This is a genomic window from Neisseria sp. P0017.S009 (genome assembly GCF_051957375.1).
GTDB lineage: Bacteria > Pseudomonadota > Gammaproteobacteria > Burkholderiales > Neisseriaceae > Neisseria > Neisseria perflava.
This window is the reverse complement of record NZ_JBQCWL010000001.1, coordinates 115,343-206,523: the sequence shown is the minus strand read 5'-3', so window position 1 is coordinate 206,523 and position 91,181 is coordinate 115,343. Positions and strand designations below refer to the sequence as shown.

The following is a 91,181-nucleotide window of genomic DNA, read 5'->3' as shown; positions in this document are numbered from 1 at the left end:
TCCAACACTTCGCCCGTCAAGCCTGTGTGCAGGGTCAGCGCGTGGACGTAGGCGACGGCTTCGGGCAGCTTCTCGGCGGGGATGTCTTCGATGGCTTCGACGTTGAAGCGTTGGTGTATCATACTGTACGCGGAGGAGTAGTTTATGCCTTTGCGTCCGACAAGCGCGGCAACGGCTTGGCGCAATCCGGTACGGTCGTAAGCGGTGGTTTTGACGGGGAGGTTGTCTGAAACTTTGCCGTTAAGTAAAGCTTCGATTTGCTCATCGCACCATACCGCAAATTTAGGGTTGAGCCAACGGGCAAAGTGAATGGCAAGTTTGGGATGTAGCCATGTGCCTTGCGTGAAGTTTTTTGAATTACCCTTTTTGACAATAACTAATTGATTTTCATCTGTTAGGATTTTTGTCCTTTCACTCAAACTTTCTGCTAAAGCAGAGATATATTGTTGAGTTTGTTCTGTTTTTAGATAATCTTTGGGAAGTTTGCCAAAATGGGCGGCAATTTGAGTGGCATTGAGATAACCATCTTCACGGAAAGAAACGGCGATATTGCCGAAATTGAAAGATTGAACTGAATTGTTCATGATAGTTTCCTGTAGGTTTTTTTTCGAAGTTGCCCGAAACGGGCGGCCGCGAGGTTCGAAAACTCCCTACAAGAGCCGTGCTTATTCCCTGCCGAAGCAGGTATTGTATTCACAACCCTCGCGGCCATAGGAAACCTTTATCGAAGCAAAACACCAAGGAAACTATGGACGTAAAAAATTCACGCTGACGGGGTGAATGCCGTGTAGGAAGAGGTTTTCGACGCCTCGGAAAGGACTTTAAATAAAATCAGACTGCCCGTCAAGGGGCGGCAACAAAAAAAACGCCCGAAAAATCAGGCGGCTTTTTAAAAGATTTTATAGATTCAATTCAAAGCGAATCTACAAAGTCCGCCCAATCTTGAAGCATTTGGCGGCGTTGCGTGATGTATTTCGCGTGGAAATAGGCCGCGTCTGTCTGATTGTCTTTAGCGTGGGCGAGCTGTGCTTTAATATGTTCATGCTCATAGCCCATCTCAGACAGATTGGTTGCGAGTGTCGCGCGGAAATCATGCCCTGATATTGTCAGTCCCATATACTCTAAAGCGCGGTTGATGGTTGTCGCTGAAATCATATCATCAGGCCGTCTGCTGTTTGGAAAGAGTAGGCGGCCATTGCCGGTAAACGTGTGTAGTTCTTTGAGTAACTCAACGACCTGCCAAGATAACGGCACAATGTGCAATCGTGCTTTCTTCATCTTATTGGCAGGGATTCGCCAAATGCCCGATTGCAAGTCAATATCAGCCCATTCCGCCCGCCTTGCTTCAATTGTCCTGACGGCTGTGTATAGTAGCAACTGCACGGCCTTTTTGACGACAAATGAGCCGTTATACTCAGACAGGCTTTTCTTGAACGCCTTTATTTGCTCAACGGTCATGGCTTTAGCGTGGGTTATTTCGGGTCGTTTGAGATAACCGGCAAAGGCAAGAGTAGGGTCAACTTCCGCCCTCATTGTGCGTATTGCGTATAAGAACACCGCGCTCATGTGTTGGCGCGTGTAGATACCGGAAACGACAACGCCCTTGTCTTTGCAAACGTCTAAACATTCCATAATTTGACGAGGCGTTACTTTGGTTATCGGTGTATCGCCTATAATCGGATAGGCATAACGCTCAAGCATACTTTGCGCGGCCTTGATACTGCCTTTGCTGATTGTCTTGGTCGTGAAATATTCTTCGGCAATCGCCTGGAACGTGTTTTTGTTTTGGCGCGTGTTTTGGCGTTTCCTGTCCGCCCTGTCTTTTGCCGGGTTAATGCCCTGCTGAACAAGTAACCGCGCTTCCTTGCGCTTCTCACGCGCTTCGGCCAATGAAACTTCGGGATATGCGCCGATTGAAAAGACGGATTCCTTTCCATCGATTCTGAAGCGATAACGCCATAGTTTTGAACCGTTCGGATTTATTACGATATACAGGCCGTTGGAATCGGTTAATTTATAAGGCTTTTCTTGTGGTTTAGCCTTGCGGATTTGGGTATCGTTAAGCATAAAAAAAGCGGGTATGTGTGAGGGGATACCCACAATCATACCCACTTTTTTCAAGGATTGCCACGCACTATCGCGAACAACAACGGACAAGAAGTAGCGTTAAATTCAGATTTTTCAAAACGATAAGATTCAATACGAACTACCGCGGACGGCAATAACAGTTTTCGATAAATAAAAGCATTTGCAAACCTTTAATGACATTTTGGCAGACAGGATAAGGCCTGCCAAAAGTGTAAAAATCGTTTATGTTTGCATAATATCACAATCTTTACCTAAAGGCCGTCTGAAACGGCGGATAAGACAAAACAGCTAAAAAATGCTATGCTTTACGCTTTGAACCTAATCTGTTTGAAGTGATGAAAAAGTATCTTATCCCGACTGCCGCCGTCGTTGTCGCCGCTGCGCTCGGCACGCCTTATTATCTTGGTGTCAAAGCGGAAGAAAGCCTGACCGAGCAACAAAAGCTGTTGCAGGAATCCGGTTTCCTGACCGTTGAGTCCCACCAATACGATCGCGGCTGGTTCAGTTCAACCGAGACGACCGTCATCCGCCTCAAGCCGACCCTGCTTCAAAATACGCAAAAATACCTGCCGGACAATTTGAAAACCGTCCTGCAAGAGCCGATTACGGTCATTAACCATGTGACACACGGCCCGTTTGCCGGCGGCTTCGGCACGCGTGCACACGTGGAAACCGAGTTCCAATACCATCCGGAAACCAAAAAGGTTTTGGACCGTTTCTTCGGCCAGCAAACGCCGTTGACTATGACCAATACGGTTTACCTTTCCGGCGACGGCAAACTCAGCCTCAATATCCCTGCCTTCGACTATGAAGAGCTCTCAGGTATCAAGCTCAACTGGAAAGGCTTTAGCGGCAATACCGATTACAGCCAAGGCTTCAAAAGCTATCGTCACGATTATCTTGCGCCGTCTTTGCAAGTCAAATTGGCCGACAAAGGCGATGTGTCTTTGGAAAACCTGCGCTTCCAATCCGAAACGGAAGACGGCCTGACCAAGCTTGCTTTGGGCAAGAGCAGCATTACGCTGGATAAATTCCTGCTGCAATGGAAAGAAAACATCGATTACAACGTTAAGTTGAATGAGTTGGTCAACCTTGTGACCAACCTGCAAATCGGTGCATTCATCAATCCGACCGGCACGATTGCTCCGTCTAAAATCGAAGTCAGCAAACTGCGTTTCGATACGCAGACCGGCGAAGTCGATAAATTCATCAACAGTGAAGGCCGCTTCCAATTTGAAAGCCTGACTTATGGCGAAGACAAATACGGCCCTCTGGACATCAATGTCGCTGCCGAGCATTTGGATGCGGCATCACTTTTGGCATTGAAAAACAAAATTGCCGAAGTGTCCGTGAAGAAAATGAGCGAAGAAGAAATTCAGGCTTCCTTGATTCAGACGGCCAAAAACGAGGCTTCAGGCCTGTTCACCAACAATCCGGTTTTGAACGTCAAAACCTTCAAATTCACCATGCCTCATGGTGATGTCGATGTCAGCGGCAAACTCGCGTTTAAAGGTTTGGCAGCTAAAGACCTCAACAATTTGGGCGATATGCTGAAGAAAACCGAAGCTGACTTCAACATGAGCGTACCGCAAAAATTGTTGGAGCAGCTCGCCGTTAACCAAGTAAGCAGCCTGTTTAGCGTCAATGCCGAAGATGAAGCCGCAGGTCGTGCCAGCATCGACGATATCAACGAGACCTTGCGCCTGATGGTAGACAGCACCATTAAAAGCATGGCAAGTGAGAAATATCTGACCTTAGAAAACGATAATGTCAAAACCCATCTGACTCTGCAAAACAGCGAGTTGAAATTAAACGGAAAAGTCCTTCAAAGCGACCCGGAACCCGAGTTCGACGAATTAGACTTTCCCAATAACTAATCCTCAATCACACAAACAGCGGTTTTAACTTCTCTGAAGTTAAAACCGCAAATCAACCCACAATCAAAAAGGAAACCCATGTTCCGTACCATGCTCGGCGGCAAAATCCACCGTGCCACCGTTACCGAAGCCGACCTCAACTACGTCGGCAGCATTACCGTTGACCAAGACCTGCTGGATGCAGCAGGTATTTGCGTTAACGAAAAAGTCGCCATCGTCAACAATAACAACGGCGAACGTCTTGAAACTTATACCATCCCCGGCGAACGCGGCAGCGGCGTTGTTTGCTTGAATGGCGCGGCTGCGCGTTTGGTTCAAAAAGGCGACATCGTAATTATCATGTCTTACGTCATGTTGTCCGAACCCGAAATTGCAGCGCATGAGCCGAAAGTCGTCCTCGTCGATGAGAACAATAAAATCCGCGACGTGATTTCTTATGAGCCGCCGCACACCGTGTTGTAATATTCAAACAAAGGCCGTCTGAAACGTTTCAGACGGCCTGTTTCCCAAATTCAACTTATCTGAAAGGCTTCGCCGTGAATATCCAAATCAACAACATCACTGTCAGCAACGATGCGCCCTTTACCCTTTTCGGCGGCATCAATGTCCTTGAAGACCTCGACTCTACGCTGAAAGCCTGTGAGCAATACGTTAAAGTAACCGATAAACTCGGCATCCCTTACGTTTTTAAAGCCTCTTTCGACAAGGCAAACCGCTCTTCCATCCACTCTTTCCGCGGTGTAGGTCTGGACGAAGGCATGAAGATTTTTCAAGCGGTGAAGCGCGAGTTTAACGTTCCCGTGATTACCGATGTTCACGAGCCTTACCAATGCCAGCCGGTTGCCGAAGTCTGCGATGTCATCCAGTTGCCTGCCTTCTTGGCACGCCAAACCGATTTGGTGGTGGCAATGGCGAAAACCGGCAATGTCATTAACATCAAAAAGCCGCAATTCCTCAGCCCTTCTCAAATGAAAAACATTGTGGAGAAATTCCAAGAAGCAGGCAACGATCAAATCATTTTGTGCGAACGCGGCGCAAACTTCGGCTACGACAATTTGGTGGTCGATATGCTCGGCTTTGGCGTGATGAAAAAAACGTGTAACAACCTGCCCGTTATTTTTGACGTAACCCATTCCCTGCAAACACGCGAATCCGGTGCCGCAGCATCAGGCGGCCGTCGCACCCAAGTATTGGACTTGGCGCTTGCCGGTATGGCAACCCACTTGGCCGGTTTGTTCCTTGAATCCCATGCCAATCCCGACCAAGCCAAATGTGATGGCCCAAGCGCATTGCCGCTTGCGCAATTGGAAGATTTCCTGACCCGTGTTAAAGCAATCGATGAAACCGTGAAATCGTTTGCGCCTATGGATATTCGTTAAAGGCAAATAAGTTAAAAGGCCGTCTGAACATTTTTTCAGACGGCCTTTTGTATTTTTTATTGCATTTATTCAAAACTCACAAGTAAAGCGATAGAGTTTTTCAGCAATTAAATTGTTTTTTATTTCAAACCATTGCAGTTCTTCGGAAGATAGGACTCCATATGCACTCAATTGATCCTTACTGTCAAAAAATGCAAAGTCTTCATATGCCATTTTTTGATTTTCACAGTCAATTTGGAGTTTAAAACGAGCTTTAATATAGTCCTTTCCTATCATATTCTTTTGACTATTTATTGAGTTATTTTTAGGCAGTGGCTTAGCTTTCTTATGACGTATCTCCATCAATAAACTTTGGGGTGAAAGCGATCGGATAAGAGTATTACCGTAGATCGATTTACTTTTATCGGGATAAGAATGGATTAATTGCCAATATTCAGGTTTGTCATATCTTATTTTTTCTGCATAAACAGGTTGTATCAATAAGGTGATCAGTATGAAAAATAGGGTTTTATTCATAGACGAGATTTTGCAAATAAGCTATCTAAAAACACATATTGATGTTTTCAGGGAGCTTTAAAGCTTTTGACTGCTCTTTATTACTGTATTACTGTCCGCGTAAAAACAACGCATCCAATTCTTTTAAAGTCAGTTTGACCCATGTCGGACGGCCGTGATTGCACTGGTTGCTACGCGGTGTGTTTTCCATATCGCGCAGGAGTGCGTTCATTTCGGGCAAAGTCAGTTGGCGGCCGGCGCGGACTGAGCCGTGGCAGGACATGGTGGCGAGGATGTGGTTTTCGTGTTCCTCGATGGTTTGGCTGCTGCCGACTTGGGCGAGTTCGCCCAATACATCTTTGGCCAGTGAAACGACGTCGGCTTTGCCGAGCATGGCGGGAACTGCGCGGACGGCAAGGGTATTGCCGCCCATGTCGGACAATTCCAGGCCAAAGCCTGCCAGCGTTTCGGCGTGATCGGCAAGGGAGGCGCATTCTTCGTGGGACGCGGCGAAGGTAACGGGGATGAGCAAGCGTTGGCTTTGCAGGTTGCCGTTTTCCTGACGTTGGAGTTTCATTTTCTCGTAGTTGACGCGTTCGGCGGCAGCGTGCATATCGATGAGCAACAGGCTGTCTTCGGCTTGGGCAAGGATGTAGATGCCTAAGAGTTGGGCGATGGCGAAGCCTAGTGGCGGCAGTTCGGATTGGGAGGGAAGGCCGTCTGAAAGCGGCGTATCTGTTTGGGGAGTAGGCGTTTCAGACGGCATATTACCGAAACATGCCTGCTCGAATTGGCTCAACTCAAGGTCGATGTCGTCGGTTTTTTTGTAGAGCTCGGCGTAAGTATTCATGGCCGCGCGGCTTTCGCGCAGAGACAGGCTGCGTTGTTGCGGCGCACGCGAGGCTTGGTAGGGCATGGGCGCGGTTTTGCCTGATGGACCAAAGGCATTGCGTGTATCGGGTTTGTTGCCTGTTGGGTAGTTGGATGCGCTATCAAACAGATTTTCGCTGTTGTTTTCAGACGGCATTGGTGCAGGAGTAACGCCGGTAATGTCATGCAACACTTCGCCTGCATTGCTGACGCTTTCGGTCAGGTCGGCGCGTGTATCGGCAAGGGCTTTGTTGAGCGTGTGGAACACGAGTTGGTGCACCTGCTGGCTGTCGTGGAAGCGGATCTCTGTTTTGGTCGGGTGGACGTTGACATCCACGGCTTCGGGCGGCAGGTCGAGGAAGAGGACGAAAGCAGGCGTCAGCGCGTTGTGCAATACGTCGCGGTATGCCTGCTTGACGGCATGGAGCATGACTTTGTCGCGGACAAAACGATGGTTGACGAAGCAGTATTGTTTGTCGGTTTTGCCTTTGGCAAAGGTCGGCTTGGCAATCGCGCCATAAAGCCGCAGCGCGCCATTGCCGCTGTCAATTTCCAATGAGGCCGTCTGAAAATCATCGCCGACAATGGCGGCAATCCGTTCATGCAGGCTTTGTGCAGGAAGTTTGAATACTTGTTTGCTGTTGCGTTTGAGTGAGAAGGCAATGTGCGGATGCGCCAGAGCGAGGCGTTCGAGCATGGTGGCGCAGTGGGCGTATTCGGTGTTTTCAGATTTGAGGAACTTGCGCCGCGCGGGGGTATTGAAGAAGAGTTCGGCAGCTTCGATGGTGGTGCCGACGGGGTGGGCGGCTGCCGTAGGACTGCTGAGTTTGCCGTCTTCGGCTTTGACTTGGGTCGCGTGCGAACTGTCTTCTTGACGGCTGGTCAGGGTCAGGCGGCTGACGGAGGCGATACTGGCCAAGCCTTCGCCGCGAAAGCCCATGCTGGCAACGTGTTCCAAATCGTTTAAGGTTTTGATTTTGCTGGTGGCGTGGCGGTGGAGCGCAAGCTCGATGTCGTCCGGATGGATACCGCTGCCGTTGTCGCTGACGCGAATTAGGCGGATACCGCCGCCGGCCAGCTCGACATCAATCGTTGTCGCTCCTGCATCGATGCTGTTTTCAACGATTTCTTTCAAGGCGTTGGCAGGACGTTCGACCACTTCGCCGGCGGCGATTTGGTTGACAAGATGGTCGGGCAGGGCGGCAATTCGGGACATCGGTTTCTTTCAAAAAGCAACGGCGGAAGGGGAATTTACAGGTATTTGCGCATCAATTCGCATTCGACGCGGACGGTTTTGTTCAGTTGCAACACGGCAGTGCCGAGCGATTCATAACGGTTGAGGCGATAGAAAGGCACGGAATTGAGCGAGGCATACAGTTTGAGAAAGCTGAGACCTGCATTTCGTGCCATTTCTTCGGAGCGGCTGAGCAGGGCCGTGCCCAAGCCGAGATTGTGGAAGAGCGGATGGACGTATAAGGCGTCCAGTTGCGCTTCTTTGAAATCGACTTGGAAGAAGCCTTGAATCAGCCCTTTGTATTCGACCACCCACAAGGCTTTGTTTTTATCGGAGATGGTTTCCAAATAGCTGTTGATGTCGAGCAGACTTTCCCATGCGTGCATAATGGTTTCATCGTAACTGCGGATGCAGGCGTATTGAACGGCATGCAGATGGGCGTTGTGTATGGCTTGGCAGTCTTTTTCGGTTGCCGGACGGAGGATGGTCAGAAGGCTCATGGCGGATGGTCGGAAAAATTGATTTCAGACGGCCTTTGGCAACCAAAGGCCGTCTGAAAAAGTGGGTAAGGTTACAGGCTTTGATGTAAGGTTTGTGCAGTTTGGAACGCGTTGTCCGCATCATTGGCCAAGACGGTAAAGTGGCCCATTTTTCGGCCTTTGCGCGCGGCTTTTTTACCGTAAAGATGCAGATGTGCATTCGGGTTGCTTTGCAGCGGCAGCCATTCGGGTTCGTCGCCGTCTTTCTTCCAAACGTCACCCAAAATATTCGCCATACAGCAAGAGCTCAGCAATTTGGTGTCAGCCGGAGGCAGGTTGCACATCAGGCGAACCTGTTGCTGGAATTGGTCTGTCGCGCAGGCGTCGATGGTATGGTGGCCGGAATTGTGCGGACGCGGGGCGATTTCGTTGACGACCAATTCATGTGTGTCGCCGACAACAAACATTTCTACTGCCAATACGCCGACGTAGTTCAACCCATCGGCCAAACGCTGCGCCATTTGTCGCGCTTGTAGCTGAATGTCGGCACTCAGTCGTACAGGGACGATGGAGTAGGCGAGGATACCGTTTTCGTGAATGTTTTCGGCAGGGTCGAAAGTTTGCACGTTGTCATTGTTCAGACGGCATACGATAACGGAAATCTCGCCGCGCAAGTCCACCATTTTTTCCAAAACGCAATCCACGCCGCCGTGTTCGGCAAACGCGGCTTTGAGTTCATCCAATGTTTTTACGCGGATTTGGCCTTTGCCGTCGTAGCCCAAAGTGGCGGTTTTCAGGATACCGGGCAGAAATTGTATGCTTTCTTCAGTGATGTCTTCGGTCTTGCAAACTGCTTGATACGGCGCGGTTTGCAGGCCTGCTTTGCGTATCCATGCCTTTTCCTGAATGCGGTTTTGCGCGATGGCAACGCAGTCGCCGCTGGGGGAAACATTGGTGTGTTTGGCGAGAAAACGCATCGCGTCGGCATTGACGTTTTCAAACTCAGTCGTAACCGCCGCGCATTTTGCCAATTCTTCCAAAGCTGCTTCATCATCAAATGGTGCGCATAAATGGCAGTCGGCAAATTCCGCTGCCGGCGCATTCGGGTCGGGATCGAGTACGGTTACTTTGTAGCCCATGGTTTTGGCAGCAACAGTAAACATTCTGCCTAATTGTCCGCCGCCAAGAATGCCGAGCATAGCAGGAGGGAGGATGGGGGATGTGTTCATGGATAATCGCTTTATGAAGAAATTGGGTAGGGTGTTTGCAGACCGTCTGAACATGGTTTATGGCTTCAGACGGCCTGATGTTTTAAAGCTTGCCGATAAATTGCGGCGGAACGTTTTCAGTTAACCATACGCCGTTATCCGCCAGATAAAATTGGTGTCCTGCCGCAAGCATGGCGACAGTGTCGATGGTTAATACAAGAGGCTTGCCGTGTCGGGAACCGACGTTGACGGCTGTTGCAGCATCGGCAGACAGATGGACAAAATGACGGGAGGCAGAATGCAGACCTTGTTCCAATATAGACGGAACAGAGCGCTCAGCCGTACCGTGATATAAAATCTGAGGAGGCGTTGCCACTTTGTGTTCAACCTGAACTTGTGCCGTCGAATGACCTTGCGCCGCGCGGATGCGTTTGCCGTCTTCAGAAAGGGTAAACCGTTTTTTATCGTTGTTTTCGACCACTTCCAACAATACTTCATAGGTCAGCAGATTGCCCGTAAAGCCGCGCTCGGGATGATTTACCTGTGTCAGCAGGGTATCAATATCCACCCAGCCGTCTTTATCCAAAGTAATGCCGATTTGCTCGGGATGATGGCGTAAGATAAAGCTTAGGAATTTGCTGATGGATTTTAATTGTTTTTCGTTTAGTATCATAATCTTGTTGTTTAGTCATTTCAGAACGCAGGCCGTCTGAAAATTATTTATCCAGCCCTTCTTGCACCATTTGCGCTGCACGGATTACTGCACGGGCTTTGTTTTGGGTTTCCTGCCATTCGGAGGTTGGGTCGGAGTCTGCAACTACGCCTGCGCCGCTTTGGACGAAGAGAGTATTGTTTTTAATCACTGCGGTGCGGATGGCAATGGCCAAGTCCATATCGTTGTTGAAACTCCATACGCCGACTGCGCCGCCGTAGATGCCGCGTTTGCTCGGTTCGACTTCTTCGATGATTTCCATGGCGCGGACTTTGGGAGCGCCGGAAAGTGTGCCTGCCGGGAAAGTGGCGGCAAGGATATCCATGTTGGTCATACCGTCTTTCAGACGGCCTTCGACGTTGGAGACGATGTGCATCACATGGGAATATTTTTCAATGACCATTTTGTCGGTGACTTTGACTTCGCCGGTTTTACTGATGCGGCCAACGTCGTTGCGTCCTAAGTCAATCAACATGACGTGCTCGGCAATCTCTTTGGCATCGCTCAGCAGGTCTTGTTCGTTGGCGAGGTCTTCGGCTGGTGTTTTGCCGCGCAGGCGTGTACCGGCGATAGGACGGACGATGACATCGTCTCGTTCGCGGCGGACGAGGATTTCGGGCGAAGAGCCGACAATATGGAAATCGCCAAAATCGTAGTAGAACATATACGGCGATGGGTTCAGCGTACGCAGGGCGCGGTATAGGGCAAGCGGATTGTCGGTAAATTCCATGTTCATGCGTTGGCTGGGGACAACCTGCATGCAGTCGCCTGCAAAGATGTAGTCTTTGATTTTGTTGACGCAGGCTTTGAAAGGTTCTTCTCCAAATTCGCTGACTGCTTGGGTTTGCTTGCTGCCGAGGGAAAGCGGGATGGCACAACTTTGGCGTAACTGGGTACGGATGTCTTCAAGACGTTCGCGTGCGCGTTCGTAGCCGTTGGCTTGAGAGGGATCGGCATAAACAATCAGGTAGATTTTGCCGCTTAGGTTATCCACTACTGCAAGCTCTTGCGAGAGCATCAGGAGGATGTCGGGCGTACCGAGGGGATCGGCTTTGGCAGTATGTTTCAGGCGGTGGGCAAAATGTTCGAAATTGTAGATGGTTTCATAACCGAAATAGCCGACCAGGCCGCCGGTAAAGCGCGGCAGGCTTGGGATTTCGGGCGTTTTGAAGCGGTTGTGGAAGGCTTCGATAAAGGGTAGTGGATTGCCGTCGTGTTGTTCGACGATTTCGCCGTTTTGATACACGTCGACATGTTTACTGCTGGTTTTGAGATAATGGCTGCAAGGCAGACCGATAAAGGAATAGCGGCCGAAGCGTTCGCCACCGACAACAGATTCGAGCAGGTAGGTGAAAGGTTTGTTGGCAAGTTTGAGGTAGATTGAGAGCGGTGTGTCCAAGTCGGCAAGCAGCTCTTGAACGAGTGGAATGCGGTTGTAACCTTGTGCGGCTTGGGCTTGGTATTCTTGTTTGCTGATCATCTTGATAAGTCTTTCAGACGGCCTGTTTTAGGGTGTTAAATCGTGTGAAGAGTATAGCATTTTATTGGGATTGTTGACAGTCTGAGCGTTATGTCAGATATGGAAAACGCCGTCTGAAAAAAGACGGCGCTAGGTATTAGGCAAGGGTATTGGAGATTTTGTTTTTCCGGCTTTGTTTCCACTTGAAGACATAAGCGGCAACAACGGGAATCAGGGCGATAATGGATTTGAATGTCCAGCCTGAATACCATGTGCCTTCGGGAACATCGCTTGCAAGCCAAGTGAAGTACGGCCACCAGCAGGCAACCAGGCTGCCGAGGAACAGCGGCCAAATATGACGGCTTAAGTTGCGTTGCCATAAAAGGAAACAGATGGCCGCCCAAACTAAAGTCAGTACGGTAATCAGGAGAATGGTGTAGGCATCTGAAATCAGGATGGCGGCAAAGTAGTAGCTGAGTCCGACCCATAATAGGGCAAGGATCAAGACGATGATTTCTTCCGGGCGTTTAAACATATTTTCTCTCTTTTATAAGACTGGCAATGCGTTAATACTATACCCTAAACAAGAAGCGATGATAAGAGTCTTTCAGACGGCCTTGTAGCCGGGTTTGCTATAATGTGCGCAATCAATTTTTTGGAAAGGACAAACCATGACGGCAAACTTTCAAGAAACGCTGAAGGCTTTGGGCAAACAGGCGAAAAAGGAAGCCGCGGAGCGGGAAGCCGAAGCGAAGGCTAAAAAGCTGGTAGAGGATGTAGATTTCAGCAAGGCGGTTGGCAAGGTTACGCCGTTGAAAAATGCCGGCAACTATTATGAACAGCCTCGTGATAAATCACCTATCAAGCCGCGACCTAAAGAAATGGCGACTTTGGAGCAGGAAGATTATTTTTATGTGGGCAACGGCGGCTGGGAAGAGCCGCCGGCTTCGTTCAGTAAAAACGGGCAGGGTAAAAATGATTTGATGCGTTTGCGAAACGGCCATTATCCCGTGGTGGCGGATGTAGATTTGCATGGCTATACGCAGGAGGAAGCGCAGCAGGTATTGAACGAATTTATTGAGTTTACGAAAAAACGCGGCGTTTGCGGAGAGATTGTCCACGGTAGTGGCTTGGGTTCTGCAGGCTATAAACCGGTTTTGAAAAATATGACGCGTCGCTGGTTGATGCAGCATCCTGATGTGTTGGCTTATGTCGAGCCTCGACAAGGCAATGATGGCGCAGTCAGGATCTTGTTGAAGCGTCAACGTCGGGACGATGATTGGAAGCAGTAAAATAAAAAAGCAGTGTCGATAAAATGACACTGCTTTTTTATGGTTGTCAGACTAAGAAGATTTCTTTTTGGAAATTGATTCGCAACCTTTTCCATTGGTCATTGCGGTTTTGAAATTATTGGCTGAATCAATATCAGTGCATTTGTAAGCATTGCCCAAACTATCCATCCAAACGGAAAGGGTATAGCCTGTTTTGGTGGGTATGGCTTTCAAACGATAGGCTCGGCTTGTACTAGCATCAATCATTTCGGCGGAGTATTTGTATTTGTCTGCCAAATCTTTATGGCCTTTATATGAGGAAATAAAGTCATCCAACTGAGTTTTAACCTCATCAGTTTTCCACTTTGGATTTTTAACCATCTGGTTTTTAAAAGCGGAATTGATGGCGACTAACTCGGCATGCGCTTGTGATTGGTAGCCGCGTTCAATGTAGCGGTTGTAAGAGGGAATGGCAATGATGCTTAGAATGGCTAAGATGGCGACGGCAATCATCATCTCAACCAGCGTAAAGCCTAGTTGTTGGGTAGAGGTGGTATTCATTTTATTATTCGCTGGCAACGTAAGACTGAAGAATGACTTGGGTATTGGCATTCTTACCCCATGCCTTGGCTGTAACACGGTAGGTAATTCGACCCTCAGTAGTTTTGCCTAAATATTCGATAATGTAGCGTGGATTGTTTGCGATGCCGCTTTTTTTATCTAAAGGATATTCCGTACCATTGGCGTCAATACACAGGTTTTTGTCGCATTTGCGCTTCCAAGCATCTACGGTTGGGCTACCCTCTTCAGTAAAATCGCCATTGGATTTTACGTTTGGTGTGGAACATAAACCTTTTTCACATTTTGCGGTAAAAGTAGTCTTTTTACCTTCAATATCAAAAATTTGATTTTCACCTTCACGCAGTGCCGCTTCTGCTAGGGTGGTTGCCAGTTTGCGGTCGGCATCATTGGTGCTGATACGCTGTTCAGTATTGTAGGACTGGGTGGCTGTGACCACGAGCAGGGCGATGACGACCATCATCATTAAGACGATAAACAAAGCATAGCCCTGCTGCCGGTCAGGTTTGATTAGAGTGATCGGTCGGCGCATACGTTTCCTCCGCGGATAGTGGCATTAATATTATAGATATCGACTTTATTGTCTTTTTCTGTTGAGGAATCAATGCTGCCGCCATTCAGTACGATTTGGATAGAAGCCGGAGATTTAGCCTCAGGTGAGATATCCAATTTATCTGCACGCACAAAGTTTTCTTCACTTGTGGCACTGGTAGATGCATTGGGCGCATCGGAACAGTTGGCATAAAAATAATGGATTTTCATAGACTCGATATCTTTAATCAGTAGCTGTGGGTTGTTCCATGAGCCATCATCAGATAATTGGAAACGGAATAAGCCGATCTCTTTGCCAAGTTTACCGACAGCGTAGGCAATTATTTCATGTTTCATGATGGCGATACTGCCGTCTTGATCAGAGTTGGTAATTTTTAAAGCCGATTTTGCCGCAGCCAAATCTTTAATTTCTGTGTGAGGTTTGGCAATACCGTAGCAGCTGCTGGCAATGGCAGTTTTTTCAGTTGAGTCTGCTTTGTCGATACCGTATTGGAACAGCAGGGCTTTGCCGGTTTGAGCAAAGCCGGTATAGCTTAATTTATTGATTTCTTTAACAGGTAACAGCTTATTAACACCGGCTGTTTTCAAGGCATATTCATCTGAGCTTTTGTCTTCTATCACTGCAGAGGCAGGAAAATTCGCCATATTGAAGCAGCCGAAATTACCTGCCATACGCGCATCGCGGACGATCATATTGGCGGCGTTGCGCAAATCTTGTTGGATACCGATACGGGCGTTAGCAGATTTGTTCAATCCGCGTGCAGTAAAGTAGGTGGAGCTGACAGCCATTAGGACGATCATGCTGAGCAGGCTGGCAACCAGAAATTCAAGGATGCTAAAACCGCGCATCGCGGTTTTATTGGGAATATGGTTGAGTAAGCGTTTATTGTTCATTGTTAGTCTCTTACGCGTGATTGGTAGGTATAGACAACGTGATGCCCCGATGTGTTGAGATTTTTTGCGCTATTTTCTTCTTCGACATCTTGCAACCATAAAACTTTCACGATGGTCGTGTCGCCTTTGCCATCGCATTTTGCGTTAAACCCATTTTCGTAAGTCGGCTCTGCACCGGAAGAATCTTTACAGATGGTCGAGAAGACTTGGGCTTCGGGAAGGGCTTTGGCTAAGTCGGCCTTAAACTGGGCAATTTGCGCCTGCGCAAGTTGCGCTTTGGTCATTTTGGCTTCAAATTTTGCAGTTTGTTTAGAGTCTGATTTGAGGTAGGCATCGTAGGATTTTTTATAACGGGTAGTTTTTTCGCCTGCAGTATCGGTTTCTTCAAAGAGCGTCGGATTAATGAGCATGCCTTCAATCAAATTTTGCGTAATTTGGGCGACTGTGGTTTGATTTTCAGACTCACGCACGTTGGATACGGTACGTAATTGAACAGCCAGAAGGGCCAGTACGCCGATAGCAAGGACAAACATGGCAATCAAAACTTCAATCAGGGTCATGCCTGATTGAAGTTTTGGAGTAAAGCTTGTTGAGCTCGTTTTCAGACGGCCTTTAAATAATCTGAGATGAGTAGGATTAGTAATGTTCATAAGATACCGTTGTTATTATTTGGAAGAGTATTCGCACATTTTGCGCTCATCGTTTTTAGCACAGATTTCGACATGCCCATTGCCATTGATTAAAAGTACGGTAGCACGGGCTTTCTTGGTTTCAGCATCGGTGGCGGATTTATCCGTCAGGCTGATTTTGATGTGGCCGTCTGAAAATTGATAATTCTTTCCATCGATTGAATGGCCAAATGTACCATTGGGAAGAAATCTCCACCAGACTTCTTTTGGAGCTGAAGCAGAGAGGGCAGAACGGTCATTGCCGATAGGGATATAGTTAAAGCTGTATTCCACTTTGTCAGTATCTCCATTAAGGATAATGGAGCGGATGGATAAATCGACAGTATCGTTTTGATAGCGTAAGTCTTCGTTTTTATCGGCGTAGGCCAACATACCATTACCGGCATATTTGGAATCGCAACCATTATTGGGCGAGCCATCGGATTTGATTTTGACCGGGCAGATGTAAACGGGAAGATTGAGACGGACGGCCTCATTTCGCGCGAAGCGCAGCAGATTGGCAATTTGCTCTGCTTGCGATGCTGCACGTCTGGAGGCAATCCATTGATTCATATTGGGAAGTGCGATGACGGCCATTACTGCTGCAATAGTAATGACGATCAGCAACTCAATTAGGGTGAAGCCTTTTTGTGTCTGATACATGAGTGATTTTTGGTAGTAATGTGTTGGGTAACTGACGTTTTCTCTTTTGCATTTGCCTGTGGCAATGCTTTTGCTTTTATTAGATTTATTTTAAACGATTTTGTAATGCGTGACTAATGAAATATGAAATTCGGTTAGTTTTTCAGACAATCTGTCTCAATCTTCCATCAACATGGATTCTGGAACATAGGCGGCATTATCAAATTTGGTAAATTGACCCATCCAAGTGAGGAATACTTTCCCGACGGGACCGTTACGGTGTTTACCGATAATACATTCCGCCAAGCCTTTTGCGGGTGATTCTGAGTTGTAGTATTCATCACGATACATAAACATAATCAAGTCGGCATCTTGTTCGATTGCGCCGGATTCACGCAAGTCGGACATCATCGGGCGTTTGTCGGTACGCTGCTCAACGGTACGGCTTAACTGCGACAGTGCAATGACGGGAACTTGCAATTCTTTGGCTAATGCTTTGAGTGAGCGGGAAATTTCGCCAAGCTCGGAAGCGCGGTTGTCAGAACGGCCGGAGCCTGACATTAATTGCAGGTAGTCGATGACGATCAAGCCCAATTTACTGTTGAACTGGCGGGCAAGACGACGGGCGCGGGCGCGCAGTTCGAGTGCAGTCAAACCCGGCGTTTCATCGATATACATGGGTGCATCGGAGAGTTTAACGACCGCCTCGTTCAGACGGCCCCAGTGTTCGTCTTGTAATCTGCCGGTTTTTAAAACGCTTTGATCCAAACGTCCGACAGAACCCAGCATACGCATAACCAGCTGCGCACCGCCCATTTCCATCGAGAATACGGCAACAGGCAGCTTGCCCTCTACGGCAACGTGTTCTGCGATGTTGATCGAAAAGGCGGTTTTACCCATGGAAGGACGGCCTGCGACGATGATCAAATCGCCCGGTTGGAGGCCTGATGTTTTTTTATCGAGGTCGATAAAGCCTGTCGATATACCGGTTACTTCATCAGGATTGTCGCGCGAATAAAGCATATCGATGCGCTCGACCACTTCTTTCAAAAGGTCGGGCATCTCAAGGAAGCCTTGTTTGGATTTGGCGGTACTTTCGGCAATTTGGAATACTTTGTTTTCCGCCTCGTCCAAAAGCTGACCTGCATCGCGCCCTTGTGGATTGTATGCGCTACGCGCAATTTCCGTGCCGACTTCGGCAAGCTGGCGCATGATGGAACGTTCTCGCACGATTTCGGCGTAGCGGCGGATATTGGCAGCGGATGGCGTGTTTTGCGCCAGTGTAATCAGATAGTTGAATCCGCCTGCTGCTTCCAATTCTTCATTGCGTTCCAAACTTTCTTGAACGGTAATGACGTCGGCAGGGCGGCTTTCGTTAATCAGGTTGGCAATGGCACGAAAAATCAGGCGGTGTTCGTGGCGGTAGAAATCCTCGCCGGAAACGACATCGGCAATACGGTCCCAAGCAGAATTTTCCAGCATCAGGCCGCCCAATACGGATTGCTCCGCTTCTGTGGAATGTGGCGGCAGTGATAATGCGCTGATTTCACGGTCTTCAGACGGCATATCGGAATAATTGCTCATGACGGGCATCTCTGGCTGGAAAATTGTAATCCGCTATTATAACGCAGTGTAAGTTCAATTGGTTTGTTTAGGCTAAAGCAGGTAAAATAGCTATGTTGTCAATATGACGACGTACACTACCAAAATATAAATATCAATAATTAGGAGCATAAAAATGGAACACAAGCTGCCACAATTGCCTTATGAACTGGATGCGTTATCTCCCCATCTGACCAAAGAAACTTTGGAGTTTCACTACGGCAAACACCATCAAACTTACATCACCAATTTGAACAATCAAATCAAAGGCACTGAGTTTGAAGAAATGCCTTTGGAAGAAATCGTGAAAAAATCTTCCGGCGGTATGTTCAACAACGCTGCCCAAACTTGGAACCACACTTTCTACTGGCTGGGCTTTACCCCTAAAGGCCAAGGCAAACCTGCCGGCGAATTGGCTGCAGCCATCGACGCCAAATGGGGCAGCTTCGAGAAATTTCAAGAAGCGTTCAATGCTTGCGCGGCCGGTACTTTCGGCTCCGGTTGGGCATGGTTGGTGAAAACACCTGCCGGTGAATTGGATCTGGTTTCTACTTCCAATGCAGGTACTCCGCTGACTACTGAAAACACTCCGCTGTTGACTTGCGACGTATGGGAACACGCCTACTACATCGACTACCGCAACAGCCGTCCTAACTACCTGAAAGGTTTCTGGGAAATTGTTAACTGGGATGAAGTTGCCAAACGCTTCGCCGCATAAAACGATATGAGTGAAAAGGCCGTCTGAAAATTTTTCAGACGGCCTGAAACCTTTGAACAATTAGCAGTACGTGCAATGGCCGCCCTTTACGATACATCAATCGGGCGCTAATATTTTAGTGGTATCGCATGGTCATACCCTGCGGCTTTTATTGTCCTTACTAGGCGGAGCGACTTGGGAAAACCATCGTGATGAGGGTAAATCCGTGTCATTGTTGCATACTTCAATCAGTATTGTGAAATATGATAGTGAAAGCGGTTTTCATATTGAGCAGCTTAACGATGTGGCTCATTTACAATGATCACACCCATTCATCAATAATAAAAAAGTGGGCATTTTACCCACCTTTTTTGCCATTAGCCGAATACTTTTTCTAAGTGTGCTTGGTAGTCTGCTAAGTATTGTTCCACTTGTGGATTTTTAATCACATCGTTACATAAGAATGTCGGCAGACGGGTCAAACCGATGAACTCATTGAGTTTGTGGAAGTGCATATACAACGCATCCACGCCTTTGCCTTCGAAAAAATCGCCTTCTCGGGTGAAGGCCTCAATCGGCGCATTCCAAGTAAGCGAGAGCATGTTTTTTTGCCTTGCAACAAACCACCTGTGCCGTAGCCTTCTATCGGATTGACACGATGGCGGCCATCACTGTGGTAAAGCTTGCCGTGTCCGGCAGTTAATACTTCGTCTATGTATTTTTTCACTGTCCAAGGTTCGTGCATCCACCAGCCTGGCATTTGCCAAATCACGGCATCCATCCACAAGAATTTTTCGATTTCTGCTTCAACATCATAGCCCGCATTAATCACGGTTTCTTGTACATTGTGTCCAAGTGCGGTCAAAACTTCTTTCGCTTTTTTGTGAAGCGTATGGTTCAACTCACCATGCGAATGACCAAACTCTTTTCTACCGTCTAGTAATAAAATATTCATCTTTTTGCCCCTAAAATAAATAATTATAAAAATGGGGCTATCATTATGCCTTTTTACTGCATCTTTATCACTGTAAGTTTAGATTCTTTAAAAGGTTATGTAGGAACTGGACAGCAGGTGGGAAAAACTGAAATTGGGCTTCCTGGTTCTAAAGAAAGGGTGAACTTCAATAAAAATATCGGTATTTATATCGATCCTGTTACAGGAAATCAAACCCCAACAACTATGGGGATTATTCATTATAGTAAAAATGGATATCATGTAGTTCCGGCTAAACCAAAGGAATAATAGTCTATGAATAATGACATTATAAGATTAAGAATTGTTACCCAAAATGCCTTGATAGGTAAAATTACCAAAGAGGTTAGAGGTGTTTATGTAAGAATCAATGAAAATTGTATAAGTATTTATATCGTTATTGATGGAGATATCTCTACCTATTGGAATGAAGAGATTTATAAAATTGGTACAGATATTATTTCTAATTTTGGTGAGGATTATACTATTGATGAGAATTTAGTTAGGATTGATTACCCTAAATATTTATCTTTTGATAATTATATATGTGTATATAAGCGCCATGAAAAATATGAATAAGATTGGAACTATTTATTTATGAGAAGGATTTAAAAAGAATTAAGGATTAATAATGTTTGGTATTTTCTTTAAAGATAAAGGTACATCTTTTGATAATGGATATGGGATGCATATTTTGGCTTCAATCTCTTTAGGTGAATATGTAGAAGAATTACATATTCCAATAGACTATTGGGGTATTGAAGAATATAAAAATAGCTGGGCTACATCTATAGCTGATGGGATAGAAAAAAAGCAACATTCAGTACTTATTACATCTATGCATGAGCCAGAATCTTTAAATTTTATTTCTACATGGATTATTTATTATGATGGGGAAATTTCTTATAAAAGTGCATTCACCTACCAATAGACGCAAGTCATTTTGTAGTAATTTTGGTGCGCCACCCAAATATCCTTTCCCCGAACTGCGATTATTTGCCGAATTTTATGCATACTGTTCAACAACTCCCTGAAAATGCCCTTACTACGCGTTTGAATTTTTTCCGCCAATACGGTCAACTTGAGACTTTTGCAAAGGTCTCGGCCTTTTTGTCGATATTGGCGTGAAGAAATGGTTTAGATGAATGTTTTTTCTGTCTGATGCGCAAAATTATCATGGAGCAGAAAAAAGGATAAACGGGAGATTATGCTAAAATATTGTCAACAATTTTCTGATTCCGCATGATATGGAATCAGCGTTTGACACACATAGACAAGAGGATTTTATGAAATTTCTAGACCGTGAGGCGACCATTGCCAAACCCGGCTTTAATCGTTGGCTGGTACCGCCTGCCGCTTTGGCCGTGCATCTTGCCATCGGGCAGATATACGCTTATTCCGTGTTTAATGCGCCGCTGACCAAGCTTATCGGTATTACTGAGTCGGCTGCAGGAGATTGGAAGCTGACCACGGTCGGTTGGATTTTCAGTATTGCCTTGGCGATGTTGGGCGCGTCTGCGGCCATGTTCGGTACATGGATGGAGCGCGTTGGGCCGCGTAAGGCGATGTTTGTTGCCGCCTGCTGTTTTAGTTTGGGCTTTTTTGTGTCGGCTATTGGCGTTCATACGCACAATCTGTTTTTGCTTTATTTGGGTAACGGTGTGATTGGTGGGGTTGGTTTGGGCTTGGGCTATATCGGGCCTGTATCGACTTTGATGAAATGGTTTCCCGATAAACCGGGTATGGCGACAGGCTTGGCGATTATGGGTTTTGGTGGTGGCGCGATGCTGGCCTCGCCTTTATCCGTGTCGCTGATGAATTTTTTCTCCAGTGAAACTTCAGTTGGCGTAGCGCAGGCTTTTGTCGTTTTAGGATTGTTTTATTTGGTGTTGATGATGTTCGGCGCGTTTACGATCCGTGTACCTGCCGATGGCTGGAAACCTAAAGGTTATGTTGCGCCGAAAAACAAAAGCAAATTGGTCAGCAGTAATCATGTCAATGTCTCACAAGCCATGAAAACGCCGCAATTCTGGCTCTTGTTTTGGGTGTTGTGCTTGAACGTGACAGCGGGTATCGGCGTTCTAGGTCAGGCTTCCGTCATGATTCAGGAGCTTTTTTCCGAGGCATCTGTAGGAAAACAAGCGGCAATTGGTGCGGGTGCGGCGGCAGGTTTTGTGAGTCTGTTGAGTCTGTTTAATATGGGCGGCCGCTTTTTGTGGTCCAGCGTGTCCGACAAAATTGGCCGTAAAAATACTTATACTATTTTCTTTGTGCTCGGCTCGCTGTTGTATTTTGCCATTCCGTCGATTGGCGAGAGCGGTAACAAGGCTTTGTTTGTCATTGGTTTCTGCGTCATCATTTCCATGTATGGCGGCGGTTTTGCAGCCATTCCGGCGTATTTGAAGGATTTGTTCGGCACTTATCAAGTCGGGGCAATACACGGCAGGATTTTGCTGGCATGGTCAACTGCGGCTGTTATTGGCCCGGTGTTGGTCAACTATATCCGCCAAAGCCAAATTGAAAGTGGCGTTCCGGCTGCTGAAGCTTATAGCATTACCATGTACATCATGGCAGGTTTGTTGATTGTTGGTTTGTTGTGTAATTTGAGTGTCCGTTCTGTTCATGAAAAGCATCACGAGAAAGACATTAAGGTCGCGGCACATAGTGGCAATCCCGATGATGAAACCGCTGTATCCGATGCTTATCTGATCAGCAAGAAAGTATCAGCGGGCGGTATCGGCGTATGGTGGCGTTGGGCTTTGGTCTGCATTCCTTTGGGCTATGGCGTCATTATGGTGTTTGTTAAAGCCTTAAGTTTGTTTAATTGATTGTTGAAAATTAGAGGCCGTCTGAAAGTTTCAGACGGCCTTTTAAAATATTAAGCAACTAATCTTTTGATACGCTGATGGTATGTTTGATGTGTTTTAAATTCGCAACGATGGTAAAAGTCATCATCACCAGTAAAGCCCATGAACTCCATTTGCTGATGTGTACCGATGCCCACGCGCCGATTTGGTTGGGATAGCGCCAAACGCCGAATAGGGTTCCCAAATTTTCCGCCAGCCAAATAAAAAATCCGATCAGGACGAAAGCGAGCAGGAGCGGCATTTTGCGAGTGGTGTCATAGGGCGTGTATAAGACCGTTGTCCGGGCATATAGGCCGAGAGCGAAAGCAGCAAGATACCAGCGATAGTCGCCGATATAGTGATGGGTGAAGAAATTGATATAAATCGCCAGTGCGCACAAAGTACCCAACCAATACGGCGGATGGCTTTTGATTTTTAAGTCAAACAGCCGCCATGCTTGAATGATATAGCTGCCGACTGCGGCATACATAAAGCCTGCAAACAGCGGTACGCCGCCGATTTTGGTATAAGCCTCATCCGGATAGCTCCATGATTGGATATCGCCTGATGTCTTGAACCACTCTAAAGCAAAGCCCACCAAGTGAAACAGCGTAATCGATTTCACTTCATCCCAAGTTTCTAGCTTGAAATACAGCATGGCTGCTTGTATGGAGATGGCAAAAATCAGCAGCAGGTCGTAGCGCGAAATTCCCAACAAGCCTGTTTTCGGAACGAGGAACATGGCAATGAAAAACAAGCCTGCAAATAAGCAGGCTCGTGCTTCTTTCAAACCGAAAAACCAAAATTCAACGATAAAGCGTCGCCAACCATGCAAATCCTTGCGTTTGGGATGTTCAGTCAGCCAAGTATCCAGTTTGCCCAACATATTTTCAGACGGCCTCTTTATCTTGAAAATGTTTTAGGCAGATTGAATCGGAATAACGCGGTTTTGCTTACGTTTTGCGCCACCTTCGCAATAGTTGGTTTTGACATAATCTTCAACGATTTGTAAAAACTCGGCAGCGATATTGTCGCCTTTGAGGGTAACTTTCCGTTCGCCGTCTACATAAACCGGCGCAACCGGTGTTTCGCCTGTACCTGGCAGGCTGATACCGATATCGGCAAGTTTGCTTTCGCCCGGGCCATTGACTACGCAACCCATTACGGCAACGTTCAATGATTCAACGCCTGGATACTCAGTGCGCCAAATAGTCATTTTTTGACGTAAATAGTTTTGTACGTCTTGCGCCAATTCTTGGAATACGGTACTGGTGGTACGGCCGCAACCCGGGCAGGCTGTAACCATTGGCGTAAAGGAGCGTAAGCCCATGGTTTGCAGGATTTCCTGACCGACAATGACTTCTTGTGTACGTGGGGAGCCAGGTTCGGGCGTAAGGGAAATTCGAATGGTGTCGCCGATACCTTCTTGCAACAATACGGACAAAGCTGCGGTGGAAGCCACAATGCCTTTGCTACCCATGCCCGCCTCGGTCAGGCCGAGATGGAGCGGGTAACGGCAACGGCTGCCTAATTCGCGGTAAACCTGAATCAAGTCTTGTACGGCGCTGACCTTGCACGACAAAATGATTTTGTCTTCAGGCAAGCCCAAAGCCACGGCTTTTTCTGCCGATTCCAGCGCCGAAACAATCAAAGCCTCTTTCATGATTTCTTCAGGCGGCTTCGGTGTGGCAGAAGCTAGGTTGGCATCCATCATACGTTTGGCAAGGCTTTGATCAAGCGAACCCCAGTTCACACCGATGCGTACGGCTTTATTGTTTTCTGCCGCTGTACGAATCATAAAGGCAAATTTCTCATCGCCTTTTGCGCCTTTACCGACATTGCCTGGGTTGATGCGGTATTTAGACAGGGCCTTGCCGCACTCAGGAAATTCGGCCAATAAGCGTTCGCCATTGAAATGGAAGTCGCCGATCAGGGGCGTGGTGTAGCCCATATCGTCTAAGCGGCTGCGGATTTCGGCTACTTTGGAAGCCGCTTCAGGAGTATTAACCGTGATACGGACCATTTCTGAGCCGGCATCGCTCAACTCTTTGACCTGTCGGGCTGTTGCTTCTGCATCTGCGGTGTCGGTATTGGTCATAGATTGCACAACAACGGGCGCATCGGAGCCGATGATGAGATGGTCAATTTTGACTTGATGTGTCTGACGGCGTTTAGGTGTGGTCATTTTAGTTTTTTCCTGCAACAAAAGAGGCGGATTTTTCACCGGCAACACGGTATTTCAAAGGTTCGATAGGTGTGCCGCCGTAATTGGCTTCCGAGCCGGCTGCAATACCGATCCAAACATTGTAAGGTGCGCCGCCTCTCAGACGTTGTTCGCTTCCGGCTGGAACGATACGGCTGAATACAACTTTTCCATCTTTGTCTGCAATAATCAGATTGCTTCGGTATTGGACTTTAATCCAAAGTTCGTCTTTCTCAACTTTGACAGCAGGTTTCTCTTCTTGTACGGCGGCGGAAGCTGCTGAGGCTGCTTGATCATTGGCCACTTCAGGCTTATTGGTGATTTCTTTTTTGCCGTCTTCCGTCATTTCGCTAACGGCAACATTATCCGTTTTTAAGGCAGGCGTTTTCATCGTATCAGCAACATCTTTGCTGTTTTGAATATTTGCCTGTTCGTTTTCAAAACTGGATTTGCTTTGCCAAAAGTAAACGCCGCCTACAGCCAAAGCCAATGCGGCTATCCCCAATATCCATTTTGGGAAGCCCTGCTTTTCAGTATCTGTGAAGCTTAAGCCGGAGTTGGTGCTGCGTGTTACCGCGTATACATGGTCTTCAAGTTGCGGAGTAATGGAGCGCAAATGTTTGGCGATGATTTGTTCGTCGATTTTCAGAAATCGTGCATATGAACGCAGATAACCTGAAACAAAGACTAAACCGGGAAAGCCGGAATATTCCCCTTTTTCCAAAGCATCAATTTGTTCGGTAGACAGTTTCAAACGTGAAGCAACATCTTGAATATCGATTTTGGCATCAGTTCTGTGTTTGCGTAATTCATCCCCCAATGTTTTGGCGGCTTGTGTGTCGTAGTTGATTTTATCGTTATTTTCCATTTATTGGCCTGTTGTGACGGTTTGTAGTTCGTCTGAATAAGGGAAGTTTGCCCTAAGTTGGGCTTCGTATTCGTATGCGGCGTGTTTATTACCCAAGGCGGTAGCCAAGCGCCAGCCTAAAAGCAAATCGTCAGCCTGCAGGACATCAACTTTGCTTTGGTATTGGCGGAAATAATAGTCGGCATCGTTCAGATTTCCTGCCATCATTTTGGTTCGGGCAAGTTCTTTGAAAGCAGGGAAGAATTGCGGATTCGCTGCTAAAGACCTTTCCAAATAGGCTTGGGCTAAAGAGTATTGGCCTAACCTTGCACTGCAAATGCCTTTATTCATATTGGCAATAAAGGGGCTTGGGTAGGTTGGATCGGCCAGTGCTTTGTCAAAATAAGCCAAAGATTCGGCCGGTGCATTCATTTGATTGCACAAGAACCAACCGTAGTTGTTGTTGACTTCTGCGCTATCAGGTTTTAAAGACAACGCTTTAAGAAAACTTTCCTGAGCTTTGTCTTTGACTTTCAAATACTGATAAATCTCGGCGCGTACCAACCAAGCAAGGTCATTTTTTGAATTGAACTTAAGCGCCTCTTCGATACTTTCTGTGGCTTGGCGATAGTTTTGGCCGCGCATATATTCCACAGCCAGTTGGGTTTTGATATTAGAAACTTGAATGGCACGTTCTTTAGGGCTTGGGCCGGAAGAGGATGCGCAGGCAGAAAGAGTCAGTGCGGTAAGTAAAGCGAATCCGAACTTGATTTTCATAATTAACCTTATTGTTCGACCAAAATCTGTTGCCATTTTTGTTGACGGCGTGTTTTATCTTGTACTTGTCCGGCCAGTTGTCCGCAAGCGGCATCGATATCGTCGCCGCGGGTTTTGCGGACAGTAACGACAAAGCCGGCTTGTTGCAGAATATCGCGGAAGACACGGATATTTTCATTGGTAGAACGTTCGTAGCCGGAGTTTGGGAAAGGATTGAACGGAATCAGATTGAATTTGCAGGGTACGTCTTTAACCAATTCAATCAATTCGCGCGCATGTTGCGCTTTATCGTTGATGCCGTCAAGCATAACGTATTCAAAGGTAATAAAGTCGCGGGGGGCTTTGACCAAATAACGTTGACAGGCCGCCATCAATTCTTTGAGCGGGTATTTTTTGTTGAGGGGAACAATCTGATCGCGCACTTCATCGTTGGATGCGTGTAAAGATACAGCCAAAGCAACAGGCATTGCATCACGCAGTCTGTCCATTTGTGGAACCATGCCCGAAGTGGAAACAGTCACGCGACGGCGGCTCAAGCCGTAACCGTGATCATCCAGCATAATGCTCAAAGCGGTAACAACATTGTCAAAGTTTGCCATGGGTTCGCCCATGCCCATCATCACGACGTTGGAGATAACGCGTTCGTTTTTAGGGGTAACGCCCATGGCTTTATTGGCCCACCAAAGCTGACCGATGATTTCAGCGGCAGTCAGGTTGCGGTTGAAACCTTGTCGTCCAGTAGAGCAGAAGGTGCATTCTAATGCGCAACCTACTTGGGAAGAGATGCACAAAGTACCGCGTTCAGCTTCGGGAATAAAGACGGTTTCTACACCGTTGCCCGTGCCGACATCCAGCAACCATTTGCGTGTACCGTCCGTAGATTCTTGTGCCATCATTAATTTGGGCACTTCGATTGTGGCTTGTTCATTCAGCTTGGCACGCAATGATTTGGCCAAGTCAGTCATTTCTTCAAAGTTTTGTGCACCCGCTTGATGCATCCAACGCATTACCTGCTTGGCACGAAAAGGCTTTTCGCCCATTTCGGCAAAGTGTTGCGTCAGTCCGTTTAAATCGTAATTCAGTAGATTGGTTTTCATGTATTTTTATGTTTCTCAGTAAAGCTTTTAAAGCAAAGGGGCTTATTGGGCAGCTTTGCTTTAAAAGCCTTTGGGTTTTCAGACGGCCTTTAATTTGTAGGACATACAAAGCAGTTTTGCCGTCCGATATAAATCGGACGGCCGTAAAGCGGCTACAGGCTTTTACTCTTAGCGTGGGCAGATTTCGCTTTGGCTGAAGAAGTAAGCAATTTCAATCGCAGCATTTTCAACGCTGTCAGAACCATGTACGGCATTAACACTGACAGATTCTGCAAAGTCGGCACGGATTGTGCCCGGAGCTGCATCGGCTGGATTGGTTGCGCCCATCAATTCGCGATTTTTGGCAACGGCGTTTTCACCTTCCAATACTTGAATCATAACAGGATTGCGAGTCATGAATTTAACCAAGTCTTCATAAAAAGGGCGATCTTTATGTACAGCATAAAACTCTTTTGCTTCACGCTCAGAGAGATGTTTCATTTTCGCCGCAATAATGCGCAAGCCGTTTTCTTCAAAGCGGCTGTAAATCTTGCCGATGACGTTTTTTTCTACCGCATCGGGTTTGATGATGGAAATCGTACGTTCGATGGCCATGTTATGTCCTTGTTTTTATTAATAGGTAAATTGCCGTAGCCAAGAGGCGAGGGAAGTGTATTCTACCAAATTTCGCCCCTTTTTGGGAAAGGCATTATTTGCTTAAAGTCAGGTGTGGTTGTTCCAAATAGACTTCAGATTGCATTTCGATCATACGGCTGGCTGTACGGGTAAATTCTTCGGCAAAATCGCCTTCAACGTAAATATCGTTTACGCCAACTGCGCTAGTGGCGCACAGCTTCACACGGAAATCGTATAAAACGTCAATTAACCATGTCAGACGGCGTGCTTCCGCTTTTTCTTGCGGGGTTAGACGTTCTAATCCTGAAAGGAAAACCATCTCGTAATGTTCGGCTAAATACAAATAGTCAGCTTGTGAGCGCGGGCCAAAACATAATGCACGGAAATCAAACCAGATGGCGCGTTCTGACTGGGCTTTATGGGGGATTTCCCGTCCATGGATAATGCTGATGCCTGGGTTTAATTCAGAGATTCCGTTCATTTCTTTAAATAAAGCAGCGAGTTTTTGCTCGTTTTCTTCATTATTGGGGACAAAGAAAATTTCGGCAGGACGCAGTGTACGCAAGCGGTAATCTTCGCCGCCATCTACATTTAAAACGGTCAGGTTGGACTCGATAAGGGCGATGGTTGGCAGAAAGCTACTGCGGTTTTGGCCTTGAGGATAGAGTTCGGATGGAGCGTAGTTGGAAGTGGCTACCAAGACTACACCTTCACTCAACAGGTTTTCCAGCAAGCGACCCAAAATCATGGCATCGGCAATATCACTAACGTGAAACTCGTCAAAGCATAATACACGTGTTTCTTTGGCAATTTCTGTTGCAACGGCTTTTAAAGGGTTAGCTTCGCTTTTCAAGACTTTAAGGCGTTGATGGATTTCGGCCATGAAGGCATGGAAATGCACGCGACGCTTACGACGATAGGGAAGACAGCCGAAAAAAGCATCCATCAAAAAGCTTTTACCGCGTCCTACGCCGCCATAAAAATAGAGTCCTTTAGGTACTTGAGGGGAACGCAAGCTACGGCCGAGAAAACGGTTGCGTTTGCGTTTGAACATCATCAGCTCGGTCCACAAACGATCCAAATATTCAATGGCTCGCGCTTGGGCTTCGTCGCGGATGAAGTTGGGCTGTTCGGCTGCAGCCTGATACCAAGTCAATGGGCTGTGGTTTTCAAATGGAGGTGGTGTGAATAGTTGGTCTCTATTGCTCATGTGTAACCTTTATTATGCTTTACTGGCGATAGTTGAAACATCATCCACAATAGTTTGGACAGTAGTTGGAATGATGTTTTCATTACAGAATAGTCGGTCTATTATAAATGATTTCAGACGGCCTGCGTTTTTTGCAAAAGCATTGTAGTAAATATAGTTGAAATAGTGTGTGATTGAGGTATACGTGAAAAGAGTCGGCTTTGGTATTTCTTGAGAAAACAAAAAAACGCCGCATTTCTGCGGCGTTTTGCTACTAAGTATTAATGAGCACTTTCTTGCAATGCCAAGTCTACACGCTCACGCAACTCTTTACCCGGTTTGAAGTGAGGAACATGCTTTTCAGGCACTTCCACGCGTTCGCCGGTTTTCGGGTTGCGCCCGATACGGGCAGGGCGGTGGTTCAAGTCGAAGCTGCCGAAACCGCGGATTTCGATACGTTGTCCACGAGCCAGTGAACGGGTCATGGTATCAACCAAGACTTTTACACTGTATTCGACATCTTTAGCCAGCAGTTGGTTGCCATTTTTTTCGGCAAACACTTCTGCAAGGCGAACCATCAATTCAGACTTCGTCATGTCTGCAACCTTATTCTTGGTCGCCGGACAGTTTGGCTTTCAGCAAGTCGCCCAGGCTGGTAGTACCGGCATTGGCAGTTGCAGCGGCGTTAACTGAATTCAGCGCTTCGCGGTTTTCTTTAGCGTCTTTCGCTTTAACAGACAGACGGATGCTGCGGTTTTTGCGGTCAACGGTAACGATAACGGCTTCAACTTCGTCGCCTTCTTTCAGTTTGGTAGTCAGGTCTTCAACGCGGTCAGCAGCGAATTCAGAAGCAGGCAGGTAGCCTTCAACTTCTTCAGACAGAGCGACTACGGCACCTTTGGCGTCAACAGATTTCACAGAACCTTTAACCAAAGAACCTTTGTCGTTTACGCTGATGAAGTTGCCGAACGGATCACCTTCCAGTTGTTTGATACCCAAAGAGATACGTTCTTTTTCAACGTCGATGGCCAATACAACGGCTTCAACTTCTTCGCCTTTTTTGTATTTGCGTACAGCTTCTTCGCCGGCTTCAGTCCAAGACAGGTCGGACAAGTGAACCAGGCCGTCGATGCCGCCAGGCAGACCTACGAATACGCCGAAGTCAGTGATAGATTTAACTGCGCCGGAGATTTTGTCGCCTTTGTTGTGGTTGGCGGCAAATTCTTCCCAAGGGTTAGCTTGGCATTGTTTCATACCCAAAGAGATACGGCGGCGCTCTTCGTCGATTTCCAGGATCATTACTTCAACTTCGTCACCCAATTGAACAACTTTGCTTGGGTGTACGTTTTTGTTGGTCCAATCCATTTCGGAAACGTGTACCAAACCTTCGATGCCTTGTTCGATCTCAACGAATGCACCGTAGTCAGTCAGGTTGGATACTTTACCGAACAGGCGGGTACCTTGTGGGTAACGACGGGTCAGGCCGCTCCAAGGATCTTCGCCCAGTTGTTTCATACCCAAGGAAACACGTTGTTTGTCTTGGTCGAATTTCAGGACTTTAGCTTCTACTTCTTGACCAACTTCCAAAACTTCGCTTGGGTGTTTTACACGGCGCCATGCCAAGTCGGTAATGTGCAACAGACCGTCGATGCCGCCCAAGTCAACGAATGCACCGTAATCGGTGATGTTTTTAACGATACCTTTGATAACTGAACCTTCTTGCAGGTTTTCCAGCAAGGCTTTGCGTTCTTCGCCCAAAGTAGCTTCCAGAACAGCGCGGCGGGACACAACAACGTTGTTGCGTTTTTTGTCCAGTTTGATCACTTTGAATTCAATTTCTTTGCCTTCGAAGTGAGAAGTGTCTTTTACAGGACGTACATCAACCAAAGAACCCGGCAGGAATGCGCGGATGCTGTTGATCATAACAGTCAGACCACCTTTGACTTTGCCATTGATAACGCCAGACAGGATGTCGCCGTTTTCCATAGCTTCTTCCAAAGCGATCCAGTCGGCAGCACGTTTGGCTTTTTCGCGGGACAGTTTGGTTTCGCCGAAGCCGTTTTCAACAGATTCGATGGTAACGGTAACGAAATCGCCAACTTTAACTTCAATCTCGCCCTGAGCGTTTTTGAATTCAGCAACATCAATCAGAGATTCTGATTTCAGACCTGCGTTAACGGTAACGAAGTTTTGATCGATGCCGACTACTTCGGCAGTAATCACTTCACCTGGGTTCATCTCTTGCAGGGTAAAGCTTTCTTCCAGCAGCTGGGCAAAATTTTCCATAGTCATATATACTCTTTTCGGTACACCGCCAAGGGGTGCGGGTTAGGTTTGAAATGACCTGCCGTCCTTGGCGCGGCAGGTTGGGAAATGTTTTCAGACGGCCTTGTTATAGGGTTAACAGGCCGTCTGAAATGAAAACTTCGCGATTATACTCCAAATTTTAAACTTTATGATACCAATCAAGCACTTTTTTTACAGCTTCTTCGATAGAAAGGTTATCAGTATCTAAAAGCAGGGCATCGGGCAGCTGTTTCAACGGAGCAACAGGGCGGCGGCGGTCTGCTTCGTCGCGCGCTTCAATGTCCGACAAAATACGCTCGAATGCAACGCCTTCGCATGGGATACCGAGTTGTTTGGCACGACGTTGGGCGCGGACATTGGCACTTGCGGTCAGGAAAATTTTTAATGCGGCATCAGGGAAAATAACCGAGCCGATATCGCGGCCGTCGGCGACCAAGCCTTTTTCGGTTAGGAAGTCGCGTTGGCGTTGCAAAAGGGCAGTACGCACTTTAGGCAACTGCGCGACGGCAGATGCGCCCATGCCAATCGCTTCGGTACGGATTTGCTCGGATACATCATCGCCGTTTAATAATACAACGCTGCCTTCAAATTGTGCGGGCAAGGTTTCTGCCAGTGTGCTGACGGCATCTTCATCTGTCCAAGCGACATTTTGTTTTTGTGCATAAAGCGCAGTCAGGCGGTAAAGCGCACCGGAGTCGAGGTAAAGAAAACCCAAGGCTTCGGCTACGCGTGAGGCAACCGTCCCTTTACCGGATGCGCTGGGACCGTCGATGGCGATGACTTTTTGCTTGAGGCTCATGTGTTCTCCTGAATGCGATAGGTATTTGAATTAACCGTTTATTATACGTTGCTTTGGCCGTCTGAAAACGAAAATTTTTGTGTGATTTAGATTTGAGGGGAAAGTGGCTCGGCCTTATCGGGTATAATGGCCAAAATCATAATTTAACCGCTTTATCTGATTGTTCGGGCCATCTGAAATAACGGGTCGGGAATGGTCTTAGAATTTAGAAACATTATGTTACAAACCGATAATCTTACTTCTGCACAACCTCAGCGCATTATCACTGCTCAAAATATTTCCGCTCAGGAAGAATTGCTTGAACGCGCTTTACGTCCGAAAACTTTAGACGACTATATCGGACAGGATAAAGCAAAAGAGCAGTTGGCTATTTTTATTCAGGCAGCGAAAAAACGTGGCGAAGCGCTTGACCACACTTTGCTGTTTGGTCCTCCGGGTTTGGGCAAAACTACTTTGGCACACATTATCGCCAAAGAGTTAGGCGTTAATTTGCGCCAAACCAGCGGCCCGGTTTTGGAACGTGCCGGCGACCTTGCAGCCTTGTTGACCAACCTCGAGCCGCATGATGTGCTGTTTATTGATGAAATCCACCGCTTAAGCCCTGTGGTTGAAGAAATCCTTTATCCTGCGCTTGAAGATTATCAGTTGGACATCATGATAGGCGAGGGGCCGGCCGCGCGTTCGGTCAAAATCGATTTGCCGCCGTTTACATTGGTAGGCGCGACGACCCGTGCCGGTATGCTGACCAATCCTTTGCGCGACCGTTTCGGTATCGTGTCCCGATTAGAGTTTTATCAGAATAAAGATTTGGCGACTATTGTTGCTCGTTCTGCCCAGTTGTTGCAGTTGGATATGGGCGACGAGGGTGCGATGGAAGTGGCCAAGCGCAGCCGCGGTACGCCGCGTATTGCCAACCGCCTTTTGCGACGTGTACGCGATTATGCCGATGTGAAAAACAACGGCGTCATTGATGCGGAAATTGCCGATGCTGCCTTGAGTATGCTGGATGTGGACGGTCAGGGTTTGGATGTGATGGACAGGAAATTCCTTGAGGCGATTCTGCACAAGTTCAGCGGCGGTCCTGTCGGTTTGGAAAACGTGGCTGCTGCGATTGGCGAATCAACCGATACCATCGAAGATGTGATTGAACCATATCTGATTCAGCAGGGCTTTTTGCAGCGTACACCGCGCGGACGCGTAGCAACCGAACGAGCCTATCTGCATTTCGGTTTGAAGGTTCAAGAATAATAATGAAGGCCGTCTGAAAACTGCTTTCAGACGGCCTGATACTTTCAATTTCATATGATTGTCGGCAAATATCTGCCGATAATCGGTTAAAATGTCCCTCTTTTCTTTTTTGAAGTTTCCCCATGAATATCTTATCCGTAGAAAATGCTTCTTTTGCCGTCGGCCATGTCGCCTTGCTCGACAAAACTTCTTTTCAACTCGACAGCGGCGAGAAAATCGGTTTAATCGGCCGCAACGGTGCGGGTAAGTCTTCGTTTTTAAAAATTCTCGCCGGTGTGCAAAAGCTCGACGATGGGCAGATTATTGTTCAAAACAACCTCAAAATCGTTTATGTACCGCAGGAATCCTTTTTTGATAAGGACGCAACCGTATTTGATACCGTTGCCGAAGGATTGGGAGAAATTCGCAATTTATTGCGCCGTTATCATCATGTCAGCCATGAGTTGGAAAATGGTTCGAGTGAGGCTTTATTGAAAGAACTCAACGAATTACAACTCGAAATTGAAGCGAAGGACGGCTGGAAGCTGGATGCGGCAGTCAAGCAGACTTTGGGGGAACTCGGTTTGCCGGAAAACGAAAAAATCGGCAACCTATCCGGCGGTCAGAAAAAGCGTGTCGCTTTGGCGCAGGCTTGGGTGCAAAAGCCCGACGTATTGCTGCTGGACGAGCCGACCAACCATTTGGATATTGACGCAATTATTTGGCTGGAAAATCTGCTTAAAGCGTTTGAAGGCAGCTTGGTCGTGATTACCCACGACCGCCGTTTTCTGGACAACATCGCCACGCGCATCGTCGAACTAGACCGCGGCATTCTGCGCTCCTATCCTGGCTCGTTCTCCAAATACAGCGAGAAAAAAGCGCAAGAGTTGGCGGTTGAAGCAGAACACAACCGCCTCTTCGACAAATTTCATGCTCAGGAAGAAGCGTGGATACGTAAAGGCATCGAAGCGCGCCGTACCCGTAATGAAGGCCGCGTGCGCCGTTTGGAAGAACTGCGCCGCCAGCGCGCCGAACGCCGCAACGTACAAGGGCAGGTTAACTTTAAGCTCGACAGCGGCGAAAAAAGCGGCAAAATCATCGCCGAGCTGGAACACGCTTCGTTTGCCTATGGTGACAAAGTCATCATGGACAAATTCTCCGCCATCTTGCAGCGCGGCGACAAAATCGGCTTAATCGGTCCAAACGGCATCGGCAAAACCACCTTCCTCAAGCTGATTTTGGGCGAATTGCAGCCGACCTACGGCAGAATCCGTATCGGCAGTAAACAGGAAGTTGCTTATTTCGACCAGTTCCGCAGCGCGTTGAATGAAAACGACACTGTGTTTTACACGCTCGGACAGGGCAACGATTACGTTGAAGTCGGTGGTAAGAAAAAGCATGTGATGAGCTATTTGGAAGATTTCCTGTTCCATCCAGCTCGCGCACAAAGTCCCGTCTCATCGCTTTCCGGCGGTGAACGCAACCGCCTCCTGCTGGCAAAACTCTTCACCCGCCCCGCCAATATCCTGGTCTTGGACGAACCGACCAACGACTTGGACATTGATACCCAAGAGCTGCTTGAAGACCTACTGCGCGATTATCAAGGCACGGTATTCCTTGTCTCGCATGACCGTATGTTCTTGGATAATGTGATTACCCAAAGCATTGTTTTCGAAGGACAAGGCCGTCTGAAAGAATACATCGGCGGCTATCAGGACTATATCGACGCAAAATCGCGGGAAGAGAAAATTCAGACGGCCTCTGCGCCTAAAGCGGCTGCCGAGCCTGAAAAAATCAAACCTAAAGCCAACCGCACGGTCAAACTTTCCTACAAAGAACAGCGTGAACTCGATGCCCTGCCTGATGAAATCGCCGCTTTGGAAACCGAGCAGGCTGAAATCAATACCCAGCTTTCCGATCCTGAAATTTTCAAAGATTACGAAAAAGCAGGTGCATTGCAAAGCAGGGCTGAAGAAATCGAGATGTCGCTTTTGGAAAAGCTGGAACGCTGGGAATGGCTGGAAGCGAAACAAAATGGAGAAGCGGTTTAAATTGGGAGTTTTGTCCCAAAGTAGGGCAGATATTTTTCTAAATCATGCCGTCTGAACCCCGAATATTCAAAAACAAGGTCTACAACCAACATGAAAAAAGTCGAGAAAAACGTATTGGTGCTGCATAGCGCTAAGGAAATGTTTGAGCTGGTGGACAAAGTTGAGGACTATCCAAAATTTTTGCCGTGGTACAGCAAGACCGAAGTCATCGAACGTAAAGGCAATGAGCTAAAAGCGCGCCTGTTTATGGACTATATGCGCGTCAAGCAGTCATTTGCGACGCACAACCACAATATCCCGGGGCAGGAAATCCGCATGGATTTGCTCGAAGGGCCGTTTAAAACCCTGCGCGGCACTTGGAAATTTATCGACTTGGGCGATGATATGTGCAAAGTCGAATTCAGATTAGAATACGATTTCTCCAATGCCGTACTCTCTGCCATGATTTCCCCGGTATTCGGCCATCTCGCCGGCACGCTGGTGGATGCTTTTATTAAAGAGGCCGACCGCCGCTATGCTTGAGATTGAAATTGTTTACGGACTGGCCGATAGGCAAGTGTTGAAGGGTATGACCGTTGCCGAAGGAACAACCGTACGCGAAGCTGCCCGACAAAGCGGTTTGGAGATAGAGTTTCCGGAATTGGATTTACAGCAAGCGCCTTTGGGTATTTTCGGCAAGGCTGTGAAAGACGAAACAGCGTTGCGCGATGGCGATCGGATTGAGGTTTATCGCCCATTGTTGATTGATCCGAAAGAAGCGCGACGTAAACGCGCTGGGCAAGAATAAATCAAAGGCCGTCTGAAACTTTTTCAGACGGCCTGTCAAACTGAAAGAACAGTAATGAGCTTGAAAATTAAATTAATTGTCGGTTTGGGCAATCCAGGCCAAGAATACGAACAAACGCGCCACAATGTCGGCTTTTGGCTGTTGGACGAACTGGCATGGAAATGGAAAGTCAATTTTAAAGACGAAAAGAAATTTTACGGCGAAGTAGCGCGCGCCACTACGCCTGATGGTGATGTTTGGCTGCTCAAACCCATGACCTTTATGAACCGCTCCGGTCAGGCAGTAGCCGCTTTGGCTCAGTTTTACAAAATCAAGCCGGAGGAAATCTTGGTGGTTCATGACGAGCTGGATATTCCATGCGGCCGTATCAAATTCAAACTTGGCGGCGGCAACGGCGGACACAACGGCCTCAAAGACATTCAGGCTCGCTTGGGTACGCCTAATTTCTACCGCCTGCGCTTGGGTATTGATCATCCGGGCGACCGTAATCTGGTTGTCGGTTATGTGTTGAATAAACCGTCGGCGGAACACAGACAGCAAATTGATGATTCCATCGCCAAATCCCTGCAAGGATTGCCGGCCGTGTTGAATGGCGAATGGGAAGAAGCAACACGTTTTTTACACAGTAAGTAGCGTACCCAAACCAAACCAAACGGGCAGCCTTGCACATCATGTTCAGACGGCCTGAAAACAGGCAGTGTGATCTGACTAGTGATAAACGAATCAAAGAAACAGTAAATATGAACGAACTGACCAGTCTTATGCAGACCGAAGCCCCAGGCATTGTTGGCGAAACATTAGACTTCTGCCTTTACGAATGCAGTATTGAAGATGCCCCGGATGCAGAAGAAGTGGCACAATGGCGTGATATTTTGAAGGCGCGGGGTGGGAAATTTGTCCGCTTGGCAGATATCTGCCAAACATGGTTGGATGAAGAGGCCGATAAATGAAAGCCTTGCCGTTAAACAAATTTACTGTCGCTGCCTTGATTTGGTTTGCCGCCGCCATTTATGCCTTACTTTTCAAAGAGGGCGGCAATAGCGCTCCACCATTCCCTCATTTTGATAAAGTCGGCCATTTCGGGCTGTTCTTCGGTCAGGCATGGTTGTGTGCAAAAATATTTATTCAAGACAATAGGACTATTCCCTATAAAGGCATTCTGTTTGCCGCTTTATTGTTTGCCATAGGAAGCGAGCTGGCTCAGGCATTTCTGACTGCTACGCGCCAAGGTTCGATCGCGGACGGCATTGCCGATATGGCAGGTACGGCTGCGGCACTGTGGTTTGCAGAAAAAATAAAAGCAGCAAAAAGTTAGACATATTTAAAAAACTTAAAGGCCGTCTGAAATCCTGAGAAATAGGTTTCAAACGGCCTTTTGTTACTTGATGTATGAAGCGATCGTTGCTTTATACCAAATATTTAAAAATTAGAATTTTACGCGTACACCGGCAGATACTTCGTGGGATTGAATTTTGGTCTCTTCAAAATTGCCCCAATAGTTGTAGCGATAGCCAGCATCTAAAGCAACATTAGGCGTTACTTCGTAGCTTACACCAGCCAATGCACCAATACCCATTTTGGTTTTTCGTGAATGTTCTGTATAGTGAAAACCAGGGTCGGCTTCATCAGAATTTAATGAAACGCGATTAATACCTAAACGAGCACCAACGTAGGGCTTAACAGGTGTATTAGTATTGAAGTCATAGATTGCTGAAACGCCAATACTTTGAAATTTCAGTTTGTAATATAAGTGACTGTCATCCTCGTATTCACCTCTTTCAATAGATTTATGATGTGTATAGTCTGCTGCAACACGGAAGTCACCAAAATCATAACCAGCAGATAGACGAGGGCTAAAGCCTTTTGCTTTATCAGAGAATTCCTCTTCACCAGAGTTGTCTTTAATCTTAACAGTAGAATAACCAGCATCAGCTTGAACATAAAAACCTTTGGTTGCATCAGCCAATGCAAATGTAGGCAGGGAAAGAGCAATCAGTGTTACCAGAACTTTTTTCATTGTTTTGTCCTTAATGTAGGATTAGGAGTAGTGGATAATCGCCGGGGTTGGTCGTTCCCAACAATTATTCAGATTGTATTTTCTTGTCGTAAATTAAGCAAATCTAAAAATGTTTTAACTGTTGTAAAAAAGCACTTATAAAAAACACTGTAACAAGTCGTTTAAGAACAAACGGCCTTGCTCGGTCGGGCGGAACACGGTCGGATCTGATTCAAGCAGGCCTTTTTGTCTGGCGGTTTCGATTTGAGCCATGATTTTTGCAGTGGGGACGCCGGTACGTTCCTGCAACATTGCAGCAGGTACGCCATCGGTCAGGCGCAGGGCGTTCATCATGAACTCGAATGGAAGGTCTTCGGAAGCAACGGTTTTGTGCTCAACTGCTTCATGCGGATTGCCCTGCATAGCGGCAAGATAGTCGTTGGGATGGCGACGGCGGACAGTTCGCTCGATACGGTCGGGATAGGAAATTTTGCCGTGTGCGCCTGCACCTATGCCTAAGTAATCGCCAAACTGCCAGTAGTTCAAATTATGGCGGCACTGCATACCAGGTTTTGCAAAAGCCGATGTTTCGTAGTGGATAAAGCCTGCGCTTTCTAATGCACCGTGTACAGCATCTTCAATATCCAACGCCGCTTCATCTTGCGGTAATCCTTTTGGCGGCGTATGACCGAAAGGCGTGTTCGGTTCCATTGTCAGATGATATGCGCTGATATGCGATACGCCTGTTGCAATAGCGGTTTGCACATCGTTTAGGGCCGTCTGAACCGTTTGGTTTGGCAGGGCATACATCAAATCAATATTGACTTTATCAAATAATTTCAATGCAGTATCAATGGCTGTCAGTGCTTCTTTGCCGTTGTGAACGCGTCCCAATCGAGCAAGCATATCGTCGTTAAAACTTTGTACGCCGATAGACAGGCGCGTAATACCTGCGTCTTTAAATCCTTGAAACTTCTCAATTTCAAATGTGCCGGGGTTCGCTTCTAAAGTAATTTCCGCTTCGGGTTGCAAGCGCAACAGCGAACGCACGCCACTTAACAAACGGTCAATTGATTCCGCTTGAAACAGGCTGGGTGTGCCGCCGCCGAAGAATATCGTTTCTATCGGTCTGCCCCAAATATTGGGTAACTCAAGCTGCAAGTCGGTTAATAGGGCATCGATATAGGCTTCTTCCGGCAGGCCGTTTTTCAGGCTGTGGGAATTGAAGTCGCAATATGGACATTTTTTGATGCACCAAGGAATATGGATATAGAGTGATAAAGGAGGCAGGGCGGTTAGCTGGCCGGGGCGTTGGAAAGTGATTTGGGTCATGGTATGTGTTGAGGCTCAAGGCCATCTGAAATTTTTAGGCCGTTATTTTAACTGAAATGTCGGCCGGGAAAGTAATCAGTAGGAAATTTGCGCAGTCTAAGCGCTCAAAAAAGCTTCAATTTCTTCTTCTGATAATTTGGAATTGCAGACAAATTTTATTTTGCCTTGTGAGATGTTGAGTAATGCGGGAACAGTTTTGATGCCGTGTTGTTCACGAAAAGTCTTTAAAGCTGCTTTGTTGCTGCTGTCTGTAAAGCGGATAGTAAGCTGCTTGTTTAAGGAAACGGTAAATAGTTTTGCAACAAAACGGCGACAGTATGAACAGCTTGGTTTGCCTAAAAAGACGATAGCAGTTTCTTGACTATCAATGAGTTGCAGAAGTTCGTCAGGTGTGGTTGGGATGAAGGCAGCGACGTGTTTTGCAAAGGCTGCCAATTCTTCAGGCGAGGGTTTGGGCATGGGAATGAATGTGAGGTAGGCCGTCTGAAGGTTTCAGACGGCCTGTTATTGATTTATAAGGATTCGATTTTTCTTAACAATTCACGCAAAGCTTGGGCGCGGTGGCTTTCGGCATTTTTGATTTCAGGATCAAGCTCGGCAGCGGTGCAACCGTGTTCGGCCAGATAGAAATGCGGGTCGTAGCCGAAGCCGTTTGTGCCGGCTGCTTCTGCCTGCCATTGTCCGCGCCAGATGCCTTCGGCGATAATGGGTTGCGGGTCGTTTTCGTGGCGGACGAGGACGAGTACGCAGACGTAGTAGCAGCTTTTATCGTCTTTATCGGCAAGATCGGCAGAGAGTTTGGCGTTGTTTGCGGCATCGGATTTAGGGTTTTCGCCTGCATAACGTGCGGAGAAAATGCCGGGTGCGCCGTTTAAGGCGTTGGTGCAGATGCCGGAGTCGTCGGCAAGTGCCGGTAAGCCGCTGTATTTGGCGGCATGACGTGCTTTAGCCAGGGCATTTTCAACAAAGGTATGGTACGGTTCGGGACATTCGGGCGTATTGAACTGCGATTGCGGCAGGACTTCGATGTTTAAGTCGGCAAAGAGGCGGGAAAATTCTTTGAGTTTGCCTGCGTTGCCACTGGCAAGGACGATTTTTTCAAACATGGTTTTTCCTTAATGGTTTTCGGTTTGCTGCATACGAGCAATTTGTGCGCGTGCTTTGTGGCGGATGTAAAGGGCAAGGCTGCCGATTTGGGCAAAAACGGCGGCAAAGGCAAACAGAAAGGTGGCAACGGCAAATTGTTTGCTGTGAATGCTTAGAAGATAAGCGCCCAACAGAATCAGTACGATAAACATCAGGGTAAACAGGGCGGTCAGGAGCAGATAGGCTTTTTGTCGGGTCATGGCAGCTTGGGTAAGGGGGAAAAATGTTCTGATTATAACGTCAGATTGGGAATTTGAAACCATGCCGGATTCGTTAAAAAGGCCGTCTGAATATTTCAGACGGCCTTAATTTGAATAACTGATTAACGCAATTCTGTGTGCAGGCGGCTCAACAATGTGGAGGCATCGCTGCCTTTGTATGGGCTGCCGTCTTTGTTCAACAGATGGAGGCGTGCGCCATTGTTGATAGGCTCAACATACACGATGATTTCAGGGTACGTTTTTGGCGCTTCTGCTTTGCCTTTGCCAAATACGCGTTTGAACAGGCCCGGTTTTTTATTGGCAACTGCTTCGCCTTCGGTTGGCGCTTGTTGAACCAAGAAGGCGCGGCGTTCGGCATTTTGACCGATAACAGTCAGGCCGATGCGGTCAAGCGCAAGGGCGGTACGGCGCCAGTTGCGGCCGTAATCGCCTGCCAGCAACAGAGTGCCATTGTCCACACGCGCCAATTCAGAAGCATTGCTGCGGGCGGCAACGCTTTGGGTCAGAGCTTGTTCGGCTTGCTGACCGTCAACGCCCAAATATTGCATAAAGCGGGCGAGGAATGCGGCTTCGAGGTTAGGGTCGCTCTCGCTTGGCTGCCACATCGTAGTGTCTTTTTTACGGTCGGCATAAACTTCTTTCATGCCTTTGTGGGCGAAGAAGATGTCGGTCGAACCGTTTTTACCTTGTTCGATGCGGATGATGAACTTGTCGCGTTCGCTGGTAGAGTAGATGCCGCCCAAGCCGACTTTATCCAGCAGACGGCGCAGGCTGTCTTGAGGGATTTTGGCTCGGTTTTCAGCCCACTCGGTTTCCATTTGGCCGATGGCCGGTTCTTCAGATTTGATGTCGAAACCGTTTTCTTGCCAGAACACTTTCAGCAAAGGCCAAATTTCGCGAGGCGATTTGCCTTCGACAACCAACCAGCGTTGGTTGCCGTCACGCTCAAGGCGTACGCCTTTAACGGATTTCAAGACTTCTGCATTTGCAGGCTGCTGTACGGCTTGGGTGCGGCGTTTGTTGAAATCGCTGGCGCGGACGGCGCCGCTGCCTGCCGGTAATTGATAGAGGTTGCCTTGGTCTGGGTTGTTCAAATCAGGTGGTACTTCCAGTTTGACTAGGCGGTGAGATTGACTTTGATAGTCGAGTTTGGGTTGTTCTTTTTTGCTGCCGGAACAGGCAGTCATGCTAATCAGGGCGAGGGCTACTACGATGGGTTTAATATAGGTCATCTTGTTTTCCTGTGGATGGAGTTCTTAACAGGGAGGCCGTCTGAAAAAGGGTGTTTGGGATTCAGACGGCCTTATTTCCGGATCAGATTTGTCCTGATTTTTCCAGAGCGGCTCGGACTTTGGCTTGACCGGCTTCGGTCAGTGCTACCAAAGGCAGGCGAACATGGGGTTCGCATTTGCCCAATAAGCTCAGGCCCCATTTGGGCGCGGCCGGGCTGGGCTCGCAGAACATGGTGTTATAAATTGGGATAAGTTGCTCGTTTAGACGACGGGCGGTCGCAATATCGCCCTCAAGGGCGGCTCGGCACATATCGGCAAAGAGTTTCGGTGCAACGTTGGCTGCAACGGTTACCACGCCATGACCGCCACACAGCATGAAAGGCAGGCCGGTAGGGTCATCGCCGGAGAATACTGCAAAACCTTCAGGAACGCTGTTGATCAATTCGATGTTGTTACCGATATTGCCGCTGGCTTCTTTCACGCCGACGATATTCGGAATCTCGGCCAAACGCAAAATAGTGTCGTTGCTCATGCTGACGACGGTACGGCCGGGAACATTATAGATAACCATCGGAATCGAAGTGGCTTCGGCGATGGCTTTGAAATGTTGGTAAATGCCTTCTTGCGAAGGTTTGTTGTAGTAGGGAACAACAGATAAGGTGTAGTCCGCACCGGCTTGCTCGGCGGCTTTGGAAAGGGCGATGGCTTCGACAGTATTGTTGGCGCCTGTACCGGCGATAACGGGAACGCGCTTGTTGACGTGTTTGACAGTGGCTTCAATAACGGCCAAATGTTCTTCGACAGGCAGGGTGGCTGACTCGCCGGTGGTGCCGACTGCGACGATACCGTCGGTGCCGTTTTCAATGTGCCAGTCGATTAAGTCGTGAAGTTGTTCGTAGTTGATGCTGCCGTCTTGATTCATCGGAGTAATCAGGGCAACCAGACTGCCTTTTAACATACGGAAACCTTTAATTTTATGGTGTGGGTGAATTATGCAGTGGATTGTAGCTTACTTTGTTGTTTGTGTGAAACATATCCGCTATGAGGCTTTGCTGTTTAATGGTGACTTGTCATTATCTTAATGAATAATACATTTTTAAATCATTGGTTTGTTTGTTTTTAGGTAGAAAAATGATGTCAAGAATTAAAATGTGTTAAGGCGGTTTGAGGCCGTCTGAAAACGGCTGGGCGGAACTTTCAGACGGCCTGATGGTTTTGAATTTGCTGATACATTTCAAATTGGTTAAAATACGCATCTTAATATTTTTTAACGATTCTTGAGAGAAGGTTCAACATGGCCGGAATGACTGAAAAACAGGCGGAATCGCTTGATTTGGTTTATGGTTTGGAAGACAAGCCGCCGTTTGGGAATGCGTTGTTGAGTGCGGTTACGCACCTTCTGGCGATTTTTGTCCCGATGATTACTCCGGCATTGATTGTCGGCGGGGCGTTGGAGCTGCCGGTTGAAATGACGGCTTATTTGGTGTCGATGGCGATGGTGGCTTCAGGTGTCGGCACTTATTTGCAGGTTAACCGTTTCGGGCCGGTCGGTTCGGGTATGTTGTCGATTCAGTCGGTCAACTTCTCTTTTGTTACCGTGATGATTGCGCTCGGTACCGGTATGAAAGAGGGCGGCTTGACTAAAGATGTGATGATTTCAACGCTCTTGGGCGTGTCCTTTGTTGGCGCGTTTTTGGTGTGCTTCTCCGCTTGGCTTTTGCCTTATCTGAAAAAAGTGATTACGCCGACTGTAAGCGGCGTGGTCGTCATGTTGATCGGCTTGAGCTTGGTGCATGTCGGCATTACTGACTTTGGCGGCGGCTTCGGTGCGAAAGCAGACGGTACGTTCGGTTCGATGGAAAACTTAGGTCTGGCATCGCTGGTGTTGCTGATTGTATTGGTTTTCAACTGCTTGAAAAACCCATTGCTGCGTATGAGCGGCATCGCGGTGGGTTTGATTGTCGGTTATATTGTTGCGCTGTTTTTGGGCAAAGTAGATTTTTCCGCCCTGCAAAACCTGCCGCTGATTACCCTGCCTGTTCCGTTTAAATATGGTTTCGCATTTGATTGGCACGCGTTTATCGTTGCCGGTGCGATTTTCCTGTTGAGCGTATTTGAAGCAGTGGGCGATTTGACGGCGACTGCGATGGTCTCCGAGCAGCCGATTGAGGGTGAGGAATACACCAAACGTCTGCGCGGTGGCGTATTGGCAGATGGTTTGGTTTCTGTAATTGCGACTGCGTTGGGCTCTTTGCCTTTAACCACGTTTGCGCAAAATAACGGCGTGATTCAAATGACCGGCGTGGCTTCGCGTCATGTGGGCAAATATATTGCGGCGATTTTGGTATTGTTGGGTTTGTTCCCCGTCATCGGCCGCGCGTTTACTACGATTCCGAGTCCTGTTTTGGGTGGCGCGATGGTGTTGATGTTTGGCCTGATTGCGATTGCCGGCGTGCGGATTTTGGTCAGCCACGGTATTCGCCGTCGTGAAGCAGTTATCGCGGCGACTTCTGTCGGTTTGGGTTTGGGCGTGGCATTTGAGCCGGAAGTGTTCAAAAACCTGCCGGTATTGTTCCAAAACTCAATTTCCGCAGGCGGTATTATGGCAGTATTGTTGAACTTGGTTTTGCCGGAGGATAAAACCGATAAAGCGGTTAAGGTGGAAACCGATAGTTTGGAGCACTAAGCAAGCTTTATTCAAAGGCCGTCTGAAGTTTCAGACGGCCTTTTGGTTTTCGGCTATAATATTGTTTTTATTTGTTATCCGAGTGGTTCGGATAGCCCTACCCGGAAAGGTTTTATATGACGGTTTATTCACTTTTTATCACTTGTCCTCGCGGTTTGGAAGCGCCTTTGACGCAAGAACTCGAAAGCATGGCATGTCAGGATATACGTGCTGTTGACGGCGGTGTGGCATGTAAAGGCACGATGGAGCAGGTGTATTGCATCAACCTGCATTCGCGCGTTGCCAGCCGTGTTTTACTGCGTTTGACTAAAGGCGGTTATCGCAACGAACACGATATCTACAAACTCGCACGAAATCTGCATTGGACGGGTTGGTTTAAGCTGGAGCAGACCTTTAAAGTCAAAGTCGAAGGCAAGCGCGCCAATGTGAAAAGCTTGGATTTTGTCGGTTTGAAAATCAAAGATGCCGTCTGCGATGCATTCCGCGATATTTATGATGCGCGTCCGAGCGTGGGTAAAATCAACCCCGATATCCGCATTCATGCCTTTATCGATGAGCGCAACGTGGAAATCTTTATCGATACTTCCGGCGAAGCACTCTTCAAACGCGGCTATCGTCAGGATACCGGCGAAGCGCCATTGAGAGAGAACTTGGCGGCAGGTTTGCTGCTTTTGGCAGGCTATGACGGTACGCAGCCTTTCCAAGACCCGTTTTGCGGCAGTGGCACGATTGCCATTGAGGCAGCATGGATTGCGACACACCGTGCGCCGGGCTTGATGCGTCGTTTCGGTTTTGAAAAACTGCAAAACTTCGACAAAGAAAAATGGCAAGCCCTGCGCCGTGAGGCTGAAAAACAAATCAAACCGGCCGCCGCGCCAATTTCCGGCAGCGACAACGACCGTTATATGATTCGTGCCGCATTGGCCAATGCCCAAGCCGCCGAAGTGGATAATTTCATCCGCTTTGACGTGCAAGATGCGCAGGCTGCGCGACCGAACGGCGAACACGGCATTATGATTTCCAATCCGCCTTATGGCGTGCGCCTTGCGGAGGTTCAGGCTTTGCAGGCGCTTTATCCGCAACTGGGCACATGGTTGAAACAACACTACGCAGGCTGGCTGGTTGGAATGTTTACCGGCGATCGCGATATGCCGAAATTTATGCGCCTTTCTCCGAAGCGTAAAATTCCGCTGTTTAATGGTAACTTGGATTGCCGATTGTTTTTGATGGATATGGTTAAAGGCTCGAATCGGGGGTAAAACCTGAAATTAAGGCCGTCTGAAAGATGATTTCAGACGGCCTTTTTTTGATTTGTTAAAACCGTCTTTGTTATAACGGAGTTTGCTTTTCTTTTTTTATATTAATGCACTGAAATTGTTTTCAGACGGCCTTTATCAAGGGAGCCGTGTAGATGTAATTATTGAAATTTACAATCTATCAAATTATAAAAACCTATTACAAAATAAAGATGGATTGTTAAATAAAATACCATATCTAGTAGTATTGTGTTTTAATTCACACCATATCTTGTGTTTTATGGCATTGCAATGAGCGGTTTGAAATTCACAATCGAGCAAATTGTATGGCAGGAAGTGCCGGGCGAAGTATCGTTGGCGTTTCTGTTTTCAGGCTGTCCGTTGCGTTGCAAAGGCTGTCACAGTGCCGATACATGGAAAGAGGGCATCGGCACGGAATTGACCGAGGATTATTTGAAAGGCCGTCTGAAACGCTATCGCGGATTAATCAGCTGCGTGTTGTTTATGGGCGGAGAATGGCAGCCGGAAGCTTTGCAGAAAATGCTGGCTATTGTTGCCGAGGAAGGTTTGAAAGCCTGTTTGTACACCGGCCTGGAGCGTGAAGAGCTGGAGGCGGTTTCAGACGGCATCCTGCCTTATCTGACGTATCTGAAAACCGGCCGCTGGCAGATGGAGCTGGGCGGCTTGGACAGCCCGACCACCAATCAGAAGTTTATTGATTTGCGTACGGGCGAAGTGTTGAACCGATTGTTTATCAAAGACAAACCTACGCCTAAAGTTTTTCCAGTGGCTTCAATTTAGCTTAATGCTGTATTGCACTGATTTAAATTGAATTTATTGTATTCGCTGACAGCGATGTTTCAGACGGCCTGACCGTCATTGCTTGATAAATCATCCAAACCATACAGGAGAATTAACATGATTCGGCTGCATCCCGAACAGTTAAACGGAAAACTACAATTCATGCGCGACTACATCAGCGCGCAAAACGCGGCGGACGGCTCGAAAATGGACGCCAACGCCAACGTAACGCAAAAAAACATCGCCACGATGGAAGCGGAAATCATGAAAGACTTTTTCGTGCAGATTAACCGCGCCCAAGTGTCGCGCAAGATCGCCGAAATTTTCGACCAATCTGTTGCCGCCGAATACATCCGCCAGATTGAGGCGCATGAGATTTATGTGCACGACGAAACCAGCCTCAAGCCTTATTGTGTGTCGGTTACGCTGTATCCCTTCCTGCTCGACGGCTTAAGCAAACTCGGCGGAGAATCCAAGGCGCCGCAGCATCTGGCTTCGTTTTGCGGTTCGTTTATCAACCTAGTGTTTGCCATCAGCGCGCAGTTTGCCGGCGCGGTGGCGACAGTGGAATTTCTGACTTATTTCGACTACTTCGCCCGCAAAGACTACGGCGACGATTATTTGGAAACCCACGGCAAAGAAATCGCCAACCATATGCAGCAGGTGGTGTACAGCATCAACCAGCCTGCCGCCGCACGCGGTTATCAAAGCGTATTCTGGAATATTTCCGTTTACGATCAATACTATTTTGACGCGATGTTCGGCGATTTCGTCTTCCCCGATTTCAGCAAACCGGTTTGGCCGAGCGTGGCGAAGCTGCAAAACTTCTTCCTTAAATGGTTTAATCAAGAGCGCACCAAAGCCGTTTTGACCTTCCCCGTCGTGACCGCTGCGATGCTGACCGACGGCGGCAAATGCAAAGACACCGTGTTCGCCGACGAAATGGCGAAAGAATTGGCGGAAGGCAATTCCTTCTTCGTCTATCTTTCCGACAACCCCGACTCCTTGGCTTCCTGCTGCCGCCTGCGTAACGCCATCGAAGACCGAACCTTCAGCTACACCCTCGGCGCGGGCGGCGTGGCGACCGGTTCCATCAACGTCATCACCATCAATATGAACCGATTGGAACAAGACGGGCGCGACCTTGCCGCCGAAGTGGCCAAAATCCACAAATACCAATACGCCTACCGCAAACTTATGGAAGAATACCAAGCCGCCGGAATGCTGCCCGTTTATGATGCAGGCTTCATTACGTTGGACAAACAGTTCCTCACCATCGGCATCAACGGCATGGCGGAAGCCGCCGAATCGCAAGGCATCAAAGTCGGTTACAACGACGACTACATCAACTTCGTCCAAGGCCGTCTGAAAACCATATTTGAAGCCAACCAAGCCGCTAGCAAGCATTACGGCGTGAAGTTCAACACCGAGTTTGTCCCCGCCGAAAACCTCGGCGTGAAAAACGCCAAATGGGACAAAGCCGACGGTTACAAAGTCAGCCGCGAATGCTACAACTCCTATTTCTACGTCGTCGAAGACGAAGAAATCAACGCGCTCGACAAATTCCTGCTGCACGGCAAAGAACTGGTGGACTGGCTCGACGGCGGCTCCGCGCTGCACCTGAACCTAGACGAAGCCCTGCCCGAATCCGGCTACCGCTCGCTGCTGGACATCGCCGCGCAAACCGGCTGCAACTACTTCTGCGTGAACGTGCGCATCACCATCTGCAACGAATGCGGCCACATCGACAAACGCACCCTGCACGCCTGTTCTGCTTGCGGCAGCCACGATATTGACTACGGCACTCGAGTGATCGGTTATCTGAAGCGCGTATCCGCCTTCTCAAGCGGTCGTCGCAAAGAGCACGCACTCAGACATTATCACCGTAAAGCGGCGTAATCATTGAAAAAAGGATTACTTAAAAAAGCAAAGGCCGTCTGAAATTTCAGACGGCCTTTAGTATTAGTATGTTTAGATAGACTGACTCTTTCAATGATATGATTTTAATTAAACAACAATGCTTGATACTTTAATATTTTGAAGTTCCGTCTGATTCGCAGGTAGGGTGTGTGGCGCAGCCACGCACGCGGTCGGTAGTTTTTTATAGCATTCACTCTCCGAAACTCATTACCGCTGTTTCTTTTGTGCCACCCCAATCTAACGGCAGCCATCCGTCCCTCACATAACGGTGAAACGACGAAAACGGCCAATCGCGGACATTGGCGCACAATCCATGTTTGACGGGATTGAAATGGATGTAGTCCGCGCAACGTTGCAAATCCGTTTCGTCGCGCACGGTGTGCTCATAAAAACGCCGTTGCCAAATACCGCGTTCGTGCCGCCGCTGTTTGCTGGCAGACAGGTTTTCGGCACGAGGGAAGTGTGTGGAGAATTTGGTTTTAATCAGCCGCCAGCGCAGGGAATAATCCGCATCATCGGGCGGCAGCGTCCAAATGGCGTGAATATGGTTCGGCAGTACGCATACGGCGACGGTTTCAAAGGGATATTGTTTTTGCACATCCATATAGGCCGCACGCAATAAACCGATATGTTCAATAAGCAGGCGCGCTTTGGGATCGGCGAGTTTGACGGTGAAAAAGAATGTACCGCCGGCAATGAAGTTTCTGCGATAACGCGCCATAGGATTTTTGTTTGTGGTTTGGATGTTGGAGAAGGAATGATTTGTTGTTTAAGGTTTTAACTTTGTTGAAACTGACGTTTTCAGACGACATTGGAGGCCGTCTGAAAGCGCTAGCTTCAACGAAGTTAAAAGTTGAAACGGCAAACCGTCAATCAAGCAACCGCGTGCGTGCGTACCGCACACACCCTACGCGTTGGTTTTTAAGTTCCGAGTAATTCATAGGTAGGGTGTGTGCGGTACGCACGCACGCGGTCAGTTGGGTATGCAGGCTACGGCTTGCTTTTTTCAAACAACTTCCGTATCTGGGACATCATATATTGTTTCAGTAATTTCACTTAATAATCTATGATCTAATAATATTTGTATTATTGTTTTAACAGTTTCGCTGCATATTATAAGTTTGCCACCATCATCAAAATTTAGACCAAAATCTCTATTTGAACTAATTTCTTGTACTTTTTCTAAGAAATTAGGTTTTGAATATAATGCCTTATCTTGTATAACTGTCATCCTGCGTAATTGTATCGAATTACTACCAACATAATTTTTTAAAGGTTCAATATCAACAAAAATATCTATGAATGATGGATCTATTAATAAGCTATCAAAATTCCTTTGGTAGCTTTTTTTATCTGAAGTTGTACTTTCATATGCACGCTTCGATTTTATAAAAATGACCTCATTAATGCAGTAAAAATCAAAATAGTCATCAAAAGAGAAGGTTTCTTCAGGTGTTGCGGATAATTCTCCATTTTGGAAAATAGCATTAATAAAAGAATTACGAATTTTAGGTTTCCATGTTGGAGCAGTTTTTCTAATTGCATAAACCACTTGGCTATCAAATTGAAATTTAACTAAATAACCAATAGCTCCTTTCAGATGCTTTAGTTTAGCATCAATATTCTCAGTCGCGGGCTGGTTAACTACATTTAATAATGCAGTCAAGCCTTCACTTTCTGATAAAGAGTGAGTTAGACAACTATTTTCATTATTTTGAGATAATGGTTGATAAGAAAGATGTTCTGTTGTCAATGTTACATCTTTACTTGCTGCATCTCGAAAAAGCTGTTCTATGGCAGGATCAGTTTTCACATGCCATCCACGGAATTTAGCAGATGATTGACTCTTCTTAAATACCCATAATTGAACATTAGATTCTTGATAGTTAAATGATTTCCATAGGTCAAACTCAGTCATTCTCATTGTCTCCTTTTATTACATAAATACTTTGAATTTTCTCACAAGAATAAATTTTATTGGAAGTTAATTTAATTTTGCTTAATATTTTAGTAGAGATATTATGTTTATCTATGCAGATATTAGCATCATATAAATTCCATCCAAAAATTAATAGTATTGGATTCATAATAATTTGCTGAGACTTATAAGTAAGTAAAAACAACCATGCAAGAAAAATAATCAAACCAACTATTTTCCCAATTGACTCATAATCAACTCCCATAAAAGAAACTATATATGGAAAACTATAATTAATCAGCTCTGTTGGAATTGGTTTGGCTTCTCTAATTTTAATTTGATATACATACTTGACTTTTTAAATATAGAAAAAGTCAATATAAGGCATCCCCCTGTAATCATGAATATTAGCAGAGAAGTCCAAGGATTGTGAAATTCAGGTAAATGACATTTATCTAAATTAATGCATATATTCGAGTCCCAAGAAGATATTTTAATGTCTTGAATTGCTAAAATAATTGCTAAAGGAAAATAGGAACCTAGAAAAACTAGTAATGCCGGTATTAGTTTAAACTGCATTATCTTCTCCTTTATTTCTTATTAACTATAGAGATACCCAATGACGAATTGAATGTGATTTTTTGATATTCTATGTTTTAACTATAAGCTATTTTTCAAATACTTCCCAGTATAACTTCCCTTAACCTTAGCAACAATCTCAGGGCTGCCTTCCGCAATAATCCTCCCCCCGCCATCGCCGCCTTCAGGCCCTAAATCCACAATCCAATCCGCGGTTTTAATCACGTCCAAATTGTGCTCGATAATCACAATCGAGTTGCCTTTGCCTTTCAGACGACCTATGACTTCCAGCAGCAGGGCGATGTCGGCGAAGTGCAGGCCGGTGGTGGGTTCGTCGAGGATATAGAGCGTTCTGCCGGTGTCGCGTTTGGAGAGTTCCAAGGCGAGTTTGACGCGCTGGGCTTCGCCGCCGGAGAGGGTGGTGGCGGACTGGCCGAGGCGGATGTAGCCGAGGCCTACGTCCATCAGGGTTTGCAGTTTGCGCGATACGGTGGGGACGGCATCGAAAAATTCGCGGGCTTCTTCGACGGTCATGTCGAGGACTTGGCTGATGTTTTTGCCTTTGTATTGGATTTCGAGGGTTTCGCGGTTGTAGCGTTTGCCATGGCAGACTTCGCAGGGGACATACACGTCGGGCAGGAAGTGCATTTCGACTTTGATCACGCCGTCGCCTTGGCAGGCTTCGCAGCGACCGCCTTTGACGTTGAAGGAGAATCTGCCGACGTTGTAGCCGCGTTCGCGCGAGAGGGGTACGCCGGTGAAGAGTTCACGGATGGGGGTGAACAGGCCGGTGTAGGTGGCGGGGTTGGAGCGCGGGGTGCGGCCGATGGGGGATTGGTCGACGTTGATGACTTTGTCGAGGTGTTCGAGGCCCTGAATATCGTCGTATGGGGCGGGTTCTTCTTGGGCGCGGTTGAGTTCGCGGGCGGTGATTTTGGCGAGAGTGTCGTTAATCAGGGTGGATTTGCCGCTGCCGGATACGCCGGTGATGCAGGTAATCAACCCGAGCGGCAGTTCGAGGGTAACGTTTTTGAGGTTGTTACCGTGCGCGCCTTTGAGGACGAGCATTCGGTCGGGATTGACGGGCGTGCGTTCAGACGGCACAGCAATGGATTTTTTACCGCTGAGGTATTGTCCGGTAATGGATTGCTCGCATTTGGCGACGTTTTCGGGCGTGTCGGCAATCAGTACGTTGCCGCCGTGTTCGCCTGCGCCGGGGCCCATATCGACGACGAAATCGGCTTCGCGGATGGCGTCTTCGTCGTGTTCGACCACAATCACGCTGTTGCCCAAATCGCGCAGGCGTTTGAGGGTGGCGAGCAGGCGGTCGTTGTCGCGCTGGTGCAGACCGATAGAGGGTTCGTCCAATACGTACATCACGCCGGTCAGGCCGCTGCCGATTTGGCTGGCGAGGCGGATGCGCTGGGCTTCGCCGCCGGAAAGGGTTTCGGCGGAGCGGCTCAAGTTCAGGTAATCCAGCCCGACGTTAATCAGGAAGCCAAGGCGTTCGGTGATTTCTTTGAGGATTTTTTCGGCGATTTGTTTTTTGTTGCCGTCCAAATCCAGCGTTTCAAAAAATTGGTGGGTTTTGGTCAGCGGCCAGGCGGAGACTTCGTGCAATGGTTCGCCGCTGACGTAAACGTAGCGCGCTTCTTTGCGCAAACGTGCGCCGCCGCAGCTTGGGCAGGCACGGTGGTTTTGGTATTCGCGTAGTTTTTCGCGCACGGTTTCGCTGTCGGTTTCTCGGTAGCGGCGTTCGAGATTGGGGATGATGCCTTCGAAGGCGTGGCTGCGGTTGAAGGTGGTGCCGCGTTCGGACAGGTAAGTAAAATCAATGACTTCTTTGCCCGAGCCGTGCAAGACAACTTTTCTGACTTTTTCAGGCAGTGTTTCCCAAGCAGCCTGCACATCGAAACCATAATGCCGCGCCAGCGACTGAATCATTTGGAAATAGAACTGGTTGCGCTTGTCCCAGCCGTCAATCGCGCCTGCGGCTAAGGATAATTCGGGATGCGCGACCACTTTTTCAGGATCAAAGAAGTTGGTATTGCCCAAGCCGTCGCAAGTTGGGCAGGAGCCCATCGGGTTGTTGAAGGAAAACAGGCGCGGCTCTAATTCGGGCAGACTGTACGAACATACGGGGCAGGCAAAACGCGCGGAGAACCAATGCTCTTCGCCGCTGTCCATTTCCATCGCCAACGCGCGCTCGTTGCCGTGGCGTAGCGCGGTTTCAAAACTTTCTGCCAGCCGCTGCTTGATGTCCGCCTTCACTTTCACGCGGTCGATGACGACGTCGATGTTGTGTTTAATGTTTTTTTCCAGCTTCGGTACTTCGTCAAGCTGATAGACCTCGCCGTCCACGCGTACACGCGCAAAGCCTTGCGCCTGCAAGTCGGCAAAGAAATCGACAAACTCGCCCTTACGCTCACGCACCGCCGGCGCCAGAATCATCACGCGCGTGTCTTCCGGCAGCTTCAAGACGGCATCGACCATCTGAGATACGGTTTGGCTCGACAGCGGCAGCTTGTGTTCGGGGCAGTAGGGTGTGCCGACGCGTGCGTACAAAAGGCGCAAATAGTCGTGAATTTCCGTTACCGTGCCGACGGTGGAACGCGGGTTGTGGCTGGTGGATTTCTGCTCGATGGAAATTGCAGGCGACAAGCCTTCAATCAAATCGACATCGGGTTTGTCCATCATCTGTAAGAACTGACGGGCATAGGCGGAAAGGCTCTCAACATAACGGCGTTGGCCTTCGGCATATAAAGTATCAAACGCCAGCGACGATTTGCCGCTGCCTGACAATCCTGTTACCACCACGAGTTTGTGGCGCGGAATGTCCAAATCGACATTTTTTAAATTATGTGTACGCGCGCCGCGGATGCGGATGGTGTCATTATCGTGTGAATATTTGGGATGATGGTTGCACATATTGTCAGGCCGTCTGAAAAATAAAATAAACGGCTATTGTAGCACTTTTCAAATGACAGACTGGATAGATAAAGCATTTGATATAAAAGAAACAAAGAGGCCGTCTGAAAATATGTTTTCAGACGGCCTTGATATAGATGGATCAGCTTATCAGTCAATTTTGCGGAGAATTTCGCGCAGGGCTCTTTGCCAGTCGGACGGTTTGATACCAAACTCGGTCTCTAGGCGTGAGCAATCCATAATGCTGTATGCCGGACGCGGAGCGGGCAGGGGGTATTGTTCGGTGGTAATCGCGTTCAGTTCCGGAATGCGGAAGCTGTCGTCTAATTGGTGGGCCGTCTGAAAGATGGCTTTGGTAAATTCGTACCATGTTGCCGATTTGTTGCCACAGTAATGGAAGATGCCGCGTGGGGAAGTGGGCTGTTGCAGTAAACTGATGATGGCGTGAGCCAAGTCGCCTGCATAAGTCGGGCAGCCGGTTTGGTCGTGAACAATGGAGAGGGAATCACGTTCTTTGGCAAGGCGCAGCATGGTTTTGACGAAATTGCTGCCGTATTCGCTAAACAGCCATGAAGTACGGACGATTGTACTTTCCGGATGCGCGGCTAAAGCCAAAAGTTCGCCTGCTACTTTGGATTGACCGTAAGTGCTGCGCGGATTGGTATAGTCGGTTTCGCGGTAAGGGCGTTTGCCTTCGCCGTCGAATACATAATCAGTGGAAATATGGATAAAGCGGGCGTGTGCGGCGCGGGCGGCTGCGGCCAGGTTGTGAACAGCAGTTGCGTTGACGGCAAAAGCAGCCTCTGCGTTTTCTTCTGCTTTATCGACGGCAGTGTAAGCTGCGGCATTAACGATGGCATCTGGTTGGAAGTTTTTAATCATATGATGCACGGCTTCGGTATCGGTAATGTCCAGCGAAGTAGAGTCGGTAGCAATCAGTTCCCAATCTTCGGGCAGGCGGTCGCGCAGACAACGGGCAAGCTGACCTTTGGCTCCGGTCAATAAAGTACGCATGGTTGAGTATCTCCTCTGATAGCTGTTAAATAGGTATTCGTGTCATTATAGTGTAAATACGACAAATTCACATTATTGGCGTAGAACAAAATGCAGAGGCGGCTGTATTTGGGCAAATTATCGATATTATCTATCCATAATAATAACCATTTATTGGTATTATGTTTGTTTACTATAACTAGAGTTAAAGTTCAGCTTTTAATAAGATAGATAAAGGATCTATGCTGTTTGAGAGAATGTGAATCAATGTTAATGTTTTTATTGTTGCTAGGATAATGGAATTTAAAAACAGGCGAAACTCCGTCCTTTTATCGGCAAATTCTACCGTTTGATATTTTTGAGTAAATATTTTGCAAAATATTACTAAAATAATAATTGAGCAAGGGCGGAATTTGCTCGTTCCGTCAGCTCAATATCTTTATTAACTATTTTGGGAGTAATTATTATGGCATACTGTTACGGGGGGTATTATGCTAGACCCCTGGTTAGTTCTTACTGCGCTCCTGCGCCTAAGGCTTCCTTCTCATCTTACTACTGCGCTCCTGCAGCAAAATCTTCTGTTTCTATCGGCAGCATCGCTAGCATTGCCAGCGTCGGCGTGTCAGTAGTTAATGCGGTAACTGGTTTGGTTTCTGCTATTGCGGCTTTCTGCCCACCAGCAAAAACCACCGTTTACAAATGTGTTCCGGTTTGCCCACCTTACAACTGTGATCCAATCAAACCGACACCACCACAACCAAAACCACGACCTCAGCCTAAACCTCAACCTAAACCTGAGCCTAAACCTGAGCCACAACCAGAACCGCAACCAGAACCAAAACCTCAACCAAAACCTGAGCCTAAGCCAGAACCAAAACCTGAGCCTAAGCCAGAACCAAAACCTGAGCCTAAACCAGAACCAAAACCTGAGCCAAAACCTGAGCCTAAGCCAGAGCCAGACTGCAAAGACTGTGTTGACGATCATAACCAAAACAACTCATACGGTCACGAAGATAAAAACCCAGGTAATGTCATCCGTGCTGAAGACTGCAAAGACGGCAACGTTATCCGCGGTACTGATGCTAAAGATACCATTTATGGTACTGCTTGCGAAGACATCATCTACGGTGGCAACGGCACAGACGTAATCTACGCCGGTGCTGGTAACGACACCATTTACGGTGATGCCGACGGTGACTCTCTGTACGGTGAAGAAGGTAAAGACTACCTGCAAGGTGGTGCCGGTAACGACTACCTGAACGGTGGTTCAGGTGCTGACATCATGCGCGGTGGCGACGGTAACGATGTTTATTTCGTTGACAATGCCAACGACCAAGTTATCGAGTACGGCAATGCACAAGCCGGTATCGATACTGTTCGTACCGTTATTGACTACACCCTGACCGATCACGTTGAAAACCTGTTCTTGCAAGGTATGCAAAACCTGAACGGTACCGGTAACTCTTTGAACAACAACATCGAAGGTAACGGCGGCAACAACCATCTGTACGGTTTGGCCGGCGACGACTGCCTGGTTGGCAAAGACGGTAACGACTACCTCGACGGTGGTGTCGGCAACGACATCCTGATCGGTGGTACCGGTAACGACACTTACTTCTTCGACAAAGGTTACGGTCATGATACTATCCGTGAAGAAAGCGGTAATGACACCCTGTTGTTCGGTAAAGGCGTTGCAGCTTCTGACGTATTGCTGAGCAAATCAGGTGCTAATCTGACTGTTTCTGTCGGTACTAACGACAGCATCACCATCGACGACTGGTTCACTGGTAACAATCACAAAGTTGAAAACTTCAAGTTTGCTGACGGTAGCACTTACCAAGTAACCGGCCACGGCGACTACTACTCTCTGTCTGCTGTAAACCACATCCAAGATCAGACTCAAGTTTCTGTAATCTGATAGGATGGTGATTTTCAGGGTTTTTCTCTGAAATCAACGGATAAGGCCGTCTGAAACCAAAATATAAGGTTTCAGACGGCCTTTATTTTGTAAACAATCTGACGAAAAATTCCAAATTGGGCTAAAATACCGCATTCTTCTGTCTACTAAAGAGATACCTGAAATGTCTGAAATCAGCTTGAAAAAAATCTACTCCGGCAAAGTCCGCGATTTGTACGAAATTGACGATAAACGTATGCTGATGGTTGCTTCCGACCGTCTGTCTGCATTCGATGTGATTTTGGATGACCCGATTCCGGGTAAAGGGGAGATTCTGACGCAGATTTCCAATTTTTGGTTTAAAAAACTGGCTCATATCATGCCTAACCATTTTACCGGCCATACGGTTTACGATGTTTTGCCTGAAAACGAAGCTAAAGTTTTAGAGAAACGCGCCGTCGTGGCTAAAAAACTCACTCCGGTGAAAGTGGAGGCTATTGTGCGCGGTTATCTGGCAGGCAGCGGTTGGAAAGATTATCAAAAGACAGGCTCTGTTTGCGGTATTCAACTGCCCGAAGGTATGCAGGAAGCGCAACAGTTGCCCGAAGTGATTTTTACGCCATCGACCAAAGCCGCAGTTGGCGATCATGATGAAAACATCAGCTTTGAAGAATGCGAACGCATTATCGGAAAAGAATTGGCGGCGGAGGTGCGCGCCAAAGCGATTCAGCTTTATACAGAAGCGGCCGAATATGCGAAATCTCGCGGTATTATCATTTGCGATACCAAGTTTGAATTTGGTTTGGATGAAGAAGGTACGCTGACTTTGATGGACGAAGTATTAACGCCTGACTCCAGTCGTTTTTGGCCTGCAGACCAATACAAAGTCGGCACCAATCCGCCGTCTTTTGACAAACAATTTGTCCGCGACTGGCTGGAGCAAAGCGGTTGGAATAAAAAAGCGCCTGCGCCTAAAGTGCCTGCCGATGTGATTCAAAAAACAGTCGAAAAATATCAGGAAGCATTGACTTTGCTGACTCAGGATTGATTTTTAAGTTTGAAGGCCGTCTGAAAAGGATATGTTTCAGACGGCCTTTTTATTGTATAAATACTGGATTTTAAGGATGGTTGCCTTTATAATCGAGAGTTGTTTTCAGCGCCTTAAAGGCCGTCTGAAAGCTTGTTTATAACCTGCCGCACGGTCTGAAACCCTAACTATGCACATTCGGATTTTAGTGTGCATTATTAGTGTTTTAGCAGTGCGGTATTTTGAAAGGAACAATAATGTTCAATAAACACGTTAAGACCTTCCAATACGGTAATCAAACCGTTACTTTGGAAACCGGCGAAATCGCCCGCCAAGCCGCTGCTGCCGTTAAAGTATCCATGGGCGACACCGTTGTTTTGGTTGCTGTGACTACCAACAAAGAAGTGAAAGAAGGCCAAGACTTCTTTCCTCTGACTGTCGATTACCTTGAGCGTACTTACGCAGCAGGGAAAATCCCCGGCGGTTTCTTCAAACGCGAAGGCAAACAAAGCGAAAAAGAAATCCTGACCAGCCGTCTGATCGACCGTCCGATTCGTCCTTTGTTCCCTGAAGGTTTCTATCACGACATCCAAATCGTAGCGATGGTGGTGTCTGTTGACCCTGAAATTGATTCTGACATTCCTGCAATGTTGGGTGCATCTGCCGCGCTGGTGTTGAGCGGCGTACCGTTTGCCGGTCCGATTGGCGCGGCACGCGTAGGTTATGTAAACGGCGTGTACGTTTTGAATCCGACTAAAGCCGAATTGGCCAAATCACAATTGGACTTGGTTGTTGCCGGTACTTCTAAAGCCGTGTTGATGGTGGAATCCGAAGCCGACATCTTGTCTGAAGAAGTGATGCTGGGTGCGGTTGTTTACGGTCATGATCAAATGCAAGTGGCCATTAATGCCATCAATGAGTTTGCCGACGAAGTCAACCCGGAAGTTTGGGATTGGAAAGCACCTGAAACCAATGAAGAATTGGTTGCAAAAGTACGCGAAATTGCCGGCGAAACCATTAAAGAAGCGTTCAAAATCCGTCAAAAACAAGCGCGTTCTGCCAAATTGGACGAAGCTTGGAATGCTGTAAAAGAAGCGTTGATTACCGAAGAAACCGACACTTTGGCAGCCAACGAAATCAAAGGCATTTTCAAACACTTGGAAGCCGATGTTGTCCGCAGCCAAATTTTGGACGGCCAACCGCGTATCGACGGTCGCGACACCCGCACTGTTCGTCCGTTGAACATTCAAACCGGCGTATTGCCGCGCACTCACGGTTCTGCACTGTTTACCCGTGGCGAAACCCAAGCTTTGGCGGTTGCAACTTTGGGCACTTCACGCGACGAGCAGATCATTGATGCACTGTCCGGCGAATACACCGACCGCTTCATGCTGCACTACAACTTTCCACCATACTCTACCGGCGAAGTGGGTCGCGTAGGTGCGCCAAAACGTCGTGAAATCGGTCACGGCCGCTTGGCTAAACGTGCATTGTTGGCCGTATTGCCGGAACCTGAAGATTTCAGCTACACCATGCGCGTGGTTTCTGAAATTACCGAATCCAACGGCTCTTCCTCTATGGCTTCCGTCTGCGGCGGCTGCCTGAGCCTGTTGTCTGCCGGTGTGCCTTTGAAAGCACACGTTGCCGGTATCGCCATGGGTCTGATTTTGGACAACAACAAATTTGCCGTCCTGACCGACATCTTGGGTGACGAAGACCACTTGGGCGATATGGACTTTAAAGTAGCCGGTACAACCGAAGGTGTGACCGCACTGCAAATGGACATCAAAATCCAAGGTATTACCAAAGAAATCATGCAAATCGCTTTGGCTCAAGCCAAAGAAGCACGTTTGCACATCTTGGATCAGATGAAAGCCGCTGTTGCAGGCCCGCAAGAACTGTCTGCACACGCGCCACGCTTGTTCACCATGAAAATCAACCAAGACAAAATCCGTGATGTGATTGGTAAAGGCGGTGAAACTATTCGTTCGATTACTGCTGAAACCGGTACTGAAATCAACATCGCTGAAGACGGTACCATCACTATCGCTGCGACTACTCAAGAAGCAGGCGATGCAGCGAAAAAACGTATCGAAGAAATCACTGCCGAAGTGGAAGTGGGCAAAGTGTACGAAGGTACTGTGGTTAAAATCCTCGACAACAACGTTGGTGCGATTGTCAGCGTGATGCCGGGCAAAGACGGTTTGGTACACATCAGCCAAATCGCCCACGAGCGCGTACGCAATGTCAGCGACTACCTGCAAGTAGGTCAGGTTGTGAACGTGAAAGCATTGGAAGTAGACGATCGCGGCCGAGTACGCCTGTCTATCAAAGCTTTGCTAGAAGCTCCTGCTCGCGAAGAGAAAGCAGCCGAATAATCTGATTGTTCAAGCTTGAAACAAAAGGCCGTCTGAAAATTTCAGACGGCCTTTTGTTTATTTGAATGATGAATTTAAAAATGAGTTTGCCTTTACTTTGATAAAAGGGATTACTACAATATTTGTAATTTAATAAATATATTCATTTCTCAAGGAGTATGCAATGAATGCTACACAATTAATCAGTCGGCTGACGCAAACCGTCGGCGAAAAATATATCATCACAGACCCGGCAAAAACTGAACAATACCGTCAAGGCTACCGTTTTGGCGAAGGCAAGGCGTTGGCAGTTGTCCGTCCGGGTACGGTTTTGGAAATGTGGCAAATCTTGCAGGCGTGTGTTGAGGCTGATGTTATCGTGATTACGCAGGCTGCCAATACCGGTTTGACTGGCGGCTCGACTCCTGACGGCAATGATTACGACCGCGATATCGTGATTGTGAATACCATGCGTCTGAACATCATTCAGCCGATCAACAATAACGAACAGGTTGTCTGCCTGCCCGGTTCTACCTTGAATCAATTGGAGCTGCTGCTGAAACCTTTAGGCCGTGAGCCGCACTCAGTGATCGGTTCGTCCTGTATCGGCGCATCTGTATTGGGTGGCGTATGTAATAACTCGGGTGGCGCACTGGTACAGCGTGGCCCGGCTTATACGGAAATGGCCCTGTTTGCGCAAATCAACGAAGAGGGCAAACTGGAGCTGGTCAACCATTTGGGCATTGATTTGGGCGAAACCCCTGAAGAAATTTTGACCAACTTGCAAGGTTTCCATTATCAGCGAAAAGACATTGCGCAAGATGCCGGCAAAGGGCATGACCATGCGTACTGCGATCATGTCCGCCAAGTGAATGAACCGACTGCCGCCCGTTTTAATGCCGACCCTGCGCGTCACTACGAAGCATCAGGTTGCGCGGGCAAGCTGATGGTGTTTGCCGTACGCTTGGATACGTTCCCGCAAGAAAAACAGACTGCCGTCTTCTATATCGGCACCAATGATATTAATGAGCTGACCGATATTCGTCGTGCTGCTTTGAGCGAGTTTAAAAACCTGCCTATTTCCGGTGAGTATATCCATCGTCATGCTTTTGATATTGCTGCCGTTTATGGTAAAGATACTTTTTATATCATCAAGACGTTCGGTACCCACCAACTTCCGAAACTGTTTGATCTGAAAGCCCGTGTGGATAGATTCAGCAAAAAGATAAGTTTCTTACCAAAACACTTCTCTGATAAATTCATGCAACTGATCAGTAAGATTTTGCCCGATCACTTGCCGAAGTCTATGCGCAACTATCGGGATAAATATGAACATCACCTGATTTTAAAAATGGGTGGCGAGGGCGTAGAAGAGGCGCGTGCTTTCTTGAAGGAATATTTTGCAACCCATGGCGGCGCATTCTTTGAATGTAATGCCGAAGAAACGCAGGCGGCTATGCTGCATCGCTTTGCTGTGGCTTCTGCCGCGATCCGTTACCGTTCTGTACATGATGATGAAGTAGAGGATTTGGTTGCACTCGATATCGCCTTGCGTCGTGATGATCGTGATTGGTTTGAAACACTGCCGCCCGAAATCGACAATAAAATCATCCATAAATTGTATTACGGACATTTTATGTGTCATGTGTTCCATCAGGACTACATCATTAAAAAAGGCAACGACTGTATGGCTTTGGAACATGAAATGCTCCATCTGCTTGACCAACGCGGTGCGCAATATCCTGCCGAGCATAATGTCGGTCATCTGTATGAAGCCAAGCCCGAGCTGAAACAGTTCTATAAAAAACTCGACCCAACCAACAGCTTCAACCCCGGTATCGGTAAAACCAGTAAGAAGAAAAACTGGGCAGAATAAAGCGTAGTTAAAATAAAGGCCGTCTGAATATTTCAGACGGCCTTTTTATATGTTTGCTTATCAGAACAGATTACTGATGAAAATCAGCAGAATCACCAACGGCACGAGGTATTTCACATAGGCAAACCAGATATTGACCGTAGTATGGTTGCCTTTGTAGAGCAATTCGTCCTTCGCTTCATCTTTCATCACGAAACCGACGAACAAGGCAGAGCCGAGCGCGGTCAGCATAAACAGGATGTTGCCGCTGATATAGTCAAAAGCATCGAAAATGTTTTTACCAAACACGGAAATATCTTTCCATGGGCCGTAGCTCAAGATGGAAGGGATATTGCCGAAGATAAAAATACCTGTCAGTACGATGGTAATAGCCGCTGCGCGGCGGATTTTGGTTTTCTCCTGAATGGTCGTAATCAACACTTCATAAATGGTCAGAGAAGTGGTCAGCGCGGCAATCAGAAGCAGTGAGAAGAAAATCACTGCAAATACAGGGCCTGCCCACATATTGGAGAACACGATCGGCAGGCTTTGGAACACCAGCGTCGGGCCGGAGTTAGGGGCAACGCCAAAGCTGAAGAGGGATGGGAAAATCATAAAGCCAGCCAACACGGCAATCAAAGTATTGGTAATCGCGGTAATTACGGCCGTCTGAACCAGATTTTCGTTTTTATCCAGATAGCTGGATAACGTAATCATCACGCCGAAACCCAAGCTCAAGGCGAAGAATACTTGGCCCAAAACGAAGACGAACAGTTCGGCCGTAATTTTGCTGAAATCAGGCTTCAGATAGAAGGTAATGCCTTCCATAGCGCCCGGCAGGGTAACGTTGCGCACGACCATGGCAATCAGGAATAAAAACAGCAAAGGCATCAGGTATTTTGCCGCTTTTTCAATACCGCCGATCACGCCTTTGACCAAGATCCATTGGTTTACGACCACAAATAGGAAGGTGTAAAACGCAATTTCCCAAGGGCTGTTTTCGATGTGTTCGGTAAAGAAGCTTTTGGTAACTTCGCCGGAAACCGGGCTGGAAATATCCAAATTGCCGCCGATGATATTGACGATGTAACTGATGACCCAACCGCCGAGCACCATGTAATAGGCCATGATGCCGAATGCGCCGAGTAGGCCCATCCAACCGACCAATTTCCAAACTTTGGCAACGGGTTTGCCATTCATTGTGCCGCCAAACGCATCCAGCGCGTTCACGCCTTTACGGCGACCGATGACGTTTTCCACCAAGATCATCGGAATACCGATGACCAGCATGGCGATACAGAACAGAAACACATACGCGCCACCGCCGTTTTCACCAACCAGATACGGGAAACGCCATGTCGCGCCAAAGCCGACAGTCGCGCCGGCAACGGTAAGGATGTAAGTCAAACGGTTGGACCAGGTTTGACGGGGTTGATTGGAAGACATAAATACTCAGATGCATAAAAATAAAGACAACATTTTACCGCAAAGATTTAACGAATCTTGACTAAAGTCTGAAAAGAATATTAGTTAAAAAAACCATGTAATGGAGAATTTTTAGTGGGTTTCTCTGGTTTGCTTGGTATTGAAACCTGCAAACAGAGAATTTGTCTGAAGCGATATGAATGATTGAAAGAGCCGTAACGATAAAGGCCGTCTGAAAAGTGGGATATGGGAAAAAGGTTGTTGTGAGGATATTGGATAGCACTAAGGTGTGTTTTCAAGTATGTCGGCAACAAAGATGGTATTTATCTAAGGCCGTCTAAATAACATCCTGTAACCTTAGTTTGGATAGTTACCAATCGGTTTTCTTTCTATAAAACGATTTGTCTGAAATTGAAACAGCACAGATTGATGCGGAAGAGACGAGAAAGAGAAAAGGAGTAATGGCAATTTAATGAGTGGAGATGGGGTTTAGAAATGATGGCTTCTTTAGATAAGAAGGGCCGTCTGAAAGTACGCCTGTTTGGTTGCCAAATTTTAGATAAAAAAAACCATCTATACTAAGGGGAAAGTATAGATGGCCAAACACATTACGGGGAAAACGTCTTACTCACGTACTCACTTCTTTCGAAGCAAGTGTTACTCAGACAGGCGAATTATACAATAGTTCAGTCTTTACAGTGTTAAATTTCGTTAAATAAAAATAACAAGGTTTAGATATTTGATTTTAAATAAATAAAAAATCTATATTGTTTAAAAAATGATCGAAAAAATTTGGAATTTTTTTTAGATTTGGATGAATTTCCATTCTCCTGCGGCCAAATCATCGACATTCCAGTCGCCGAATTTCTCACGGTGGAGCTGCTCGACACGGTTGCCTGCGGCTGCAACCATGCGTTTGACCTGATGGTATTTACCCTCGGTAATGGTCATCATCAATGTGGTTGGGGCGGCTAATACTGCTTCGGCTGCGGCGACGGTTTCATTATCGTCATGCAGGAGGACGCCGTTTTTGAGTGTGGTGCAAAGGGTATCGTCGGCAGGATGTTTCAAAGTGACGCGGTAGAGCTTCGGAACTTTGTGTTTGGGCGAGGTAACGCGGTGGTTAAATTGCCCGTCGTTGGTAATCAGAATAATGCCGGTTGTGTCTGCATCCAAGCGGCCGACTGCCTGCATATCGATATTGCGCATGTGGTCGGGAAACAGGCTAAAGATGCTTGGATATTGCTGGGGTTTGTGCGAAGTCTCGTAATCTGCAGGCTTATGAAGCAAAATGTAGAAATAGGGCATGGGTACGGCGGCAATCTCTTCGCCGTCAACAGACAGGGTGTGCACTTGAGACGGGTCAATATCGTCTTTGGCACGATTATGGATTTCGCCGTTAATGGCAATGCAGTCATTGTCTATCAGCCATTGGCATTGCTTGCGGCTGCCGAGGCCTTGTGATTGGATGTATTTGAGCAGTTGCATGGTTGGTTGAAAAGTAGGAAATGTTCAGACGGCCTTTATTGTACTGGAAAACCGATGTTTAGGCCGTCTGAAAAGTAGGGGCAAAAAAATCGCCCCTTTAAAATGTTAAGGGGCGCAAAAGGAACACAAACCACTACCAAAAACTGTTACAGGGCAAATTCTCCTATTTGATGTGTTGCCGGATAAAGTGCTTTCATCAAGTCATGTGGTGAAAGCGAGAAATCTTTGCTGTTTGTCGTCAGACGGCCTTGCTGAGGCGTGAGTTCGAGCAATCGGGCGTTTGCCGACTGGATGAACTTGTTTTTCGTGCGCTGCATTTTTCGTTGCAGAGCGGAAACAACGCGGTTGTACAGACTGTCTTTTTGCTTGACTTCGCGTGTATCGGCAACCCAGCTCAAGCGTGTATTGCCGTCTTCATCTTCAATCAGCAGGATGCCGGTTTCTGATTGGGGCGATTTGCCCATGCAAGGAAGCCAAACATAATATCGGCCATCTAAAGTAATGAATACTGCGTCATGTACTTCGCATTCGTCGCAACACTTGGTGGCGATCAAAGAGCGGATGGCTTGTTGGTGCAGTCTCAGAATATCAAGGGAGACTTGCTTAAAAATACTTTCGGGCATTTTCTTCTCCTTTCATTCTGTTGTGCGGTTGTTTTGTTTCGATGGGTTGTATTATACGGAGATTTTTTAAATTTGCAAATGATAATTGTTCCTATTATTTAAATAATAAGTAAGGTATTCATTATTAAAGAAATTAAATTTAAAAATTTTTGTAGAAATTGGGTTTTCTACTCAAAATTGGAGTAATAGACGGCCAATAGATGAAAAAAGAATAAAGGCCGTCTGAACAAATCCAGCGTTAAAAGGGCATTTGAAAAAGCAGCTAAAGTTTTGCTGACTATACATTTCAGACGGCCTTCAGTATGATTCAGGACGTTTTGATAATTGCAGAAACCACCAACCATGAGCCAACGTCAGATTATCCTCGATACGGAAACCACGGGCCTTTATCCTGAAAACGGCGACCGTCTGGTCGAATTTGCCGGCTTGGAAATGATCAACCGCCAAATGACCGACTCCAACCTTCATTTATATGTCCATCCCGAACGCGATATGCCGGAGGAAGCGGCGAAGGTGCATGGTTTGACGATTGAAGTATTGGAAGCGAAGAATGCGCCGCCGTTTGCCCAAGTGGGTAAACAGATTGCCGACTTTATACGTGGTGCAGAGCTGATTATCCATAACGCCAAGTTTGACGTCGGCTTCCTGAATATGGAATTCCGCCGCATGGGGCTGCCTTCTATTGAGGAACTGGGTTGTAAAGTGACCGACACGCTGGCCATGGCGCGTGAAATGTTTCCGGGGCAAAAGGCAAGCTTGGATGCCTTGTGTAACCGCTTTTCCGTTGACCGCAGCAAACGTGTCTTGCACGGCGCGCTAATCGACTGCGAGCTTTTGGGTGAAGTCTATCTTGCCATGACGCGTCAGCAGTTCGACCTGATGGGCGGTGAGGCGGAAGAAGAGGGCGAAGTCAAACCAACCATTATTGCCGAAACCAAACGTACATCGCAATTGAAAGTCATCAAAGCCGATGCGGACGAGCTGGCCGCACATGAAAAATATTTGGACGATTTGGGCGAAGCGTGCGTATGGCGCAAGGCTGAAACGCCGGATGAGGCCGATGCCGGAGCGTCAGCATGATGCGCCGCAATATCGCTTTGATTCCTGCTGCCGGTGTCGGGGCGCGATTTGGCGCAGGAAAACCCAAACAATATGTTGAAATCAATGGTAAAACCGTATTGCAACACACCATAGAAATTTTTGAGCAACACCCACGCATAGATTTAATTGCCGTTATTCTTTCGCCGGAAGATTCGGTTTTTCAGACGGCTGTGTCTGAGAAAGTGCGTGTCTTCCGAGTGGGCGGTGCAAGTCGTGCCGAAACGGTACGCAATGGTGTGTCCGTTTTATTGGAGCAAGGTTTGGCCGAGGCACAAGACAATATTTTGGTTCATGATGCCGCGCGCTGTTGCCTGCCTGCCGAAGCGTTAACGCGTTTGCTTGATGAGGCAGGTGAAAATGATGAAGGCGGCATTCTGGCCATACCAGTGGCTGATACGCTCAAGCGGGCAGACGGCAGTCACCATATTGATGAAACCGTTGCACGCGCAGGATTATGGCAGGCGCAAACGCCGCAGCTTTTTCAGACGGCCTTATTAAATCGCGCCTTATCGGTTGATGATTTGAGTGAGATTACGGATGAAGCGTCAGCGGTTGAAAAACTGGGTATCAGGCCGCGCTTGGTGCAGGGCGATACGCGCAATTTAAAATTGACGCTGCCGCAAGACGAATACATTGTCAGATTGTTGCTCCAGGCCGTCTGAACAATCAAAACCCATTATTTAAGGAAACAAACATGAATATTCGTGTCGGACAGGGCTACGATGTCCATCAGTTGGTTGAAGGCCGAGATTTGATACTCGGCGGCGTCAACATTCCGTTTGAAAAAGGCTTGCTGGGTCATTCAGATGCCGATGCGCTTTTGCATGCGATTACTGATGCCCTGTTGGGTGCGGCAGGTTTGGGCGATATCGGCAGCCATTTTCCTGATACTGCAGCCGAATTCAAAGATGCCGACAGCCGTGTGCTGTTGCGCGAGGCTTATCAAAGTGTGCAGGAATTGGGTTGGAAGGTGGTTAATGTCGATACGACCGTAATTGCGCAAAAACCCAAACTTGCGCCACATATTCCGGCAATGCGCGCCAATATTGCCGCAGATTTAGGCTTGCCTGAAAACTGCGTCAACATCAAAGGCAAAACCAACGAAAAACTTGGCTATCTGGGGCGTATGGAAGCCATTGAAGCACAAGCGGCAGTATTGATGATTAAAGCCTAAGGGCTTAAAATCGTTTCATCATTCAAACCGAAAGACTGACAACATGGCAACTCAAGACGAACTCAAACGCATTGCCGCCGAGAAAGCGGTGGAATTTGTTCCTGAAAACGAATACATCGGTATCGGTACCGGCTCTACTATTAACTTTTTTATCGAAGCTTTGGGTAAAAGCGGTAAGAAAATCAAGGGCGCCGTATCTACTTCCAAAAAATCCAGCGAGCTTTTGGCAAAATACGAAATTCCAGAAGTTTCACTGAATGATGTGATGGGTTTGGCGGTTTATGTTGACGGCGCAGACGAAGTCAACCACGCGTTGCAAATGATTAAAGGCGGCGGCGGTGCGCATTTGAACGAAAAAATCGTGGCTAGTGCATCCGATAAATTTGTCTGTATCGCCGATGAGAGCAAATATGTTTCCCGTTTGGGCAAATTCCCATTGCCGGTAGAAGTGGTTGAAAATGCCCGTTCGCTGGTGTCGCGCAAACTGCTTGTGATGGGCGGACAGCCTGAGTTGCGTGTCGGCTATACTACTTTCTATGGCAACCAAATCGTTGATGTTTACGGCCTCAATATCGATCAAGCCCTGAAAATGGAAGACGAAATCAATAAAATCACCGGCGTACTCGAAAACGGTATTTTTGCCCGCGATGCCGCCGATGTGTTGGTTTTGGGTACGGCAGAAGGTGCAAAAGTCATCCTGCCTTGTCAGGATTAATGGAGATTAATCAATCTTAAAAGGCTGTCTGAAAGTGCATCAGGTCTTTCAGACGGCCTTCAATTTGGCAAAATATGCAAATCAGTAAAATTATAAAATGGTTGCCCGTTGTTTTATCCGTGTTGGGCGCGCTTGGTTACAGCTCACGCGATACTGAGTTGATTCGTACCGGGGTAAGCGTTGCCGCAACATTGGCACAAAGCGACAATATCGGTTTGGAAAAGGTCAATGAATGGCTAGGGGAAAATGTTGTCAAAGCCACATCTGACACCAAAGCCGAAGCTAAACCCAAACCGGAACAAAAACAAAAGTCATCGCGACAATCCTATACATACAACGGAAAAATCATCAAAATCCATGATGGCGATACCGTGCATATTATCGATAGCGACGGCCGGAAACACAAAATCCGTATGGCCTATATTGATGCACCGGAAATCAATCAGGCTTATGGTACGCAATCACGAGATAATCTGATTGATGCCGCATTGAATAAAAAAGTCAAAGTCCGTGTGTTTGAAGCTGACCGCTACCAGCGCGAAGTTGCCCAAGTATCTGTCGGCACGATTGACTTGAATTTAATGCAGATACGGGATGGCGCCGCATGGCATTATGAAAGTTATGCCAAAAAACAACAAAGTAAAACCGCTTACACTGACTATTCGGCCGCACAAAAACAAGCCAAGGAAAAACGAAAAGGCTTATGGAAAAAAGACAATCCGCAAGCACCTTGGCAATTTCGCCGTCAAAATTATGAGCAGCAGAGCGGTGATAAAAAGCAGTCTGATAAACAATGGTTCGGGATTTGGTAGGTTTTAAGAAAGAGACTGTCTGAAAACTTTCAGACGGCCTTTAATCATTAAGGTTTAGTATAAGATAAGAATGAGTGGCAGGTTTATGATTGGAGGGTAATAGAAATAAAAGTGTGGTGTAATATTTTTAAGAAGGGCGGATATGAAAAAAGACACCGTTAGCTGGTGTCTTTAGTATCTGGCAGAGAGGAAGGGATTCGAACCCTCGATACGCTATTCACGTATACACGCTTTCCAGGCGTGCGACTTAAACCACTCATCCACCTCTCTGTGGACTATTATCCTGACTTGTTATCAGAATAATGTGAAAAATTGACTGATTGATTTATCAGTGGTGCCCAGGAGAAGACTCGAACTTCCACACCCGTGAGGATACTAGCACCTGAAGCTAGCGCGTCTACCAATTCCGCCACCTGGGCAATTTAAATTTTCTTAAGCAAAGAAGCACCAAATTATTTGGTGCCCAGGAGAAGACTCGAACTTCCACGCCCGTGAGGACACTAGCACCTGAAGCTAGCGCGTCTACCAATTCCGCCACCTGGGCTTTGCTTTATTCTTCAATTTAAGGTAGAGTTGACTACCTGAACTGCGAAGAAGCAGCTATTATATATTTTAAAAAAAGAATGTCAACTATCAAAATGAACAAAAATACTAAATCTTTAAATTTACGAGAAAAAGACCCGTATTTGGAGCGGGAGAAACAACGTTACGCTCATCCGTTGCCCAGCCGTGAATGGGTCATTGAATTATTGGAACAAAAAGGTGTGCCGACAAAAATCGAAGCGTTGGCACATGAATTGTCGATTACAGAAGATGAATATGAATTCTTCGAACGCCGTTTGAAAGCGATGGCACGTGATGGTCAGGTGTTGATCAACCGACGTGGCGCGGTATGCGCGGCAGAAAAATTGGCATTGGTTAAATGTCGTGTCGAAGCGCATAAAGACGGTTTTGGTTTTGCTGTGCCGCTAACGCCGACGGGCGAAGGTGATTTCGTTTTGTATGAGCGTCAGATGCGCGGCGTGATGCACGGGGATATTGTTACCGTTCGTCCTGCCGGTATCGACCGCAGAGGCCGTCGTGAAGGAACGGTTTTAGATGTGGTGGAGCGTGCGCAGTCTAAAGTGGTCGGTCGTTTTTATATGGATCGTGGCGTGGCTATTTTGGAGGCAGAAGACAAGCGTTTGAGCCAAAGTATCGTGTTAGAGCCTGAAAGCGTGGCGAACTTTAAACCGCAATCCGGCCAAGTGATTGTGGCTGAAATTGAGACGTATCCTGAAGCGCATCGTCCTGCTGTGGCTAAGCTGATTGAAGTGTTGGGCGATTATGCCGACAGCGGTATGGAAATTGAAATTGCTGTACGCAAGCACCATTTGCCTCATCAATTCAGCGAAGCGTGTGTCAAAGCCGCGAAGAAAATTCCCGATCATGTGCGTAAAACCGACTTGAAAGGGCGCGTGGACTTACGCGATTTGCCTCTGGTAACCATTGACGGCGAAACTGCGCGGGACTTTGACGATGCGGTTTTTGCCGAAAAAATTGGCCGCAACTACCGCTTGGTGGTGGCGATAGCTGATGTCAGTCATTATGTCCGCCCTGATGACGCGATTGATGTAGATGCTCAAGAACGCAGTACCAGCGTGTATTTCCCGCGCCGTGTGATTCCAATGCTGCCGGAGAATTTGTCCAACGGCATCTGCTCTCTCAATCCTGATGTTGAACGCCTGTGTATGGTGTGCGATATGGTGATTACCTATGCCGGCAATATCAAGGAATACCGTTTCTATCCGGCAGTAATGCGTTCTCATGCGCGACTGACTTACAATCAAGTTTGGGATTGGATTTCAGACGGCCAGGATTATCCGTTTAAGCAGCAAATCGATACTCTGTATAAGTTATTTAAAATCTTGCAGAAAAAACGTTTCGAGCGTGGCGCGGTTGAGTTTGAGAGCGTTGAGACTCAGATGATTTTTGATGACAACGGTAAGATTGACAAGATTGTTCCCGTTGTCCGCAACGATGCGCACAAGCTGATTGAAGAATGTATGTTAGCGGCGAATGTTTGCGCGGCAGAATTTTTGCTGAAAAACAAACATACGGCTTTGTTCCGTAATCACTTGGGCCCGACTCCTGAAAAACTGGCCACCTTACGCGAGCAGCTTGGTTTGCTGGGGCTGAGTTTGGGTGGCGGCGATAATCCGACGCCGAAAGACTATGCTACGCTTGCCGAGCAATTTAAAAACCGTCCGGACGCGGAATTGTTACAAGTGATGATGCTGCGTTCTATGCAGCAGGCGGTTTATGAGCCTCATTGCGACGGTCACTTTGGTCTGGCTTATGGCGCATATGCACACTTTACTTCGCCTATCCGCCGTTATCCCGATTTGACGGTACATCGCGCCATTAAAGCTGTATTGAACGGACAAACTTACCAACCCAATAAAACCTGGGAGGCTTTGGGCGTGCATACCTCTTTCTGCGAACGCCGAGCCGATGATGCCAGCCGCGATGTGGAAAACTGGCTGAAAACTTATTATATGCGCGACAAAGTCGGCGAAGTTTTCAGTGGCAAGATTTCGGGCATGACCAGCTTCGGTATTTTTGTAACCTTGGACGATATTCATATCGACGGCTTGGTACATATCAGCGATTTGGGAGAGGATTATTTCAACTTCCGTCCTGAAATTATGGCAATTGAGGGCGAGCGTAGTGGTGTCCGTTTCAACATGGGCGATACGGTTACTGTAAAAGTCGCGCGAGCCGATTTGGATACCAGCAAGATTGATTTGACCTTAATCAGCGGCGGTTCAGTCGGTAAGAAACGCGGAGGTAGAAAAGCAAAACCTGTAAGCAAGCCAATAGCTGCTGACAAGTCTGTCGAAAAGCGTAAGCGTAAACTGTCGGCTAAAGAAATTGATGAAGCGTTGGCTGCTCCCATGAAGGCAAAGAAGAGCAAGGTGAAAAGTAAACCTGCCTCCAAGCCTGCCAAGCCAAGCAAACCTAAAGCCGCAGGCAAGAAAAAAACGCAGGCGAAAACAACTTCCGTCAAAGCCGGGCATAAAAATAACGCGCAAGGCAAAAGCGTGAAGATTAAAGTAAAGAAAGCTGCTAAGAAATAAGCTGCATTCAATTCAGGCCGTCTGAAAAGTTTCAGACGGCCTGAATTTGTGATTTTATGAATAAAACCAAGGATAAATTAAGATGATAAAACTATACGGTATTCCCAATTGCGATACGGTTAAAAAAGCGCGCAGTTGGTTGGCGGAAAACGGCATCGAGTTTGAGTTTGTAGATTTTAAGAAAAACGCCCCGACTGCCGAATTGATTGATGGCTGGCTGGGTCAGGCGGCTTTGGAAATTTTGCTCAATAAAAGAGGTACGACTTGGCGCAAGTTGGATAAAGATGCGCAAGAATCTGCCGCCACAAAAGAAGGTGCGATTGCTTTGATGGTGGAGAATCCCAGCATCATCAAGCGGCCTGTATTGGTCAAAGAAGGACAGGTTCATGTCGGATTTTCAGTAGAAGCGTATCAGGAAATTTTCGGATAAGGTATTTTTAGGTTTTTAGGCCGTCTGAAAAAGCAAGCCTCGAAAAAATACGTTACAATACGCGCTTTGAGCCTGTTTTCAGGATTTTAAGATTTTTGCGGCAGCATTTTCTGGCTGCCGCGCCAAACTTTTCTTTCGGATAAATATGTTCCATATTGTTGAAAAATATAAAACACCCGCCCAGATTGTTTTAGGTATCATCGGTCTGACCTTTATCGGATTCGGTGCCAATAACTTGTCTTCGCCGGGTTCTGATTACATTGTCAAAGTCGGGGATGAGAAGGTCAGCGAGCATGCTTTACAGATTGCGATACAAAACGAGCAGGCTGCCGGCAATAATGCACCTTCGCGTGATGCGGTATTCCAATCGTTATTGCAACGTGCTTATCTGAAGCAAGGTGCCAAGCTGATGGGCATCGCTGTGTCTCAGGAGCAAATCAAGCAAGTTATTGTGGATGATCCGAATTTCCATGATGCTTCCGGTAAATTCAGCCAGGATTTGCTCAAGAAATATTTGGATCAACGCAGGATGACCGAGGATCAGTTCGTTGAAGATATCCGCGAACAGTTCCAATTGCAAAATCTGTTGAATTTAGTGCAAAACGGCGCTTTGGTCAGCGATGCGCAAGCACGTCAGTTGATTAACCTGACTCAAGCAACACGTACCATCCGTTCATTTACGTTCAGCCCTGAAGCATTTGCGGCACAAGTAAAAGTAGATGATGCGGCTTTGCAAAAGTATTATGAAGCGCATAAAAAAGATTACTTGATTCCTCAAGCCGTTAAGCTGGAATATGTGGCTTTGAACATCAAAGATTTGGCTGACAAGCAAACCGTCAGTGCGGAAGAAGTACAAAAAGCTTACGACAGCAAAAGTGTAGATTTGTCGCCAAGAGCCGAAATTGCGCATATTTTCATTCCGGTCATGCCTAACGGAGATGAAGCAAGTAATGCGGAAATTAAAGCAGAAGTGGACAAAATGGCTGCGGAGCTTAAAGAGCATCCGGATTCGTTTGCCGAACTGGCGGCCAAGTATTCCAAAGACTTGTCCAGCAGCAATAAAGGCGGCAACTTGGGTTATCTGAGCAAAGGTGGCGGCAGCGGCTTTGGACCTGAATTCGATAAAGCGGCATTTGCATTGGGCAAAGGCGAAGTCAGCGATACCGTAAAATCATCTTTGGGTTATCACGTCATTAAAGTTTTGAATGTCGAAGCTGAGCCGACTTTGGAACAAGCCAAAGCGCGTATCGAAGCAGCCTTGAAACTGAAAAAAGCAGCTTCTGCCTTTAATGCTGCTAAAGAAAAATTGGGTGAAGATGCCTTCAATGATCCATCTTCTTTGGCAAAAGCAGCCGCCAATTCAGGTTTGAAAGTGGAAAACTTGGATGAATGGGTGACCAGAGCGGGTGCGAAAGAGGCAGGTTTGCCTGAAACGTTGATTAATGCTGCGTTTAGCGACGATGTACTGAAGAAAAAACACAATTCTGAAGTAATTGCCATCAACAACGAAACCGTTTGGGTCATTCGTGCGAAAGAAGTGCGCGAAGAGAAAATCGCACCATTTGCGGAAGTCAAAGACAATGTCCGTGCAGCATATCAGCGCTCTGAAGCCGCCAAACTGGCAGAGAAAAAAGCCCAGGAAACTTTGGCCGCATTGAAAGCCGGTAAAGCTGCTGATGTTCAATGGTCGCCTGTTTCTCAATTGAGCGCACAAGATGCACGTAAAACCATGTCTCCGGAGGCTTATGCAGCTTTGCTGAAAGCGCGTCCTGTCGGCGGCAAACCTGCGTATACATTGTTGGAAGGTATGCCTGCGCCGGTGATTATGGAAGTTCAGAGCGTTTCTGCTCCTGAAAATGCCGATTCACAGATTCCGGCTGCTAAACAGGCTTTGGTTCAGCAGCTTTCCGCCAATGTTTTCGATGCCTTGCTCCAGTATTTGGATAAGAAAATCGATCGTACGCAAGGTGCACAACAAGTTAATAATGCTGCCGAATAAGCAGAATATTAGAGTAGGGCAGCCGGATGAATTCCGGCTGTTTTCTTATTTTTAGCTATCTTTTTAAAGGCCGTCTGAAATCATGAGTAAAAATCCTGATGCCTTTGTCCGCTTGATTAATGCATTAAAAATCCTGCCTAATGTCGGCCCGAAATCCGCTCAACGCATGGCTTACCAGCTTTTACAGTACAAACGCGAAGAAGCGCAGGAGTTGGTGGATGCTTTGCAGTTTGCCTTAAGACAGGTGCAGCATTGTCGGATGTGTAATACATTTTGCGAAGGCGATTTGTGTGAAATTTGCGCCGACGAAAAACGTGAGAAAAGCCGCTTGATGATTGTGCATATGCCGGCGGATGTTTCCAGTATGGAGGCGGCTAATTGCCATGATGGCCTGTATTTTGTTTTGATGGGGCAAGTCAGTCCGGCGCAGGGCATGGATATTTCGGCAGTGGCATTAGATAAGCTGGTTGCCCGTTTGCAGGCGAGTGATATTGAGGAAATTATCATTGCAACCAACTTCACAGCCGAAGGCGACGCGACAGCGTATGTATTGGCGGAATTGTTTAAAAATCTTCCTTATAAAGTCAGCCGGTTGGCAAGGGGAATCCCTTTGGGCGGCGAGATGGAATATGTGGATGCCGGTACTTTGGCACAGGCTGTTTACGATAGAAGAAATATCCAATCTTAAATGCCAATATAAAAAGGCCGTCTGAATGTTTTTCAGACGGCCTTTTCATTGATGAAATCAGATTATTTGCAGCTGACGCCTTGAATTTGAGGCGTATCACCGTTGCCGACTTTAAATGCGCATTTGGTTGCGCTGCTGCCGGATACGGTAACAACACCGTTTCCGCTGTTGAGGCTGACAGGTTCTTTTACGCCCATGCCGACAGCAGTGGCTGCCAGTTTTTGAACATCGGCGTCGGAGTAAGCGGTATTGTTTGAACTGATTTTGATTTCTTTGGCGGCATATGCATTGAAGCTGAATGACAAACCTACAGCTACGGATACGAGGGCCAAGAATTTTTTGCTGTTCATTAGTGTATTTCCTTTTTGATGGTGACAAAGTGTGTCACAGCTTCAGAATAAGGGCGATTGGCCGATTGTGCAAGTTTTTCGGCGGAATTTACGGGAAGATACATGGTTTTACATACACTTTATCCCTGAATGCTACATCAGTCGGGCAATCGGACGACCTGTCGGTTTTACGGTACAATAAGCCATTTTTGACAAACGAATGAGGCATTTTTGAATGGCTTCTTTAGAAACTTGGATAGGCCTGCGCTATTTGCGTGCGAAAAAACGCAATGGCTTTATGTCATTTATTACCATGATTTCAATCGTCGGTATCGCCTTGGGTGTAACGGCGCTGATTGTGGTGTTATCGGTAATGAACGGATTTCAGAAAGAGATACGAGGTCAATTGTTGAACGTCGCACCTCATGCGGAAATCGGCTATTACGATGTCGGCAGTGCGCCGGGTTGGCAGAGTTTGCGCGAATTTGTAAAAGGCAAAAAGGAAGTATTGGCCAGCGCGCCTTATGTTTCCGATCAGGCTTTGCTTGCTAATGCAGGAGAAGTGCGCGGTGTACAAATACGCGGTATTTTGCCGTCTGAAGAAAAAAATGTCGTTGATTACGGCAAGGATATGCCGGCCGGCAGTTTCGACGATTTGAAGCCGGGCGAATTTGATATTATTTTGGGTCAAGGGCTTGCTGAGGCATTGGGCACGGAGATTGGCGGCAAGGTTACAGTGATTACGCCTGAGGGGAATGTTACTCCTGCCGGTGTAGTGCCGCGCTTGAAGCAGTTTAATGTGGTCGGTGTGGTAAAAACCGGTGTATATGAAGTCGATAACACATTGGCCATGACGCATATCAAGGATGCGCAAGTCTTGTATCGACTGGGAGAAAATGTCGGTGGGCTGCGTTTACGATTGGCTGATCCTCAGAATGCGCCGTCTTTCATTGCCAAGTTGATTCCTGATGCTAAAAAAGATGAAGTATGGGTGCGCGACTGGACGTTTAACAACCGCAGCTATTTTGAAGCCGTTGAGTTGGAAAAACGCATGATGTTCATCATTTTGACACTGATTATCGCGGTTGCTGCGTTTAACCTCGTTTCTTCTTTGGTAATGGCGGTAACGGAAAAACAAGCCGATATTGCGATTTTGCGCACTTTGGGTTTGTCCCCGGGTGGGGTCATGAAGATTTTCTTGGTACAGGGCGCATTTGCGGGGTTCTTTGGTACGCTTGTGGGCGTGGTATGCGGTGTATTGTTGGGGTGGAATGTTGGTAAGATTGTCGCGTTTTTTGAAGACCTATTTGGCGTACATTTGATTAACTCACAGGTTTATTTCATCGATTACCTGCCTAGCGATGTGAACTTGAAGGATGTCGCCGTTATTGCCTGCATTTCGCTTGGCTTGGCATTTATCGCCACACTGTATCCGAGCTGGCGTGCTGCAAAAACCCAACCTGCGGAGGCTTTGCGTTATGAGTAAGACAATTTTGAAATGTACCGGCGTTGGCAAAAGCTATAATGATGGCGCATTGAATGTACAAGTGTTGAATCATTTGGATTTTGAAGTTGCAGAAGCGGAAAGCGTGAGTATTATTGGTTCGTCAGGCAGCGGTAAATCCACATTGCTGCACCTTCTTGGTGGCTTGGATATGCCGTCTGAAGGCAAGGTGATACTGATGGATCAGGATTTGGGCGGCTTGAGCCAAAAACAGTTGGGTGAATTGCGCAACCGTTATTTGGGCTTTGTGTATCAATTCCACCATCTATTGCCTGAGTTTTCTGCTTTGGAAAATGTCATGATGCCGCTTTTAATCGGCAAAATGCCCAAGGCGATGGCTGAGGAGAAGGCTGTCAATATGCTGAAAAAGGTTGGCTTGGACAAGCGTATGCTGCACCGTCCGAGTGAACTTTCCGGCGGCGAGCGTCAGCGTGCGGCGATTGCCCGTGCTTTGGTTAATGAGCCGAAATGCTTATTGGCGGATGAACCGACGGGAAACCTTGACCGTAAAAATGCGCAAAATGTGCTGGACATGATGCTGGATTTGAAACGCGAATTGAACACCAGCCTGATTGTGGTGACCCATGATGATGAGCTGGCTGAGCGTTTCGACCGGGTAATGACCATGAAAGACGGCAGCCTGCAAGTGCTGCAATAAGGTTATTATTTCAGGCAAATATTTTATGCTTTGAACGGTATAATAGAGGCCGTCTGAAAATAGGTTTTCATTTATGGAAACGCTGTTTTTCAGACGGCCTTTCTTTTGTCCGTATCAATCAAGCATAAACCATGAATCCAACCAACTCTATCCTTTCCTCTGCCGCAGATGCGGCCATAGCGTTTTTCCGCCGTCACGAAGTACAGGGTGCATCCGTTATTGAGCCTTATGTGGTTCGACTGTTTGCAGCCTTGCAAAACGGGCATTCGTTTGTTTATTTGGATAAAGCGGATGTTGATGCCTTAAGCAACTTGCCGAATTTGGTCGGTAATGCGGATAAACCGCTTATCCTGCAAGGCCGGAAATTGTTTTTAGGGCGGATGTGGCAGTTGGAGCATGATTTGGCTGTTGAAATCAAACGGCTGGCAAGTGCCGAGGCGGAAGAAGTGAATTTCATGGTGGCTTCAAAAAGCCTGAGCGACTGGTTTGATACTAAAGACAGCAAAGAGCAACGGGATGCTGCTGCTTTGGCCTTGCTGCAAAACTTTATGCTGATTACCGGCGGGCCGGGTACGGGGAAGACGACGACCGTCGCAAAGCTTTTGGGTCTGATTTGCAATAACAGTACGAAGCTGCCCCGTATTGCGTTGGCTGCGCCGACAGGTAAAGCGGCTGCACATATGGCACGGGCTTTGCAGCGTGCTTTGGACGGTTTTGATTTGTCTCCGAGCATTAAAGCGCATTTGGAAAACTTGGAAGGGCAGACTGTCCATCGTTTGTTGAAACTGCGTCCGCCGCAAATGCGCCCTGTGTTCAATCATGAATATCCGCTTGCTTTGGATGTTTTGGTGGTGGATGAGGCGTCGATGTTGGATTTGCCGCTGGTGTTGGATTTATTGCGCGCCGTGCCTACCGGCTGCCGTCTTGTGTTGCTTGGCGATGAAAACCAGTTGCCGTCGGTTGGCTTGGGAGCCGTGTTGGCAGCATTGTCGCGTCCGACGGCTTTGGATAAAGAAACCGCTGAAAAGCTGGAAGTGTACCTGCCCAATCATGGCTTTGAGATAAAAGGGCAGCCACAGGCTTTATCGCAAAACAATGCCAAATTGACGTTCAGCCACCGGTTTGGTGCAGACAGCGGTATCGGCTGTTTGGCAAGGGCGGTGGTTTCCGGGGAAAAGCAAACTGCGGTTGAACAGTTTGACAAGTTCCCCAAAGAATTGGAAATGAAATCAGGCCGTCTGAAAGAGCAGGTCGCCTTGCTGTATCAAAAGCAACAGGATTATTGGCAGGCCGTGGCAGAGAATAATGTTGCACTCGCCTATGGTCATGCTGCCGATGTAGTGGTATTGGCGGCTTGGCGGCAGGATGCGGATGATTTGAATCAGGCTTATCAAGAATACTTGCAACGACAAGGCAAGGTTTCGGGCGAAACGCCTTGGTTTGCCGGACAAATCATCATGATTACCCACAATGATTACATGCTGGAAGTGTTTAACGGCGACATCGGTCTGATTATGAAAGATGAAGAATCGTTGAATGGCTTGTCTGCCTATTTTCCTGAGAAAGATGGATTCAAAAAAATTGCCATCAGCCGTTTGCCCGATTTTGAATCGGCTTTTGCCATGACGGTGCATAAGAGCCAAGGTTCTGAATATCGGGAAGTATGGCTGTTGCCCCCGTCAGTGCCTGCAACGACGGAAAGCGAAGAAGAAGCCCGAGGTTTGGATAAGGCTCTGCTTTACACAGCCATTACCCGTGCGCGTGAACGTTTTGTGTTTTGGGGAAATGCGGAGGAATTATGTCAGGCTGTGGGATGCCATCAAAAACGCAGGACGGCATTGGCCGATGCCTTGGAATGGCAGTTTGAACAGCTTGATGAGCAGGATTCTGTTTGACCTGAATCAAGAGGCCGTCTGAAAGAGGATAAAGCGTTTAAATCTGCTTGACTGATTACACTAATTTACATACGATAAAAATAATTAGTAAATAAAATGAATAAATTATACGAAATTCATAATTTTGTACGCTTTATCGAATACTTCACTTTCAATACCTTCTTTTGGAGAGTCGGCATGAAATTTCAAACCAAACTGATTGTAACCTGTATTTTATTGGCTTCATCGTCTTATTCTTTGGCAGAGAATGCTGATGGCGGACGTGATGCGGCGGCTTTGTCCACCACCAACGATTACGTCAATTCCGGCAGTATTATTCGCAAAGATGACGATAAAATCAGTATTTTCAATGATTTATTGACTATAAATGGTGGTTTGCGCGTGCGTGCGGATACCAAAGACATCAATGCCAACAACAGCAGCGTTAATCCGACGCCTGAAGATACCAATGCCAACTTTAATGCGGAGTTTTGGTTACGCGCAAAACTGTATAAAGATTGGAAATTGGTTGCCCAAATCGAGCCGAATATCGATTTGGAAACCGGTAAGTTCAACGGCGATCATGATGTGCCGGTGAATAAACTGTATGCCGAAGGTACTTTGTACAACAATATTAAAGCGCGTGTCGGTAAATTTGGTGCGTTCTCTTCATACGGCCGCGTATGGGATACCGAAGTAACCGGCGGCGAAATCTTCTTCGACAATAAAACCCTGCCTACCAAAATCTATGCGGGCCGCCGTACTGGCAATCTAAACGACAACACATGGGGCATTGGTGGCCGTCGCAGACATTTTGCCGCAGTTCAAAGCGTGTTGCCTGTAAATGAGAATATCAACGTCGGCGCAACGGTCAGCTACATGAAAGACATCGATGTACGCGGTGCGAAGAAAAATGCGGTCTTTGGAGAAATCGGTACGGATATCAAGTTTAATGACGATTGGCATTGGATGGCCGCAGTCAGCAAGTCCAATATCAAAGCCTATAATGATGCCGGACAAAAAATTAAAAATGATGGCGTGTTCACTGAAGTACGCTATAAATTGGCCGACTGGAACGTCCGCAATTCTTACGACGTATTCTTGAACTACCGCCGTGTCGGTTTGTTGTCCGGTGTCTCTTCTGTTGAGGATTACAGCAAAAACGTCCAAGGCGTGCAAATCGGTGCGACCTATATTCCTTGGAAAAACTGGAAACTCAAAGGCTTCTATTTGGCCGGTAAACAGGTTACACCTACTGTCGGCACGGATAAGCAGGATGTAAACGTTATTCGTGGTCAGTTAGAATATAAATTTTAATCATTACAAATAAAAAACAGGCAGGATGTCCTGCCTGTTTTTGGTTTTCAGACGGCATGGATATGGGGCCGTCTGAAATAATGGATTCGACGCTTACCAGCTATCGCGTTTCATACGGTCAAGCTGGCGGCGGTCGCGTTTGGTTGGGCGTCCGTCCGGATAAGCGGCACTGATGCGGCTGGCTTGGTCGAGCTGTTTTTGAGCTTCGCGTTCGGCAGCCGTTTTCATGTCTTCTTCGTAGAGTAAACGCGCTTCCGGTGCCGGTCGGCGTTGATGATTGAGCGCGGCAACTTTGAATTTGTAGGGAAGGGAGTTCAAAGTCATGTCGATGGTGTCGCCGGCAGAAATATTTTTGCTGTTTTTCACCTTTGAGCCGTTTACCAAAACCCTGCCCAGCTCAATATGTTTTTGTGCCAGCGCGCGGGTCTTGAAAAAGCGCGCGGCCCAAAGCCATTTGTCCAAGCGCATGGACGAATTGTCATGATCGTTTTTCATAGCCTGTTTGAAATGATTGAACTGAATTGAAGTTTATCATAAGATACGGCACTTCATGAGTTTAGTGCAGATATACTATTTCTTTGTTAAAGGCCGTCTGAAAGATTTTTTATTGCAAAAGATGGCAGTTTCCCTTTGAGAAATGCTGTCAAATACGTCTGATTAGCGTATCATGTCAGCAACCGTTACCGAGAGCTTTGTTTTATGAAACCCGTTTTTTTGGACTTCGAACAACCCATCGCCGAATTAACCAATAAAATTGACGAGTTGCGATTCGTACAAGACGAATCTGCCGTTGATATTTCCGACGAGATTGCCAGACTGCAAAAGAAAAGCAGCGAGTTGACCAAGTCAATTTTCAGCAAGCTGACTCCGGCTCAAATTTCACAAGTGTCCCGCCATCCGCAACGTCCTTATACTTTGGACTACATCAACGGTATTTTTACCGATTTTGAAGAGTTGCATGGCGACCGCCATTATTCTGACGATCATGCCATTGTCGGCGGTTTGGCGCGTTTCAACGGCCAAAGCGTGATGGTTATCGGCCATCAAAAAGGTCGCGATACCAAAGAAAAAATCCGCCGTAATTTCGGTATGCCGCGTCCTGAGGGTTACCGTAAGGCATTGCGCTTGATGAAGACTGCCGAAAAATTCAATATTCCAGTTATGACCTTTGTCGATACACCAGGCGCGTATCCGGGCATTGGTGCAGAAGAACGCGGCCAGTCTGAAGCCATCGGCCGTAATTTGTACGAACTGACCCGCCTGCATGTGCCGGTATTGTGCACCATCATTGGCGAAGGTGGTTCGGGTGGCGCGTTGGCAGTGGCTGTCGGCGACTATGTTAATATGCTGCAATACTCGACTTATTCGGTGATTTCTCCCGAAGGTTGCGCCTCTATTCTTTGGAAAACTGCTGAAAAAGCAGCAGATGCCGCGCAAGCATTGGGTATTACCGCCAAACGCCTGCAAGAATTGGATGTCATCGACAAAGTGATTGATGAGCCTTTGGGCGGCGCACACCGTGATTTTGAAACCACGATGAAAAACGTTAAAACCGTTTTGGAGCAGCAATTAAGCGAAGCGCAAAGTATGACCATGCCTGACTTGCTTTCTCGCCGTTTTGACCGCATCATGGCTTACGGTAAATTTACCGATAAATAAGTTTGACTGCTGAAAAAGCAAGCAGATGTCGCTGCTTGCTTTTTTTGTGTTCTATTTTTGAGTCATTCACAATTTCAGGCCGTCTGAAATGTCGCAAGTATCCCCTGATTCCCTATTTAAAAGTTTTCAAACAGCTTTTCCTGATTTGCCGAACCATACTGTTTTTGAAGTTGGCTTGAGTGGCGGATTAGATTCTGTCGTCCTGCTGCATCTTTTGCATCGGATGCGCGAATTTCGCCATTTTGATTTGCGTGCCGTTCATGTTCATCACGGTTTAAGCACCAATGCCGACAGTTGGGCAAAATTTTGTCAGGATTATTGTCAGCGTCTGGATGTTGCCTTGCGGGTGTGCCGCGTTAATGTGCAAAACCAAGGAAAAGGTTTGGAAGCGGCAGCTAGGGCTGCCCGATATCAGGCATTTTCAGACGGCCTGAGGAAAATTATTGTTTTGGCCCATCACCACAATGATCAAATCGAAACATTTATGTTGTCGGCTGTGCGCGGGGGCGGATTACGCGGTATGGCAGCCATGCCTGTATGGCGTAATTTAAATGAAGAAATTCAAATCTGGCGACCACTTTTGGCATTTTCTCGTCAGGAATTGGCTGAGTATGCGCAACAGTGGGGATTATCTTTTGTTGAAGACGAAAGTAATGAAGACTCCGGCTATTTACGCAATTGGATGAGAAATCAGGCTTTACCGCAATGGCAGCAGCGTATTCCGAATTTTGAGCAGCAAATTTGTGCCAATGTTCGATTATTGCAGGAAGATTTGCAGCTTTTAGATGAATTGATTGAGTCTGAATACCAGCGCATTAGTCCAAACGGAATATTCAGCATCAGCCTGTGGAGGCAATGTACGCCGCTTTTGCGTCGTCGACTGCTTTGGTATTTTTTGCGAAAGCAAACGGAATCATTGCCTTCTTATCACAGTATTGCCGATTTTGCCCGAGTATTGGAAACCGCTGATCAGGCGCAGTTGAATTTGCCAGATGGGGAACTGGTCGCATATCGGGACAAGCTGTTTGTTTGTCAGGAAAGTGAGTTTCAAAAACTGCCTTGGTGTAATGGCAGGGAAGTTCAAGGCCGTCTGAAAGATATTTTGCTCGAAAATGGTTTTGTTTTATTACCGTTTAAGGGAGGTTTGTCGGAAGAGGAGTTGGAGAAGCCGGCGGTACTTAGAAGTGTGGTCAAAGGTGATGTGATTCAGTCGGGACAGAGGGAAAAATCAGTCGAAAAACTATTGCAAGAGTGTCATATTGTGCCACTCGTCCGTAAATATTGGCCGATTATCCTAAGTATGGGCAACAAGTGCCTTGCTGTTGTTAATCTTCGGGTGGGAAGCGATGTTCAAATAGGCGAAGGCTATCTGCCTGTTCATGAAAAGTTGGTCAAATATATAGCAGAAAAGTAAAGAGAATAACTTTAAATTTAGTAAGTATTAGTAATTTAACTACTTGTGCTAAGTGTATATATAATAAGCAATACAGCTTATGTTAGAGCATCTGCACGAATAAACTTTTGCGATTAAATGTAATCTTGTGGAACTATTTCAAAGCGATGCTGTCTTTATTGTGCACAGCACGCTTTACTATTTTTTGGTTTAAAGCAGTAAAACGATTAAAGGTTGGGTATGAACGATCGCCAAATAGATCAAGTTTTGGTGGAGCGCGCGCAGAAAGGTGACCATAAGGCATTCGAGATGCTGATGTCCAAGTATCAGCGTCGGCTAAACAGACTGATTTCCCGTTTTATTCAGGATGAGCATGAAGTGCACGATGTAACCCAAGAAGCAATGATTAGGGCTTATCGTGCGCTGGTTAATTTTCGCGGTGAGAGTGCGTTTTATACATGGCTGTACCGTATCGGTATCAATACGGCAAAGAATTTTCTGACCACTTCGGGTCGCCAGTTTTTTGTCAGTTCGGAAGCAGCCAATGAGGAGGGAGATGTTCTTGATTTAACCGATCAGATTGCGGATTACCATACGCCGGAAGCTGAAATGATGAATCGGGAAATCTTGCAGACCGTCGAAGCAAGCATTGCGCAACTGCCAGACGATATGCGTCAAGCCATTACGCTTAGGGAAATGGATGGCTTGTCTTATGAAGAAATAGCTCGGGTAGTGGATTGTCCGATAGGTACTGTACGTTCGCGTATTTTCAGAGCGCGTGAACTGATTGCAAAAGATTTGCGGCCGCTGTTGGATACTTCTGAAGATCAAAGGTGGTAATAAAAATGAACGAAAAAACAAATAAAGCATTGGAGTATGTGTCTGCATTGATGGACGGTGAAGCATTGACTGATGAGATGCTGGATGCCGTATTGGCAGACGAGGAAGCTATGCGCGCTTGGCATGAGTACCACATTATCGGCGACTGTATCCGTCAGGGTGCAGCGGCAAGTGTTGCCGGTGAAACCATGCAAAGCAAAGCATTTACAGTGCCTCAAGCCGAAGCTGAAGGCAAACAGGAAAAATATGCTCAGCGTGAAGCGGCTAATAGCGGCTTCTTCAAATTCTTCGCAGCTGCTGCCAGTGTGTGTGCGATTGCTGTTGCAGTATGGCAATTTACACCGCAATCTTCTCGTGACGCTATGCCGGTTGCAGAGAAGTCTAATACTCAGCCTGCCCAAAATATCATTCCGGTAAGCGGTACGCCTAGTGATAAAGCGGCTTCTGAGCCTGGCGAGACTGTTGTACCGAATGCGGCAAAAGACGGCAAACTTGAAAACCGTCCTACTGTTCGCACCGAGCAGCAAAATGAGCAGCAGACTGTTGTGCAGTAAAAAATGAAATCATGTGAAACCCTTGCTTTATTGCAAGGGTTTTTTATTTTCGTAGTAAAACCGTTAGGCCGTCTGAAAGCATAGCTTCAACGAAGTCAAAACAGTTATAATGCGCTCCATGAAACTGATTACCTCTGCTCAAAACGAACAGCTCAAACATTTATTCCGTCTGCTGACGCAGGCCAAAGCAAGGCGTGAAAGCGGTGAAACCGTATTGGAAGGCGTACATTTGCTGCAAACTTATTTGCAAAGCGGAGGTACGCCCAAACAGGTTTATCTGCCTGAAAAGAAACAGCAACATATTGAAATTCAAGAAATTACGGCGCAGTTGGACGAGGGATTGATTACTTGGGTCGGTAACGAAGCGCTGTCTAAAATCACCAGTCTGACCGATGCCGATGATGTGATGACTTGGATTGATATTCCGAAGCAAACTGGCTTGCCTTCAGACGGCGATTGCGTGGTATTAGAGCGGATACAAGACCCGGGCAATGCAGGCACGATTTTGCGCAGCACGGCGGCAGCCGGAGTCAAGCAAATCGTGTGCGGCAATGATTCCGTGGATATCTGGTCGCCTAAAGTGTTGCGAGCGGGGATGGGCGCGCATTTTCTGCTGTCTATTTTCAGCCGAGTGGAATTATCCGCTTGGATGGAAACGTATAAGCATCAAATTTGGGCAACTGCCTTGGGCGGTCGCAATATCGGTTTGTATGAGATGGATCTCAGTCAACCTTGTGCTTGGGTGTTTGGCAATGAAGGCAGCGGCGTGAGTGAAACGGTAAAAGAGAAGGCCGATGCCTGTGTCAAAATTCCCATGTTGGGGCAAACCGAATCCCTGAATGTCGCGATGGCGGCAACGGTTTGTCTGTTTGAACAAATGCGGCAGCGTATCCATGCCCAGGCCGTCTGAAAACAATAATACGATTTTATTTTAAGGAACAAAAATGCAAATACTGACTTTTGATGAAGCGGCACGCAGCCGCTTGATGGAATTGTTGGATGCCAAATCCGAAGCCTACAACACCATGCGTTGTGATGAAGTTCAAGGTTTTATGATGGCTTTATTGAGCGGTCCGGATGCTTTGAATCCGACCAACTGGCTGCCTGAGATTTTAGGTGAAGAATCTTTGTTTGATGCCAAAGAGCGCACTGAAATCGAGCGTTTGGTGATGGCAATGGCCGCCGATATGCGCATGAAGCTCAACGAAAAAATTCTGCCTGATTTGTGGTTTTATGAAGATGAAGCCGGCAATCCGGATTTTTACACTTGGTGTAACGCCTACCTTTACGCATTGGATATTGTGCCTACCGATTGGTTTGAAGCAGTCGATCAGGAAGAGTTTGAAGATTTGTTCTATCCGATCATGGCTTTTGGGGGCATCTACGACGAAGAGGAAAACGGCGAAGTTATTTTACATCTGAATGAAAAAGAGTTGACCCAGCTGGAATCTGATTTGCCGCATGTCCTGCTTGATATTTACTGGTATTGGCAGGCCATCATCAATAAACCTCAAACCGTCCGCCGCGAAGGTGAAAAAGTGGGGCGCAACGATCCTTGCCCATGTGGCAGCGGTAAAAAGTACAAAGCCTGCTGCGGCAAATAAACCATGAAATAAAAAGGCCGTCTGAATGCTTGAAATTCAGACGGCCTTTAATATTTTTTGTTTAGAAGAATGAGGCTAACCAAACAAACAGGATGGTCAGTGCGATGGTCAAGGCGCAGCCGATTTTGGCTACTGTGCCGATGATAAAGCCGATAAACGTACCGATACCGACTTTGCCTGCCTGCCAAGTGTCTTTGCGTGCGATAAATTCGCCGATGGCCGCACCGGTCAACGGGCCGAGCAACAAGCCGGGAATGGAAAAGAATGCGCCGACAATGCCGCCGATAAATGCACCCCAAACCGCGGTTTTACTTGCTCCGGTATATTTTGCACCCAATGCGCCCGCCACATAGTCCATCGCAGTACCGAATACGGCAACGATGGCCAAAAAGGTCAGCGTACCCGAGCCAAACACTTGATAATCGCCGGCATAACCCAACAGCCATGCGCCACCAAACATCAAACCCAATCCGGGTAAGGCAGGGTAAATCGTGCCTAAAATGCCGACAACAATGGCGATCAAGCCGAGAACGATGAGAACAGCAGTCATGAGGTTCCTTTTGAATGTAAGAGTGTAATAACGGCAGTATTATGGGCACGTTTTGTTATATTTTCATGAGAGATTGTGCAATAAAATGAAAAATTATCCGGAGGCGCACCCAATTAAAATCGATGGATAAATATCTGAGCGAATTATTGTGAATCATGCTCTGAATGATTGAATAAATTTCTATTCAAATATAAAAGCAGGCCTACCAATACGGCTAAGTACACTGCAACCCAATACGCATCTGTATAACCAATAGCCTTTGCCAGCCGTAGGGCGGCGAAACCGGCCGCGTAACTGCCGAGCAGGACGACGGAAAATTGCAGGCTGCTGTCGAGTGCAGCGGTGGCGCGGTCGGATTTGTCCATCACCAACGCCAGTATCACCGGCAGCAGCAGCGTGTAGCTCAGGCTAAGGGCGATGATTTGCGCGGGGGGCAGCCAAGGGTGGACGCGGGCGAGCGTATCGATGGCGGTCATGGACGCCAAAAGCGGCAGTTGCAGCGCGTAGAGCAGGAACACAAGTTTGCGGAGTGGATAATTGCGCGAAAACCAGCCCGACAGCGGAGTCACAATCAGGCAGGCAACAGGAATGCCCACCGCCAAAATTCCGCCCGTCTGTTTCGGAGTGAAGCCCAAATCCGCTAGTTTGGGCACAAAAGTCGCCGCCATAAACGCATACGGTGCGGCAACGGCAAACAGCAAAACCAGCCACCGCCAGCCCGTTTCAGGTTGCTGCCAAAAAGAAACCAGCCGCGTTGCCAACGCCGTCCAACTGCCTTGCGCCGTCGGACTTTCCGGCTCGCGGTAGTACAAGAGTTGCAGCAACATCAGCAGGCTGAACGCCAGCATAAAGCCAGCCGCCGCCGTCTGTCCGTATTCCTGATACAGCCACAACACCAGCGCGCCGCCGATCATCTTGCCGCCGCGTGCCGCCATCGTTTGAATCACGCCGCCGAAACCGCGTTCGCGGTGCGGCAGGACGATGCACGACAAACCCAGCATCGCGCAGCCGTACACCGCCGACATCGCCGAGAGCAGTACGCAGCAGGTCAAAAGCAGCGCGAAGTTCTGCGTTATGTCGGTACAGGCCATCAGCCCGAACACTGCCGAAAGCCCCAGCGTCGCCGCCAGCAGCCAGCCACGAAACCGCCCGAACCGCCCCGCCGGCCGCCGCTCCATCAGTGCGGCAAACAATACCTTCGCCGCTTCGATACTGCCGATTAAATGAATCCAGCTTAGTTGATTCAGGCTGTAACCGTGATTTTTCAAAATAGCGACCAGCGCGACCAGATAAAAACCGGTTAGCGTGAATTTGTAAGTGCTACCGCCGATAAGCAGCAGCCAGTCGCGTGAGTTTGGGGAAGTCTGATTGTCGGACATCACATGATTCTTTTGAAGATGAGGCAAATAAAGGGACAAGGCCGTCTGAACATATTGGGTGGCAATACTTGATTTGTATTTAAATAGGTTTAGTATCTTTTCAGACGGCCTTCAACGCTTCTTCTGCGCGAAGCAGGGCGGTTGTTTCATCTGCCTCGACGATGTAGTTCACGCCCAGCGCGGGGCCGAGTTTGGACGATTGTTCGCGGAAGAACGCCAGTTGCGCTGCGTCGGGTTCGATGAGAAGCATGGCAGCGCAGCGTTCGGACAGTTGCGACCGATGTGCCTTTATCCATTCGATGTAAGTTTTGCGGTCGGCAATGCGCTGTTCATCGCTTACCTGCCGCCGCATCGGGGTGCAGACGGTGGCGAAGCGGGAGGTTTGGTTTAACAGGGTTTCGAATTCGGTTAGCCAGCCGGCGAAGTCGGCGACGTGGGTCAGGTCGGTCAGGTAGATGGTGCCTTCGGGCAGGGTTTTGGCGGGGGTGAAGTAGTGCATGGGATTCCTTTGGGTGTTTTGGAGGAATAAACGGTAGGCCGGGCATAAATGTCCGACCTATGTTTTTTCAGACGGCCTCTATCATTTCAGCTTCATTTAAAACTTCCATTCCGCGCTCACGCCCACGCTTCTGGGGCGTTGGTAGAGCGCGTCTTGGCGGTCGGCGCTGGAAATGAATATGGGTTGGCGGCGGTTGAGCACGTTGTCGGCGTAGAGTGAGACGCGGCCTTGTTTGAAGTTGTAGGCGGTGTAGAGATTGACTTGGTTGTATGCGCCGATTTTGCCCGATTCGGCATTATCGGCGGCGGAGTAGTAGCCGCCGTAGAAGCGCACGTCGCCGCCGGCTTCCCAGCCTTTGTCGTTCAGGTATTTCACGCCGATGTTGGCGGTGTATTTGGGCGCGCGGCCGAGTTTGTTGCCTTCGATGCCGCTGTCGGGATAGCTTTTGATTTTGGTGTTGAGCAGCCCCAGTCCGGTGGTGAGTTTCAGGCTGTCGGTCGCCTGCCAGTCGGCGGCAAGTTCCGCGCCGTAGGTATGGACTTTTTTGGCGTTGCGGATGACGACGGAGTTGGTACCGAGATAGAAGGGGAGCTGCATGTCGCGGTAGTGGTTCAGGAACAGGTTGCCGGAGAGTTGCAGGCGGCGGTCTGCGCTGCGCCAGCGGGTGTACCACTCGTAGTTGTTCACATATTCGGGTTCATAAGTGTAGGTTACGACGGGGCGGCCGAAGGTGATGCCCGCACCGCCGGGGTTGTAGCCGCGTGCGGCTTTGATGCCGCTGACCCATTGGTCGGTGGGTTTGAAGGCAATGTCGATTTTGGGCAGGAACACGGTCTGGCCTTTGTCCAAATCAAGGTGCAGTGCGCCGCTGCCGCCGTT

Annotated in this window: 90 protein-coding genes, 3 tRNA genes and 1 pseudogene (1 of these 94 cut by a window edge); 45 read left to right on the top strand and 49 right to left on the bottom strand. The window is 47.5% G+C overall.

All coding sequences use genetic code 11. From position 1 onward, the window contains the following. A partial coding sequence (locus tag ACTHTG_RS00985) for a KilA-N domain-containing protein (RefSeq protein WP_440360439.1) occupies positions 1–584 on the bottom strand: 584 nt, incomplete at its 3' end. A gap of 328 nt (positions 585–912) precedes the next feature. Then, positions 913–2,067, bottom strand: a complete 1,155-nt coding sequence (locus tag ACTHTG_RS00980; protein WP_440362628.1) for a tyrosine-type recombinase/integrase — start codon at positions 2,065–2,067, stop codon at positions 913–915. Positions 2,068–2,423: 356 nt separating this feature from the next. On the opposite strand from ACTHTG_RS00980, the gene ACTHTG_RS00975 reads away from it, so the two are divergent. The 3 genes from ACTHTG_RS00975 to kdsA all read left to right on the top strand — a co-directional run bounded on the left by ACTHTG_RS00975 (position 2,424) and on the right by kdsA (position 5,344). After that, the gene (locus ACTHTG_RS00975; protein ID WP_440360437.1) at positions 2,424–3,965 is read left to right on the top strand and encodes a YdgA family protein; all 1,542 of its coding nucleotides are present in this window, start codon (positions 2,424–2,426) and stop codon (positions 3,963–3,965) included. Positions 3,966–4,043: 78 nt separating this feature from the next. After that, the gene (gene panD / locus ACTHTG_RS00970; RefSeq protein WP_003678944.1) at positions 4,044–4,427 is read left to right on the top strand and encodes an aspartate 1-decarboxylase; all 384 of its coding nucleotides are present in this window, start codon (positions 4,044–4,046) and stop codon (positions 4,425–4,427) included. 74 nt (positions 4,428–4,501) lie between these two features. Beyond that, on the top strand, positions 4,502–5,344 hold the full coding sequence (gene kdsA, locus ACTHTG_RS00965; protein WP_004519813.1) for a 3-deoxy-8-phosphooctulonate synthase: 843 nt from the start codon (positions 4,502–4,504) through the stop codon (positions 5,342–5,344). A 69-nt stretch (positions 5,345–5,413) separates the two neighbouring features. Here kdsA and ACTHTG_RS00960 read toward each other — a convergent pair whose 3' ends face one another. From ACTHTG_RS00960 to ACTHTG_RS00930, 7 genes are all read right to left on the bottom strand, one after another. Beyond that, positions 5,414–5,860, bottom strand: a complete 447-nt coding sequence (locus ACTHTG_RS00960) for a hypothetical protein (protein ID WP_004519812.1) — start codon at positions 5,858–5,860, stop codon at positions 5,414–5,416. 88 nt (positions 5,861–5,948) lie between these two features. Next, positions 5,949–7,925 (bottom strand): DNA mismatch repair endonuclease MutL, encoded by a 1,977-nt coding sequence (gene mutL, locus ACTHTG_RS00955; protein WP_440360436.1) that lies wholly within the window; start codon positions 7,923–7,925, stop codon positions 5,949–5,951. Positions 7,926–7,960: 35 nt separating this feature from the next. Further along, entirely contained in the window at positions 7,961–8,443 is a 483-nt protein-coding gene (locus ACTHTG_RS00950) for a GNAT family N-acetyltransferase (RefSeq protein WP_004519810.1), read from the bottom strand. Between the two features lie 71 nt (positions 8,444–8,514). Beyond that, the gene (locus ACTHTG_RS00945; RefSeq protein ID WP_440360435.1) at positions 8,515–9,651 is read right to left on the bottom strand and encodes a 5-(carboxyamino)imidazole ribonucleotide synthase; all 1,137 of its coding nucleotides are present in this window, start codon (positions 9,649–9,651) and stop codon (positions 8,515–8,517) included. An 82-nt stretch (positions 9,652–9,733) separates the two neighbouring features. Beyond that, positions 9,734–10,303 (bottom strand): RNA 2'-phosphotransferase, encoded by a 570-nt coding sequence (locus ACTHTG_RS00940; protein WP_440360434.1) that lies wholly within the window; start codon positions 10,301–10,303, stop codon positions 9,734–9,736. 43 nt (positions 10,304–10,346) lie between these two features. Continuing rightward, entirely contained in the window at positions 10,347–11,822 is a 1,476-nt protein-coding gene (trpE, locus tag ACTHTG_RS00935) for an anthranilate synthase component I (RefSeq protein ID WP_440360433.1), read from the bottom strand. Between the two features lie 136 nt (positions 11,823–11,958). Next, a complete protein-coding gene (locus tag ACTHTG_RS00930) occupies positions 11,959–12,336 on the bottom strand; it encodes a hypothetical protein (protein ID WP_440360432.1) in 378 nt (125 codons plus the stop codon). A gap of 136 nt (positions 12,337–12,472) precedes the next feature. Here ACTHTG_RS00930 and ACTHTG_RS00925 point away from each other — a divergent pair, with 136 nt between their 5' ends. Then, positions 12,473–13,093 carry a Smr/MutS family protein gene (locus tag ACTHTG_RS00925; RefSeq protein ID WP_004519803.1) on the top strand — a complete coding sequence of 207 codons (621 nt, stop codon included), beginning with the start codon at positions 12,473–12,475 and terminating at the stop codon, positions 13,091–13,093. Between the two features lie 51 nt (positions 13,094–13,144). Here the strand turns inward: ACTHTG_RS00925 and ACTHTG_RS00920 are convergent, their stop codons facing one another. The 6 genes from ACTHTG_RS00920 to dnaB form a co-directional block, all read right to left on the bottom strand. After that, on the bottom strand, positions 13,145–13,633 hold the full coding sequence (locus tag ACTHTG_RS00920) for a PilX family type IV pilin (protein ID WP_004519802.1): 489 nt from the start codon (positions 13,631–13,633) through the stop codon (positions 13,145–13,147). 4 nt (positions 13,634–13,637) lie between these two features. After that, positions 13,638–14,183 (bottom strand): pilus assembly PilX family protein, encoded by a 546-nt coding sequence (locus ACTHTG_RS00915; RefSeq protein WP_004519801.1) that lies wholly within the window; start codon positions 14,181–14,183, stop codon positions 13,638–13,640. Further along, positions 14,162–15,097 (bottom strand): PilW family protein, encoded by a 936-nt coding sequence (locus ACTHTG_RS00910; RefSeq protein WP_004519800.1) that lies wholly within the window; start codon positions 15,095–15,097, stop codon positions 14,162–14,164. The genes ACTHTG_RS00915 and ACTHTG_RS00910 overlap by 22 nt, the downstream gene beginning before the upstream one ends. Positions 15,098–15,099: 2 nt before the next feature. Beyond that, positions 15,100–15,747: a type IV pilus modification protein PilV gene (gene pilV, locus ACTHTG_RS00905; protein ID WP_198400584.1), complete on the bottom strand. Its 648-nt coding sequence runs from the start codon at positions 15,745–15,747 to the stop codon at positions 15,100–15,102. Between the two features lie 15 nt (positions 15,748–15,762). After that, positions 15,763–16,428 carry a pilus assembly FimT family protein gene (locus ACTHTG_RS00900; protein ID WP_004519798.1) on the bottom strand — a complete coding sequence of 222 codons (666 nt, stop codon included), beginning with the start codon at positions 16,426–16,428 and terminating at the stop codon, positions 15,763–15,765. Positions 16,429–16,584: 156 nt separating this feature from the next. Beyond that, complete coding sequence (gene dnaB, locus ACTHTG_RS00895) at positions 16,585–17,991, bottom strand: replicative DNA helicase (protein ID WP_440360431.1); 1,407 nt, start codon at positions 17,989–17,991, stop codon at positions 16,585–16,587. Positions 17,992–18,145: 154 nt separating this feature from the next. On the opposite strand from dnaB, the gene ACTHTG_RS00890 reads away from it, so the two are divergent. Next, complete coding sequence (locus ACTHTG_RS00890; protein ID WP_003683473.1) at positions 18,146–18,727, top strand: superoxide dismutase; 582 nt, start codon at positions 18,146–18,148, stop codon at positions 18,725–18,727. A 70-nt stretch (positions 18,728–18,797) separates the two neighbouring features. Further along, positions 18,798–19,028: a histidine phosphatase family protein gene (locus ACTHTG_RS00885; RefSeq protein ID WP_198400583.1), complete on the top strand. Its 231-nt coding sequence runs from the start codon at positions 18,798–18,800 to the stop codon at positions 19,026–19,028. A 55-nt stretch (positions 19,029–19,083) separates the two neighbouring features. On the opposite strand, the pseudogene ACTHTG_RS00880 reads toward ACTHTG_RS00885, so the two are convergent. Further along, positions 19,084–19,661: pseudogene (locus tag ACTHTG_RS00880) on the bottom strand (NAD(P)H-dependent oxidoreductase). A 45-nt stretch (positions 19,662–19,706) separates the two neighbouring features. Here ACTHTG_RS00880 and ACTHTG_RS00875 point away from each other — a divergent pair. The 4 genes from ACTHTG_RS00875 (at position 19,707) to ACTHTG_RS00860 (ending at position 22,507) form a co-directional block, all read left to right on the top strand. Beyond that, a complete protein-coding gene (locus tag ACTHTG_RS00875) occupies positions 19,707–19,949 on the top strand; it encodes a polymorphic toxin type 50 domain-containing protein (RefSeq protein WP_004519793.1) in 243 nt (80 codons plus the stop codon). Positions 19,950–19,955: 6 nt separating this feature from the next. Continuing rightward, positions 19,956–20,258: a hypothetical protein gene (locus ACTHTG_RS00870; protein WP_004519792.1), complete on the top strand. Its 303-nt coding sequence runs from the start codon at positions 19,956–19,958 to the stop codon at positions 20,256–20,258. A 52-nt stretch (positions 20,259–20,310) separates the two neighbouring features. Continuing rightward, positions 20,311–20,610 carry a hypothetical protein gene (locus ACTHTG_RS00865; protein WP_004519791.1) on the top strand — a complete coding sequence of 100 codons (300 nt, stop codon included), beginning with the start codon at positions 20,311–20,313 and terminating at the stop codon, positions 20,608–20,610. Positions 20,611–20,965: 355 nt separating this feature from the next. Further along, complete coding sequence (locus ACTHTG_RS00860) at positions 20,966–22,507, top strand: L-lactate MFS transporter (RefSeq protein WP_039862148.1); 1,542 nt, start codon at positions 20,966–20,968, stop codon at positions 22,505–22,507. Positions 22,508–22,565: 58 nt separating this feature from the next. Here the strand turns inward: ACTHTG_RS00860 and ACTHTG_RS00855 are convergent, their stop codons facing one another. The 10 genes from ACTHTG_RS00855 to cmk all read right to left on the bottom strand — a co-directional run bounded on the left by ACTHTG_RS00855 (position 22,566) and on the right by cmk (position 32,359). Continuing rightward, on the bottom strand, positions 22,566–23,411 hold the full coding sequence (locus ACTHTG_RS00855; RefSeq protein WP_004519788.1) for a DUF817 domain-containing protein: 846 nt from the start codon (positions 23,409–23,411) through the stop codon (positions 22,566–22,568). 33 nt (positions 23,412–23,444) lie between these two features. Beyond that, the gene (gene ispG, locus ACTHTG_RS00850) at positions 23,445–24,710 is read right to left on the bottom strand and encodes a flavodoxin-dependent (E)-4-hydroxy-3-methylbut-2-enyl-diphosphate synthase (protein WP_039862169.1); all 1,266 of its coding nucleotides are present in this window, start codon (positions 24,708–24,710) and stop codon (positions 23,445–23,447) included. A gap of 1 nt (position 24,711) precedes the next feature. After that, positions 24,712–25,596, bottom strand: coding sequence for a helix-turn-helix domain-containing protein (locus tag ACTHTG_RS00845; protein ID WP_049336589.1), 885 nt, complete (start codon positions 25,594–25,596; stop codon positions 24,712–24,714). Beyond that, the gene (gene pilW, locus ACTHTG_RS00840; RefSeq protein WP_308538317.1) at positions 25,597–26,352 is read right to left on the bottom strand and encodes a type IV pilus biogenesis/stability protein PilW; all 756 of its coding nucleotides are present in this window, start codon (positions 26,350–26,352) and stop codon (positions 25,597–25,599) included. A gap of 8 nt (positions 26,353–26,360) precedes the next feature. Then, positions 26,361–27,449 (bottom strand): 23S rRNA (adenine(2503)-C(2))-methyltransferase RlmN, encoded by a 1,089-nt coding sequence (gene rlmN / locus ACTHTG_RS00835; RefSeq protein WP_003683577.1) that lies wholly within the window; start codon positions 27,447–27,449, stop codon positions 26,361–26,363. A gap of 168 nt (positions 27,450–27,617) precedes the next feature. Continuing rightward, positions 27,618–28,043, bottom strand: coding sequence for a nucleoside-diphosphate kinase (ndk, locus tag ACTHTG_RS00830; protein ID WP_004519785.1), 426 nt, complete (start codon positions 28,041–28,043; stop codon positions 27,618–27,620). Between the two features lie 94 nt (positions 28,044–28,137). After that, a complete protein-coding gene (zapE, locus tag ACTHTG_RS00825) occupies positions 28,138–29,274 on the bottom strand; it encodes a cell division protein ZapE (RefSeq protein WP_308538318.1) in 1,137 nt (378 codons plus the stop codon). Positions 29,275–29,534: 260 nt separating this feature from the next. Continuing rightward, positions 29,535–29,849: an integration host factor subunit beta gene (locus ACTHTG_RS00820; RefSeq protein WP_003678992.1), complete on the bottom strand. Its 315-nt coding sequence runs from the start codon at positions 29,847–29,849 to the stop codon at positions 29,535–29,537. Positions 29,850–29,859: 10 nt separating this feature from the next. After that, positions 29,860–31,545 (bottom strand): 30S ribosomal protein S1, encoded by a 1,686-nt coding sequence (gene rpsA, locus ACTHTG_RS00815; protein ID WP_440360430.1) that lies wholly within the window; start codon positions 31,543–31,545, stop codon positions 29,860–29,862. A gap of 154 nt (positions 31,546–31,699) precedes the next feature. Beyond that, positions 31,700–32,359, bottom strand: coding sequence for a (d)CMP kinase (cmk, locus tag ACTHTG_RS00810; protein ID WP_004519781.1), 660 nt, complete (start codon positions 32,357–32,359; stop codon positions 31,700–31,702). 216 nt (positions 32,360–32,575) lie between these two features. Between cmk and ruvB the strand changes: the two genes are divergently transcribed. The 7 genes from ruvB to ACTHTG_RS00775 all read left to right on the top strand — a co-directional run bounded on the left by ruvB (position 32,576) and on the right by ACTHTG_RS00775 (position 37,739). Further along, on the top strand, positions 32,576–33,607 hold the full coding sequence (ruvB, locus tag ACTHTG_RS00805) for a Holliday junction branch migration DNA helicase RuvB (protein ID WP_039862144.1): 1,032 nt from the start codon (positions 32,576–32,578) through the stop codon (positions 33,605–33,607). 122 nt (positions 33,608–33,729) lie between these two features. Further along, complete coding sequence (locus ACTHTG_RS00800) at positions 33,730–35,637, top strand: ATP-binding cassette domain-containing protein (protein ID WP_049336595.1); 1,908 nt, start codon at positions 33,730–33,732, stop codon at positions 35,635–35,637. Positions 35,638–35,727: 90 nt separating this feature from the next. Then, positions 35,728–36,159, top strand: a complete 432-nt coding sequence (locus tag ACTHTG_RS00795; RefSeq protein ID WP_003683270.1) for a type II toxin-antitoxin system RatA family toxin — start codon at positions 35,728–35,730, stop codon at positions 36,157–36,159. Continuing rightward, positions 36,152–36,424 (top strand): RnfH family protein, encoded by a 273-nt coding sequence (locus tag ACTHTG_RS00790; RefSeq protein WP_004519778.1) that lies wholly within the window; start codon positions 36,152–36,154, stop codon positions 36,422–36,424. The genes ACTHTG_RS00795 and ACTHTG_RS00790 overlap by 8 nt, the downstream gene beginning before the upstream one ends. A 54-nt stretch (positions 36,425–36,478) precedes the next feature. After that, positions 36,479–37,057, top strand: coding sequence for an aminoacyl-tRNA hydrolase (gene pth / locus ACTHTG_RS00785; protein ID WP_003683307.1), 579 nt, complete (start codon positions 36,479–36,481; stop codon positions 37,055–37,057). Positions 37,058–37,164: 107 nt separating this feature from the next. Next, positions 37,165–37,374, top strand: coding sequence for a hypothetical protein (locus tag ACTHTG_RS00780; RefSeq protein ID WP_039862142.1), 210 nt, complete (start codon positions 37,165–37,167; stop codon positions 37,372–37,374). Beyond that, complete coding sequence (locus ACTHTG_RS00775; RefSeq protein WP_004519776.1) at positions 37,371–37,739, top strand: VanZ family protein; 369 nt, start codon at positions 37,371–37,373, stop codon at positions 37,737–37,739. Before ACTHTG_RS00780 ends, ACTHTG_RS00775 begins: the two co-directional genes overlap by 4 nt. A 111-nt stretch (positions 37,740–37,850) precedes the next feature. On the opposite strand, the gene ACTHTG_RS00770 is transcribed toward ACTHTG_RS00775, so the two are convergent. From ACTHTG_RS00770 to dapA, 7 genes are all read right to left on the bottom strand, one after another. Continuing rightward, positions 37,851–38,441 (bottom strand): opacity family porin, encoded by a 591-nt coding sequence (locus ACTHTG_RS00770; protein ID WP_049336597.1) that lies wholly within the window; start codon positions 38,439–38,441, stop codon positions 37,851–37,853. A gap of 135 nt (positions 38,442–38,576) precedes the next feature. After that, a complete protein-coding gene (gene hemW / locus ACTHTG_RS00765; RefSeq protein WP_004519774.1) occupies positions 38,577–39,752 on the bottom strand; it encodes a radical SAM family heme chaperone HemW in 1,176 nt (391 codons plus the stop codon). A 96-nt stretch (positions 39,753–39,848) separates the two neighbouring features. Then, the gene (locus ACTHTG_RS00760) at positions 39,849–40,211 is read right to left on the bottom strand and encodes a hypothetical protein (RefSeq protein ID WP_004519773.1); all 363 of its coding nucleotides are present in this window, start codon (positions 40,209–40,211) and stop codon (positions 39,849–39,851) included. 53 nt (positions 40,212–40,264) lie between these two features. Continuing rightward, on the bottom strand, positions 40,265–40,858 hold the full coding sequence (rdgB, locus tag ACTHTG_RS00755) for an RdgB/HAM1 family non-canonical purine NTP pyrophosphatase (RefSeq protein ID WP_004519772.1): 594 nt from the start codon (positions 40,856–40,858) through the stop codon (positions 40,265–40,267). A gap of 9 nt (positions 40,859–40,867) precedes the next feature. Continuing rightward, a complete protein-coding gene (locus ACTHTG_RS00750) occupies positions 40,868–41,098 on the bottom strand; it encodes an NGO_0222 family membrane protein (protein ID WP_039862168.1) in 231 nt (76 codons plus the stop codon). 122 nt (positions 41,099–41,220) lie between these two features. After that, positions 41,221–42,306 (bottom strand): outer membrane protein assembly factor BamC, encoded by a 1,086-nt coding sequence (gene bamC / locus ACTHTG_RS00745; RefSeq protein ID WP_371444233.1) that lies wholly within the window; start codon positions 42,304–42,306, stop codon positions 41,221–41,223. A 127-nt stretch (positions 42,307–42,433) separates the two neighbouring features. Continuing rightward, positions 42,434–43,309 (bottom strand): 4-hydroxy-tetrahydrodipicolinate synthase, encoded by an 876-nt coding sequence (dapA, locus tag ACTHTG_RS00740; protein WP_004519769.1) that lies wholly within the window; start codon positions 43,307–43,309, stop codon positions 42,434–42,436. Between the two features lie 336 nt (positions 43,310–43,645). Here dapA and ACTHTG_RS00735 point away from each other — a divergent pair, with 336 nt between their 5' ends. From ACTHTG_RS00735 to nrdD, 4 genes are all read left to right on the top strand, one after another. Further along, complete coding sequence (locus ACTHTG_RS00735; protein WP_004519768.1) at positions 43,646–45,037, top strand: nucleobase:cation symporter-2 family protein; 1,392 nt, start codon at positions 43,646–43,648, stop codon at positions 45,035–45,037. A 116-nt stretch (positions 45,038–45,153) separates the two neighbouring features. Further along, entirely contained in the window at positions 45,154–46,296 is a 1,143-nt protein-coding gene (locus ACTHTG_RS00730; protein ID WP_004519767.1) for a THUMP domain-containing class I SAM-dependent RNA methyltransferase, read from the top strand. 288 nt (positions 46,297–46,584) lie between these two features. After that, a complete protein-coding gene (gene nrdG, locus ACTHTG_RS00725; protein WP_004519765.1) occupies positions 46,585–47,094 on the top strand; it encodes an anaerobic ribonucleoside-triphosphate reductase activating protein in 510 nt (169 codons plus the stop codon). Positions 47,095–47,211: 117 nt separating this feature from the next. After that, entirely contained in the window at positions 47,212–48,993 is a 1,782-nt protein-coding gene (gene nrdD, locus ACTHTG_RS00720) for an anaerobic ribonucleoside-triphosphate reductase (protein ID WP_440360429.1), read from the top strand. A 211-nt stretch (positions 48,994–49,204) separates the two neighbouring features. Here the strand turns inward: nrdD and ACTHTG_RS00715 are convergent, their stop codons facing one another. Further along, positions 49,205–49,735: an REP-associated tyrosine transposase gene (locus ACTHTG_RS00715; protein ID WP_107810491.1), complete on the bottom strand. Its 531-nt coding sequence runs from the start codon at positions 49,733–49,735 to the stop codon at positions 49,205–49,207. Between the two features lie 44 nt (positions 49,736–49,779). Here ACTHTG_RS00715 and ACTHTG_RS00710 point away from each other — a divergent pair, with 44 nt between their 5' ends. Further along, a complete protein-coding gene (locus ACTHTG_RS00710; RefSeq protein WP_440360428.1) occupies positions 49,780–49,950 on the top strand; it encodes a hypothetical protein in 171 nt (56 codons plus the stop codon). A gap of 70 nt (positions 49,951–50,020) precedes the next feature. On the opposite strand, the gene ACTHTG_RS00705 is transcribed toward ACTHTG_RS00710, so the two are convergent. The 3 genes from ACTHTG_RS00705 to rfbD form a co-directional block, all read right to left on the bottom strand. After that, positions 50,021–50,932: a Kiwa anti-phage protein KwaB-like domain-containing protein gene (locus ACTHTG_RS00705; protein ID WP_315039221.1), complete on the bottom strand. Its 912-nt coding sequence runs from the start codon at positions 50,930–50,932 to the stop codon at positions 50,021–50,023. A gap of 660 nt (positions 50,933–51,592) precedes the next feature. Then, positions 51,593–54,439 carry an excinuclease ABC subunit UvrA gene (gene uvrA, locus ACTHTG_RS00700; RefSeq protein WP_440360427.1) on the bottom strand — a complete coding sequence of 949 codons (2,847 nt, stop codon included), beginning with the start codon at positions 54,437–54,439 and terminating at the stop codon, positions 51,593–51,595. Between the two features lie 150 nt (positions 54,440–54,589). Continuing rightward, positions 54,590–55,453 carry a dTDP-4-dehydrorhamnose reductase gene (rfbD, locus tag ACTHTG_RS00695; RefSeq protein ID WP_070460814.1) on the bottom strand — a complete coding sequence of 288 codons (864 nt, stop codon included), beginning with the start codon at positions 55,451–55,453 and terminating at the stop codon, positions 54,590–54,592. A gap of 445 nt (positions 55,454–55,898) precedes the next feature. On the opposite strand from rfbD, the gene ACTHTG_RS00690 reads away from it, so the two are divergent. The 4 genes from ACTHTG_RS00690 (at position 55,899) to dld (ending at position 62,589) form a co-directional block, all read left to right on the top strand. After that, positions 55,899–57,350: a calcium-binding protein gene (locus tag ACTHTG_RS00690; protein WP_440360426.1), complete on the top strand. Its 1,452-nt coding sequence runs from the start codon at positions 55,899–55,901 to the stop codon at positions 57,348–57,350. A 163-nt stretch (positions 57,351–57,513) separates the two neighbouring features. Next, the gene (locus ACTHTG_RS00685; RefSeq protein ID WP_070460812.1) at positions 57,514–58,377 is read left to right on the top strand and encodes a phosphoribosylaminoimidazolesuccinocarboxamide synthase; all 864 of its coding nucleotides are present in this window, start codon (positions 57,514–57,516) and stop codon (positions 58,375–58,377) included. Between the two features lie 236 nt (positions 58,378–58,613). Continuing rightward, positions 58,614–60,734: a polyribonucleotide nucleotidyltransferase gene (gene pnp / locus ACTHTG_RS00680; protein WP_003683274.1), complete on the top strand. Its 2,121-nt coding sequence runs from the start codon at positions 58,614–58,616 to the stop codon at positions 60,732–60,734. A 163-nt stretch (positions 60,735–60,897) separates the two neighbouring features. Beyond that, the gene (dld, locus tag ACTHTG_RS00675) at positions 60,898–62,589 is read left to right on the top strand and encodes a D-lactate dehydrogenase (RefSeq protein WP_107810485.1); all 1,692 of its coding nucleotides are present in this window, start codon (positions 60,898–60,900) and stop codon (positions 62,587–62,589) included. Between the two features lie 60 nt (positions 62,590–62,649). Here dld and ACTHTG_RS00670 read toward each other — a convergent pair whose 3' ends face one another. The 3 genes from ACTHTG_RS00670 to ACTHTG_RS00660 form a co-directional block, all read right to left on the bottom strand. Beyond that, the gene (locus ACTHTG_RS00670; RefSeq protein ID WP_249552191.1) at positions 62,650–64,014 is read right to left on the bottom strand and encodes a sodium-dependent transporter; all 1,365 of its coding nucleotides are present in this window, start codon (positions 64,012–64,014) and stop codon (positions 62,650–62,652) included. Between the two features lie 783 nt (positions 64,015–64,797). Then, positions 64,798–65,481 carry a 16S rRNA pseudouridine(516) synthase gene (locus ACTHTG_RS00665; RefSeq protein ID WP_049322834.1) on the bottom strand — a complete coding sequence of 228 codons (684 nt, stop codon included), beginning with the start codon at positions 65,479–65,481 and terminating at the stop codon, positions 64,798–64,800. Between the two features lie 146 nt (positions 65,482–65,627). Beyond that, entirely contained in the window at positions 65,628–66,104 is a 477-nt protein-coding gene (locus ACTHTG_RS00660) for a hypothetical protein (protein WP_049348077.1), read from the bottom strand. Positions 66,105–66,446: 342 nt separating this feature from the next. Between ACTHTG_RS00660 and dnaQ the strand changes: the two genes are divergently transcribed. From dnaQ to ACTHTG_RS00635, 5 genes are all read left to right on the top strand, one after another. Beyond that, entirely contained in the window at positions 66,447–67,184 is a 738-nt protein-coding gene (gene dnaQ / locus ACTHTG_RS00655; RefSeq protein ID WP_188211737.1) for a DNA polymerase III subunit epsilon, read from the top strand. Continuing rightward, positions 67,181–67,867, top strand: coding sequence for a 2-C-methyl-D-erythritol 4-phosphate cytidylyltransferase (gene ispD, locus ACTHTG_RS00650; protein ID WP_314513895.1), 687 nt, complete (start codon positions 67,181–67,183; stop codon positions 67,865–67,867). Before dnaQ ends, ispD begins: the two co-directional genes overlap by 4 nt. A 32-nt stretch (positions 67,868–67,899) precedes the next feature. Next, a complete protein-coding gene (gene ispF, locus ACTHTG_RS00645; RefSeq protein ID WP_314513893.1) occupies positions 67,900–68,379 on the top strand; it encodes a 2-C-methyl-D-erythritol 2,4-cyclodiphosphate synthase in 480 nt (159 codons plus the stop codon). A 43-nt stretch (positions 68,380–68,422) separates the two neighbouring features. After that, entirely contained in the window at positions 68,423–69,094 is a 672-nt protein-coding gene (rpiA, locus tag ACTHTG_RS00640) for a ribose-5-phosphate isomerase RpiA (protein WP_314513890.1), read from the top strand. A 74-nt stretch (positions 69,095–69,168) separates the two neighbouring features. Beyond that, positions 69,169–69,906, top strand: coding sequence for a thermonuclease family protein (locus tag ACTHTG_RS00635; RefSeq protein WP_440360425.1), 738 nt, complete (start codon positions 69,169–69,171; stop codon positions 69,904–69,906). 179 nt (positions 69,907–70,085) lie between these two features. On the opposite strand, the gene ACTHTG_RS00630 is transcribed toward ACTHTG_RS00635, so the two are convergent. The 3 genes from ACTHTG_RS00630 to ACTHTG_RS00620 all read right to left on the bottom strand — a co-directional run bounded on the left by ACTHTG_RS00630 (position 70,086) and on the right by ACTHTG_RS00620 (position 70,450). Continuing rightward, positions 70,086–70,176: transfer RNA gene (locus tag ACTHTG_RS00630), tRNA-Ser, on the bottom strand. A 62-nt stretch (positions 70,177–70,238) separates the two neighbouring features. Further along, positions 70,239–70,325 (bottom strand) — tRNA-Leu (locus ACTHTG_RS00625). A 38-nt stretch (positions 70,326–70,363) separates the two neighbouring features. Beyond that, a tRNA-Leu gene (locus ACTHTG_RS00620) sits at positions 70,364–70,450 on the bottom strand. Between the two features lie 79 nt (positions 70,451–70,529). On the opposite strand from ACTHTG_RS00620, the gene rnr reads away from it, so the two are divergent. The 4 genes from rnr to recR all read left to right on the top strand — a co-directional run bounded on the left by rnr (position 70,530) and on the right by recR (position 76,142). Beyond that, positions 70,530–73,025, top strand: a complete 2,496-nt coding sequence (gene rnr / locus ACTHTG_RS00615; RefSeq protein ID WP_004519738.1) for a ribonuclease R — start codon at positions 70,530–70,532, stop codon at positions 73,023–73,025. Positions 73,026–73,107: 82 nt separating this feature from the next. Further along, positions 73,108–73,455: an ArsC family reductase gene (locus tag ACTHTG_RS00610; RefSeq protein WP_004519737.1), complete on the top strand. Its 348-nt coding sequence runs from the start codon at positions 73,108–73,110 to the stop codon at positions 73,453–73,455. 145 nt (positions 73,456–73,600) lie between these two features. Beyond that, the gene (locus ACTHTG_RS00605; RefSeq protein WP_004519736.1) at positions 73,601–75,454 is read left to right on the top strand and encodes a SurA N-terminal domain-containing protein; all 1,854 of its coding nucleotides are present in this window, start codon (positions 73,601–73,603) and stop codon (positions 75,452–75,454) included. Positions 75,455–75,536: 82 nt separating this feature from the next. Continuing rightward, entirely contained in the window at positions 75,537–76,142 is a 606-nt protein-coding gene (gene recR, locus ACTHTG_RS00600; RefSeq protein ID WP_003679078.1) for a recombination mediator RecR, read from the top strand. 62 nt (positions 76,143–76,204) lie between these two features. On the opposite strand, the gene ACTHTG_RS00595 is transcribed toward recR, so the two are convergent. Further along, positions 76,205–76,492, bottom strand: a complete 288-nt coding sequence (locus ACTHTG_RS00595; RefSeq protein ID WP_003683377.1) for a hypothetical protein — start codon at positions 76,490–76,492, stop codon at positions 76,205–76,207. A 214-nt stretch (positions 76,493–76,706) separates the two neighbouring features. Between ACTHTG_RS00595 and ACTHTG_RS00590 the strand changes: the two genes are divergently transcribed. The 4 genes from ACTHTG_RS00590 to ACTHTG_RS00575 all read left to right on the top strand — a co-directional run bounded on the left by ACTHTG_RS00590 (position 76,707) and on the right by ACTHTG_RS00575 (position 81,824). Beyond that, entirely contained in the window at positions 76,707–77,957 is a 1,251-nt protein-coding gene (locus ACTHTG_RS00590; protein ID WP_004519734.1) for a lipoprotein-releasing ABC transporter permease subunit, read from the top strand. Beyond that, the gene (lolD, locus tag ACTHTG_RS00585) at positions 77,950–78,633 is read left to right on the top strand and encodes a lipoprotein-releasing ABC transporter ATP-binding protein LolD (RefSeq protein WP_004519733.1); all 684 of its coding nucleotides are present in this window, start codon (positions 77,950–77,952) and stop codon (positions 78,631–78,633) included. The genes ACTHTG_RS00590 and lolD overlap by 8 nt, the downstream gene beginning before the upstream one ends. A 131-nt stretch (positions 78,634–78,764) precedes the next feature. Beyond that, complete coding sequence (recD, locus tag ACTHTG_RS00580) at positions 78,765–80,528, top strand: exodeoxyribonuclease V subunit alpha (RefSeq protein ID WP_004519732.1); 1,764 nt, start codon at positions 78,765–78,767, stop codon at positions 80,526–80,528. A gap of 96 nt (positions 80,529–80,624) precedes the next feature. After that, on the top strand, positions 80,625–81,824 hold the full coding sequence (locus ACTHTG_RS00575; RefSeq protein ID WP_440360424.1) for a hypothetical protein: 1,200 nt from the start codon (positions 80,625–80,627) through the stop codon (positions 81,822–81,824). A 93-nt stretch (positions 81,825–81,917) separates the two neighbouring features. Here ACTHTG_RS00575 and ACTHTG_RS00570 read toward each other — a convergent pair whose 3' ends face one another. Then, on the bottom strand, positions 81,918–82,319 hold the full coding sequence (locus tag ACTHTG_RS00570; RefSeq protein WP_003679090.1) for an RNA-binding S4 domain-containing protein: 402 nt from the start codon (positions 82,317–82,319) through the stop codon (positions 81,918–81,920). A 204-nt stretch (positions 82,320–82,523) separates the two neighbouring features. On the opposite strand from ACTHTG_RS00570, the gene ACTHTG_RS00565 reads away from it, so the two are divergent. The 6 genes from ACTHTG_RS00565 to ACTHTG_RS00540 all read left to right on the top strand — a co-directional run bounded on the left by ACTHTG_RS00565 (position 82,524) and on the right by ACTHTG_RS00540 (position 87,874). After that, positions 82,524–83,483, top strand: a complete 960-nt coding sequence (locus ACTHTG_RS00565) for an acetyl-CoA carboxylase carboxyltransferase subunit alpha (RefSeq protein WP_004519730.1) — start codon at positions 82,524–82,526, stop codon at positions 83,481–83,483. An 88-nt stretch (positions 83,484–83,571) separates the two neighbouring features. Beyond that, the gene (gene tilS / locus ACTHTG_RS00560; protein WP_004519729.1) at positions 83,572–84,897 is read left to right on the top strand and encodes a tRNA lysidine(34) synthetase TilS; all 1,326 of its coding nucleotides are present in this window, start codon (positions 83,572–83,574) and stop codon (positions 84,895–84,897) included. Positions 84,898–85,116: 219 nt separating this feature from the next. Beyond that, positions 85,117–85,716 (top strand): RNA polymerase sigma factor RpoE, encoded by a 600-nt coding sequence (gene rpoE, locus ACTHTG_RS00555; protein WP_004519728.1) that lies wholly within the window; start codon positions 85,117–85,119, stop codon positions 85,714–85,716. Positions 85,717–85,721: 5 nt separating this feature from the next. Beyond that, positions 85,722–86,270 carry a sigma-E factor negative regulatory protein gene (locus ACTHTG_RS00550; RefSeq protein ID WP_039862135.1) on the top strand — a complete coding sequence of 183 codons (549 nt, stop codon included), beginning with the start codon at positions 85,722–85,724 and terminating at the stop codon, positions 86,268–86,270. Between the two features lie 118 nt (positions 86,271–86,388). Further along, the gene (locus ACTHTG_RS00545) at positions 86,389–87,180 is read left to right on the top strand and encodes a TrmH family RNA methyltransferase (protein WP_440360423.1); all 792 of its coding nucleotides are present in this window, start codon (positions 86,389–86,391) and stop codon (positions 87,178–87,180) included. A 34-nt stretch (positions 87,181–87,214) separates the two neighbouring features. Continuing rightward, positions 87,215–87,874, top strand: coding sequence for a UPF0149 family protein (locus tag ACTHTG_RS00540; RefSeq protein ID WP_440360422.1), 660 nt, complete (start codon positions 87,215–87,217; stop codon positions 87,872–87,874). Between the two features lie 61 nt (positions 87,875–87,935). On the opposite strand, the gene ACTHTG_RS00535 is transcribed toward ACTHTG_RS00540, so the two are convergent. The 4 genes from ACTHTG_RS00535 to ACTHTG_RS00520 form a co-directional block, all read right to left on the bottom strand. Then, positions 87,936–88,424 carry a DUF456 domain-containing protein gene (locus tag ACTHTG_RS00535; RefSeq protein WP_063075298.1) on the bottom strand — a complete coding sequence of 163 codons (489 nt, stop codon included), beginning with the start codon at positions 88,422–88,424 and terminating at the stop codon, positions 87,936–87,938. A gap of 143 nt (positions 88,425–88,567) precedes the next feature. After that, positions 88,568–89,803: an MFS transporter gene (locus ACTHTG_RS00530; RefSeq protein ID WP_440360421.1), complete on the bottom strand. Its 1,236-nt coding sequence runs from the start codon at positions 89,801–89,803 to the stop codon at positions 88,568–88,570. Positions 89,804–89,903: 100 nt separating this feature from the next. Beyond that, positions 89,904–90,302, bottom strand: coding sequence for an extensin (locus ACTHTG_RS00525; protein ID WP_440360420.1), 399 nt, complete (start codon positions 90,300–90,302; stop codon positions 89,904–89,906). A 96-nt stretch (positions 90,303–90,398) separates the two neighbouring features. Next, positions 90,399–91,181 carry the 3' portion of a TonB-dependent receptor gene (locus ACTHTG_RS00520; RefSeq protein ID WP_440360419.1) on the bottom strand. 1,263 nt of this gene lie beyond the right edge of the window, so 783 of the gene's 2,046 nt are visible here — the last part of the coding sequence; its start codon lies off the right edge, out of view; the stop codon is at positions 90,399–90,401.

Excerpts from the sequence above, each read along its gene's own strand:
- ACTHTG_RS00980 (WP_440362628.1), bottom strand. The coding sequence starts at position 2,067 with ATGCTTAACGATACCCAAATCCGCAAGGCTAAACCACAAGAAAAGCCT.
- ACTHTG_RS00975 (WP_440360437.1), top strand. The coding sequence starts at position 2,424 with ATGAAAAAGTATCTTATCCCGACTGCCGCCGTCGTTGTCGCCGCTGCG.
- panD (WP_003678944.1), top strand. The coding sequence starts at position 4,044 with ATGTTCCGTACCATGCTCGGCGGCAAAATCCACCGTGCCACCGTTACC.
- ACTHTG_RS00960 (WP_004519812.1), bottom strand. The coding sequence starts at position 5,860 with ATGAATAAAACCCTATTTTTCATACTGATCACCTTATTGATACAACCT.
- mutL (WP_440360436.1), bottom strand. The coding sequence starts at position 7,925 with ATGTCCCGAATTGCCGCCCTGCCCGACCATCTTGTCAACCAAATCGCC.
- ACTHTG_RS00950 (WP_004519810.1), bottom strand. The coding sequence starts at position 8,443 with ATGAGCCTTCTGACCATCCTCCGTCCGGCAACCGAAAAAGACTGCCAA.
- ACTHTG_RS00945 (WP_440360435.1), bottom strand. The coding sequence starts at position 9,651 with ATGAACACATCCCCCATCCTCCCTCCTGCTATGCTCGGCATTCTTGGC.
- ACTHTG_RS00940 (WP_440360434.1), bottom strand. The coding sequence starts at position 10,303 with ATGATACTAAACGAAAAACAATTAAAATCCATCAGCAAATTCCTAAGC.
- trpE (WP_440360433.1), bottom strand. The coding sequence starts at position 11,822 with ATGATCAGCAAACAAGAATACCAAGCCCAAGCCGCACAAGGTTACAAC.
- ACTHTG_RS00930 (WP_440360432.1), bottom strand. The coding sequence starts at position 12,336 with ATGTTTAAACGCCCGGAAGAAATCATCGTCTTGATCCTTGCCCTATTA.
- ACTHTG_RS00925 (WP_004519803.1), top strand. The coding sequence starts at position 12,473 with ATGACGGCAAACTTTCAAGAAACGCTGAAGGCTTTGGGCAAACAGGCG.
- ACTHTG_RS00920 (WP_004519802.1), bottom strand. The coding sequence starts at position 13,633 with ATGAATACCACCTCTACCCAACAACTAGGCTTTACGCTGGTTGAGATG.
- ACTHTG_RS00915 (WP_004519801.1), bottom strand. The coding sequence starts at position 14,183 with ATGCGCCGACCGATCACTCTAATCAAACCTGACCGGCAGCAGGGCTAT.
- ACTHTG_RS00910 (WP_004519800.1), bottom strand. The coding sequence starts at position 15,097 with ATGAACAATAAACGCTTACTCAACCATATTCCCAATAAAACCGCGATG.
- pilV (WP_198400584.1), bottom strand. The coding sequence starts at position 15,747 with ATGAACATTACTAATCCTACTCATCTCAGATTATTTAAAGGCCGTCTG.
- ACTHTG_RS00900 (WP_004519798.1), bottom strand. The coding sequence starts at position 16,428 with ATGTATCAGACACAAAAAGGCTTCACCCTAATTGAGTTGCTGATCGTC.
- dnaB (WP_440360431.1), bottom strand. The coding sequence starts at position 17,991 with ATGAGCAATTATTCCGATATGCCGTCTGAAGACCGTGAAATCAGCGCA.
- ACTHTG_RS00890 (WP_003683473.1), top strand. The coding sequence starts at position 18,146 with ATGGAACACAAGCTGCCACAATTGCCTTATGAACTGGATGCGTTATCT.
- ACTHTG_RS00875 (WP_004519793.1), top strand. The coding sequence starts at position 19,707 with ATGCCTTTTTACTGCATCTTTATCACTGTAAGTTTAGATTCTTTAAAA.
- ACTHTG_RS00870 (WP_004519792.1), top strand. The coding sequence starts at position 19,956 with ATGAATAATGACATTATAAGATTAAGAATTGTTACCCAAAATGCCTTG.
- ACTHTG_RS00865 (WP_004519791.1), top strand. The coding sequence starts at position 20,311 with ATGTTTGGTATTTTCTTTAAAGATAAAGGTACATCTTTTGATAATGGA.
- ACTHTG_RS00860 (WP_039862148.1), top strand. The coding sequence starts at position 20,966 with ATGAAATTTCTAGACCGTGAGGCGACCATTGCCAAACCCGGCTTTAAT.
- ACTHTG_RS00855 (WP_004519788.1), bottom strand. The coding sequence starts at position 23,411 with ATGTTGGGCAAACTGGATACTTGGCTGACTGAACATCCCAAACGCAAG.
- ispG (WP_039862169.1), bottom strand. The coding sequence starts at position 24,710 with ATGACCACACCTAAACGCCGTCAGACACATCAAGTCAAAATTGACCAT.
- ACTHTG_RS00845 (WP_049336589.1), bottom strand. The coding sequence starts at position 25,596 with ATGGAAAATAACGATAAAATCAACTACGACACACAAGCCGCCAAAACA.
- pilW (WP_308538317.1), bottom strand. The coding sequence starts at position 26,352 with ATGAAAATCAAGTTCGGATTCGCTTTACTTACCGCACTGACTCTTTCT.
- rlmN (WP_003683577.1), bottom strand. The coding sequence starts at position 27,449 with ATGAAAACCAATCTACTGAATTACGATTTAAACGGACTGACGCAACAC.
- ndk (WP_004519785.1), bottom strand. The coding sequence starts at position 28,043 with ATGGCCATCGAACGTACGATTTCCATCATCAAACCCGATGCGGTAGAA.
- zapE (WP_308538318.1), bottom strand. The coding sequence starts at position 29,274 with ATGAGCAATAGAGACCAACTATTCACACCACCTCCATTTGAAAACCAC.
- ACTHTG_RS00820 (WP_003678992.1), bottom strand. The coding sequence starts at position 29,849 with ATGACGAAGTCTGAATTGATGGTTCGCCTTGCAGAAGTGTTTGCCGAA.
- rpsA (WP_440360430.1), bottom strand. The coding sequence starts at position 31,545 with ATGACTATGGAAAATTTTGCCCAGCTGCTGGAAGAAAGCTTTACCCTG.
- cmk (WP_004519781.1), bottom strand. The coding sequence starts at position 32,359 with ATGAGCCTCAAGCAAAAAGTCATCGCCATCGACGGTCCCAGCGCATCC.
- ruvB (WP_039862144.1), top strand. The coding sequence starts at position 32,576 with ATGTTACAAACCGATAATCTTACTTCTGCACAACCTCAGCGCATTATC.
- ACTHTG_RS00800 (WP_049336595.1), top strand. The coding sequence starts at position 33,730 with ATGAATATCTTATCCGTAGAAAATGCTTCTTTTGCCGTCGGCCATGTC.
- ACTHTG_RS00795 (WP_003683270.1), top strand. The coding sequence starts at position 35,728 with ATGAAAAAAGTCGAGAAAAACGTATTGGTGCTGCATAGCGCTAAGGAA.
- ACTHTG_RS00790 (WP_004519778.1), top strand. The coding sequence starts at position 36,152 with ATGCTTGAGATTGAAATTGTTTACGGACTGGCCGATAGGCAAGTGTTG.
- pth (WP_003683307.1), top strand. The coding sequence starts at position 36,479 with ATGAGCTTGAAAATTAAATTAATTGTCGGTTTGGGCAATCCAGGCCAA.
- ACTHTG_RS00780 (WP_039862142.1), top strand. The coding sequence starts at position 37,165 with ATGAACGAACTGACCAGTCTTATGCAGACCGAAGCCCCAGGCATTGTT.
- ACTHTG_RS00775 (WP_004519776.1), top strand. The coding sequence starts at position 37,371 with ATGAAAGCCTTGCCGTTAAACAAATTTACTGTCGCTGCCTTGATTTGG.
- ACTHTG_RS00770 (WP_049336597.1), bottom strand. The coding sequence starts at position 38,441 with ATGAAAAAAGTTCTGGTAACACTGATTGCTCTTTCCCTGCCTACATTT.
- hemW (WP_004519774.1), bottom strand. The coding sequence starts at position 39,752 with ATGACCCAAATCACTTTCCAACGCCCCGGCCAGCTAACCGCCCTGCCT.
- ACTHTG_RS00760 (WP_004519773.1), bottom strand. The coding sequence starts at position 40,211 with ATGCCCAAACCCTCGCCTGAAGAATTGGCAGCCTTTGCAAAACACGTC.
- rdgB (WP_004519772.1), bottom strand. The coding sequence starts at position 40,858 with ATGTTTGAAAAAATCGTCCTTGCCAGTGGCAACGCAGGCAAACTCAAA.
- ACTHTG_RS00750 (WP_039862168.1), bottom strand. The coding sequence starts at position 41,098 with ATGACCCGACAAAAAGCCTATCTGCTCCTGACCGCCCTGTTTACCCTG.
- bamC (WP_371444233.1), bottom strand. The coding sequence starts at position 42,306 with ATGACTGCCTGTTCCGGCAGCAAAAAAGAACAACCCAAACTCGACTAT.
- dapA (WP_004519769.1), bottom strand. The coding sequence starts at position 43,309 with ATGTTAAAAGGCAGTCTGGTTGCCCTGATTACTCCGATGAATCAAGAC.
- ACTHTG_RS00735 (WP_004519768.1), top strand. The coding sequence starts at position 43,646 with ATGGCCGGAATGACTGAAAAACAGGCGGAATCGCTTGATTTGGTTTAT.
- ACTHTG_RS00730 (WP_004519767.1), top strand. The coding sequence starts at position 45,154 with ATGACGGTTTATTCACTTTTTATCACTTGTCCTCGCGGTTTGGAAGCG.
- nrdG (WP_004519765.1), top strand. The coding sequence starts at position 46,585 with ATGAGCGGTTTGAAATTCACAATCGAGCAAATTGTATGGCAGGAAGTG.
- nrdD (WP_440360429.1), top strand. The coding sequence starts at position 47,212 with ATGATTCGGCTGCATCCCGAACAGTTAAACGGAAAACTACAATTCATG.
- ACTHTG_RS00715 (WP_107810491.1), bottom strand. The coding sequence starts at position 49,735 with ATGGCGCGTTATCGCAGAAACTTCATTGCCGGCGGTACATTCTTTTTC.
- ACTHTG_RS00705 (WP_315039221.1), bottom strand. The coding sequence starts at position 50,932 with ATGACTGAGTTTGACCTATGGAAATCATTTAACTATCAAGAATCTAAT.
- uvrA (WP_440360427.1), bottom strand. The coding sequence starts at position 54,439 with ATGTGCAACCATCATCCCAAATATTCACACGATAATGACACCATCCGC.
- rfbD (WP_070460814.1), bottom strand. The coding sequence starts at position 55,453 with ATGCGTACTTTATTGACCGGAGCCAAAGGTCAGCTTGCCCGTTGTCTG.
- ACTHTG_RS00690 (WP_440360426.1), top strand. The coding sequence starts at position 55,899 with ATGGCATACTGTTACGGGGGGTATTATGCTAGACCCCTGGTTAGTTCT.
- ACTHTG_RS00685 (WP_070460812.1), top strand. The coding sequence starts at position 57,514 with ATGTCTGAAATCAGCTTGAAAAAAATCTACTCCGGCAAAGTCCGCGAT.
- pnp (WP_003683274.1), top strand. The coding sequence starts at position 58,614 with ATGTTCAATAAACACGTTAAGACCTTCCAATACGGTAATCAAACCGTT.
- dld (WP_107810485.1), top strand. The coding sequence starts at position 60,898 with ATGAATGCTACACAATTAATCAGTCGGCTGACGCAAACCGTCGGCGAA.
- ACTHTG_RS00670 (WP_249552191.1), bottom strand. The coding sequence starts at position 64,014 with ATGTCTTCCAATCAACCCCGTCAAACCTGGTCCAACCGTTTGACTTAC.
- ACTHTG_RS00665 (WP_049322834.1), bottom strand. The coding sequence starts at position 65,481 with ATGCAACTGCTCAAATACATCCAATCACAAGGCCTCGGCAGCCGCAAG.
- ACTHTG_RS00660 (WP_049348077.1), bottom strand. The coding sequence starts at position 66,104 with ATGCCCGAAAGTATTTTTAAGCAAGTCTCCCTTGATATTCTGAGACTG.
- dnaQ (WP_188211737.1), top strand. The coding sequence starts at position 66,447 with ATGAGCCAACGTCAGATTATCCTCGATACGGAAACCACGGGCCTTTAT.
- ispD (WP_314513895.1), top strand. The coding sequence starts at position 67,181 with ATGATGCGCCGCAATATCGCTTTGATTCCTGCTGCCGGTGTCGGGGCG.
- ispF (WP_314513893.1), top strand. The coding sequence starts at position 67,900 with ATGAATATTCGTGTCGGACAGGGCTACGATGTCCATCAGTTGGTTGAA.
- rpiA (WP_314513890.1), top strand. The coding sequence starts at position 68,423 with ATGGCAACTCAAGACGAACTCAAACGCATTGCCGCCGAGAAAGCGGTG.
- ACTHTG_RS00635 (WP_440360425.1), top strand. The coding sequence starts at position 69,169 with ATGCAAATCAGTAAAATTATAAAATGGTTGCCCGTTGTTTTATCCGTG.
- rnr (WP_004519738.1), top strand. The coding sequence starts at position 70,530 with ATGTCAACTATCAAAATGAACAAAAATACTAAATCTTTAAATTTACGA.
- ACTHTG_RS00610 (WP_004519737.1), top strand. The coding sequence starts at position 73,108 with ATGATAAAACTATACGGTATTCCCAATTGCGATACGGTTAAAAAAGCG.
- ACTHTG_RS00605 (WP_004519736.1), top strand. The coding sequence starts at position 73,601 with ATGTTCCATATTGTTGAAAAATATAAAACACCCGCCCAGATTGTTTTA.
- recR (WP_003679078.1), top strand. The coding sequence starts at position 75,537 with ATGAGTAAAAATCCTGATGCCTTTGTCCGCTTGATTAATGCATTAAAA.
- ACTHTG_RS00595 (WP_003683377.1), bottom strand. The coding sequence starts at position 76,492 with ATGAACAGCAAAAAATTCTTGGCCCTCGTATCCGTAGCTGTAGGTTTG.
- ACTHTG_RS00590 (WP_004519734.1), top strand. The coding sequence starts at position 76,707 with ATGGCTTCTTTAGAAACTTGGATAGGCCTGCGCTATTTGCGTGCGAAA.
- lolD (WP_004519733.1), top strand. The coding sequence starts at position 77,950 with ATGAGTAAGACAATTTTGAAATGTACCGGCGTTGGCAAAAGCTATAAT.
- recD (WP_004519732.1), top strand. The coding sequence starts at position 78,765 with ATGAATCCAACCAACTCTATCCTTTCCTCTGCCGCAGATGCGGCCATA.
- ACTHTG_RS00575 (WP_440360424.1), top strand. The coding sequence starts at position 80,625 with ATGAATAAATTATACGAAATTCATAATTTTGTACGCTTTATCGAATAC.
- ACTHTG_RS00570 (WP_003679090.1), bottom strand. The coding sequence starts at position 82,319 with ATGAAAAACGATCATGACAATTCGTCCATGCGCTTGGACAAATGGCTT.
- ACTHTG_RS00565 (WP_004519730.1), top strand. The coding sequence starts at position 82,524 with ATGAAACCCGTTTTTTTGGACTTCGAACAACCCATCGCCGAATTAACC.
- tilS (WP_004519729.1), top strand. The coding sequence starts at position 83,572 with ATGTCGCAAGTATCCCCTGATTCCCTATTTAAAAGTTTTCAAACAGCT.
- rpoE (WP_004519728.1), top strand. The coding sequence starts at position 85,117 with ATGAACGATCGCCAAATAGATCAAGTTTTGGTGGAGCGCGCGCAGAAA.
- ACTHTG_RS00550 (WP_039862135.1), top strand. The coding sequence starts at position 85,722 with ATGAACGAAAAAACAAATAAAGCATTGGAGTATGTGTCTGCATTGATG.
- ACTHTG_RS00545 (WP_440360423.1), top strand. The coding sequence starts at position 86,389 with ATGAAACTGATTACCTCTGCTCAAAACGAACAGCTCAAACATTTATTC.
- ACTHTG_RS00540 (WP_440360422.1), top strand. The coding sequence starts at position 87,215 with ATGCAAATACTGACTTTTGATGAAGCGGCACGCAGCCGCTTGATGGAA.
- ACTHTG_RS00535 (WP_063075298.1), bottom strand. The coding sequence starts at position 88,424 with ATGACTGCTGTTCTCATCGTTCTCGGCTTGATCGCCATTGTTGTCGGC.
- ACTHTG_RS00530 (WP_440360421.1), bottom strand. The coding sequence starts at position 89,803 with ATGTCCGACAATCAGACTTCCCCAAACTCACGCGACTGGCTGCTGCTT.
- ACTHTG_RS00525 (WP_440360420.1), bottom strand. The coding sequence starts at position 90,302 with ATGCACTACTTCACCCCCGCCAAAACCCTGCCCGAAGGCACCATCTAC.